The sequence below is a fragment of the [Anoxybacillus] calidus genome (assembly GCF_013760845.1).
In the GTDB taxonomy this organism is placed as follows: Bacteria; Bacillota; Bacilli; order Bacillales; family Anoxybacillaceae; genus Paranoxybacillus; species Paranoxybacillus calidus.
The window spans coordinates 172267-287341 of sequence record NZ_JACDUU010000001.1 but is presented as its reverse complement, the minus strand read 5'-3'; the positions used below and the strand labels follow the sequence as shown (position 1 = coordinate 287341).

Sequence of the window (115075 nt, the reverse complement as noted above, 5' to 3'; positions counted from 1 at the left end):
GAAGTTCCTCGGCCGTATGATGGTCTAGCTCTCCTGCAAGACGAATGAGCAATACATCATATTTGACTTCAAGACCAATCGTAAGACTCATTGCACTTTCCTCCTTGTCACTCGGATAAGGAAAGTTTCGATGCATGCGGCCTAGAATCCTTCTTTCATGACAAAACTAGTGGCCATTCGCTAAAAATAGAAAACGGTATACAAAAGTTGACAAGCATCTCTTAGGACTTCACAAACCAGCCGAATGTCCGTTTAAATAAATCCCACCAACTTGCTGCAGCAACATTTTCTTTGGCTACAAGCGGACTTTCGAGAACAACTTTGCCGTTTTGTTTTAACACAAGCGTGCCGAGTTGGTCACCCTTCTTAATTGGCGCTTTTATGTTTTCTTTCACTTTAATCACTTTTTCAATGTCTTTAATGGATGTCCCTTTTTTCGTTAAAATGGAAATCGGTTCTGATGTGACGATGTCAACTTCATTCCATTTTCCTTTGCTCACTTTTGCTTTGCTAATGACGAGATTTCGTTCATAAATAGGGTGCGTTTTATATTGGCTGAATGCATAATCTAGCATTTTTGTAATTTGTGCGTTGCGCTCTTTCGGTGTCGGAGCGCCAAACACGACTGCAATGACGCGCATATTATCCTTTTTGGCCGTTGCTGTTAAACAATATTTTGCCTCGTGAGTAAATCCTGTTTTTACGCCATCAACCCCAGGGTAAAATTTGACAAGCCTGTTCGTATTCACAAGCCAAAATTTTTTATCTGTGTTTTCACGTAAATAGTCTTCGTATTTCCCTGTATATTTTGTAATCTGGTCATATTTCAAGAGCTCTTTTGCCATAATGGCCATATCATAGGCTGAACTGTAATGGCCTTCAGCCGGCAAGCCAGTGGCATTTTTAAATGATGTATTTTTTAGTCCCAACTCTTTCGCTTTGTTGTTCATCATTGCAACAAATGATGCTTCAGAGCCGGCAATTCGCTCTGCCATTGCAACAGAAGCATCATTTCCTGAGCCAATAGCAATCCCTTTTAATAGCTCATCAACCGTCATTTCTTCTCCGGGTTCAAGGAAAATTTGTGAGCCGCCCATAGAAGCAGCATATTCGCTGGTTCGCACCTTTTCTTTTAATGTAAGTTCCCCTTTGTCGATGGCTTCCATAATTAAAAGCATCGTCATAATTTTTGTCATGCTCGCTGGCGGCAGCTTTTCATGTGCATTTTTTTCATACAGCACAGTGCCAGTATCACGTTCAATTAAAATTGCTGACCTCGCTTCATCTGCTAATTCTACATTTTGTACATTCGTTTTTGTTTTTTCCTCCGCTTGGACGCCTGTGGAAATTGTAAACATAAACAGAAATGTAAACATCATAAACCCAATGAACAACCTCTTCATGTCCCAAACCTCCATTCTTTATACATGCCATTTTTTCCAAACAATACATTTTTATACAGCCCAAAATAAAAAAAGGGGTCTGACCCCCAACACTTTACAGCGTTAACGTAGTGGGGGTCAGACCCTTTTATGAAATTTTATCATAAATTAATGTTGGTGCTTTAACAGGCGTTGCTGAGATTTTAATGTTTTCGTACAGCTTTTGTTTTACTTCTTCAATATTTTCTGTGTTGCTGTAAATGGTTACTAAGGAATCGCCTTTTTTCACTTCATCGCCGATTTTTTTGCGTAATACTAAACCAACTGCCAAATCGATGGTTGATTCTTTTGTAGCGCGGCCTGCACCTAGCAGCATCGCCGCTGTTCCGATTTCATCTGCGACGATTTCTGAAACATAACCGTCTTCTTTTGCTTCTAATTCAAATTGATATTTCGCTTGAGGAAGCTTCGATGGATCATCGACAACAGAGGCATCTCCGCCTTGAGCACTTAAGAATGTTTTAAATGTTTCAAGCGCTGAACCATCTTTCATTGCTTGTTCAAGCATTGCCCGCGCCTCTTCTAATGATGCTGCTTTTTCTGCCAAGTAAACCATATGGCTGCCTAATGTTAAACACAATTCTTCTAGGTCTTTCGGTCCTTCTCCTTTTAGCGTATCAATCGCTTCTTTCACCTCAAGCGCGTTTCCGATTGCAAACCCTAGCGGCTGGCTCATATCGGAGATAATCGCCATCGTTTTACGTCCCACTCGCTTGCCGATTTCGACCATTGCTGTTGCTAACTGTTTCGCACCTTCCAAATCTTTCATGAATGCGCCTGCACCTGTTTTAACGTCCAATACAATCGCATCAGCACCTGCTGCAATTTTTTTACTCATAATCGAAGAAGCGATGAGCGGAATGCTGTTAACCGTTGCTGTTACATCGCGAAGCGCATACAATTTTTTATCTGCTGGAGTTAAATTTCCTGTTTGTCCAATCACAGCAATTTTGTTTTGATTAACTAAACGAATAAACTCATCGTTATCAATTTCAACATGGAAGCCAGGAACGGATTCTAATTTATCAATGGTTCCTCCTGTGTGTCCAAGACCGCGTCCTGACATTTTCGCTACAGGAACACCAACGGAAGCAACAAGTGGGCCTAATACTAATGTCGTCGTGTCGCCAACGCCGCCCGTCGAGTGTTTGTCAACCTTAATTCCTTCGATGTTTGAAAGATCAATCATATCTCCGGAATGAACCATTGCCATTGTTAGCGCTGCTGTTTCCTCCTCGGTCATCCCACGGAAAAAGACAGCCATCGCAAAGGCGCTCATTTGATAGTCTGGAATATCACCTTTTGTATAACCTTCAATAATAAATTGAATTTCCTCTTTTGTTAAAGCGTGTCCGTCACGCTTCTTTTCAATTAAATCGACCATTCTCATTATCCATCACCTTTTTCCATTTAATATGTAATATATGTGTAATTGTGATGCGGAAAGGCTGTTTACTTCGCCATTTCCGCAATAATTGCTTTGACAAAACGTAAAAAGTCAGACTTTACCTTTTCCGTTGTCTCAATCACTTCATCATGCGTTAACGGCTGATCTAAAATACCTGCTGCCATGTTGGAAATACAAGAAATCCCCAACACTTCCATTTGTGCATGGCGAGCTACAATCACTTCAGGTACAGTAGACATGCCGACTGCATCGCCCCCGAGTGTGCGAATCATGCGGATTTCCGCTGGTGTCTCATAAGAAGGACCTGTGTTGCCGAAATAGACACCTTCTTGTACTTTTATATTCAATTTTGCTGCTACTTCTTTTGCCAGCTTGCGGAGACGTTTGCTGTAGGCTTCCGTCATGTCAGGGAAGCGCACTCCTAAGTCAGGGTCGTTCGGACCAATTAAAGGGTTTCCGCCCATATTATTAATATGATCCGTAATAATCATTAAATCCCCCGGTTGGAAGCTTTCATTCACTCCCCCAGCCGCGTTCGTTACAACTAACTGCTCAATCCCCAATGCTTTCATCACACGGACAGGAAAGGTCACTTTTTCAAAGCTGTATCCTTCATAGTAGTGAAAACGCCCTTGCATCGCCAATACGGTTGCACCTTGAAGCTCGCCGTATACAAGCTGACCTGCATGCCCTTCTACCGTTGACACAGGAAATTCCGGTATTTCATGATATGGAATTTTAATCGCATTTTCAATTTCGTCTGCCAGAACACCGAGACCTGAGCCAAGAATTAAGCCGATTTGCGGTGCTTTTGGGAATTTTTCTTTTAGATAGCTCGCTGCTTTTTCAATCGCCGCTTTATTCATCGATATTCCTCCTATTTTAGTTCTTCTAAAAAGCTTGTGCCGTGTTTTGGCATTGTCACGTTAAAGTTATGTGCGATCGTTGCTCCAACGTCAGCAAATGTTTGACGCAGCGGCAATTCTTTTCCGCCATTCATGCTTGGGCTGTATACAAGAAGCGGCACATATTCACGCGTATGGTCCGTACCATGATGCACAGGGTCATTACCATGGTCAGCGGTAATAATGAGTAAATCATCTTCTTTTAACAATTCGAATACTTCCGGAAGACGAGCATCAAACTCCTCCAACGCATCTCCGTAGCCTTGTGGGTCGCGGCGATGTCCGTATAATGCATCAAAGTCAACTAAATTCACAAAGCTAAGCCCTGTGAAATCCATTTTTAACGTTTCAACCAATTTATCCATACCGTCCATATTTGATTTCGTGCGTAATGATTTTGTCACACCTTCGTTATCATAAATATCGGAAATTTTACCGATGGCAATCACTTCATATCCCGCATCTTTCAATTCGTTCATCACTGTGCGGCCAAACGGCTTTAACGCATAGTCGTGACGGTTGGCAGTTCGTTGGAAATTCCCCGGTGTTCCGATGAACGGACGAGCAATGACACGCCCAACCATATATTTCTCATCTAACGTCAGCTCCCGGGCAATTTTACAAATGTTGTATAACTCATCAAGGGGAATGATTTCTTCATGGGCAGCAATTTGCAATACAGAATCTGCCGATGTGTAAACAATAAGAGCACCTGTCTCCATATGCTCTTTTCCAAGCTCTTCAATAATCGCTGTGCCACTTGCTGGCTTATTGCCAATCACTTTGCGGCCTGTCCGTTGTTCTAATTCATCAATCAACTCTTTCGGAAAACCTTCAGGAAACACTTGGAATGGAGTGTCAATTTTTAAACCCATAATTTCCCAATGTCCTGTCATCGTATCTTTGCCGGCAGATGCCTCTTGCATTTTTGTATAATAAGCAAGCGGTTTTTCTGCCTTTGGCACACCTTTAATTTCACGAATATTGCTTAAGCCGAGTTTCGCCATATTTGGCATGTTCAAACCGCCGCGATGCTCAGCAATATGTCCAAGCGTATCGGCACCTTTATCATTATATTTTTCCGCATCCGGAGCTTCACCGATTCCAACTGAATCCATCACAATTAAAAATACACGCTTATATGAATGATTCACGTCAATTCCTCCTGAATATAATAAAATTGCTTTTCTAACTCGTATGATTTCCTAATTGTCGAAAAAACAAGCAATAAAAATTGGTCAGAAGTCTGACAACTAAATTATAAAACGTTTTCATCGTTGTAAGCAATAAAAAAATAAAAAAGGCTGATCGATTCAGCCTTTTAACACTAATCACTAATAAACTATAAAACTACTATGCGCGCGGATGATACATGTTGTATACATCTTTTAATCTTGTTTTTGTTACATGAGTATAGATTTGTGTTGTTGAAATATCAGCATGACCAAGTAATTCTTGGACAGCTCTTAAATCCGCACCGTTCTCTAGCAAGTGAGTGGCAAATGAGTGTCTTAATGTGTGAGGAGTTAATTCTTTTTCAATCTTTGCTTCTTTAGCAAGCTTCTTTAAAATTTTCCAAAACCCTTGCCTTGACAAACGCTCTCCGTGATGGTTCAGAAAAAGTGCTTCCGTTTTTGGTTTTTTCGGGTTTATAAGCATCCCTCTTGCCGATTCCATATACAATTTTAATGCCTTTGTTGCCATGCTGCCAATCGGCACAATCCGCTCTTTATTCCCTTTTCCGTAACAACGCACAAATCCCATCGTTAAGTGAACATCTGATACATTTAAATTAACAAGCTCGCTGACGCGAATGCCTGTTGCATACAATAGTTCCAGCATCGCTTTATCCCGAATACCAAATGGCGTATTCGTTTTCGGCGTCTCCAGCAAAGCCTCCACTTCCGCAGTTGACAACACTTTCGGAAGCGTTCTTTCTAATTGCGGAGATTCAATATGAACAGATGGATCTTGTTCCGTTACCTTTTCTCTCAATAAAAACTGATGGAACGAACGAATGGAGGCGACATGCCTTGCAATCGTTTTGGGTGAACTTCCTTTTTCTTTTAAAAATTTTAAAAATTGAATGATATGAAGACGCGATACATCGTTAAACGAATGGATTTGCTCTACGTTAACAAGGTATTGCATATACTTTTTTAAATCTCTCTCATATGAAACAATCGTGTTTTGGGCTAAGTTTCTTTCCACAATCAAATAGTGAATAAAATCTTTTATATGGTTTTCCAACGCTCTCTACTCCCCATCTCGATAAAAGAACAACAATCGTTCCAACCAATCGCTTCGATGCTTCTCTAGCGTCGATACTTTTACCGCTGAACCTTCAGGCTCATCGTAGCGATGATAATTCTCATACTCTTGATTCATCCATACAATACTATAATAAAATAAAATCGTGCAACCTGTAAATAAAAGGAACACTTTTAACATTTGCAGCAACATCTTTATCCAAGATTTCATGGCCTTCCTCCGTATATGTAATACTTATTTAATAGAGGATATGCCATGTTTTTTTTAATTTATACATATAAACTAAAAAACCTTTTCAAACTTGAAAAGGTTTTTCTACGTAATTATTCATGTTCCTCTTTTTGTTCTTTTTCTTGACAGCGATAGCAAATGCCATGGAACGTTAAACGATGATCTTTAATTTTGAAGTTCCAATCCCGTTCAACAATCGCTTCTACATCTTCAAGCAAATCTTCTTGAATTTCATCAACTGCACCGCATTCAATGCAAACGAGATGGTGGTGAAAGTGAGCAGCCCCTTCCTTGCGAAGGTCATAACGCGACACGCCATCTCCAAAATTAATTTTATCAACAATTTTCAGTTCGGTTAACAGCTCAAGTGTTCGATACACTGTCGCTAAACCAATCTCAGGTGATTTTTCTTTAACGAGGAGGTATACGTCTTCCGCACTTAAATGATCCTCTTCATGTTCTAAAAGCACTCGAACTGTTGCCTCACGTTGCGGCGTAAGCTTATAGCCAGCCGTGTGCAACTGTTTTTTAATTCGTTCAATACGACTTTCCATCTCTACTCCCTCCCTCGCCGTTCAAACATAATTATAACAAAAGAAAGGGAAGTGTCAAAATGAAATGGTTATAAATTAATAAATAAAATGATTATTAAATAATAATTATTTTTTATTTGCGATTTGAATGACTTCTTTCATCAGTGATGGCGATAAATAAGCTTCAATAAACGATGAAGCTAACAAACCAATGCTGACAAATATCATGACAAGGGTGTAACGAACAATCATCGGAAACACTGGCTCATAAGCACGCTTCATAAACTGATTGCGCACCATTTTTAATGAAAACGATACGGATACAGCCCCCATAATGATAAAAGCAGGAATGATCAGCAAATTTTGCGGCATAACTGAAACGAATGATAATAAAAACCCGTGCCATCCCATTTGATTGACTAAAAATCCAACGGTAAATCCGACAACGATGCCTTTTAAAAACAGCAAAATTAAGATAATCGGCAATCCGATAATGGAAATTCCTAAAATCCACATAAGCCCGATATATTTTATATTATGAAAATAGCTTTGTTGAAACATATCATATGCGCTAGCAAGTTCTCCGCTTGATACTTGTCCAAAAAAACGCGTTAAGTAATAATATAAATCTTGTTTTTGACTAAAATTCAAACTGTTCACGACAATGGCACCAAAAATAACGCCCATTAAAAATAAAACAATCATAAACAAATAAATCGATGAGTGTTCACGAAAGTGCAGCACAAATGCAGATTTAAAAGTTTGTCTTCTCATTCCTAGTCTTTCCCCCTATCATACTCTTAGTAGATTGTATGAACAGATTTGAAATCTATGACAGGGAAAAAGATTTAGTAGAAGAAGAGCTAACAAAAAATCGCTCCCTTTACTTACTCAGGAGCGATTTTTCCGTATTTGCCGCCGCCTCCAGCGTGAATATGGAGTTTTCCAGAACGTGCGAGAACAATGAGATTCGCTAGCTTTTCTCCGACAACCTCTGTTAATTGTTCGCGTGACACATCATGTAGCACACGCATTTCAGTTCCAAAATGAGAAAGTAATTTTTTATATGTTTTTGGACCAAGTCCCGGAATGAATTCTAACGGCACTTGATAAATATAAGGTGGACGATAGCTAGGCGAAACAGTGCTTGTTTTCAATTCCTGCAGGCGCTCAAAAACACCTTTTATTTGTTTACGATGTCCGCAAACAGAACAAGGACCGTTCCCGCTTTCAAGCGGATGCAAACAGTTTTCACAGACGGTTCGATGATATTTTCCAAGCAATGGATTGAGTCCGTAGTTGGCAACAATTGCGCGTCCTTCTTCTCGTTTCAATGCTTTTTTCAACTCCGCAAAAGTCGCTGCTTTCATGTGAATGATTTGATATTCCCGAGCGATTTTCCCAAGTGAGTGAGCGTCGGAATTCGATAAATACGAATAGCGGTGGAGCTCAGCAATCTGGTCCGCCATCTTTGTATCAGCGCTCAAACCTAATTCAATCGCATCAATTAAATCCGCTTCAAACACTTCCGTTAAACTTCTACGCACACCTTTGCCGTAAAGACTTTTGAACGGAGTGAAAACGTGTGCCGGAACAAATAATCCTCCTAGTTGCTTAACGAGCTTTTGTAACTCTTTCCCTAAACCATACATTCTCTGCGAACTTAGCGAGATGTTTTTTACCCGCTTTTCCAGCCATTGTGAAAATAGGCGCATTGTCTCAACCGTCGGAAAAAAAGTAAGTACATGAATCGGACCATGACAATGCTCATCATACACTTCGATTTCACTTCCCAAAATCACAGTCATGTTATGGGCACGCACACCGCCGTCTTGATGTTCCGTGAATACCCCCGTTAAAATGGCATGCTCGATTTCAGCCAATACTTCGGGCACATGGCAATCAATAATGCCAATCATGTTTAATCCTTTTATTTCTGAAGCTTCGTTTAAAATATTGAGAAATGTTAGCGTTTTTGCTCCCGTTATTTTTACCGGTCTTCCCGATGCGGTCCGGCCCAGATGAATATGTAAATCAACATAATAGCTATTCATACTTCTCTCCTAACATTTGTTGCAGTTGCAAATATTGGATCGCATACGCTGTTTTTGCATCATAAATTTGATGTTCTTTCACAAGCTGCAACGCCTCCTCAAGTGTGACTTCTAACACATCTACAAATTCGTCTTCGTCAAGCGATGCGGCATTTTCTAGTTTCGATAAATTTTCCGCGATATATAAGTGGACAATCTCATCAGCAAAACCCGGTGATGTATAAAAAGAAGTTAAGTGGCGCAGAGTTTCGCACTTGTAGCCCGTTTCTTCTTCTAATTCCCGACGTGCAGTGGCAATCGGTGCTTCCCCTTTTTCTAATTTTCCTGCGGGTATTTCTACTAAAACGCGCTCCATTGCCTTACGATATTGACGAACCAGTACAATTTTCCCTTCATTGGTCACAGGGATAATCGCCACTGCCCCTGGGTGCTTCACAATTTCCCGCTTGCTTGTTTTCCCATTTGGCAACTGCACTTCTTCCACATATAAGTCAATGACTTTTCCTGCAAAAATCTGTTTTTTCGCAACGGTTTTTTCTACTAAATGTTCCATCATTTCTCTCTCCCGTCTAATATTATTTTCCACCTTATTGTACTATATTTGTGGTTTTTTTACCTTTCATTGTAAAATATGTTTAGTTGGAAACCGTTAAGGGGGAGGATTTTTTATGAAAAAAAGACGTATTGGCTCATCAGACTTATATGTGAGTGAAATTGGTCTTGGATGTATGTCGCTTGGCACGGATGAGACAAAAGCGATTCGAATCATTCATGAGGCACTAGAGTGCGGCATTAACTACTTAGATACTGCTGATCTTTACGATCGCGGCCTGAACGAAGAATTTGTTGGGAAAGCGATCAAAGGAAAGCGCGAACAAGTGGTATTGGCAACAAAAGTAGGAAATCGCTGGGAAGAAGGAAAAGAAGGTTGGTATTGGGATCCTTCGAAAGCATATATAAAACAAGCAGTGAAAAACAGCTTGCGCCGCTTGCAAACCGATTATATTGACTTATATCAGCTTCATGGCGGCACGATTGAAGACAACATCGATGAAACCATTGAAGCATTTGAAGAGCTGAAGCAAGAAGGAATCATTCGTTATTACGGCATCTCGTCGATTCGCCCGAACGTCATTCGCGAATATGTGAAACATTCAAATATCGTGAGCGTCATGATGCAATACAGCCTTTTAGACCGGCGTCCAGAAGAATGGTTTCCATTATTGGAAGAACACAACATTAGTGTGATTGCCCGCGGACCAGTCGCAAAAGGGATGTTGACAGAACGGCCATTGGAAATGGTTAATGAAAGCGTGAAAGAACATGGCTATCTTGATTATACATATGCTGAACTGCAAATGCTCCTTCCACAAATCAAGGAAAAAATGAGGAAAAACCGCACGCTCACAGCAACAGCCTTGCAATTTTGCTTAACACACCCAGTTGTTGCCGCTGTTATCCCAGGGGCAAGCAGCCTTGAACAGCTCAAAGAAAACATTTCCGCTGCCTCTGCACCAAGTTTAACAACCGAAGAATACGAATGGCTAAAGCAGCAGACCAAAACCTCTGTATATCATGCACACCGTTAAAGGGGGTCTGACCCCCACCACTTCACCGCGTTAATGTAGTGGGGGTCAGACCCCTATTTAAATTTTCTCCAATCTAAGTCGCTTTCGTTTAACAATTCTTCAAATGACTTATTTTTCTCGCGTCGTTTTTGTTCTTCACGTCTTTTTGCTTCTTCTTCCGCCTTTTTACGCTGTTCTTCTGCTTCTAACTCCTTCTTTTTCGCTTTTAATTGCTCAAATAAATTGGAATGAAGGTGATCTTTTAGCGTTATTTTCTCCTCTTTTTCTGGCAGTAATGGTTGACGACGTTTCTTCACAGTTCATTCCCCCTATGCATAAAAGCAAACGTTTTTCTTCATGATAATAGCGAACATCAAACTATGTAAAGGAGACGAACATCATGGCAAAAAATCGTGGGCAAAAAGGCAAACCGAACGCCGATACTGTAAAACCAGTAATCGCTAAAGAAGAATTAGAACAAGCCATCCATCCGACCAAAAGACAAAACTCGCCACAATAAAGGGTCTGACCCCCATCGCTTCACCGCGTTAATGCAATGGGGGTCAGACCCCCTTTCATAAAATCTCTGTTATACGCTCCATGTGTTTGGCCATCCACTCAAGCGCCTCATCAAGTGTGGCAAATTCTTGTGTTTCAAACGTCATTTCGTCTTGCAAAAGCCAAACATCTTTCGGTTCTTGATACACTCCGGCGATGGACCAATGCAGCAAGCTATATGGATGATTTTCATGCAAAAAAGACACCCATGTTTTATTTTTAGCAATATTTCCGATTTGTTTTAATTTATCATTCATTGCGTTCACTTCTTTCCACTAATGACATGCGCGGATTCATGATCTCGCTTGGGCTTTTTAACTGAAAACACCCCACCGATTCAACCGTATCAATCGTCATTGTCTCATCATAAAAAATGAGACGAGATTTTTCAAGTAAAATTGGTACAAAATTGGTTTCTACAACGATATCATCTTTATCCGCCTGCTCGACAAGCCAAAGGGTTGTCACCCCATTCACTGCACAACCGCAGCCATCTGTATCATATTTTAATTTTAACTGCTTATTTGTATGAGACAAAATTGGTTTTAGTTTTTCAATCGCTTTATCGGTAAATATGATTTTCACGGTTGTTGATGCTCCTTTTTCCTATTCTGCTATATATGACAATGTTGAATTTTCCGCTCATAACCTTTACTATCAAAAATGATACTTTCATTGACAAAAGGAGGGCTTTATATGTCTAAAGTACAAATTAAAGTAAACGATAACGGTTCATTTCGCGTGACAGGCGATGTTGAATTAATTGATGCAGAAGGCAACAAATTTGAAACAAAAGAAACATTTTCACTATGCCGATGTGGTCTCTCGCAAAAAATGCCATTCTGTGATGGTTCACACAAAGGAAAATTCCAATCAGTTGTGCGCGCTAATCAACAATAAGTCTAACTTAGCAGGTGCCATTAGCGTACCTGCTTTCACCTAAAACAAGCATGCGCATAGTTGACTTTGATATCCGAGGTGAGCAAAATGGACGAGAAGTTGTTAAACAAAATGATTCGCAACTGTTTTTCACACTATTGTCATGATATAGACATATTTCCTTTAGCGAACGACGATTACGAACAGCTATATCAAAAAATTATTTTAGAAAAAGAAAAACACCCTGACATTGATTTATATGAATTAATAAACGACCTTGTTTATGAATATCTCACAAAATAAGAGGCGGTCTCAAAAACAAAAGAGCGGACGCCTCTCTCATCTATATGGACAATGGAGAGAAAAAGCTTTCGAGAGAGTCCCCTCCTTATGAGACAGTCCCTTCTTAGAACGATCAGCCAATTCCTCTCCTTCATAAGCTAGCGTCATTTTTGATAAAACGCTTTTCCTCCCACTTTCTCAACAAACGTTGGGAACAGTTGATACAACTTGCTGCCGATATTCATCCAACGCGGCAAATTCACTTCGCGCGTTGGTGTCAACATAATATCAACGACGCGACACGCCACTTCTTCCGCATCAAGCATATAGCGCTCTACATTTTTCACATAACTTCCTGAAGCATCTGCAATGTTAAAAAAGTTTGTTTTTATTGGTCCTGGATTCACCGCAGTAACATAAACTCCCGACTGTGCGGCTTCCATGCGCAAACTATTTGTAAACCCTAATACAGCATGCTTCGTTGCTGCATAAACACTCGATTTCGGAGTTGCAATTTTCCCTGCCTGTGAAGCAATATTAATAATATGCCCCGTTTGACGCTCTGCCATATGAGAAAGCGCGATTTTCGAACAGGCAATAAGACCGAACACATTGACTTCAAACATTTTTTTCATTTCTGCCAAATCGATATCTTCCACGTTTTTAAATACACCAAATCCAGCGTTATTTACCAGCACATCGACCGTCTTCAACTCATGAAAGAGGTTGGTGAACACCGATTCAACAGCCGTTAAATCGCTCACATCCAAACGATCATAATAGCAAGGAACTTGATAATTAGATTGGATATCACTTGCAATCTCTTTCAGCTTTTCTTCGCTTCTTGCAAGCAAAATTGGCGTTGCCCCACGTTTAGCGACCTCGTAGGCTATTTTTTCGCCGACTCCTGCTGATGCTCCTGTAATGACAATATGTTTTCCTGCAAGCTTCAAAAAAAGTCACCTCATTGCTTATTTCGCCTCATATAAATAATGTTCGTCAACTCTCCGTTTAACGACCTTACCAATGTCTTCGAGATAATCCAACTGCCCAATCGTTTCAGACATCGTTAATATAAATTCCCGTTCATAAACGGCTGGAAACAGCTGCTTACATACGTCAAATGCACTAAGCGGCCTCACTTTAAGCATATCTAATACTTGATACGCCCGCTCCCGCTGTTTGCCTAACCGTTTTTTGACTAGCTCGTTGACTTCGGTTACATCATCGCCATGCCCCGTAAGAATGCGCGAAATATGATAATCAAGCAACTTTCTTAATGAGCAGTTATATTGAAGCAACGGTTTTGGCCGCTCTGTTTCGCTATCAAAAGGCGGCTCTAAAAGCGGGTTGGAAGAAATGGTGCAAAGCAAATGGTCTCCCCCAATCATAAGCCCATCCTGCTCACGGTATAGCACAATATGACTTTGCGCATGGCCAGGCGTTTCAATCACCGTCCAACCGGATAACCCTGAAATAGTATCCCCTTCTTGAATCGTAGCTGAAAGGCTGCGTCGGCAAGAATAACGAAGCGAGCTCCGCATTTCTGATAACTGAGCTAAAAAAGCATTTTCGACACCGCATTCTTTTAAAAATTGCTCAAAAAATTGTTGATCCTTCTCAAGAAATTCCGGTGATTTGCTTAACCATCGCTCCCCTTTTATATGACCGACCACATGCAAAGAGGAAGGAAAATAATCAAGTAAACCGACATGATCAGGGTGATGGTGTGTAAGAACCACTTGCTCAATATCCGAAGGGGTAAAACCTAGTTGGCGCAGCTGATGCTGAAACATTTGCCACGCTTCCTCTGTTTTAACACCAGCATCTACTAGTGTCAATGTTTCTCCTTTAATTAAATACATGTTTACATCTCCGACAGCAAACGGGGTCGGAACAGTAATGCGATATACTTGTTCATTGCTCATTCGTAAAGTCCCCTCTTATTATTATATTTTAATAATAATTTTCCATAAAAGCGATGATACTCTCTTAAAAGTTTACAATTATTCTCTTATTTTGTCATTATTTTCGAATAATTCGTATAAAAATTATTAAAATTTTCTGATTTCCCCATTGACAAGGTCTTTATTTCGATGCATAATTGCAAACAAACTTAACAATTTAACGAGGCGATGACTGGGAATAGTAAATCATCAATGGTAACAAGAGAGTGAAACCCATAGGCTGAAAGGTTTCATTACCCCCTTGATGGTTGAACCTGCCCCATGAGCTGTTAGGCAAACCTAAACGCAAAACCAGCGTTATCGGTAAGAGGTGGGCGCTACGTTGGCGCCAATAAAGGTGGTACCGCGGAATACAAGACCTTTCCGTCCTTTTTAGGGGCGAAAGGTCTTTTTTATTTATTATTAACTTCTTGGAGGGATGAATGATGACAAACACGAAAACAATTGCCTTCATCGGAGCGGGTTCGATGGCAGAAGCATTAATTGCTGGTATGACAAAAACGTTATATAAACCAGAGCAAATTATTGTGACAAATCGAAGCAATCAGGAAAGGCTTGAATATATCCAAAACACCTATCACGTTCGAGTGGAAACCGATAAAGAAAAAGCAGTGAAAGAAGCCGACATCATTATTTTGGCGATGAAACCAAAAGATGTTGTGGAAGGGATTACTTCCATTGCTCAAGCCATTGGCAAACATCAGCTCATTATTTCGGTATTAGCGGGAGTAGCAACAGAGACAATTATTTCATTAATCGGCAAAAATGTAGCGATTGTGCGCGCGATGCCAAATACGTCAGCAGCCATCGGCCAATCAGCAACAGCACTCGCATTAGGCCGCTATGCCAATAACAAACATTTAGCCATTGCGAAAGATTTGTTCCGTACAGTTGGCGTTGTCACGGTTGTTCCTGAGGAAGATTTACATGCTGTGACGGCTCTTTCTGGAAGTGGGCCTGCTTATATTTACTACATGGTTGAAGCGATGGAAAAAGCAGCTAAAGAAATCGGGCTCGAACAATCGGTTGCTAAAGATTTAATTTTACAAACGATTACTGGAGCGGCAGAAATGTTAAAATCATCAGCAAAACACCCTTCGATTTTACGGAAAGAAGTAACTAGTCCAGGCGGCACAACAGAAGCCGGCATTAAAATGTTGGAAGAATATCGCTATCAAGAAGCCGTGATTTCCTGTATTAAACAGGCCACAAAACGCTCTATAGAACTGGGGCAATCATTATTACAATTGGTAAAAACACACCGCTGAACTACTGGGAGATTCCTGAGGAAGATCTCCCGCTTCATCGCTAGGAGTCTTCTTTCCTAGTTGATAATTAACCTTTCACTATTCTCTATCGTACAAACTGTATAAGCAGCCTTTTCAATATGAATAGAACAAATAAGCAAGTTAGTTTACCAACCTTTGATGAGTAACCGCTGAATATAAGTAGCAAATAAAGAGGTGAGAAGTGATGGAACGGGTTCTCTTCGTAAACTCCAGAAATAAAACATTAGTAGGTCATTTATACCCGTCCCATTCCCAATCCATTATTATTATGGCGTATGGATTTACATCAGATAAATGTTCAAAAGGCAGATTTGAAATATTAGCGAATACTTTTAACCAATCTGGATTTCATGTTTTAACTTTTGATTTTAGCGGTTGCGGTGAAAGCGACGATGACAGCTTAACCGTTGATAAAGAAGTGGATGATTTACAAGCGGCCATTCAGTTTGTGAAGTCAAGAGGTTATCAAAAAATAGGGCTATACGGTCATAGCCTTGGCAGTTTGATATGTCTAAAGAGCTATACTCCTGAAATAGAAACAATGGTATTATCAGGTGCGTTGACAGATACGATGAAATATGATTGGGACGAATATTTTTCTAAAGAACAAATGACGGAACTGAAAGAAAAAGGTTGCCTCACTATAAAAAGAGAAGGGAATTTCAGAAATAAGATTGTTATTGACAAACAAATGTTGAGAGACTTCGAAGAAATTAATCAGCCTGAATTGTTAAAACGGGTAAAATGTCCTGTTCTGATCATTCACGGGAACAATGAAAAAGATGAAGAAGAGTTACTCCTTTTAGAAAGATCTAAAAGAGGTATGCAATATCTTTCAAAAAATTCTAAATTACAAATTATTGACGGAGCGACACATAGTTTTTTAGAGCATTTGGATATTCTGAAACATTTAGCAAATCATTGGTATGTAAAACATATGGGGAAAGGAACGTAAAACACTTGTCCTGGCGTTTTTAAAATTGACGATCTAGTTCATTTCGTTGCTAATCACTCTCTTTTCATCGAGCGAAGAAAAAGTCGTTCTGAACCTGGTTACTAAAATCTATAAATATCTATAAAACGCGATGGAACCGGGCAACATCGCTTGCCGTTCGGATTCTCACCGAATTCCATCAGGAAGGGACCTCCCTTGTCATTCACCTATTGTGAAAGACAACCCGTGGCTCGCTGTCACTGGCGGCACCTGTCGTGCACCATTCCTTCCATCGGTCAGTACACGACAACGATGTTAGTAACCAGGTCTACACCTCCTTTAGTTGAATTTGATATTGATGGAGCCAACAGAATTTGTGAAAAATATTCCATAACGACCATTCATGCTCTTGTTTGAAGTTATCGATTTTGCATAACATCATACCTAAATATTGTCGTTGTTTCTTTCCGCTGCCTGATTGCTTGCAGGATTCTTCCATTGACCCTAACATGGCAATCAAATGACGTTTCACTTTCGTTTTTATGGTGTCAATGAGTTCTTTTGGTAATCGTTCATGATACCCTAATCCTCGTCTGCCAATGACCAAAGCGGCACTTTCATGAACGGATAAACCGTATTTCTTCATATACTTGAAACGTCCAATGACGCTTGTATACGCTGGATTCACTTTTTTGATACGAAACCCAAGCCGTAAACCCCGGCGAATGATGGTGTCAGTCAGCTTTTTCTTTTTAAAATTGTGTGTGAAGCGGTTAAATCTCTTGTCCGTATCGTGCTGTTGTCTCAGTTGGATGTTTTCAATGACCACTGCGCCTACGTTTTCTTGAAGCAACCAATCATACAGATCGCGAACGGTTTCGCCGATGAAGTTGTTTCGCTTATTCGCTCTGACGTATTCCAGTTCATGACAGTAAAACACTTTCGATTGGATGAAGTTTCCTTGCTTCGAAACAATACTCACGGCGATTCGGTCGATATTGATATCAATCCCAGCGATTCGTTCCACTTGAATCGGTTCATCATAGGCGATTTCCCTTCCATATACCTCTTCTTCATAGATGAGATGGACATAATATTCCCTGTTCTTGCGTTTGATTTCCACGGTGTACGGCCGATATTCGATGATAGGCTTCCCTTTTGGATTCACCCCTACCTGCTCCCCCATAATGACATCGATGATTTCCTGTTCATATTTTTCAGGAACATCGACCGAAAACCTTAAGCGGGGAGCTTGTTTTCCTTCTTGTTGTCTAAGTGGATTCGCGATTTCTACATAACATTCATACGTGTGGTCATCATACACGAAACGAATATTTAAATTTCCTTTTTTGCTTTTCTCTCCTCTTGCAGGTAAAAATAAGATATATTTACATATTTTTGTAGACTTTAAATGAACTGGTTATACCTCCCGTTTCGAAAATGCAAATTGTTTTTCTTTTCCTTTCAAACGTGCTATGATGCAAACGAACTTACTTATTTGTGGGGAGGGATTTGTATGACAACTACACTATTCTCGCCTTATACCATCAAAGGAGTTACGTTAAAAAACCGCATCGTGATGTCTCCTATGTGCATGTATTCGTGTCATAATGAAGACGGAAAAGTGGAAAATTGGCATAAAATTCATTATGCCGCACGCGCTGTCGGCCAAGTCGGGTTGATTGTTGTCGAAGCGACCGCTGTCACGGCTCAAGGCAGAATTTCATCACGTGATTTAGGAATCTGGAGCGATGAACATCTCACTGGTCTTAAAGAATTAGTTTCTTTAATGAAAGAACACGGAGCAAAAACCGCCATCCAATTGGCTCATGCCGGACGAAAGGCGATGATTGATGGGGAAATTATCGCGCCTTCTCCAATTGCTTTCGATGAAAAGATGCGCGTGCCGAGAGAAATGACAAAAGAGGATATTGAAAATACCATTCAAGCGTTTCAACAAGGGGCACGCCGCGCAAAAGAAGCAGGATTTGATATTATCGAAATTCATGCTGCGCACGGCTATTTAATTAACGAATTTTTATCTCCATTAACCAACAAACGACAAGACGAATACGGCGGCACTGCCGAAAATCGCTATCGCTTCTTAAGCGAAGTCATTGACGCGGTGCGCGAGGTATGGGACGGTCCACTGTTTGTTCGCATTTCCGCTTCCGATTATCATCCGGAAGGACTTACTGTCGAAGATTATATTGAATATGCCAAGCGGATGAAAGAGCAAGGCGTAGATTTAATCGATGTTAGCTCTGGAGCGGTTGTTCCGGCAAAAATTGACGTTTATCCCGGCTATCAAGTTCGCTTTGCCGAGCAAATCCGCCAAAGTGTAGGAGTGGCTACCGGCGCAGTCGGTCTCATTACTTCCGGGTTGCAAGCAGAAGAAATTCTCCGCAATGAACGTGCCGATTTAGTATTTATTGGCCGCGAGCTATTACGTAATCCATACTGGCCAAGAACGGCAGCGAAAGAACTTGGAGTTGAGTTAGAAGCACCTGTGCAATATAAACGAGGTTGGTAAAAAATCAAGAGGCGATCTCAAAAAACAAAGGGGCAGACCCCAGCCACAATAAGTACATGAATTGTAAATGGTGCGCGTGGTCAGACCCTTATGAGACAGCCTCTTAATTTTTATTGCCAAATGCGTTTTACTTGTCCTTTGCCATCCGATACGACGATTTCAAACACATCCGGATTTGATAAGCTTTTCCATTCAGCAAAGCCATAACGCTCATCAAATAGCCGCAACATAAGAATAGTCAAATTGCCATGGCTGACGATGACAACGTTTTTGTCATTCGATTGTAAAATCTCATCAATCGCGGCTTTTGCTCTTACCATTGCTTGTCGGTTAGACTCTCCATCCTCATAAGAAAGATTAAAATCTTCAAACGTGCGTTCAAATTTTTCAAGCCATCCGTCTGTAAACCGCCCGTTACCAAATAAGACACGCTCCCCGAAGCGTTCATCTTGCTCAATCGGCAAATTTCGCTTCGCAGCAAGCGGCGCAATCGTTTTAATGGCACGAACATACGGACTGGAAATAATTCGATCAATCGGCTTGTCGGCAAAAAACTCGGCAAGCTGCTGCGCTTGAAGTTCTCCTTCGGCTGTAAGTGGCGCATCAATCGCCTGTCCCGCTGCCTTACAATGGCGAACAATATAAAGACGTTTTTCCATCGGTGTTTCTCCTCTTTAGCTTCTACTTCTTTTTCGGAATCGGAAACGATTTCAAATCAGCGGCGATTTCGACATTTGGAAAAATCGCTTTTGCCTCTTCAAGAAGCTCATCGCACATTTCACCTTGATAGCGCGAACTAAGATGCGTCAAAATCAATTTTTTCGCTCCTGCATGTTTGGCTACTTCTGCTGCTTGCTCGCTTGTTGAATGATAATAGTCATAAGCAAGCTCACCTTCTCCAGCGCCAAATGTCGCTTCATGAACAAGAACATCCGCATCATAGGCTAATTCAATGCTCGCTTCGCAAAATCTTGTATCCCCCAATATAGTCACGATTCTCCCTTTTTGCGGCGGTCCGACAAACTGCTTTCCGTCGATAACCGTTCCATCTTCCAATGTCACTATTTTTCCTTGCTTAATTTGTTGATAAATAGGACCGGGACGAATGCCCATCTCCCGCAACTTATCGACTAGCAGCGTTCCTGGCAAATCTTTCTCAACAATGCGATAGCCGTACGAAGGAATACCATGAGAAAGCCGCTTTGCAGTCACGATAAATTGTTCATCTTCAAAAACAATTCCTTCAGAAATTTCAACGACATTTAGTTCGTATTTTACATGAGTACAACTTACCGATAGAGTTGTTTCAATAAACGATTGAATCCCCTTTGGCCCATAAACGGTTAATGGAGTTTCTCCTCCTTGAAACGAACGGCTTCCAAGCAAGCCCGGCAGCCCAAAAATATGGTCTCCATGGAGATGAGTAATAAAAATTTTTTCTATTCGTCTTGGACGAATCGATGTATGTAAAATTTGATGCTGGGTCGCTTCCCCGCAATCAAACAGCCACGTCGCCCCTCGTTCTTCAAGAAGCTGCAGAGCAATGGCTGACACGTTTCTGCCTTTTGACGGAACCCCTGCTCCCGTTCCTAAAAATACTAGTTCCAAAATCGAATCCTCCTACATTCTTTTTTGTTAGCGTATCAATACTATTTTAACACCTTTCCAACTGTGATGAATCCTGTATAAAATATTTGCGTTCATTACCATAAATCTCTACAATTAAATACTTGAGGATATAAAATTATCTAAAGCGAGGTACATATAAGTGAACAACATGAATCCAAAGTCATTGATTGTTATCTTTGGCGCTACTGGAGATTTGGCAAAGCGCAAACTTTTCCCTTCTATCTATAAACTATATCAAAAAGGAAAGTTAGCGGAAGAATTTGCGGTTGTCGGCGTAGCGAGACGGTCGCTTTCTGATGAAGAGTTCCGCAGCTATGTGAAGCAATCGGTGGAAGATTCAACAAAGCAGGAACTAAAAAATGACACATTTATTTCTCACTTTTATTACCACTCATTAGATGTGACAAACACTGCATCTTATCAAGAGTTGAAGTCGCTGCTTGAGCGTTTGGATGAAACATACAACGTGCCGGGTAACCGTATTTTTTACTTAGCAATGGCACCGGAATTTTTCGGCACCATTACCGCTCACTTGAAATCAGAAGGTCTCACAGCGACAAACGGCTGGAAACGTCTTGTCATTGAAAAGCCGTTCGGTCACGATTTAAAAACAGCGAAACAGCTCAATCAAGAAATTCGCAAGGCGTTTTCCGAGAAAGAAATATTCCGAATTGACCATTACCTCGGCAAAGAAATGGTGCAAAACATTGAAGCCATTCGCTTTGCAAACGCCATTTTCGAGCCGTTATGGAATAACCGCTTTATTGCGAACATTCAAATTACGTCAAGCGAAACACTTGGCGTTGAAGACCGCGGCCGCTATTATGACCATTCCGGAGCGTTGCGCGACATGGTGCAAAACCATATGCTGCAAATGGTGGCACTGCTTGCGATGGAGCCGCCAATTAAACTGACGACCGACGAAATTCGCAGCGAAAAAGTGAAAGTGCTTCGCGCACTTCGGCCAATTGCTCACGATGAAGTTGACCAATATTTCGTTCGTGGGCAATACGGAAGAGGCGTTGTCAAAGGAAAAGAAGTCGTAGGCTATCGTGAAGAAAATAATGTTGATCCTAACTCCAACACGGAAACATTTGTAGCTGGCAAGCTAATGATTGATAACTTCCGTTGGGCGGGCGTACCGTTCTATATTCGTACAGGCAAGCGCATGACAGAAAAATCAACGAAGATTGTTGTTCAGTTTAAAGATGTGCCGATGAACCTGTATTATCGCACGAGCGAAACAATTGCACCAAATTTACTTGTCATTCACATTCAGCCTGATGAAGGAATTACACTTCATCTCAACGCGAAAAAAAGCGGTGAAACAATGAAAACAACACCGATTAAATTAGACTACTGCAATAACTGCATTGACGGCATTAACACGCCAGAAGCATACGAAAAACTGCTTTATGACTGCATGCGTGGCGATGCGACGAACTTTACACACTGGGATGAAGTAGCTGCTTCATGGAGCTTTATCGACCCAATTTCTGAAGTATGGGAAAATACGAAAGCTGCTGATTTTCCTAACTACGAAGCCGGCTCGATGGGACCGAAAGCAGCGGACAAACTTCTGCAAAAGGACGGCTTCCATTGGTGGCCAATTCATTATAATGGACAGTGATGTTCATAGAAAGGAGAATCGCCGATGAAAATATATGACGTAACTGCACCGATTTTTGAAGGCATGCCGGTCTATAAGAACAAGCCGGAAAAACAGCCGAAATTTTCAACTGTCACAAACGATTATGTAACAGAGTCCCGCGTTGACATGGACGTACATACCGGCACACACATTGACGCCCCTCTGCATATGGTTAAAAATGGCGAAACATTTGAAACGATTTCACTTGAAAAACTCGTCGGTACGTGCAAAGTATTTGATGTAACAAATGTCGAGGATAAAATTTTAAAAGCGGACATCACACATTTAGATATTCAAGAAAATGACTTTGTATTGTTCAAAACCAAAAACTCGTTTGACGAGGCGTTTAATTTTGAGTTTATTTATATCGCCGAAGACGCGGCGCAATACTTGGCTGAGAAAAAGGTGCGCGGCGTTGGCATTGACGCATTAGGAGTGGAAAGAAGCCAACCGGGACATCCAACGCATAAAACGCTGTTCGGTAATAACATCATTATCATCGAAGGACTTCGCTTAAAAGACGTACCGGAAGGACAATACTTTATGGTTGCCGCACCGTTAAAACTCGTCGGCACGGACGCTGCTCCAACTCGAGTATTGTTGTTTGAGAATTTACAATAACAACACTCAACACTAGAAATAGAAAATCCCCATATTGCTTATAAGCAATATGGGGATTTTTTTACTTCGCCAACCACTCTGTATGGAAGATGCCTTCTTTATCCACACGCTCATATGTGTGCGCACCGAAATAGTCGCGCTGCGCTTGGATTAAATTCGCAGGCAGCGTTTCCATCCGATAGCTGTCATAGTATGCTAATGCGCTTGAAAACGCTGGAACTGGAATGCCGCGCATAACCGCCACAGAAATAATTTCCCGCAATGCTTGTTGATAGTTTTCAACGATCTCCTTAAAGTAAGGGTCTAACAACAAGTTTGGAAGCTCTGGGTCGCGGTCATAAGCTTCCTTAATTTTTTGCAGGAATTGTGCACGGATAATGCAGCCGCCACGGAAAATCATCGCAATATTTCCATATTGTAAGTTCCAATTATATTCATCAGATGCTGCCTTCATTTGCGCAAAACCTTGTGCATAGGAGCAAATTTTGCTCATGTAAAGCGCACGGCGCACAGCTTCAATAAAGTGCTCACGATCTCCTTCAAACGGTTTTACTGCCGGACCGGAAAGAAGCTTACTTGCTTTAACGCGTTCATCTTTCATCGCTGAAATAAAGCGGGCAAATACAGATTCAGTAATAAGTGGAAGCGGTACACCTAAATCAAGGGCGCTTTGACTTGTCCATTTCCCTGTTCCTTTTTGCCCTGCTTTGTCTAAAATAACATCCACAAGCGGTTTTCCTGTCTCTTCATCAACCTTTGTGAAAATATCGGCTGTAATTTCAATTAAATAGCTGTTAAGCTCACCTTTGTTCCATTCGGCAAAAACTTCATGAAGCTCCTGCGCACTTAAGCTAAGCACGTGCTTTAATAAAAAGTAAGCCTCAGCAATTAATTGCATATCGCCATATTCAATGCCATTATGCACCATTTTCACATAATGTCCCGCACCGTCCGGGCCGATATATGTTGTGCATGGCTCACCATCCACTTTTGCCGCAATTGCTTCAAAAATCGGACGTACAAGTTCATGCGCTTCTTTTTGGCCACCCGGCATGATAGAAGGCCCCTTCAACGCTCCTTCTTCACCGCCAGAAACGCCTGTGCCAATAAAGTGAATGCCTAACTCCGCCAACTCTTTATTACGGCGTTGCGTATCTTTGAAATACGTATTACCGCCGTCGATTAAAATATCGCCTTTTTCTAAGTACGGCTTTAATTGTTCAATCGTCGCGTCCGTAGGTGCTCCTGCTTTCACCATCAACAAAATTTTCCGCGGTTTTTCAAGCGCATTTACAAACTCTTCAATGCTGTATGTACCAACAATATTTTTCCCTTCTGCTTCTTTTAAAAACTCATCCGTTTTTTCGCGCGAACGATTGTACACTGCTACAGAATAGCCTCTGCTTTCAATATTTAGAGCAAGGTTTTTGCCCATTACGGCTAAACCAATGACACCAATTTGTTGTTTTGCCATTTTGAAACGTTCCTTTCTATATTTTATTTATCATGAAAGAACATACCATAGTACATTTAACAATATCAAGTACTATGATTACATTTTCTCGAAGTTGAAGGAATACACTACATGACTGAACTCATTTTTAGAAAATCGATAATCAATATGGTTAAAATGCCCTCTCTTATTCGAATGAGCTGCCACCTTATCGATTGATATGATCATTTGTTTTTCTTCGCTCATAGCAATTCGTCTATATTTCAAGAACCGCTAAAGTAAAAAAGAGTCCCGAAATAGGACCCTCTCTCCTTAAAAATGGAGAAAAATCCCCTCTCGTACTCACATGTCGTGCCCCTTAATAAGCTCATCAATATCCACCATAATGGCCATGTGGGTAGTGCGGATAGTGTGGATAATGGTGGTAATATGGATAGTACGGATAGTGTGGATAATGGTGGTAATATGGATAATGATGGTGATGATGATACGGATAATGACCTCCGTAACCAGAGTATGGTTCATATTGTTGTCTTTCCATTGTTATTCCTCCTTCTGATAGCTATGCCGCCTTTCTAAAGTGCGGAAATATGATTATGAAGGTTACAGTGAGGTGAGAATATAATGTCTTTCATATTTTCTCATCCCCCCTCTGCTTCCCTTTTCGCTATCTAGGATATGTATCTAAATTCTAAATGTATGGGCAAATGCCCTATTTTAAAAACTTATTGCGTGTATATTCAGCTTGTTGGCTTTCTCATCCTCTTTTTTCTGATAAGTGTTTGTAGTTAAATCCATACTTTTTATACTCGTTATGCATTTTGCAAAAGGGCCTCTGTCAGAAAACAAGCGACAAAAAAATAAAGCTCCATTTTGGAGCTTTTTGTTTAAATAACTTGTTTCTCCTGTTTAGAAAGAGGTGTAAGTGATAGTGTATGAATGGTAATCTCAGGTGTACTGCCAACACGAATGTTTACGCCTGTCTGTCCTAACCCTTCACTAATGTAAAATGGCTTTCCGTCTATTTCATGGTAGCCTTTAATCATGTTTAAACGCACTAGCTTCCCCATCTTCACAAGATGATAAGGTTTCGGCCAATGAATTTGTCCGCCATGAAAATGACCGGATAATAGATAGTCAAAATGATAATCTTTCATATGAAGAACAATGTTTGGATCATGAGTTAAAACAAGGTTTAAACCGTTTTTTACCTTTGCATATGCCTTTTGCAAATCGCTTCGTTTTGTACTGAAATCATCAATACCGATGATATTAACTGTTTTCCCCTTAATATGAATCGTTTGTGTTTCATTTTGAAGGGTCATACACCCATATTCCTCAAGCGTCTCCTTTAACGTTTGGAAGTTCTTTTTTCTAAGCACATAATCATGATTTCCAAATACCGCATACACTCCATAGGCAGGTTGAAGTTTTTGGAAAACTTCTAAATAAGGAATCAGTTTTGGAATGCTTCTCTTTCGATCCAGAAAATCTCCAGTTAAAGCAATTAAATCAATTTTCTCATCCTTTAATTTTTCATATAAATATTCGGGGGAAATCGATAGGTTTTCTAAATGAAGGTCAGATAAATGTAGAATATGAATAAAAGAGTTATCACCATGGTGAGCATTGACTGTTAATCTATTAAAAACCGCCTCGTGCGTATTGCGGTTTCCCTTATAAATGAAAAAAATAATAATGGCTGAAAGAATCATAACAAATAAAAACATATATATCTCCTCCCTTTTTACAATTATAGTAAACGGGAAGAGAGATGAAAGCGGGAATTACTGGTCGGATTGGCAACCGTATAATTTGATCAATTTATCTTTCGACATGAATAAATATTTGGGCGGTCTTCTAAAACTGTCTAAACGAAATTGAGAAATAAGATACATCGGAGCAAATGCCATTTGTTTATACCATTTATAAAAAGGATTAATGATGGAAAAGGTTTCAAATCCTAAGCGTTCACACCCCTTATTTAAAATCGTAATTCCTACAATCCCCTTAATATCAGCAAATTGTTCATGACATTGTAAATATTCTGTAAGGTTTGGTAATCCTCTTTTTACCTGTTCGTAAATTAGCCTCCCCTTCTTAATTTCGCTATCCAAACGAATGAGTTCTCTAATTAAACGAACGTTATGCAAATGAATTTTTAAAAGAAGATCATTCTTTGTGATTTCCGTACCATCAGAGAGCACGATATCTCTTCCTTTATACTTCATTAGTCGAACCCGAAAAATATCTCGATTTCGTGTTTTGTCCTCAATATATTCAAGCCGCGAACAAAAATAATAAATCGGATCTAATACACTCCAAATGGTAAGAAAACATTGTCTCATCTTCACCATTACAATATCCTTCTCCTTTTCTTCCTTTTATTACATTTAAAGTGTTTAGCACTAAAGTTCGTTTTATTAATAGAAAAAAAAGGATTTCGTTTATCGTATAACTTATCCAAAAATAACAAACACTTTTAAATAACTATATATTTAGGTGAGTATCATGAAGAGGGTTCTTTTTCTTCCATTACTACAAATCCCATCTGGGCATCATCAAACGGCTGATGCCTTAAAAGAGGGATTACTTTTGCTTGATCCACATATACAATGTGAAAAAATTGAATTATTATCATCAAGATTCGGAAAAGCAGAATCTTTTATTTCTAAATTTTACTTACATTGGATTGACCAGTTTCCAAAAACATATAGCCTATTGTACCGTCAATCGGTGTTTCGCGAATTGAGTAAAACAAAAAAATTTCCCCAATATGAGGTTCTTTTTCTTAATCACTTAAAAAAGGTGATTTCCGAAACAAATCCGAATGTAGTTATATGCACTCATGCCCTTCCTTCCTATTTGCTAAACCAATTGAAAGCATCCGGAGAATTAAAGATACCAGTTATTAATGTATATACAGACTACTTTATTCATCACCTTTGGGGGATTGAGGAGATTGACTATCATTTTGTTGGCCATGCGTATATGAAGAAATTTTTACGGGAAAAAGGGGTTCATGAAAGCCGCATTTTCGTAACTGGTATTCCCATTCATCCGAAAATAACGAAAAATGCAAATAAACAGTGGTGCACAAAACAAGTGTACTGTGGCTTAATCTCCGGGGGGAGCTTAGGGGCCGGGGCTTTGGCAAAACTAATTGAAAAAATCTCGCCGGATGATCCAATCGATTATTACGTACTATGTGGTAAAAATAGACGTATATATGAACAATTAATCAATATGAATCATCCAAAAATCACTCCTTTTCCTTACATCTCTTCAAGAGAAGTGATGAATGACTTATACAATCAAGTTGATTTTATTATTACAAAACCAGGTGGCGTTACAGTTAGTGAGTGCTTATTTAAAAAGCTCCCGATTTTTGCTTACCATGCTCTTCCCGGTCAGGAAGAAATTAATCTTCAGCAATTAAAAGAATTGGGAATTATTTTTGATTTTCAAAATTGGAATCATACGGAAAACATCTCAGAACAACTAATCCGTATCCTACATTCTGAGCATTTATCCAATTATTTTACAAAACTTGATGAGTATCATAAACATTTGTCTCCTGTAGAACCGGCAAGATTGATTTATCATTTAGTCAAGTAAGAGCAAAAGTTTCAGGAAGCTTTGTAAATTGAAGCGTTCGGAAAAAAGTAACTACTATTCAAACAAAACAAACATTTGTTAAATACTTCGCGTTCCAACATAGCTATTTCTACATCCTCACACAAGCGATGAAGCAATAATGGATGTGTTCGTTTGTCTTGGTGAAAATTATTTTTTACAAAAAGGGGAGAAGCTAATAGGCACAGTAGCATCTCACCCTTTTTCATATCAAGATCATCTGACATTTTCGTAGCGTCTGATCTCACTTTAGTCATATAACTTGCATTTCTCCCACCATCTTCATCATTTTCCCCATAATTCGTTGAATTTAGCTTGATAAAAAGTCTTTTTTCGAAATTACAGACAAATATTGAAAGTGCCCTTATTTTTCTGTGGTTATAGATACGAACTTAAGCTGGATAGAATGAACATCCGCTTACACGCATGAAAATTAGCTAAAAACAAACAATAATGTCAAAAAATCCAGAGGAACTTTCATGTACTTATGCTTAGTCATTGTTGTGTATATCGTCTTTGCTAAAAATTTGTAGATTGGGAACGTTGGAAAGAAATAGGTGTCTTCCATCTCATCTCATTTACATCAAATTGACATGTTTTCAAAACCGAAAATGATTGCAGCTTAATCACATAAATAAACTTAAACTTAGAGGAGAGAAATAGCTTGGAAATTAAGGTTATGACTTTCAATATTCATCATGGCAAAGGGATGGATCATAAAGTGAATCTATATAGAATCGCGGAAGTGATCGAAAAAAGTGATGCCCATATTATTGGTCTTAACGAGGTAGATAAACATTTTTCCAAGCGGAGTTACTATGAGGACCAAATCAGTTGGCTTGCAAAACAATTAAACATGAACTATGCTTTCAGTCCTTCCCTTTCTTTAAAGACGAAAAATTTGTCGACCGTGCCACAATACGGAAATGCCCTTCTATCTCGATATCCCATTGTCGCAAAAAACAGCTATTTGTTTGATTTTATGTCTGGAATCATCGAAGGAAGGTCATTGCTTGAAGCAACGATTCAAATTAACAATCAGCTGTTTTTGATCAATGTTACTCACCTAAGTCTTAACCCCTTCCTTCACAAAAAACAGACAGATTTTATTTTAAATAGACTGCGTCACTATTCTTATCCTTTTATGATTATGGGAGACTGGAATATGAAGCCTGGCTCAAGAGGATGGAGAAAAATGACCGGTGAAACTCAAGATGCTTGGTATATTGCCGGTGTAGGAGCAGGTCATACTTTTCCATCCCTTCGTCCTAGAGTAAGGTTAGACTATATATTTGTCAGCCACCATTTTCAAGTCATTAAAGCAGAAGTCATCACAAAAACGCCAAATGCTTCCGACCATTTGCCGTTAAAAGCAACATTATTTTACCACTGAAAGCGAATTAATTATGAACTATCTATTGCTTAATTGGCTAACGCAAATTGGAAGTAGGAGATTTCTTTCCAAATTCCATTAAAAAATAACACCATTTTGTTCATTTAGGTGTTATTTTATGAGCAATCGTGCATTGAATTTTTATGTCTATCCACATCAATCAAGAAGTGTTAAAATCCAATCTTTTAAATCAATAATGCGTAAATATTTTGGGGACGAATCCGCACCTGTTACAATCATAGGCACTAATGAATCTTGTTTATGAAGTCCCCCGTGGCTTGCTCCCCCTACATGAGTCGGGGAACCTTCACCGATAAATTCAAATCCCGGTTTGGCACTTACAACAAGATAATTTCCTTCATGAGAAGTTAGCGAGCTGTACAATCGGGCCAACGCATCCGGATATTCATCATAAAAAATCTTATTATTCTTTACCGTAAGATTCAAAATTCCTAAATCTCCTTCTATATCCCACGATTGTTCATACTCATCAACCAACGTTCCATTCGGTTTAAAAATGAGCCTTCCCTGTTGAACTCCAGATATGACCTGAACGGATTCTTTTTCCATCCAAGCAATGACATCAATTCTGTCGTCCTTTTGTAACGTTTTCGCGATGTCTGATAGTGGCGCACGCTTAGGATTTAATGTATAAATAAAGGCCATTCGTTCATTAACACCAAGTACAACTTCATCCCCATCTTTAACCCCATCTTTTAATGTCATAATTTGATAAGAACGAAGGGATTGTCTTAAATCAATTAAGGCTTTGTTCCGGTCAGAATCAATGGGAGCTTGACCGTTATCTCCCATTATAATCCAATAATTGTCTTTTAAAGCTTCCTCCCAAGAATCGTAACAATCCAACACGCTTTGCAGCTGCCTGTCTACTTTGCGGATTCCCTTTATATCCATCGGACCATTTTTATGGACGCTTTTGTCCATATCAGGAAAATAAACAATGGTAAAAGAGGGGAGAGAATCCGTTTCAATCAGATATTTTAATTCTTGGGCAGAAAATCGATCATTAAACCCATATCTTCGCCAGAAATATCCATTTCGTTTCAAAGGACTGAGCTTAGAAAAGGATCCGTATGTAAACAGTTGGCTTCCTTTTGTCTTCAACTCATTATTCAAAGATGTGAAAAATGTTAGTAGCCTTGGTAATTTTAGATATTGATCTGTATTTCCACGATAAATGAGAGCATTAATGGAAGCGGTTACTTTTCCTCTATTAGACATTTCTTCATGGATGGTTTGAACTTCTTGGCTTAAATGATGATTGTTCATATGATATACAATGTCCTTGATTGATCGAACGATACCAAGCTTGATAAGTTCTCTTATATGACTTCCATAATTAATTAGCCGCTTTTCTGCATCATGAAACCATACTAACCCAGGAATCTTATGAATATTAGCATACGTACCCGTTAGCAGCGAACTGTCTACATTTACAGACATCGTCGGAAAAGGGCTTACAATATTTCGAAAAACTTTTCCATTTTCCACAAAAAACTTGAATACAGGAGCATATCCCTCTTTTACCGCCTTTTCTAGAGGCGGATACATTAAAGAATCTATCATCAGCATAATCACGCGTTTCTTGTTCGCATATGTTGACACGGTTTGACCCATCCTTTACCTATTGTTGTTTGTGTATCATAAAGCATTTTCATCATTTATATTAACCAATATCCGGGTAAAGGAAACAAACAATATGGCAATTAATAATACCCGCCGCTTAGTTGGCGGGTATTATGATTCGTTACTTCTTTTGCTTTTGTTGCTGTTGTTGCTGATTTTGACTATACTGTGGTTCCTCTTGCTGAATTTGTTGTAAACGTTGGTTTACCATGTCAACAAGTTGTTGCGCTTGCTGTGCAGCTTGTTGATAAGTTTGTTTTGCCTGTTGATTCTCTGTCTGTAAAGCAAACGTTTCAAAACTTGCTTGAGCGCTTTTTAAACCGGCTAATGTCTGCTGAACTTGATTGATCACTGTCATACAAAGGCTCCTCCTTAAATGATGTTATAATGTAGGGTACATCATTTAAGTTGGTCCTAATTTTTTAAATCATTAGCTGTAAAAGTTAACACATTAGTAAAATCATTACTCTTTTATGTAATCCCATTTCTATAAATTCTTATTCGTATACCAAAACTTACTTCGCACACTCCTGACAATCACCTAAATGCTTTTCAATCATCATTGCACAATATCGAAATTCATCGTCGCTAATCCTCTTATGCAACGTTTAATTGTGCTGATTTTATTTCGGAATTATATCACTAGTCATAAACGGTTCGAGAGAATGACTTTTCGTTCTTCGTTCCATTTCACATATTCTTTTTAACACCTTCATCTGTTCCTGCATTATATTATCCTATAAAGAAAACCACCTTTATTGGTGGCTTTGAATGTGTTCTTTAATCGCTTTTACACCCGCTAAACTTTCAAATAGTCGATTCGGTTCAACTAATGTAATTAGGCGTTCAGGCAGGCTGGCAATTCCAATGAAATATGGCGTTTGGCGATAAGCCAACATATTTACTTGTTTAATCGACTCGGAAGGTATATCAATAATCTCCTTCGCATCATCGACAATTAAGGCAACGGAAATATCTTCGGTAATCACGACGATCATTCGCGTTTTGTCATTTTCTTGGAATGGTTGATTATACAATATTTTCATTGTATCTAACACCGGCACTAATTCACCGCGAATGCGCACTACTCCGACCATGTAATCAGGCATTTGCGGAATGACAGTCGGTGTGCTCATTTTTTCAATGGAAATTACGTTCTCAACCGGAATGCCATATTGTTCGTTGGCGATTTGACAAACAACTACTTTATTTAGTTTCATCTTCTATTGCTCCTTCACTTACTGTAGTATATACATACTATATATTTCAAATTTCCTTATTTTGCAAGAAAAAAGAGGCTGCCCCAAGCAAATGTCAGCCCCCCACAACACAATATATAACACATCACATTGGATCAATGAACAATATATTGTGAAATGCACGTGAGGTCAGACACTATAGGTTAGCCTCCTTTGCGAATGACCTTTTATTTCGCAACTTCTTCAACAATCGCAACAACCATTTCCGCCACTTTCACCAATTCTTCAATTGGCATGCGCTCGTTTGTTGTATGAATTTCCTCATAACCAACTGCTAAATTGACAGTTGGAATACCAAATCCAGCAATGACATTGGCATCGCTTCCGCCGCCGCTATGGAGCAGTTCGCACGGACGGCCAATTTTTTCCGCAGCGCGCTTAGCGATTTCCACTACGTGATCACCATCCGCAAACTTAAAGCCTGGGTACATTACTTGAACGTCTACTTCCGCACGTCCGCCCATTTCCTTGGCAACGGTTTCAAATGCTTCTTTCATTTTCGCGACTTGCGCTTCCATTTTTTCCGGAACTAATGAACGAGCTTCTGCTAAAATATCAACGCGATCGCAAACGATGTTTGTTTGCGTACCACCTTCAAAGCGGCCGATGTTCGCTGTTGTTTCTTCATCGATGCGGCCAAGTGGCATTTGGGAAATCGCTTTAGCAGCAATCGTAATCGCAGAAACACCTTTTTCTGGTGCCACACCAGCATGCGCGGTTTTTCCGTGAATCACCGCTTTAATTTTTGCTTGCGTTGGCGCTGCGACAACAATATTTCCGACTTTACCGTCGCTGTCTAACGCATAGCCGAATTTCGCTTTAATAAGAGATGGGTCTAATGCTTTCGCCCCAACAAGACCAGATTCCTCGCCAACTGTAATAATAAATTGAATCGTGCCGTGCGCAATATTTTGCTCTTTTAACACGCGAATCGCTTCCAGCATCGCTGCTAAACCTGCTTTGTCATCGGCGCCTAAAATTGTTGTTCCATCCGTCACGATGTAACCGTCTTTAATGGAAGGCTTTACGCCTTTACCAGGAACAACCGTGTCCATATGGGACGTAAAATAAATTGGATCAACGCCTTCTTTTGTTGCTTCTAACGTACAAATCAAATTTCCAGCACCATGTCCGGTTTGCGCCATCGTATCATCCTCGATGACATGCAAGCCGAGCGCCTCGAATTTTTGTTTCAATACTTTGGCAATTTCGCCTTCATGTTTCGTTTCTGAATCAATTTGTACAAGCTCTAAAAATTCATCAACTAAACGTTGCTCGTTAATCATCGAAACAAGGCCTCCTATTTATGTATGTACTCAAAAAAAGTATACACGATAGATCGTCACCTGTCATACACCAAACACCAAAACTTTTACAGAAAAGTGGTAAAACAAAAATAAATAGCACAGAAGCAACTAAATCCTCGCTACACTTATTTTTCTTAAAAACATCATATAAATTTCACAATCTCTTTTTATAATAACAAAGTCGATACGCATTACAGTTTAGAGGGGGCTTCGTTTCATGGAATCATCGTACACCAACAATGGAACAGCAATGAAAGAGTCGATATATAAAGATATGTATAAAGCCATGTGGCGATGGCATTTTTATGCTGGAATTATCTTTGCTCCATTCTTAATAATGTTAGCGATCACCGGAGCGATATATCTTTTTAAACCACAAATTGAATCATTTTTATATAAAGACTACTACTATATTGAGCAAGGAAAACATGAATTATCGCCAAGTGAATTAGTCAAAAAAGTAGTAGATCATTATCCAAATGCGACCATTACCCGATACAGACCAAGTGATGCTCCCAATCGCTCAACAGAAGTGGGCATTGTACAAGACAGCGAAGCATATACGGTCTTTATCAACCCTTACAACGGACAGCTTCTTGGCAAATTAAAAGATCAAAGTGAGTTCATGAATGTGATCGTTAAAATTCATGGAGAATTGATGACTGGCACCATAGGAGATCGCTTAGTCGAATTAGCCGCTTGCTGGGCTGTTATTCTTTTAGTAACAGGTCTATACTTATGGTGGCCGCGCGGTAATTCTTTATACGGAATTTTAAAAATTCGCTTTAAACAAGGAAAACGGATCATGTGGAAAGATATTCACTCTATGCTAGGAATTTGGCTTTCCGTATTTATTTTATTGCTGATTGTAACAGGTCTGCCTTGGGCTGAATTCATCGGTGACAAAATAAATCGTATAGCTACCGCTACTCAGTCGGGATATCCGTCCGGATTATGGGATGATATTCCAGAATCTGTTGTACCAACAAAATCCGTAGCAAAAGTACCTTGGGCCGCTAAAAATATGCCTGTACCTCAATCAAAACAAAACGGAACATCTACCATTTCGCTTGAGCAAGTGATTGACATTGCTAAGGAAAGAAACGTATATCCTGGATTTGAAGTGAACTTTCCAGAAGGAGAAAAAGGAGTATATACCGTTTCTGTTTTTCCAACTTTACCTCAAGATCAAGCCACTCTTCATATCGATCAATACAGCGGTAAAGTTTTAGCCGACTTACGCTTTAAAGATTATGGGTGGATGGCGAAAATGATTGAAATCGGAATTGCTCTTCATGAAGGTCGCTACTTTGGTCTTGTCAACCAAATGATTGGGCTCATCACATGCTTAGGTTTAGTCATGATCGCCTATAGCGGTGTTGTTATGTGGTGGAAACGTCGTCCTCAACGAAAACTAGGCACTCCACCTCTTCCTGAAAACAAAAAAACAATGAGAATCGTTGCAGCGATCATGGTTGTATTTGGGGTAATGATGCCTTTAGTCGGGCTATCCTTAATGATTGTGTTTTTGGTCGATTGGCTGATTGTAAAACGGATTCCAAAGTTGCAGCTTTGGCTTTCTTAAGTTTTTTCAACATTTTCTGTATTCTACAGTCCTGATGGTATGAAAAAAGAGATGCCGAAAATCATCGGCATCTCTTTTGTTTATAACGGAATATTTCCGTGTTTTCGCTTCGGGCGCTCCTCATGTTTATCACGCAGCATCTCGAGCGCTTGAATAATTTTGATTCTTGTTTCACGTGGATCAATGACATCATCGACCATGCCGTATTTCGCCGCGACGTATGGGTTGGCGAATTTTTGGCGATACTCTTCAATCTTTTGCGTCCGCGTTTCTTCAGGATTGGCGCTCTTTTCAATCTCGCTGGCGAAGATAATGTTTGCCGCCCCTTGAGGTCCCATTACGGCAATTTCCGCATTTGGCCATGCATACACAACGTCCGCGCCAATTGACTTACTGTTCAGCGCCACATATGCACCGCCGTATGCTTTGCGCAAAATCACCGTCAATTTCGGCACCGTTGCTTCTGAGTAAGCATATAAAATTTTTGCCCCGTGACGAATGATTCCACCGTGCTCCTGCTTAACACCAGGAAAGAAGCCTGTTACATCTTCAAATGTAATAATTGGAATATTAAATGAATCACAGAAGCGGATAAAACGAGCCGCCTTATCAGAAGAATCAATATCAAGTCCTCCAGCCATAAATTTCGGCTGATTGCAAACAAGTCCGATAACTTCTCCTTTTATTCGCGCAAATCCGATGACAATATTTTTTGCGAAGTCTTTTTGCACTTCCATAAAGGAACTTTCATCAACCACCTGCAAAATCACTTTGCGGACATCATATGGACGCACTGCATCAATCGGAATCGTATCCGCTAAATCCGGACGATAGTCATCTTCATCCGGAACTGGTCCCACCGGTGGCTTCTCTTGGCAGTTTTGCGGCAGATAGCTTAACAATTGGCGCACTTGAGCAAGGACTTCCTCCTCGGTCGCTCCTGAGAAATGCGCATTACCGCTAATTGTATTGTGTACACGAGCTCCCCCTAAATCCTCCGCGCTAATTTTTTCCCCGGTTACCGCTTCGATCACTTTCGGACCAGTAATAAACATTTGGCTCGTCTTTTCCACCATGAAGACAAAATCGGTAATCGCTGGCGAGTAAACAGCTCCGCCCGCACACGGTCCCATAATTACAGAAATTTGCGGAACAACTCCCGAATAAATCGAGTTGCGGTAAAAAATATGTCCATAACCGTCCAAAGAGAGCACACCTTCTTGGATTCTCGCCCCACCGGAATCGTTTAAGCCGATAATCGGTGCACCTGTTTTAACTGCCAAATCCATGACATTGGCAATTTTTTTTGCATGCATTTCCCCTAACGCTCCGCCGAATACCGTAAAATCTTGAGAAAATAAAAAGACTGTTCGCCCATTCACTTTGCCGTATCCTGTGACAACACCATCGCCCGGACCTTTTTTTCCTTCTAAACCGAAATCCGTACAGCGATGCTCGATAAACGGATTCAATTCAACAAACGTTCCTTCGTCAACAAGCAAGTCAATCCGTTCGCGTGCTGTCAGCTTTCCTTTAGCATGCTGTTTCTCAATTTTATCATCGCCGCCGCCAAGTTCGATTTCTCTACGCCGGTCATATAACTCGTGAATTTTGTCGTACATGTCTGCCATTATTTATGCACCTCCGCACCTGGTTTTTGGCAAAGTTCATAAAGCACGCCACCAGTTGATTTCGGATGCATAAATGCAACAAGATTTCCTCCCGCCCCAATTTTTGGCGTTTCATGAATCATGCGAATTCCTTTTGTTTTCAGTTCATCAATACGACCTTGAATGTCGTCCACTCCTAGCGCAATATGATGAATACCCTCACCGCGCTTTTCAATGAATTTCGCAATGGCGCTGTCAGGCGAAATCGGCTCTAACAATTCGATTTTCGATTCACCAATTTTCAAAAATGCTACTTTTACTTTTTCAGACTCCACTTCTTCCATACCTAACAACTCTAGTCGTAACGTTTCGACATAATATGGAAGAGATTCTTCAATCGACTTTACCGCAATTCCAATATGGTCAATTTTTTTGACTTCCATTTCCCCTATCCCCTTTGCTGCAAACTAATCATCACGTTGAAAACGGATACAGTGTAACATTAATGATTTTCGCCATTTCGACAAAAATTCCTGCAACATTTTATAAATTTCATCAATTCCGATATTTCATTTTGCATGTTTCGTTATTTTCCTCGCTTGTCCCATTTCAAAAATGGCGCTAAAATGAAAATGCAACATTAGATATGGGAGGGAAGAATGATGTCCCGTAAAAAAACACAAAAAATTATTGTGTACTTAATGCTTGCTTCGATGTTGTTAACGACTGTACTAACAGGCTTAAGCGTGTGGCTGTAATCCCTGACTCGAGTTCAAAACACGAATTCTATATAAAAAAGGTGACCTTTGTTCGTCACCTTTTTATCGCTCCGTATTGTTTGGCAATCTCTTCAAAAGATTGTTCGCTCCGTACGATTAATACGTTCGTTCCAAGCGGCACCTTCTCAAATAATGCCTCTACATGATCATTCTGAAGCCGCACGCATCCGTTTGTCATATACTTTCCGATCGATTGCGGCACATTTGTTCCATGAATTCCATATATTCTCCCATCTGTGCCATGTGCATCAAATCCAATCCATCTGCTGCCCAGCGGATTATTCGGTGCACCGCCAGGAATATTCTTCTTTCGGTAATAAGGATTTTTTGCCTTGACCGTGACGGTAAACAATCCTTCTGGTGTTAATTCGGTCGTTAATCCTGTTGCCACAGAATAAACCGTTTGTATTTTTCCATCATCAATAAACGCGAGTTCGTTTGTCTGTTTATTGATAATGATAAAGGGATGGCTAACCCCTAATCCCCATAAAGGTGAAAAAGTCAATGCTACAATGAACGCTAACAAAACAGGCATACAATCACCCTTTGCTTTTTATAATAGTGTAAGCAAAAGGCTTTGTTACATACATTTAAGCATCCATTATCCTTTGTTTACCCTATGAAAGAATTTCTTTCGCAGGAAGGTCGGTGACTTCTCAGATAAGGTATTAAATCCACTTTTAATAATTAAATATTGCTCCATTTCCTTAACAAAATGTAAAAGGGCGGCTCTTTCTTCAAATTCCTCCCGCGTTTTTGGCAATTCCATCACTTCAAAACGCTTTTTCATTTCCCGAAGCTGTTGAATAAATTTATCTGCCGTATTCCCTGGATGAATCGCATCGCTCAATTCATCGATAAAATCAGCAACAATATTTCGCTGCTCAACCGTATACGTGATGGACGTAACAAGAGGTAAAAGTCGTTCAATAATCTCAAATTGCTTTTCGCGCATGCAAAAATAACGATAATAATAATCTTCATTTCTTAATAAACGATTTTCTACATTTCGCAGTGCTAACGTTTTTGCTTTTTGCAGCAAATCTGCCGTCAACATCAGTTCTTTACCGTCCCAGTCACTTTCATTCGTCCGCAAATATTTAACGATTTCCTTAAAAATAATGCGAAATAAGTCTTCAATAATCCGTTGATACTCTTTTAATTGTTTCTCGACACTCGGCATGTACATATTGACAAGTAAAGCGACACCAATACCGATAATAATTAATGACAACTCATTCATGATTAAACTAAGAGTAAACTGTTTGGCGGCATAAAAATGAAGAAGAATGACAGAGCTCGTGGCAATTCCTTCCGTCGCCTTTAACATCACCGTTGTCGGAATAAAAACAAGCAATAACAAAGCAATGGAAACCGGATAATAGCCGATTCCTTCAAAAAAGATAAAGGAAAATGCCATCGCCGTAATGCATGCTAAAAAGCGCGCCCAAGCGGTTCGCAACGATTTCTTTTTCGTCACTTGAATACATAAAATTGTAATAATGCCCGCTGATACAAAATTATGTAGTCCGAAATATTGTGCTAAACTTATCGAAACAGCTGTGCCAATCGCTGTTTTTACCGTACGATAGCCTATTTTAAACATAGCCAAAACCCCTATTAAAAAAATAAAAGATGATCAGAGATCATCTTTATCTTTATTATAATTATAGCATCTTTTCAAGAAATTCTTGAGCCCGTTTGCTTTTAGGAGCGGAGAAAAATTCACTTGGCGATGCGTCTTCAACAAGCAATCCCCCATCCAAAAACAACACTCGATCAGCAACTTCACGGGCAAATCCCATTTCATGCGTTACAATCGCCATCGTCATTCCTGTATGAGCAAGCGACTTCATTACTTCTAATACTTCTTTTACCATTTCTGGGTCTAACGCTGACGTCGGCTCATCAAATAGCATCACCTCTGGAGACATTGCAAGAGCCCGTGCAATCGCGACACGTTGTTTTTGTCCGCCAGATAAACGGCTTGGATATTCGTTCGCTTTTTGTGCTAAACCGACTTTACGCAGCAATTCCATCGCTTTTGCTTCTGCTTCAGCTTTTGCCATTCCTTTTACCTTCATCGGTGCGTAAGTTAAATTTTCTAAAACGGTCATATGTGGGAATAAATGAAAGTGCTGAAAGACCATACCAACATTTTGACGCACTTTCATAATATTCGTCTTTCGATTTGTAATCTCTTGGTCACCAATCCAAACTTTTCCATCAGTTGGCTCTTCTAACAAGTTAAGGCAACGTAAAAATGTTGATTTTCCTGACCCTGATGGACCGATAATCGCGACAACCTCACCTTGCTTTATCGTTGTCGTAATTCCTTTTAATACTTCAAGTTTTCCAAATGATTTACGAAGATTTTCTACTTTAATCACTTTTTCTCATTCTCCCTTCAACCGCTTTCCCGAGCAGCGTTAGGATCATTACTAATATATAATAAATAAGTCCCGCAATAAGTAACGGTTCAAAAAAAGCATATTTATCACCGCCGACAATGTAGGCACGGCGCATAATATCCATCGCGCCGATGACAGTAACTACTGCTGATTCTTTCGTTAACGTAATAAATTCATTCATTAACGCAGGTAAAATATTTTTAAGTGCCTGAGGAAGAATAATATCACGCATCATCGGTTTATACGGAATACCTAATGCCATTGCCGCTTCTCTCTGTCCTTTATCAACCGCCAAAATGCCTGCACGGATAATTTCTGAAATGTAAGCCGCAGAGTTTAAACCAAAGGCAATCACTGCCGCTGGAAACGCATCAATTTCAAATCCAATAATTTGTGGCATTCCAAAATATATAATCATTAACTGTAACACGAGCGGCGTACCGCGAAATACCGATGTATACACATTAGCAAGCCATGTTAATACTTTGATTCTACCGATCTTAAATAATGCTAAAATAATGCCGAGCGCAAACCCTAACAATGCTGCAAGCGCTACAATTTTTAACGTCACCAATACCCCTTCTAAAATGAACGGGATTGATGGTATAAATTGAGAGAAATTCAAATTCACTCCAAAACCCATCCTTCCTCGTGAATAGTGAAAAACGGGGCTGACCCATCAGTGTCTGACTTCACGTGCATTTCACAATATATCGTTCATTGATCCCATGTGGATGTCCTATATATTGTGTTGTGGAATCTGACACTTTGCTTTTAGATCAGCCTCGTAACCATCATTATTGTTGCTCAAACCATTTTTTAATCAGCTTGTCTACTTCACCGTTCTTTAATTTCTCTTTTAATACTTTGTTAAATTCCCCAGTTAATTTGCTTCCTTTAGGGAAGGCAATAGCGGTACCAAATTCCTCTTCGTTTGTCGGAATTTCACTGCCTTCTAACTTGCTATTGCTGTTTTTAATATATCCTTTTGCAACTTTATCTTCGATAATCGCAGCATCAAAACGTCCTGCATTAATTTCTTGAATAAGCTCTGGAATACGGTTGCGGCTTTCAATCTTCATATCAACTGTTTTTGCAAGTTTTTTTGCTAATCCTTCTTGAATTGTGCCTGTTTGTACACCAACTGTTTTCCCTTTTAAATCCTTTACCGCTTTAATGCCGCTTCCTTTTTTCGTTACAATGATATTTTTCGTCACATAATACACATCAGAGAAATCAACGTTTTTCTTACGCTCTTTAGTTGCTGTCATTCCCGCTAAGACGAAATCTACTTTTCCTGATTGTAGAGCCGGAATGAGACCTGTGAAGTCCATGTCAACAATTTCAAATTCATAACCTAATTCTTCTGTGATCATTTTCGCTAAATCGATATCAAATCCAATAATTTCGTCACCTTTTGCTGTATCTATGTACTCAAAAGGAGCGTAGTCAGCGGAAGTACCCATTTTTAACACTTTCTTTTCTTCCCCTCCGCTCTGCTTTTCCGATGACTCTTCTGAAGTGCCACAAGCAGAAAGTAAGCCAATAAATAGAATGCTAGATAACAATAATGAAAACCACTTTTTCATCACTTATCCCCCTTTTATTTTCTTAAAATTTAAAATAATTTTAATAATATTATGAAATAGGTTTTTACGTATTGCAATCATTATTTTTATATGAATATATATTCCATGAGTTGTATATTAACACGTTAATTTATAAATATGCAACACTTTTTTTAATTATAGAATTTATTTTTTGTTTTCCAAGAATAGTAACTCACTTTTCTAAACAATAATAATACTTATTTTTCAACGTTTTTTATTAGTTTTGCATGATTATTAAACGAAATGTTACCCTCTCTCATTCCTTTTCACCATTTACGTAATAAAAAAAGAAGCCAAAAATTTTTTGGCTTCTTTATTCTTTATACTTCATCACAATATTTTTCAAACGCTGCCTGTAATTTTTGAATGACCTCCATTGGCTCATGTCCTTCAATTTCATGTCGCTCAATCATTGTGCAAATTTTGCCGTCTTTTAGCAGCGCAAATGAAGGGGAAGATGGCGGATAGCCTTCAAAATATTCTCTTGCTCTTGCAGTTGCTTCTTTATCTTGACCCGCAAAAACAGTCACAAGATAGTCAGGGCGTTTATCATAGTGAATCGCATGTGCTGCCGCTGGACGAGCAATACCGCCGGCACAGCCGCATACAGAGTTCACCATCACAAGCGTTGTTCCTTTTCGGGTTAAAGCCTTATCCACTTCTTCTGGAGTGCGCAATTCTTCATAGCCAGCTTCAACCATTTCCTTGCGCGCCTGTTCAACGACGTCATTCATAAAAAATTGAAAGTTAAATTGCATATGATTCGCTCCTTCTTTCTTTTTTTTCATCATACCAATAAGATGGGCAGCGTTTCAATTAATATGACATGTTTAAACTTTTGACTGGATGTCGATAAAAAAGATGGGGTTGGACTAAAATCCAAAAGAGTATATTTTGAATTAAGTACAGAAATACTTTTCAGTTGGGATTTGCACTGTGTGAAACGGGTTTCACTAACACGGGCATTCATGGAATAAAAAAGTAAACAAACATATTGTGCAACAATCATAAAGTCGTTTAAACATAATAAAAATCACATTTTCTTTATTCTACAAATGGGCCATTTAGTGAAAGATCAATGTTCAAAAATTGGCTCGAATGGAGGAGTTTCATTTAAATTGGCATGCTATTGAATAAGAGACAGATGTTTTTTAATATGAGAATTGGTAGGCAGAGAAAATAGAAAAGTATATTAGACCTTTTTAGGAGGAAATCATTATGAAATCTTCTGTATCAAATGAAGTCATTGCACTCTATCAACAACTATTAGATGCATGGAATAACCGCAGTGCCGATGCAATGGCAGAGCAGTTTACAGAGAAGGGCGAGCTCATCGGTTTTGATGGGAGCCATGCGATTGGACGGGAGGAGATCTTTTCTCACCTTCACCCCATCTTTGAAAACCATCCTACTCCCCCATATGTAAGCAAAGTTAAAGATGTGCGTCTTCTAGGTTCCGAAATTGCCATTTTACGCGCTATAGCAGGAATGGTGCCGCCTGGACAATCAGACCTCGACCCTAAATTCAATGCACATCACACACTTGTCGCAATCAAGAGCGAAAAGGGCTGGCAGATCGAGCTTTTTCAGAATACCCCTGCTCAGTTTCACGGAAGGCCTGAGTTAGTCGAGCAAATGACAGAGGAATTAAGACAGTTACTTAAGTGAGTCCTACAACAATCGGGCGCGATTGTAGGATAAGCACCTATTTTTAAACGACTTTATTACTTCGCTTTTAAGGTGAATATCCTTTGTCCAGTAAAAATAAAACCATTTATTTTAAACCCCAGGAATGATGACCTGGGGTTTAGTATGTTTTAGACTCTAAAATTAAATAACTTTATCCTCTTTCTACACATATTCAAACATAACTAATATATGCTTCCCTTTATTTTTGAAGGATTTTTAGATTTTACGTCTTGATCAATTTATTCGGATACTTTTTTGTTTTCATAAATCTGTAATAACTCTTGTACGGCTTTCGTTACAGAGAGCGTGCCAGAGATTACATTATTTTCAATTATCGGAATATTTTCTTTAACTTGTGGATGCGAAAAAAAGCTTGTTTCAAGATAATCTTTAATCATGGAGTATATCCAGTCTTTCAATTGATTGCGGCGGCGCATCTCAAACACGCCTGATTTTTTCGTCGTCTCCACAAACTTTTCAACCACTTTCCAAATTTCGGAGATTCCTTCCCCTAACAACGCGGAACAAGTGTAAGCTTTCGTTTCCCATCCTGGCGTTGCCGGACGCAAGTAGTGAAGAAACTGATTGTATTCTTCTTTTGCCGCCAAAGCTTTTGGTTTATTATCTCCGTCCGCTTTATTAATAACAACCGCATCGGTCAGTTCCATGATTCCTTTTTTCATGCCTTGCAGTTCATCCCCTGCTCCTGTCAGCGCAAGAAGCATAAAGAAGTCAACCATGTTGCGAACAACGAATTCGCTTTGCCCGACGCCAACCGTTTCAATCAAAATGACATCGTAACCTGCCGCTTCACATAAAAGCATCGTTTCTCGTGTTTTTCGATGAACGCCACCAAGTGTGCCGCCGGATGGGGACGGCCGAATAAACGCCCGCGGGTCGCGCGACAAATTTTCCATCCTTGTTTTATCGCCAAGAATGCTCCCTCCTGTGATGGAACTGCTTGGGTCAACGGCCAGCACGGCAACGCGATGACCGTTCTCGCACAAAAATGTTCCGAACGCTTCAATAAACGTACTTTTTCCCGCTCCAGGCACGCCGGTAATGCCAATGCGAACCGATTTTCCGACATGCGGCAGCAACTTGTTTAAAATTTGCTGCGCCATCTCCATATGCTTTGCTGCATTACTTTCGACAAGTGTAATCGCCTGCGCTAAAATCGTTCGGTCGTTGTTTAATACCCCTTCAACATATTCGGCAATAGACCTTTCTTTCCTTTTGGCAAACCGCTTTCTACCAGATGAGGGAACAGAGGGTTCATCATTTTTTTTGACATACGTTGTCGCAAACTCTTTTGATTCTTCTTCTGGCACCCACTCTGGGCGGTATGTTCGCTCATTGTTCATTGCTTCACTTCCTCATAGCCGAGGCGTTTATAAATTTCTTCTAGCACTTTTTCCGCCGCTCTTGGAATAACTGTTCCTGGACCGAAAATCGCCGAAGCGCCATGTTCATACAAGAAGTCGTAATCCTGTGGAGGAATCACTCCGCCGACAACGACAACGATATCTTCACGGCCTAACTTACACAATTCTTCCACAAGCTGCGGCAACAATGTTTTATGACCAGCCGCAAGGGAACTTATACCGACAACGTGCACATCGTTTTCTGCCGCCTGACGCGCTGTTTCTTCCGGTGTTTGGAACAACGGACCGATATCCACATCAAAGCCTAAATCAGCGAATGCTGTTGCAATCACTTTCGCGCCTCGGTCATGACCATCTTGTCCCATTTTCGCAATCATAATGCGCGGTCTGCGCCCTTCCAACTCATAAAATTCATCCGTCATTTTCTTCACGTGTTGAATTTCTTCCTCATTTGTAAACTCAGAACTATACACGCCGCTGATGGAGCGAATCACAGCTTTATGACGTTTTGCGACTTTTTCAATCGCATAGGAAATTTCCCCTAATGTCGCGCGGGCGCGAGCGGCTTGTACGGAAAGTTCTAATAAGTTACCTTCTCCTGTTTCTGTCGCTCTCGTAATCGCATCCAATGCCTCCTGCACTTTCTGTTCGTCACGGGAAGCACGAAGTTGTTTTAACTTTTCGATTTGGCGAAGACGTACGGCCGTATTATCGACTTCAAGAATATCAATCGGATCTTCTTTTTCCGGACGGTATTTGTTCACGCCGATAATCGTCTCAGCACCGGAATCAATTTTCGCTTGCCGTCTAGCAGCCGCTTCTTCAATCCGCATTTTCGGAAGTCCTGTTTCAATCGCTTTTGCCATACCGCCTAAGCTTTCGATTTCTTCAATATGTTTCCACGCCCGATTCATTAATTCATTCGTTAATGCTTCGACATAATAAGAGCCTGCCCATGGATCAATGACATTACAAATTCCTGTTTCGTCTTGTAAATAAAGCTGTGTATTACGGGCAATTCTCGCAGAGAAATCGGTTGGCAAGGCAATTGCCTCATCAAGCGCGTTCGTATGAAGCGATTGTGTATGGCCAAGCGCCGCAGCATGTGCCTCAATACATGTGCGCACAACGTTGTTAAACGGATCTTGCTCCGTTAAACTCCATCCCGATGTTTGTGAATGCGTCCGCAATGCCAGCGATTTCGGATTTTTCGGGTTAAATGTTTTCATCATTTTCGCCCAAATGATGCGTGCCGCTCTCATTTTTGCAACTTCCATAAAGTAATTCATGCCGATTGCCCAGAAGAACGAAAGCCTTGGAGCAAACGAATCAATATCAATCCCTGCCTTCAATCCAGTGCGGACATACTCCAGCCCGTCGGCAAGCGTATAAGCTAACTCAATATCGGCAGGTGCGCCTGCTTCTTGCATATGGTAGCCGGAAATACTGATGCTGTTGAACTTTGGCATGTATTTAGACGTGTATTCAAAAATGTCCGCAATAATACGCATCGATGTTTCCGGCGGATAAATATACGTGTTGCGCACCATGTATTCTTTTAGAATATCATTTTGAATGGTACCTGAAAGTTTATCTTGCGTAACACCTTGTTCTTCGGCAGTAACGATATAAAACGCCATAATCGGCAATACTGCACCATTCATTGTCATCGAAACCGACATTTGGTCAAGCGGAATGCCGTCAAACAAAATTTTCATATCTAAAATCGAATCGATGGCTACGCCCGCTTTTCCAACATCACCGACAACGCGTGGGTGATCGGAGTCATAACCGCGATGTGTTGCAAGGTCAAATGCGACAGAAAGACCTTTTTGCCCCATCGCTAAGTTGCGGCGATAAAACGCGTTACTTTCTTCTGCTGTGGAAAATCCTGCATATTGACGAATCGTCCATGGTCGATTGACATACATCGATGGATACGGACCGCGCAAATATGGTGGAATGCCCGGCATATAATCGAGAAAATCGAGCCCCTCTATATCTTTTTTCGTATATAAAGGCTTAATCGCGATTTGCTCGTTTGTTTGGAAAAGAAGGTCATCGATAGAAGCTTTTAATTTTTCCTTAATCGCTTGTTTCCAATGTTGTTCGTCTACTTTTTCGTTCGGCACGTGCAAAGAAATGTTCGTAAAATCGACCTTTCTACTCATCGAGAGCCACCCCCATATCTTTCATAAACTCTGCCAGCGTCTCATAGCAATTGGAACCGATATGAATAAAGCCATCGATGCCTGCTTGAATGAATGTTTCCTCGAGTTCAGGTGCTTGTTTTCCGGCAACATATAGTCTCAAACGAGAGTTCACTTTCTTTAGTTCCGTTGCAATCGCTGGAACGGTTTCAACGTAGCTTTCATCTGTACCGCAAATAATATAATGTGTACCTTCGGAGGAAAGTGCACCTTGCACTGCTTCTTCTGCTGACATATAGCCGTTATTTTTCACGACTTCAAAACCGCCAGCCTCAAAAAAGCTCGTAATAAAGTCGGCTCTCGCTTTATGGTTTGGAATCGCGCCAAGATTCATTAAGACAACCTTCGGACGGCTGCCATGCTTTTCTAAATGGGCTTCAGACACTTTTCGCAGCTGCTCGAACGGTTCCGCTAAGCGCCATTGATGAATTGGTTGAATTTGAATGGACGAACTGTCTTCAGCTAAAGCCTTTTCCATTTCCTGAGCGGTCGCTCGGCGCGAAACCATTGAAACAGCTGTTTGTACAAATGTTTTCTCGCTGAATCCTGCTTTTAACTGTTCTACATTCTCTTCATTTAATGGTGATTCAGAAGATGTACTTGCATGTTTATTCGCTTCTGTTCTTTGAACCGGTGGCTCTGCCAAATTTGCATAAAGGTTTGTGCCGACAATTTTCTCCTTGCGTGTCTTCACATTTTTCTTTCGTAATTCAGCCACTTTTTCCACTTCTGCCTGAACAAATCCTTCTTCAAGTGCTTTAACAATGCCGCCCTTGGCTTCGATTTGCTGGAACAACTTCCATGCTTCTTCTGCTAACTGTGCCGTTAACGATTCAACATAATAGGAACCGCCAGCCGGGTCAATCACTTTGCCTAAATGTGATTCTTCAAGAAGAATGAGCTGTGTGTTACGGGCAATTCTTCGCGAAAATTCATCCGCCAGCTGAATCGCTTCATCGAACGGTGAAACATGAAGGCTGTTCGCTCCGCCAACCGTTGCTGCAAACGCTTCTGTTGTCGCGCGAAGCATATTCACATATGGGTCATAGACCGTTTTTGTAAAATGAGACGTACGTGCATGAATGGATATTTTTTGTGACTCTTCATTGCCGCCAAACGCTTGCACAATGTTTGTCCACACAAGACGTGCCGCACGAAGTTTTGCAATTTCCATAAAGAAATTCGCACCAATAGCAAACGAAAAGCCGATGCGCTGCGCCGCTTCATCGATCGTTAAACCGCGGTTTAGACATTCATTTAAATATTCCACCGCCGTTGCAAACGCAAACGCTAATTCCTGCACCGCATTCGCTCCACCGTTGTGATACGGTTCACTATGAACGATGATCGTTTTTACGTTCGGCATGTTCTCTTTCACCCATGCGGTAATATCTGCCATGACGTCATATAATGTTGTTAAAGAAGCGGACAATTGCCCTTTTTTCACAAGAGAGGCAAGCGGATCCATACCGATCGTGCCGCGCACTCTTTCCAACGGAATTTGCTGCTTTTGTAAATAAGCCGCAAACAATGCAAGAAACGCTAGAGAACTCTCGCTTGCATCCACCCGAAGCGAGTAGTCTTGAAGAGAAATGCCTGAAAACATTTCTTCCATCTCTTCTAACGAAGTTACTGAAAACCCAAGCTTGTCCAACACAAGATGAATTTCCGTCTGCCCTCTTTCTAAATCGTGCTTAACAATTTCATTCCATTCCTTTGGACTATTTGCCGACAGTTCTTGGCTGACCGTCCAAGGCTCATGAATGTAGCCATTCACTTCTATTCCACGCACATAGCCAGGGAAGCCTGGATACTGCTCAATATGTTTAAGTGATTCGATATCTTCACGTGTATAAATTGGTTTAATACGCAAATTCTCGTAAGTATTTGAATAAAGCTTTTCAATCGGTTTTCCTTTTAAAGACTTCTCTACTTCTTGTTTCCACGCTTCATAAGTTGGAGGCGGAAACGATTGGTTTTTCATTGCAGAGATATCTGTCATCATAGTCCCTCCCCTTACTTAAAGGAAGCCATTTCTCCCATCCCTCAGAAGAAATCGCTTACTTTCGGATTTTTAGAAATATTCTCTATAGGTTTATTGTAGTACATCTATATAGTTAAAATAAATGTTTAATTTAATTAAAAATATTACAATTATTTAATAAAATAAATTTAAGCTTATTATTGAAATATGTTATACCTTCATTATGAAAGGAGGTGGAATCATTGCTTGTCACCAGAGTTGAACAGCATCACATCAAACGAACGCATCCATTGTGGCAAATGTGCGATGATTTATGTTTGAAATCAAAGAATTTATATAATTACGCGAATTACATCGTAAGACAGGAATTTATCCATCATCACGAGTGGATTCGATATGGTTCATTAGACAAAATGTTAAAACAGGAAGAGGTTTATCAATCACTACCTGCGCAAACATCACAGCAAATTTTAAGATTATTAGACAATAATTGGAAATCATTTTTTAAAGCCATAAAGGATTGGAAGAAGAATAAAGAAAAATATTTAGGCAGACCAAAACTGCCGAAATATAAAAAGAAAAATGGGCGCAATATTGTCGTTTTTACAAACCAACAATGCAAAATAAAAAATGGCTATATCAAATTTCCGAAAACGAATTTAAATTTAAAAACAAAAGTGACAGACCGATTGCAACAAGTCCGAATTGTACCGAGGGGCAGCATCTATGTCATGGAAGTGGTTTATAAAAAAGAAGTTCCAGATGTGATTCGTGAAGGCAGTCGCATCGTAGGGATTGATTTAGGATTAGATAACTTTGTAACGATGGTCAATAACATCGGCATCACGCCGATTGTTATCAACGGCAAAGGAATCAAATCCATCAATCAATACTACAACAAACAAATGGCGCATTTCAAAAGTATATTAAAGAAACAAAACGGACTCGATTGGAGCAAACGATTGGAACGATTAACGGTAAAGCGAAACAATAAAATCAGAGATTTTATGCATAAGGCAAGCCGATATGTGGTGAATTGGTGTGTAGGGCATCATATTGATAGGATTGTGATTGGCAAAAATGACAATTGGAAACAAGAAGTGAATCTGGGCAAACGTCTCAATCAATCGTTTATACAAATTCCTTATGATCTGTTTATTCAACAATTGCAGTATAAATGTGAAGAAGCAGGAATCAACGTTGTGTTAACAGAAGAATCGTATACAAGTGGAACATCCTTTTTAGATGGGGAAGCTCCGATAAAAGGGAATTACAAGAAAAGTAGAAGAATCAAAAGAGGGTTGTTTAGAAGCAATAAAGGGATTTTCATCAACGCGGATGTCAATGGCGCTTATCAAATCGTGAAGAAAGTATCTCCAGACGCCTTTGCGAATGGAGTAGAGGGTGTAGGGTTACACCCAGTTAAGCTAAATGTAGCTTAGCAAAGAATAGTGTTTAATAAGAATTTTTAACTTAATTGAATATATTAAACATTATTCATAACCTAGTTCTAGCAATGAACAAAACGAATGAAAGCTTCTCGCACTTTTAACGGACAGATTTTTTCTTTCGTCTCTGTTACATTTCGGTGTTTATTTTTAGCATCGATAAGCAGCTTTTACTCCTAACCTAGGCATAAAAAAATAACAGCTTGCGCTAACGGTTATTTGCACAGAAAAAAAGACCGAAATAAATCGGTCTTTTACACATTAATTAAGTAATATACATGAAAAATAATATTGAAGGGGTGAATCTTTATAAATTTTCCGGTAAATAGTATTTATACATTTCTAACGCATTTGTGTGTTCCTCTAAAACTGAAATGGTTTTTTGGTTAGGTTTCGTAAAAATGATTGGAAAATCTTTTTCGTCAAACTCTTCTTGGATTGGAAATGCTAAGATTTCTTTATCTATGGAAAATTCCGCTTGTACTCCCGGTTTGTTTCCACGAGCATCTAAACGAATCCACCGATTTAATGATTGAAGAAAAACGCCATTCAATGCATGAAGGGAATAACCCTTGTCAGGGGTATCGAATATCATTAGCCGTTGATAACAAAAACCTGTTGGGATTCCTTGGGACCTTAATAAAGCGGCTAATAGATTCGCTTTTGCATAACAAATTCCTTCTTTATAGTTAAGTACCTCAGAAGCTTTACATGTCACTCTTGTGCTTTGTATATCCCACAAGTGAGAAATCTCGTCTCTTACAAATTCAAATGCTATTTTAACCTTTTCAATTTCTGACTGCGCTTCATGAAACAATTCATTCATTTTTTTCTGAATTAAAGGATGAGAAAAATTTACAACATCTAATTCTTCTAAATAGTCCTTTAAATTAGTTGACTCGGGAATTAGTTCCATTTAAGTCCCCCTTATCAAATATATTTTTAAATATTTAAATAAAAATACAATCGTAATTTACTTGGTCCCGTTCAAGAAAATCAACAACATTCTTTAGCCTTTTTTTTATAAAACTGGTGCAAAATTGAAAAGGACTACTCTTCTTCGAGTAGCCCAAGTTGTAATCGAGCTAAAATAATTCCTGTTCATTCAGTCCCTAATGATTCCGTGACTTGTTCCAACTAAAACTTCCTTCCCATTTTGATTTCGGTAGACAAATTTCATGGCTACCTTTTTGTACCCTTCCATCGGCATAACTTCGGTGATCGTTAGTTCACAAGTAATCGTATCTCCTGTGAAAACGGGTCTAATGTATTCGAAGTTCATGTCTCGCGCAATATAATTCAAATCTCCACCGATTTTTGTGCCAATGCTAGCTGTAAATAAGCCGTGGACCATGAGACGCCCCTTTTCATCCCGCTCCATATGATGTCTTCCTTTGTCTCCTGATAGCTGTGCAAATTGTAACGTTTCTTCCTCAGTAAACGTTCGTTCCCAAGTCAATACGTCTCCCACTTTGATATCCACAAAATTACCTCCCATTCTCTAAGTAAAATATTTAAATTTTCAGTATATTATAACGTATTATATTAAAATGGCTTTCTTTCATAAAATTTAATAGCCCCCCACTCAACATTCCTTTGAAGATAGGTAGCTGGTCAATCTCCAAACGTTCTTAAAAGAGTTCGATCACTCTCGAAAAATGACAGCACAAAAAATTATTCAGTGGTTGTTTTTTGCCGAGATGGCAAATGAAACATGAGCCAAAAGCCACTTATAGAAAGTAGGATGATCAAACAAATCCAAGCCGCATAATAGCTACCTTGCCAATCTATTAAAAAGCCGAATAAAGCTGGAGATAATACAATCGCAAACTGATTTAAGGTTAATGCAAAACTTACCGTTAATCCTATTGCATCTTCCGAGGCCCTTTCTGAAACTTCAACAATAAAAAGACTGAACCATCCGATTCCAAAAAAACCAAGCCATGCACATAAAAAGGCTGTTCCCCATATAGACCAATCATTAGACAAAAAAAGTAACATTATTAATCCTAAAATGGCACACCAGACAGAGATGGTTAATGGAATCGTGCGGTTTCCTTTCCAGAGCCAATCACTAGCCCAAGCAATGACAACTCTTCCTATCATGCCTGCAATCAGAACAATACTTAGAATTTTTCCAGCAAACGAAAGTGAAATCGTCAGTTTTTCAGCTAAGAACACCATGAGATGGGCAACTAATATCATTTGTAGTGAAATCATTGTTACACCCACTAAAAAAATAGGATGTAATTTTTTGTTTTTAAGAATAGAAACTAGTTTTTCTTTAAAAGTATAATTCAAATCATTTCCAATTTTAGTATTTGGTTGATCTCTATATAAAAGTGAGAATAAAATCCCTCCCAAGACAGCTAAAACGGTTTGAGTTAAAACGGCAAATGATGAATCCAAATGCACATAAATCTCGGGTAACAAGGCAGCTGCTACCGCTCCACCTATAGGGATTCCGGTTTGCCTAATCCCCATTGCTAGGCCTCTTTGTGATTTAGGAAACCATTTGATAATTACTTTACTTCCACCAGGTTGCTCAGTTCCGTACCAAACACCAACAACTCCCAAAATAATCACTAAAGCTAGATAGTTATTGGTAAACGAAGCAAGGAGCATGGTTAACCCTAACAATACAGAACCGATACCTATGAGCCACCTTTCACCATATTTATCAAGCGCATCGCCAATAAAAAGCATCGAAAAGATAGGTCCTAAGTGAACGGCAGAAACCAATACCCCCGTTTGAAATTGTGATAAGCCATAATCTTGTTGCCATAAAGCAGCTAAAGGAGCGACTCCATAGGTTACAAAAGTAGCTGAAGCTTGCGAATATGTAGCAAGAGCCAGCACTAACCATTTATAACCGTTCTTTTCAAGTAAATCCATACGGCTCATCCCTTATTACTCCTTTGTTGAAATGAAATGGAGACTTGTGTAAAACACAGGCTCCCGTCATACGTATATTCGTTAAATAATCATTTGATACTATGTCTGTTATCTTAAATTCAATTGTTTTTATGAAAAAATTAAAATGTGCCAAAGAGGGAAAATGTTTTTTTGTTATAAGAGTTATGCTGTTGAAATATTAAATTCATTGTCTATTATTTTACTTCTACTACTATATTCCCTGGTAACCACTCATGTTTGACTAACATGATGAGTTTTTCTTCATGAGCTGGTACTTCAAATGTTAATAACACTTTTGCTTTCCCGGGGCTTTTGATATACACCTTATCTTTCCAGTTTTCATTCTCAATGATTTTCATATCTTTTACTTGATATTCATTTCCTTGATTATTCATCATTCGATAACTGAGCGGTTTAAACACAAACCTTTCATCTTCGCTTTTTAACTCAAGAGTGACGGGAATTGTAATAAATTCCATCCCTTCATTCGGTTTTGTCATATGAGTAGGCGGTGGCACTTGATGACCAAATGTAAGAACATCTGCACCATTATTAAAGACATGCGATTCCCCAAGTTTTAACGTTTTATAAGCTGAATCTATATAGATTTGGGTACTATTAGAATGATTTCCTTTGTTATCATTACTTTCCTTTTCCGACTGCTCTTCTATTTCATCCTCTGTAGCGAATGTTTCAATGACAGCCCCTTTTGTTTCTTCTACCTTCTCTCGTTTTTCTGAAGTAGAATTTGAATGCTTGATATCAGGAATCGCACTCGCTAATAAAGAGAGAATTCCGATAAATAACGCTGCTCCAGCAACACTAAAGACATACTTAAAGCGTTTTTCCGTCTTTTGTGTGTTTTCAAATGTACCTTGAATTCCCTGGTACGGTAATATTTTGACGGCTTTCTCAGCCGGGAGAATCGCACCAATCACTCCCGTTAATATCGGAATCAATATCGTTCCCATATTTATCACAGCAAAGGCAAAACGAGTTCTAGGGTTCTTTTTTGTATCTTCAATGATTTGTTTTACATATAACTGTGAGTCTTTTTCTGTATTAGGTCCCCAAGGCTGATATCGGCAAGCTATTTCCTGTGAAGCATACGCATGAACGCTGGTCCAATCCTCTTCGGTAAATTCCCTTAGCATCACACGTTTTCCACGAATGATAGGCAAGATATCAGTCATGATCGATCCTCTCCATTTAAAAAATTACCTAAATTATAGTTAGATAAAAAAGGAAAAATTCCTCTTTTACTCTGTTAGCACTTAATCTATGAGCGGATTATCCACAAAGTTTCTGATACTTCCATCGAAGCCAAAAAAAATCCACCGCGAATAATTAGCGGTGGATTTTTTCGTATTAATAAATCGGCGTATTGTCTTTTGAAACATTTTCTAAAATTTCTTTGACTCGCGCTAAGAAACGGCCGCAGATTAAGCCGTCAAGGACGCGATGGTCAAGAGACATACATAAGTTCACCATATCACGGACAGCGATCATGCCGTTGTTCATCACAACAGGACGTTTGACGATGGCTTCTACTTGTAAAATCGCTGCTTGCGGATAGTTGATGATACCCATGGATTGGACAGAACCGAACGAACCTGTATTGTTTACTGTGAATGTGCCGCCTTGCATATCTTCTGGACGAAGTTTGCCGGAGCGCACTTTTGCTGCTAATTCAGAAATTTCACGAGCGATGCCTTTGATTGTTTTTTCATCTGCATTCTTAATAACAGGTACGAATAAGGCATCGTCTGTTGCAACAGCGATGGAGATGTTGATATCTTTCTTCTGTACGATTTTATCGCCCGCCCACATGGAGTTGATTTGCGGGAATTCTTTCAACGCTTGTGCAACGGCTTTGACGAAGAACGCAAAGTATGTTAAGTTGAAGCCTTCGCGTTTCTTGAATTCGTCCTTGATAGAGTCGCGGTATGCGACTAAGTTCGTTACGTCTACTTCAATCATTGTCCAAGCATGTGGAGCTTCATGCTTGCTGCGAAGCATGTTCGCGGCAATCGCTTTACGAACAGGTGTAACAGGGATTTCCACATCACCTGGTTGAACTGGAACGTTAGGTGCAGCCGCTTGTTTTGGTGCTGCTTGTGCAGGTGCTTCTGCTTTTGGCGCTTCTTGAGCTGGTTGTGCGGCAGCGGCTGGTTGAGCTGGAGCTGCTGCTGGTTGTTTTTGATCAGCGGTTGGAATATTGCCAGACTCAATTAGCTTAAGAAGGTCTTTGCGCGTAATGCGTCCGCCCATACCTGTTCCTTGTACTTGTTCAAGGTCAATATTGTGTTCTTGCGCAAGACGAAGAACCGCTGGTGAATAGCGACCTTTGTTTGCTCCTGCTGGCTTTTTAGGTGCTGGAGCTGCTGCTGTAGTTGTTTCTGCATTTGTGACTTCTTCTTGTTTAGTTTCAGCAACTGGAGCTTCAGGAGCTGCTGTACCTTCGCCTTCTACTTCAATCGTACAAATCACCGCACCTACTGGTAATGTTTCACCTTCAGCAGCGATTAACTCTTTAATGATGCCAGTGAAAGATGAAGGAACTTCTGCGTTTACTTTGTCTGTCATGACTTCTGCGATTGGGTCGTATTTGTTCACTTTGTCACCGACAGATACGAGCCATTTACTAATCGTGCCTTCTGTGACACTCTCGCCAAGCTGAGGCATTGTAATTTGTTCAATTGCCACGTTGATGACCTCCTATCTCGATTAAAAGCTATGTTCAAGGAATTGCGTTATTAAACCGAACGAGAACTGTTCACTGTACTATGGATGTATACATTAATAGAGGGGCTGACCGCTTATTTTTGAATCAGCCCGGCATAGCAAGGCGCCTTCGCTTTTATTATTAAAACGCTGCCAACTCACGCATTGCTTTTTCCACTTTGTCAGGGTTTACCATGAAAAATTTCTCCATTGTTGGAGCATATGGCATTGCTGGTACGTCTGGACCGGCTAGACGCATAATTGGCGCATCTAAGTCGAATAAGCAATGTTCGGCAATAATTGCAGCCACCTCGCTCATAATGCTTCCTTCTTTATTATCTTCAGTGACAAGAAGAACTTTTCCTGTTTTGCTTGCTGCTTCAATGATTGCTTCTTTGTCTAATGGATAAACGGTACGCAAGTCTAATACATGAGCAGAAATACCATCTTGCGCTACACGCTCTGCTGCTTGAAGCGCGAAGTGTACGCATAAACCATAAGTGATAACTGTAATGTCTTCGCCTTCGCGTTTTACATCCGCTTTACCAATTGGCAATACGTAATCATCTTCAGGAACTTCGCCTTTAATTAAGCGGTATGCACGTTTGTGCTCGAAGAATAATACTGGGTCTTCGTCACGAATCGCTGCTTTTAATAATCCTTTTACATCATAAGGAGTAGATGGCATGACGATTTTTAAACCAGGCTGGTTCGCAAATACCGCTTCAACCGATTGAGAGTGGTAAAGCGCACCGTGAACACCGCCGCCATATGGTGCACGGATGACAACTGGGCAGTTCCAGTCGTTGTTTGAACGATAACGGATGCGAGCCGCTTCAGAGATAATTTGGTTTACTGCTGGCATGATGAAGTCCGCAAATTGCATTTCCGCAATTGGACGCATACCGTACATCGCTGCACCGATTGCTACACCAGCGATTGCAGACTCGGCCAGCGGCGTATCAATAACGCGCTCTTCGCCAAACTGCTCGTACAAACCTTGAGTCGCTTTAAATACTCCACCTTTTTTCCCTACGTCTTCACCTAATACAAATACGCGCGGATCGCGTTCCATTTCTTCGCGAATCGCCATCGTCACGGCGTCAATGTATGAAATTACTGGCATTCTTCATTCCCCCTTACTTCTCAGCATATACGTACTTCAATGCATGTTCTGGTTCAGCATACGGTGCTTTTTCTGCATAATCTGTTGCTTCGTTTACTTGTTTCATGACACGATCATGAATTTCTTTTTCTAATTCATCTGTTAAAACGCCGACTTCTTTTAAGTAGTTTGCAAATGAGATAATTGGGTCTTTCGATCTTGCTTCCGCTAACTCTTCTGGTGTACGGTATGCACGATCATCGTCGTCAGAAGAGTGAGCTGTTAAACGATATGAAACTGTTTCGATTAACGTCGGACCTTCACCGCGGCGCGCACGATCTGCTGCTTCTTTTACCACTTTGTACACTTCAAGCGGATCATTTCCGTCAACTGTATATCCAGGCATGCCATAACCAATTGCACGGTCAGATACTTTTTCGCATGCTAATTGTTTTTCAATTGGAACAGAAATCGCGTATTTGTTGTTTTCACACATAAAAATAACTGGCAATTTGTGAACGCCCGCGAAGTTCAAACCTTCATGGAAGTCACCTTGGTTAGAAGAACCTTCACCAAATGTAACGAATGAAACGAAATCTTTTTTCTCCATTTTTCCAGCTAACGCAATACCAACTGCATGTGGAACTTGCGTTGTTACTGGTGAAGAGCCTGTAACGATGCGGTTTTTCTTTTTACCGAAGTGACCTGGCATTTGACGTCCACCAGAGTTTGGGTCTTCTGCTTTTGCAAATGCAGAAAGCATTAATTCTGTTGGTGTCATACCAAATGCTAATACGACACCCATGTCACGGTAGTAAGGTAAGATATAATCTTTTGTGCGGTCTAAAGCAAATGCTGCACCAACTTGCGCTGCTTCTTGACCTTGGCAGGAAATAACAAACGGAATCTTACCAGCACGGTTTAAAAGCCACATGCGCTCATCGATTTTTCGAGCTAAAAGCATCGTTTCATACATTTCTAATACCGCTTCATCACTTAAGCCTAACGCTTTATGACGATTTTCTGCCATCTAAAAAACCTCCTTTATTCAATTAGAAATGAATGGCTTTTCCATCAACAGCTAACGCCGCTTCAGCCATTGCTTCTGATAATGTTGGATGCGGATGAATGGTATGTGCAACTTCCCATGGTGTTGCGTCAAGCACGCGGGCAAGACCTGCTTCGGAAATCATGTCTGTTACGTGAGGACCGACCATATGAACACCAAGCAAGTCATTTGTTGCTTCATCAGCAACGATTTTCACAAAACCTTCCGCTTCACCGAATACAAGCGCTTTACCAATCGCTTTGAATGGGAATTTACCAACTTTCACTTTATATCCTTTTTCTTTTGCTTCTTCTTCTGTTAAGCCGACGCTTGCTACCTCAGGACGGCTGTATACGCATTTTGAAATCATTGTATAGTCAATCGATGATGGATTTTGTCCAGCGATATGTTCAACGGCAACGATACCTTCGTGAGAAGCGACGTGAGCTAATTGCAATCCGCCGATCACGTCACCGATGGCATAAATATGAGATTCTTTTGTTTGATAAAATTCATTTGTTTTAATGAATCCTTTTTCGATAACGATGTCTGTATTTTCTAAGCCGATTCCTTCAATATTTGCCTGACGGCCGACAGAAACAAGCATTTTTTCTGCTGTAAACGCTTTCCGTTCACCTTTATGTTCTGCTTTAATAGTTACGCCGTTACCTTTTTCAAGCGTTTCAGGAAGTACTTTTGCGCTTGTTACTATGTTGATACCGCGCTGTTTTAATACTTTTTCTAATTCTTTTGAAACGTCATGGTCTTCTGTTGGTAAAATACGGTCTGCGTATTCTAATACCGTTACCTCAACACCGAAGTCATTCAACATAGATGCCCACTCAATACCAATGACACCACCGCCAACGATAATAATCGATGCCGGAAGTTTTTCTAATCGCAGCGCTTCGTCAGACGTAATCACTAATTCACCGTCAATATCCAATCCCGGTAATGTACGTGGACGGGATCCTGTCGCAATAATGACGTTTTTCGGAACAAGCATTTCATTTTCGTCGCCGTTGTTCATTTCAACAGAGATGGTTCCTGGCATTGGCGAGAAAATAGACGGTCCTAAAATGCGTCCTGTTCCTTCGTAAACGTCAATTTTCCCTTTTTTCATTAAATGTTGAACACCTTTATGTAACTGCTCAACAATTTTTTGTTTGCGTTCTTGTACCTTTGCAAAGTCTAACTTCACATCATTTGCAAGAACACCAAATTTTTCGCTTTCTTTTGTTTGTGCATATACTTCCGCACTGCGAAGCAATGCTTTACTTGGAATGCAGCCGGCATGTAAGCATGTACCGCCAAGTTTCCCTTTCTCTACTACTGCTGTTTTTAACCCAAGCTGCGCCGCACGAATCGCTGCTACATATCCGCCCGTACCGCCGCCTAGTATGACGAGATCATATTCTTTTGCCATCGTTTTCTCTCCTTTCTATTGCACAACTTCAGCTTTAGTAAAATTTCCAGGGTATACCTTCTCTTTCTCTTCACCGCGCAACACACGCAAAGCTCCTTCCGCAAGAGCTTGCAGTTCGTTTTCACCAGGCTGAACGATGACATCGGCAATCCAGTTGACGCGCTCTGCAATTTCTTTAACGAATTCTTTTCCATATGCCAAGCCGCCCGTTAATATGATTGCATCGACTTTTCCTTCTAACACTGCACTTGCAGCACCGATTTCCTTCGCTACTTGATAGGCCATTGCACTGTATACTAGTTTTGCCTTTTCATCGCCTGCTTCAATCATTTTCTCTACTTTCACAGCGTCATTCGTCCCAAGATAGCCGACAAGTCCACCTTGCCCAACAAGCATTTTCGTAATTTCATCTCTGTAATATTCTCCTGAGAAGCATAATGAAACGAGGTCGCCTGCTGGCACTGTTCCAGCGCGTTCCGGGCTGAATGGACCTTCACCATCTAATCCATTGTTTACGTCAACAACACGACCTTGTTTATGAGCTCCAACCGTAATTCCGCCACCCATATGGGCAACAATGAAATTTAGCTCTTCATACTTTTTGCCTAACTGTTTGGCAACACGACGAGCTACCGCTTTTTGGTTTAAAGCGTGAAAAATACTTCTTCTTTCAATCAAGGCAAAACCAGAAATTCTGGCAATTGGGTCAAGCTCATCAACAACAACCGGATCAACGATAAATGCAGGAATATTTAGAGCGGAGGCAATTTCGTGCGCTAAAATACCGCCAAGGTTAGAAGCATGCTGCCCCGCATATCCTTTGCGCAAATCTTCTAACATTTGTTCGTTCACACGATATGTTCCGCCTTCAATTGGACGCAACAGCCCACCTCGGCCGCAAACTGCGCTTAATTTAGAAATATTAATGCCTTCTTGGTCAAGCGTTTCTAAAATCGTTTGTTTACGAAACTCATATTGATCAATGATGGATTTATATGACTGAATCACATCTGTATCATGGCGAATCGTTTTTTCAAAAACAGAACGTTCATTGTCAAATACACCAATTTTTGTGGAAGTAGATCCTGGGTTAATGACGAGGATGCGAAATTCTTTTTCCTGCAAGGTGATGACCTCCATTTTCATTTTGAAAGAGGCTGACCCAAAAGTGCCTAACCTCACGCGAAATACACAATATATAGTGTTATGATTGAACGTTATGTACTATATACTGCAGTTGTGAGACCTGACACTTTGCTTTAAGGTCAGCTCCTTCCAGTTTTTTATTTTCGTTAGCGATTACGACGACGGCTTAAAATGTGTTGACCGTTTTGTAAGAATTGACTGCGAGATTTGCGCATTTTTTCGATCCGCTCTTCAGCAAGACGGTCTGCCGCTTTGTATGTTGGGATGTTGTCGCGTTTTGCAATCTCGAATACTTTTTCAATGTTGTTGTAGATTTGTTCTACTTTCTTCATCGCACGCTCACGGTTATAGCCGTATAACTCGTCAGCTACATTGATAACGCCGCCGGCATTGATGACATAGTCTGGTGCATAAACGATGCCCATTTCATGAATGATGTCGCCATGTCTTGCTTCTTTTAATTGGTTGTTTGCCGCACCAGCGATCACTTTTGCTTTTAATTGTGGAATGGTTTCGTCGTTGATGATTCCACCAAGCGCACACGGTGCAAAAATATCGCAGTCTACACTGTAAATGTCGTTAGGGTCAACAGCCTTCGCACCAAACTCTTCAACAACGCGTTGTACAGCTTCTTTGTTAATGTCTGTGACGATTAGTTTCGCGCCTTCTTCATGAAGGTGACGGCATAAGTTGTACGCTACGTTACCTACACCTTGAACAGCAATCACTTTACCTTGTAATGAATCGCTGCCAAATGCTTCTTTTGCAGCCGCTTTCATACCACGATATACACCATAAGCTGTTACAGGAGATGGATTGCCTGATGAACCGAAAGCAGGTGAAATACCTGTTACGTAATCTGTTTCTTCGTAAATGATATCCATGTCAGCTACTGTTGTACCAACGTCTTCCGCTGTAATATAACGACCATTTAAGCCTTGAATGAAGCGTCCGAATGCACGGAACATTGCTTCGTTTTTATCTTTACGCGGGTCGCCGATAATGACCGTTTTACCGCCGCCAAGGTTTAAGCCGGCAGCTGCGTTTTTGTAAGTCATGCCACGTGCTAAACGAAGTGCATCTTCAATGGCTGCTTCTTCTGATTCATACATCCACATCCGCGTACCGCCTAGGGCTGGCCCTAATGTTGTATCGTGGATAGCGATAATTGCTTTTAATCCTGATTCTTTATCTTGGCAGAACAATAATTGCTCATAGTCATATTTTTCCATATATTTGAAGATTTCCATCTTTTATTTCCTCCCCAAAAAATTTTCGTTTATTTTGATGCGGTACAAACCGCAAGAGCTAACGAATATAATTTGCTTTCTGCTGAATCTGCGCGCGATGTTAAGACAATAGGAGCTTTTGCCCCAGCGATTACCGCACCTACTTTCGCATTAGCAAAATATACTAATGACTTATAAAGCACATTTCCTGTTTCAATGTTAGGAACGAGAAGAATATCTGCTTGTCCTGCTACTTCGCTTTCGATCCCTTTATGCTCGGCTGCTAACATGGAAACAGCATTATCGAGCGCTAACGGACCATCAACGATACAATCAGCGATTTGTCCGCGCTTGTTCATCGCAGACAATGCAGCAGCATCGAGCGTTGCCGGCATCGCCGGATTCACGACTTCAACTGCAGCAAGCGGTGCTACTTTTGGATTTTCAACACCAATTGCTTTAGCTACCGAAACAGCATTAGCGATAATTTGTGCTTTTTGCTCTAAATCTGGCGCGATATTCATTGCCGCGTCCGTGACAATGATGTAGCGGTCATATCCAGCTACCTCAAATACAGCAACATGCGATAACACTTTTCCTGTACGCAAACCAAACTCTTTATTTAAAACGGCTTTTAAAATCGTTGCGGTTGGAACATTTCCTTTCATGAGTACATTTGCCTCGTTTAAATGTACAGCTTTTACCGCGAGTTCAGCTGCTTCTACTTTCGAGTTCGCATGTACAATTTGAATTTTGCCACTTTTTGCATAATTTTTGCTTTTTTGTGATACCAATTGTGAAATTTTTTCACGGTCTCCATAAAGGATAAATTGCCCAAAGTTATTGTCCAGCGCCATCGTTACCGCTTCAATCACTTCTTCATCTTCCGCTGCAGCGACAGCCACTGTCGTGTTTTCATATTGGGTTGCTTGGGTGACAAGTGACTCAAGCTTCATCTTCTGTTTCAACCCCTTTTTTGTAGCATTTCAACTCGGCACTATTCTTATATGCAAAAACCGTGCCAACATAAGAATGTTGAAAACGCTTTATTTTACATTTTTTATATATGCAATTTGTTGCATTATACGCAATTTATTGCATGTTGTTATTTGCAATCCCATACTTTTCTAACTTGTAATATAAGTTTCGAATGGAAATGCCTAACGCTTTTGCAGTTGCAGTTTTATTACCGTTATGTTTTCGCAACGCACGCTCAATCATACGCGCTTCATATTTCTCTACCATCTCCGCTAATGTCTGCTCTTCAACATCATCATTCGAAAAACGAATTGCTAAATCAGCCTCATTGCTAGGTATGCGCAATGCTGGGATATGTTTTACATCGATGAGCACTTCATTAAATTTCATAAAAATCATCGCTCTTCCTAAGACGTTTTCTAATTCGCGGACATTTCCCGGCCAATCATACGATAAAAGATAACGAATCGCTTCTTCTGTAAGCCCTTCGACATTTCTTCCGTAATCTTGGTTTAATTTTTGAATTAAATGTTGGCATAACGCTGGAATATCTTGCTTTCTTGCCCGCAAAGGGGGAATATAAATCGGCATGCGATTGAGACGATAATAAAGGTCTTCACGGAATGTACCATCGGCAATTGCCTTTTCTAAATTGACATTTGTTGCTGCAATGACGCGTACATTAATCGGAATGGGCTTGGTGCCGCCAACACGAACAATTTCCCCTTCTTGTAGTACACGTAACAGTTTTGCCTGCGTATTCGCTGACAGTTCGCCAATTTCATCAAGAAAAATACTGCCGTTATTGGCTTCTTCAAATAATCCCCGCTTTCCGCCTCGTTTCGCTCCAGAAAACGCACCTTCTTCATAACCAAACAATTCACTTTCTAATAACGATTCGGAAATCGCTGCACAGTTTACACGGATAAATTTGTTATACTTTCGATCACTTGCATTGTGAATCGCATGCGCAAATAGCTCTTTCCCAGTACCAGACTCACCGCGCAATAAGATCGTTACTGGTGTTTTTGCGGCTAATTTTGCCTGCTCAATCGCGACCATCATTTCTTCTGATGTTCCGACAATATCCGCAAACGAATATTTCGCTTCAAGCGTTCGAATAATTTGCCGCGCTCGATTCAACTCGTTTGTTAATCGCTGAATTTCTGAAACGTCATGAATGATGCCGACGCTTCCTTTTAAAATTCCATCAACAATAATTGGTGCAACATTAACGATGACATCACGGTTTTTCGGTCCGACTTTCATCCGTACGCCTCGTACAGGCCTTCTTGTTTTTAATACTTTCATATGCATACTTTCGCCTTCAGAAATATCAGCAGTAGCGGGTTTTCCGATTACTTGTTCCTCTGAAAGGCCGGTTATTCTCGTATAGGCCGGATTAATCAATATTCCTTTCCCATGTTCATCAACAACGGAAATCGCCTCCTCAGAGGAGTGAATAATCGCTTCAAGCATCATACGAATTTCTTTTAAATTGGTTATTTCTTCAGCCAGTTGAACAAATTCAGTAATATCTTTAAACACAGCAAGAGCGCCGAAGAGTCTCCCGGATTCATCAATCATTGGAACACGCGTTGTAATAATTTTTCTTCCATTTCCCAACGTGAATTCCTGATGAACTTCTGTTATTTTTGTTTTCAACACCCTTGGTAAACCACTAGTTGGAATAATTTCTAAAATATGTTTACCTATCGCATTCCCTTTCTTAACACCAATCATTTTCTCAGCACTATCGTTTACATGAGTAATATAGCCAAATTCATCCACCACAATCATGCCGTCATGCGTGGAGTTAAAAATAAGATCGTGTCTATTCTTTTCATTTTTCAATCTGGCAATGAGTTGTTCTTTTTCCTCTACTAATTGCGCTGTAATATAGGCGACCTCTCCGGGAATAACAACTGTATTTTTCTTGCGCATTTTGCGTATTTCTTTAAACACTTCGACATTCCCTGTCGCCTCGATGACAACATCAATATCTTCTGTTAAAAAAGGACGCCAATCGTGCCCAGTTTTAATATTCATCTCCCGGGCTAATAACATACCTGGCGCTTTTTCGTTAATATCAACAATTGCAACTACTTCCATGATTTTTGTTTCTTTCAAAATTTTTAGCAATGCGGTGCCACCTTTACCTGCACCGACAATCAACACTTTTTTCATTGCTATCACCACTTCTTGCAAATTTTTGCATACACCTACATCATAGCTGCATTTTCTTTTCTTGACAAATAAAATCAAACGTTTATCATTTTCTCAGACAATCATTTTTCCATGAAAGGGTTATTCAAGTTATGCAACGAATAATTGCATTAATCATTTTGCTCATTCCCGGCTTTTTAGCAGCGCTCGGCATCAAATGGATGCGAGATACGTTATTCGGCATTTTGCAGCCGCCTCTTCCGTTTCTTTGGCTCCAATTTCTGCTTGGTCTTCTTTTATTTTTAGCCGGCTTAGGATTTGTCGGGGGCTTTATTTTGCATCGTGATCGAAAACGCAATAAAGTACAGCCAAGGTTTCAACGGAAACAAAAAAACGGTCCGAACGCTTAATGTTCAGACCGCTTTTCTTTATATGGTTTTTAATACGTTTCTTGCCTTTTCGGGATAATCAGTAAAAATCGCATCCACATGATAACCAAACATTTTTTTCATGACTGCTTGTTTATTAATGGTGAATGGACGAACGGCGACGCCATGTTGGTGTGCCTCATGAACCAATGATTCATTGACTGTCGCATGGTAAGGATGCAGAGCCGATGCACCTATGGCTTGAACGTACTTCCATGGTTCATACAAACTTTCCATATATAACAGCGCTGTTTCGATTTCAGGAGCCATTCGATGACAACGCGCCATACTGTTATGGTTAAACGATGACAGAATAACACGTGTCTCCATTTTAAATTCTTTTACCATTTGAATGACCTGCTCTTCAAGCGTTTCATATTGAATGAATCCATTTTTCAATTCAATATTGAACAACAACTTCGTCTGTTTCCCCCACGACAACACTTCTTCTAATAAAGGAATCGGACAAAAGCCGTATTGCCCGGCAAATTTATAGCTCGCGTCAAATTTTCGCAACTCCTTGTATGTAAATTCTTTTACCCATCCCGTTCCATTCGTTGTTCGGTCGATTGTTTCATCATGAATGACGACAATTTGCCCGTCTTTTGTCATTTGTACATCCAACTCAATCCCATCTGCCCCTACTCGTTCCGCTTCTCGGAATGACACCATTGTATTTTCCGGATGTGTCCCCGCCGAGCCGCGATGCGCAAAAATTTTTGTCATGTATTTGCTCCTTTCCTATACTTCTCACAACAAACACTCATAATAAAAATATATGCCAAGTGCAGCAAAAGTTTGCTATACTGTTAGTTACCATGAAACAAAGGAGAGAGCTACCATGCGCCCTTTACAAATTTCATTGGAAACAGCGCAAAAGTTATCAAAAGCATTAGGAATGCCGATTGAACAAATTATGCATATGCCACAGCATATTTTAGTGCAAAAGCTTCTTGAGTTAGAAAAAGCGAAGAAGAAGGAAGAATAATAAAAAGGGTAGTCCTAATGATAAGGACTACCTCTGTTTCACAAAATTATGATGCCTTATGTTCTAAACGTAACTTATCAGCCACCATTGCGATGAATTCGCTATTCGTCGGTTTAGCTTTGGACATGCTGACGGTGTAAAATAGCGCTATATCAACGTTTTTGCGATATTTATACGATACGAAAAACGCATTATTTACCGGCTTCTTATTCATGTTTTCATCGGTAAAAAATGTTCACTTCTTAACGTTGATTCTAGCAAATGTTTAGCGAATTTACAAATAAAAATTAAACGTTATATATAATATGTAAAAAATCGACGAGCCACGCCAGTAGCCCGCCGTGTATATTACGCCATCAACGCCCCTTCGCGCTCAATTAACCGCGCTAATTCATGCGCTATTTTCTTAATATCGGACTCTTGGCGGACATGCATACTTTCGATATGAATCGTAAAACCACCGCCAGCACGTCCTTTATTTTTGCGGTATTCTTGCGCTTCACCGCGCGTTAGTACCATTTCTCCGCGATGCAGGCGCGCTGGGAAATTGTCGTAAGGAACGTAGTTAAGACCGCCGGCATAACCTTTCGGCGTTTTCTCTTTATTTCCTTTAATTTTGTCCCACACCCATCTAGCGCCCCACTCAATCGCTTTCCGTTTGGCTAATCGTGCGGTATCTTGCGGACTACCGAGCATCTGTAAAAGCGTAGAACCTTTAACCGCTTCGTTAAATCCGTCCAAAACGCCCTTACCGATGGCCTTACCGACTTTAGCCGCGACCGGCGTGATAACTTCTATTGAAGCATCGATTGCCGCCGTTAAAATTTGAATGAGTGTCGAAACGGTGTTTTCGATTTTTTTACTACCGCCGTTGTTTAGCCAACTTAAAAAGCGCTGATAGATGTCCTCGATGACAAATTGAACCTTACCGAATATCGTAGTTCGTCGCTTAAATTCCTCGGAATTGGTAAGAGAGGAAAACCAATTATAAAGAGAGGTTGCGGTGTTAGTCATTCCGGTTATGATTTGTTTAATGATATTAGCTCCGATATTCGCGAAACGTGTTAAATCGCCGCTGTCCAGTCGGTTGAGTAAGTTTGTGAGAAAGTTGTTCAAGACCTCAAGTGATGGCGTCCCCATTTGACGAAATGCTACGGCCATTCGTTCTTTAATCTGACTCCATTTTGCGAGCGTGTCGTTACCGATTGTGTCAATCGTTTTTCGCGTAACGCCCATTTTGTTCAGAAGTTCGTCAAGCCCCTTCACTGCTTTGTCAAAAGAAAGATTTTTAAGGTCGTTTAAAACTTTACGGTTAAGGTTGAAGCGCTCAACGAGAGATTGAGCGTCTTTTCCCATCAGAAACTCACGCAAAGCAAAGCTTGCGCCTTCCATCCCTTCTTTATCGTTCAAAACGAATAAACGCTCAGACAAATCATATAACTTTTTCAATCGGTTAATATCTTTCGTCATCGGCAAGAACGCTGACGCTGCCGACATCATGTCCTGCGAATTAAGCAACGGCGAGTTAATCGCTATTTTTTCAATCTCCGACATGAGCTGTTTCGCCTTATTTACGTCGCCCATCATTGCCGTGATTAGCCCTTGCGAACGCTCATATCGCGCAGCTTCACCGATTGTCGCGTTAAACGCTTTATGCGCTGCAACTGCGCCGCCAATCGCAGCAGCAAGCCCGACAAAACTACCGCTTAATCGTGACGCTGCGCTGGAAACGCGACTCATTCCGCTACTCATTTTCGTAACAGAGATGTTCGTTGACTTTAGCGCATTGTTCATGCGTTCGGTTACGCGTTGCATTCGTTTAAAAGGCGCGGAAAGATTATCAATAACTTTGAGTCTTGCAACTAGATCAAACGCCATTGAGCCCTGCCTCCCTTTCGATTTCGTCCATTATCGGGTCATACTCATCAAGTAGATTGCCAATCCTAGTTGCTTTGCGGCTTAATTCTTCGACATATCCAAGCGTATTGTAAATGTCGACATACTCGATGCTTTCGTCAAGAATCCGCAGTGAATGGTCGGCTAAACGTGAGAAAACCGGATCGGACCGCAACGCTTGGAAAAATAAGCGATAGCTCTCGAAATTTTTGACGCGCGACTTTGAAATGCGTTTGCGTTTAGCCATTGCGTCAGATAAGTCGCGCCCGTCACTCAAAAACTGCGCTACCTTGTTCATGCGTGCAACAAAAACGTCGTTGTTCATTCATCGTTTCTCTCCTCTCGTATAGAAATAAAAAAGGCGCCTAGTTGGCGCCAGTTAAACTATTGTGCGAAATAAGTTTCCGGTGTGTTGGCGTTTTCCTCCATGTCCTCACCTTCAAAAGAGTAAGGCTCACAAACAATTAAGCGACCTGTCGAATATAATTTGCCTAGTTTGCTTATTCCAACGTGATTTCCCCAATAATCATGTACGGTAATCAGCTCCCCCATGTCATAAACTCTCCTTTAATTTGAATCCGAGTTGGTCAACCAGTACCGAACGCCGGGCGATTGTGACTTTTAACCGCTGGAATTTCCATTCTTTTTTGCCTTTCATTTATCCAACTCCCTTCTTGTCGGTAAAGACAATTTCCGGATATAAACAGGTACCCTTTGCTCGATGTCCAAAACAACGCGATCAATAGCCGATGCCTCGTATATATCAACCATGACGTATTCCCTGCGCGCCAAGACTTCTCCCGTTTCCGCGTGAACAACAACGGCTTTTACTATGTGATTCTTACCGGTAGGCATTAGCGCAACAATAGTAGGCGATTTCACAATCTCAAGCCCCTTTCGCAATAAAAGCGATTAAAGCATCGTCTAGTTGCTGGCGTAAGCGTTCGATTTCCTCACGTAACTGCTGAATGTCGTTACGCATTGGCGCTCACCGCCTTCTTAGCAGCCTTTTCTAACTGACGCTCAAATCGCTTGTTGTCACGTTCGTTTTCTTTCCTCATTTCTTCGAGCAAATAGTCGGCGTGCTGCTCAACTAACTGCTCAAGCATTTCCGATTTTGTTGTATTGTTGGAAAAAGCAAGGTAATGTACGACCAGGGCAAAATGTTCGTCGGTAAATGGCTCATGCTCATAGTAAAACGTCACAATTGGCTTATCGTGTTTGGCTCTATTGCAGCTCGGGCAAGAAATAACTAGATTGCTGGCGTGATGACGGCCGCCCTTACCTAACGGGATAACATGCTCTAAATGAAACGGTTCGTCAGTTTCCTGCGCGCCGCAATAGATACATAGGCCATCAAAGGCGCGGAAAATACGTTTCACTTCGTCGAGCGTGACTTCATTCGGGATACCGAGTTTTTTGCAGCGCTGTAAGCCGTGATGATATGCAGTCAACGCTCGGCCGTCTAACGTTTTGCGATAATTTGCTGAGATTTCGGCCTTACATGCTTTACAGCGATTGGTATAAGTGTGAGGTACTCGCTTATCTACCTCAAAAAGATGAATCTCTTTCTGCTGTCCGCAAATACGGCAAATTCTCGTTTCTTTTTCTTGGCTCATTTTTCATTCTCCCTTTCATTTTTCTGTTGTAATAAAAAACGCCGGCAACGTTCAGAAAAGAAACGGCACCAGCGTTTATTCGCGATATTCAGCTTTTGTAATACTTGCGTTTTGCTTCATTAATGATTCATTTAAGATTCGATTTAAAGTTGTATTTGAATTAAGCGAGCCGTTTAATTCATGGACAAGGCTTTTTTGATTCGTAATTAATTCAATGTCAACTTGTCCGTAACGGCGCAGCCAGTTCAATGCTTTAAACAGCGATTTATAAGCTGCATAAATTTCGTGGGCGCGCTCGTAAACGATGGTTGCCCGATTAATTGTATTACCGGCCTCATCAACTGCTGACACGATAGCTTCAAACGTTGAGGAGTCGATTAGTCTAACTGTTTGAGTAATCGTGATTCTCATTTTTCTCAGCTCCTCTCTTAATAAATATTTTTCATTTTGCACATATATTAGTTAGAGAAATTTTAATTAATCATGGAGATAATTTATGGTATTTAAGCCAATTAACTTAAATGTTTCATATGTCATCGTCCCCCCTCCTCCGCTTACTAACTGCCCATTAAAAACGGGCTTTTTACGGTGTTCTCACTAATACTTTTTTACTGCAGCTAAATTTTCGGCTCTCCAGCGTTCCATTTTTAAATGTTCCTGCGAATATTTCTCTGTAAAATAAGCCTCAATTTCTTCTGGCGTCATTTGTGAAATAGTAACCTCACAAGGTTTATTGGCGCTAGCTTTACCGAAATTAACACTGACTTTCGGTTGTACTTTCTCGTCGCCGTTGTAATTTACTTCGCATTTAGGTTTTCTTCTTCCACCGAGCATTGCATCACGTTGTTGTACCGCCCGAATCGCCGCCAATTTGTTCGGCGCATAAGGCACCTCGTATTTCCAGGAACGCTTTAACATCTCGTATTCGCTAATCCAAAACGGATATTCAAGCCACCAAACGTAAGTCGTTTCTTTTTTCTTTTTCGGATTGAGTAACGCCTCGTCAGCTCTCTTTTTCGCACGATTCAATGTGTCAAAGTCGATTTTGCACTCGCGCGAGCAAGTTTTGCTGTTGTTCGGTTTTGTTTTATCACGGTAATAGTAGCCGCAATATGCGCATTTTTTAATACGTTTGTCGGTTGTGTCGTGTAGCTCGCCGTTTAATAGCTTTTTAATGATTGGTAGTGCCTCCGCCCGTGTCACCCCTTCCACGTATTGCCTCGCAAACTCAACGGCTCCCGGTCCTGGATTTCTATATTCGGCTGTTTTAGCTGTTTTCATTGAAATTCCCCCACTTGTTTTCGGCTGTTTTGGTTGTGTTGGAAATCGGTAACAATAACATATTTATATAAGAATAACGCCACAACACCGCCCTAATAACGAAGCTAACGCTGCCAACGACTTTCGAACTCGTATCGTTTAACGTACTGCCGTATTTCCTTTACATCACAAAGCAAATAAGCGACGTCGACAATGTTTTGATTGCTCGTTACTTCAATCGCCGGCTCGTCTTCGGCGGGCTTGTCTATTAATAACCGGTATTTATTCGGCTTGTGCCGCACTTGCCCCGTTTCACGACTGCGCGCCTGGTCGATTTCCCCTTTTCGGCGATACTCAACGAAGCCCTTTTCCACTAGCGCTTTAATCGCGTTCTGTACCGTTTGCCGCGAGTTTGTACCGATCATTTTCATTGCGGTGCTTGTCGTAAGGTAAAACGTTGGCCCGTAACGTTTGCTCGTCACCAACATCGCGTAAAGCATTTGCTTTTGGCGGAACGTGCCGCATTGTAAAACCGCTAGTATTTCCGATTTGTAAATTTTGACGGGCTTGTCGGCGTTGCCTAGCGTAATATTTTTGTCGTACACATAAGCGACTAATCGACGCGCCTCTTTTAACCAATAGTCGGGGGTGCTTCCTTTGTTGAAATATTCGCGAGGTGTGTTGAGGAGAATTTCCATGATTGCTTCGACTGCTTCCTCTTGCTCGAAGCCTTGGGAATTGAAAAAGCAGGCAAGTATAAACGTGGTATTGTGTCGTGTATTACTTTCCGTAAGCCGACCGGCCTCAAGTATTCGGCGAGCTTTTTGGAGTGCTGCCGATTCGTCTAAAATGTTGACGGAAATGTCGGTTTCGGTTGCAACGGCCTCAAACTCTTGCGCTTGCTCGTCGGTTAGTCCGAAGTCAACACCGGTAATAACGGAGGCGTCCATCGGCTCGACGTCGAGCAAGTAATCGAATGACTCAATCGGCTCAAGCGTTTCATTGTCAACGAACCAACAGCGGTTGCCTGTTCGTTGGTGAATACCCAGCGGTAATTTAATGCCTTGTGTCCACGTTGGTCGAAACTCGATTTGACCGCCTGGCAATTCCCCGACCTCCGCAATCACGCGATTGTAAAAAGCCTGTACGTTGGCCACCGGCAGCGGCTTATCGAAAAACAAGTCGACATGATAACCTTTTCTGCCGCTCAAGCTAACGTGAATATCCTTGCGCATGATATGAAACTCGGAAACTAGCACGTCGATTAGCTTTAGCGTTGCCCATCGCGCCATTGTACCGTCGCTAAAATCGACGTCAAACGTGATAAACTTGTTAAAATAGCCGCCGTTGAAAATTCCGTATGTTAATTCGCCTGCAAGGTGTGTTTTGAGCATGCTATCGTTTAATGCAACGGTACGAGCGCTTTGTTTCTTGTTTATCGTGACGTATCGACTGTTTGGAAACTGAATCAAATATTTGCTGCGCGTTTGAATATACAACTCGTTAAACTTGTCATAAATTCGATTTAGCTGTTTTATTTCGGCTGTCTGCATTTATTTCACACCTTCCGCTCAAACATTTTAAATTCCGCATCGAGTTCCGGTGTATTTTTGAATACAAAAACGAGTTTGCCAGGGAATCGACGGCTTGGCTCGATTGTGACGAGCTCGTAATTTTTCGCGATTAATTCATTCGCTACTTTAACGCTCAACACACATTTGTATTTTTCGTACATTTCGATACCTCCTCGATTTGTTGATTTTCGTAACAAATACTTAGCCACCGCTCAAACAAAGTCTGACGGTATCGCTAACATGTTACGCTTGAGTAAAAAAGAGTGGATAATATACGGCAAGCCATCTGTAGAGGATAACAGCAACCCTACGCGCGACTTAACGAGGAAGAACAACGAGGATAGTGTGAGGAATAACATACGGTCTACATAACGGGTTTCACTTCGTTCATAACCGCCCTAATAGCGGTTAATTTTTCATCGCTTAAATCGAATGCTTGGCGAATTTTACGCTCAAGCCGTGGAGTAACCCGGCGGTCGCCCGATTCAATTAGCGAAATATACGAATAACTACAACCAATGACGGCGGCAAACTCACGCAAAGTTAGTCCGCGCGTTCGACGGATAAATCGAATCATTTCGCTAGTCATCGGCTCACCTCCTTTCTTGTAAAATTCGTTTACAATTATCGCAGCCGAAGCCGCGGAATTTTCAACGTCTTCACTATACTATACAGTCGAAATTTCATTTTCGCGCAGTTTGGGCGAATTTTTTTTCCTTCATAAGATAAGTCGGGTTTGCACGAAAGCCAGCGAATTTTTCAACGTCTTCATATAACTATACGACGCTACCGAGATTTTCGCGCAGCTGGACGAAATTTTTTTGCTCTTTCACTTATAATCACAGGTCCTTCTGCGATTTTCACACAAGACTCCGTTAAAGAACAATGTGGATTTTTATATTGTGTTAAAATACATTGGAGGTCCATAGTTAACAATAAAAGAGGTGGGTAAAAAATATGTTCAATTTCTTTAAGAAGAAATGCAACCATACTTCTTATAAAATGGAAGCAGAAATCCATGCTGACCCTATTTGGTGTGCAAAATGCGGAGAGAATCTTGATATTGAAGATTTTCCTTTTTCACAAGAATTAAAAGAGGAGCTTTTTAAATGGGTACGCCAATACGGTAAAATTCTAGAGGAATCTGATTATGGTGCGCATATCAAAGAAGAAACTCACAATTCCATAAGAGAACACAATGATAAAGGTTTAATCTTATTTAATAAAGTTAAACAGGAACTTGGTGAAAACTCTAACATAGAGTATGTACCCTCTACTCTCCAAAGGAAATGAAATGGCAGAATCTTTTCTGTCATTTCTTTATTTAAACTCTAACATCTTGTGTAGTTTTTAATAAAAAACAACATTATGATTTAAGTATAAAAACAGATTCTCACAAAAAAATACGCAGCGCTAAGGCCGGCGGAAACTCCAAAAATGACGTTCTTGACTTGTAACGGCCCCTCGCACAACCGGACTGTTGCCGCAGTTACCGGCTCCATGCGAGGTCGCGCCGCCAATTAGCTCTTTCATTCCGAAGCCTTCAACACTTCGCTAATTGAAAGCGTCACATTCAGCGATTTTCTTATTTCGTTGCTTTTGCTAATCACGCGATCGATTTGCTTTTGCAATTCGTTAAAAGTCTCATTAACGTAATTTCGAACGGGTTGCAGTCTTGCCAGCTCGTCTTTCACAACTCGACGCTTACGCAAAACGTCTTGCAATTTTAGCGCATATTCATAAGCGTTTACGTGATTCAGTTCAACTCTTTCCAATTCGTGATATATTTCGCTTATTTGTTTGTCATATTGCGACTGATACTTGTTTAATTCATTGTAAAATGAAGTGACTTGGTAATATAAACTACGGAGTTGTTCGTATATTAAATCGCTTTTAGTGCTCATGCGACTCTCACCCCATTAGCGACGATGTTTAACAACTCAATTTCGGTCATGTTTTCGTAGTTGCGCATGATGTGATTATAAACGTCTTCGGTGAGATTAAATTGCATATAATCCCCGTCGTCCGGCTCATAACAGCCCCGGAAAGTTTCGGAAGGCTTGACCCGCTCTAAAATGGCGACTTTACCGTCTGCGATACTAAGCGCTAGGTTGTCGGTAATAAGGAATCCTTCGCAGTATTCAATCACCGGTCTGTTTGATGGACGGTCCTCGTAGTAATAAGCAATCTTAATCTTACGCATTTTATCCTCTCCCCTTCGATTTTAATTCCGACTGTCGGAATCTTTAAGTCTATTATAATTCCGACCCGCGGAATCGTCAACTAAAAAATTACGGTTCCCGGAATTATTTTTTAGGTGTATAATAAGACTAACGGAGGTGTGAAGAATGGCGCGAAAAATAAGGCTCAAATTGCGCGAAATACTGAAAGAAAGAGACATCGAACAAAAACAACTTGCGGAAAAGGCTAAGGTGACAGAGCGAGCAATTAGCGAGTTATGTAACGATAAAGTGAAACGCTATACGAAAGAAACGCTCGAACGTATTGCTGACGCGCTTGAAATAGATGATATTAGCGAATTAATTGAAATTGTGCATGAAAAAAGTGAGGTTGATTAGACCTCACTTTGCTAATCGGTGTCACCCATCGACTTGATAATTTCGATCACTTCGGTGTCATTTGAATTGTTTCTGTCCTTTTCCTTGAGTTCCTCTATGTATTTATCTACATCTTTCTGCCCATTATTCATAAAATCAAACCTCCTTTTATTAATATCTTTTCGAGTTATCTCCGAAAAATGCATGCGCGCCCAAAAACCCGAAAAATTTTCGAAAACACGAAAGCGACCCGTAACGCAACGAGCCGCTTTTTTATGTCCAGAGTATTATTTCGTAATTCCTCAGCTTCACGTTCCGCTCTTTCGCGTCGCTCGCGTTCTTCTTTCAACGCCTTCTTAACTTCGCGCAGCTCACGTACGGTCATTTCGTCAACTGTCTTTTGTTCTCCGGTACTTGGAATCGTATGTTTTTGTTCGAGGAATTGTTGGCGGTCGATGTCGGATGGGAGCGAAAGCATTTCGACTACTTTTCCGAAGGATAAATACGCAGACGTCTGCGTATTTCCAAATTGCTCGTACGCTTGCATAAGTGCTTGGGCGTTTCTTCTAGCGATACCAATACTATCGAGCCATTTACCGAATTGCCCGTGTGCCAAATCTTTTTCCTTAACGTGCTTCAACCGTCGACCTATCTCGAATATTGCTTGCCCCGCGATTTGTTTGTACGAATTAATTTCGATGACTATCCGGATAAAAAACTGTAAATAATACCATATAAAAGGAGGTTATTACGGTGTTTGTTAGAGAATTTCTTAAAAAGAGCGAAATTATAGAAAGTCTAGGTATTGCTAGTAGTACGGGAACAGATTGGTTTAGAGAGTTTGATCGATTTCTTATCAAACAGAATGAAAACGATAAATCTCCTCTTTATCATCACAGCACTTTAGCGAAAATGCACATGATTAAAAGTATGAAAGACAGGCATTTACCCAAGGATTTAATCGAATACTTTTTATTTCAAATGGAAAGAGATCAAAAATTAGCGATTAAATACCGAGAAATTGAAAGGATTATTTGTCAGGCAAATAATGAACGGAAAATATATTATTAAATCTAAAAGCGACTCGTAACAAAACGAGCCGCATTTTTATTTATCCGATATTAATTTTAATTTGTCCGCTATACATCGACTGTTTAACAGGCTCGTACGCTGGCCTTTTCGGCTTAACCTGTCGCATTAAGTCCGCAACGTCCTTCGATTGTACAATCCGGAATCTATCGCTCGTCACTTTGTACGTATTTTCACCGACAATCCAAACGAAAGGAAAAATCGCACGGTCAGCCGGTTGCCAATCGAAAGAGCGCCAATAACCGGAATCATAAAACCGTTCGTATAGCTTGATTTTCTTCGCCATTACTTGCGTTGAGTAAACGCTATTTTGTATTTCAACGAAAAATGGCGAACCGTTAGCAATCGTGAAAATATCGGGGCGGACGTCTGCGCCTTCATATCTCGGCTCAATGTCAAACTGACGGATTTTCCAACCGTTACGTAATAAATCGAGGTAAAAATCGGCTATCTTTAGGAAATGCTCGACTTTTTGACCGTCCTTTTTGAGCTTGGATTGCGACGGAAAGTAAACGTAAGGTGTGCGGTTAGTGTCGGCGGCAATATAACCACGGTCGCGCAATCGCTTGAGGGCGTAGTTACAGTTCGTGGTCGGATTTTTCGTGTGGGAATAAAACATCGCGGCGATTTGATCGCGTGTTAAACAACGGAATTTCTCAACGGCTTGCACAATGTCCTTGTCGCGTTTTCTCATTATTGCTCCTCCTCTAACATGTTAAAAATAACAGGCTCATTCGATGGGATAGACGGATTAGAATCACCTGCAAAACGATTTTTCCACTCGGTAGATTTATAACGCTCAAGAATCTTTTCGGCGTGCTTCTCGTCAAGAAATGGCGCTTGTAGCTCCGTTATATCGCTTCGTTTAAGAAGGAAACGGCCTGGTGTTTCTTTGGCGATTTTCTCGGCGCCAGGCGTCCCGTTTATTTTGGCGTTGGAAAAGTCGCTAACACGAAAGCCCATGCGGACGGTTAGACAACTCCGAATTTTCGTGTCCAATATATCGTGGCTCGGGCGCTGTAAGCTAAGGACGCAAACCATGCCCAACGCACGACCTAGCGCTACTAATTGGATTAGCATTGATTTCATGTGGTTGTCGTCCATAATCATTACAAATTCGTCGATACAGATAAGGATATACGGCACCTTTTCGGATTCCGGTAGCTTGTTAACGTGCGTCACACGGTATTTATTTAACAACTCCCCTCTACGCTTCATTTCTTCGGCCAAGTACATAAGCATTTTTCGTAAGTCTTCGGGATAAATACAGACGCTTTTAACGTGTTCAATATCGTAGAAAAGGTGAAATTCGCTCATCTTGAGGTCGCCGAGGTAAATTTCTAATTCGTGAGGTTTCTTGTATTGGATTAAGGTGGATATGATGCTGCGGACTTGTGAGCTTTTTCCGGCTCCTGGTTCACCCGATATGAGAAGCCCCGGCTCATTGATTGCGTCGAAAACGTGCCATTGACCGTGTCTATCCATCCCTGCTACTATCGGTAAGTTCAACCCCATTATTATCGGCAAAATAGCGTCATAATCATATTTCAACTCTTTCGGGAATGTCTTGCGGTAAACGGTCAACGTGAAATGCTTGTGATCGCCGTCAACCTCGATATTGTTGCCGAAAATTTGTTGAAAAATGTACTCGCGCTTACTTACTTCTTTCGGGTCAATGCCTGTAACAAGCGAAAATTGGTAAACCAGCTTTTTGCCATCGTCCATAACAGACTTAATACGCGGAAATACTTTGATTTCCTTGTCGCCTGTTTTTCGGCTGACATATAGCCCGGCATGGTAAAACGCACGTTTAAGCCGCGATTTAGCCCGCTGGCGAGCAATAAATTCAATCATCTTACGCATAAAACTCACCTCGTTATAGCGAGAATAGAAACCAAAATACGGAGCCATAAGCGATAACCGGAAATAGAAAACGACCTATTACCTCGATTGTTTCCGATAATTCAAACATACCGCTTCGGGCGGTAAATCGTTCGAAAAAAGTAGCGCCAGCAATTAAGCCGACTCCAGCGAGAAATAAAGCAAACCCGGGGTCATGTATTGGAAATAAATTTTGAGGCGTGATTGTTGGTAAAAAACCGGAATAAACGTATATATCTTTACTAGGAGACGCTTCCTTTTGCGTGCGATGGTTGCCGGCCATGAACTCACGGAAAGGAATCGTCTCTATTCTGTTTTTATGGAACAATTCGCTCACCTCTTATTCCCTATTTAAACAGCTTTTTAAAATCGCATAATTTCAACGTTTACTTGCCGAAAACAAAAGTTTTATATACGTTTGTTGTTGCTTTTGTCGCAACAATGTCGCCATCGTACTAACCTTGTTGTCCGCTACTTTTGTTGATGTTCACCTCCCGAAGATGCCGAACTAGCGATTACTGACGTTTGTAGCTACGTTGGTTGCTTTGTGTTATAGCCTATGCGATACCGTTTGTCCAAGTTGTCACTTTTTTGCATGAGGTTTAAAAAATGACACTTCGGACAAGAATGGTACCGAAGGAGGTTATAACGATGTTTAATTGGTTAGGTCTCGGAAAGAAGCGAAGTAAATTCGGTAAGTGGCTCGATAATGAGGGAATTACGCAGTTAGAGCTGGAAAGAAGATCGAAGTTAAGTCGCGGTACTATTTCAAAGCTATGTAACGATGATTCATACCGCCCAAAGCACTCTACGATAGCCAGCGTTAAAAAGGCGCTAAAGCAACTCGGTAAAAACGTACCAGACGACTTTTTCAATATGTGATGTATATGGTTAGCTATGTTGTATTTTTCGGACTAATTCTCGTCGGTATCGTCTTCTTTGTACTCGATTTAAGGCGACCGCGCCCACAAACGGACTTAATTGACCGGGAACGCTTAAAATGTGAAAGTCCGATTGAACGCCGCCTTTATGATACGCTTCGAATACAGGGTTATTACGTGAAAACGCAAGTCCCTTGCGGTAAATATCGCATAGATTTAGCGCTACCGACGTATAAAATCGCCATCGAGTGCGACGGCCGAGCGTATCACTCGACGCCTAAGCAACGAGCGCACGACCGCCGTAAAGACGCTTATTTGCGCAAAAATGGCTGGCGTGTACTGCGGTTTAGTGGGCGCATGATATATCAAGATTTATCGGCGGTTATTGAGAGAATTGAAGAGGAGGTTAACGGGTGAAAACGCTCGAAAAAGAAACCATCGTCGAACTGAAACTGCGCCTGCTGCGCGTTGTTAATTCGCTTATGTATGACGATTGTTATACGAAAGAACATGCGGTTAATGCGCTGAAAGACGTGATTAGACGCTTGGATAAATCGGAGCCCGACATTTAACCTCGATGACACAAAATTTTTACGCTGGGGTTGAGTAATTAAGAGCGGCAGAAGAGGGAAAAGGTATTCGTTTGAGAGGTCAGTGCAAACAAAAAAGAGTCGACTAATTAGTCGACTGAAACTATCTTACTTTTCCTGTTCGCTCGGCATTGATCACCGAGAAACTTCCGCTATTTCTATGGATTGAATATTTGCAAGAGGAATGTAGCAAAATTTGCACTGCCCTTTCTCTTTCAATCGCAAGTGACGGTTCACCTCATCGTAATAATGTACACGACCAATTACGCTTTGAAAACGATGATTTTGTATGTATTGGATTCGAAGATATAAAGCGAACTCCATTGCTTTAAGGATGATCGAATTCCATTCCTCATAACGTTGATCGTCATGATATGATAGTGCCACATCATCTTCTTGTTCCCGTAGTTCAGCTAACATATCACGATGTTCAGGCATTAAAAATGGCGAGAATTTAATAATCCCTCTATCTCGATAATTCATGCTTTGTGCCCTCCTATATAGCCATTTCGGATGCGGGCAAGACTTCCCGATGTATAACTCACGGCTCGTAGAAGTGCATTGGGACCAAATTTGTCTCGAATTTCATCCATCGCCTTTGCAAGAGTTCGTTCTTTTTCTCTATTTTCGAATAAAGACAGTTGAACGCTTTCTTCATTCATTAAATTCGAGAGCGATACATGAATCATGCGAACACTGCGCCCGTCATAAAACTTTTTGAAAATCCGCTTACAGACCCGATATAACTCCATGGTTAAATTGGTTCCTGTATCGAGCGTGACAGATTGATGAAATCCCCCTTTCTCGTAATGAGAATATCGTACACCAAACGAAACTGTACGCCCTACTTTTCCGAGTTGCCTAGCTCGTTTAGCCACTTCCTCACAAAGTTCCAACACAACTGTCAGAATTTCGTTCTCTCTCCAATAATCACGCAGTAAAGTTACGCCTTTTCCGATGCTTTTTTGAGGTAAGTCGTTCGCTTCCACGAAGGCAGGACTCAAATCAATCCCCCAGGCATGATAATACAATTGTTCTCCCATGACACCGAATCGACTGCGTAAACGTTCAAGGGAACTGTTGGCTACGTCCCCAAGGGTATACATTCCCAGGTTATTGAGATGTTGTTCCATTTTTGTACCGATACCCCATATCTTACGCAACGGAATCGGCCATAGTTTTTGCGGGACTTCTTCATATGTACAATCCGCAATTCCCTGCTGCTTGGCATATACATCTAATACGACTTTGCTGATAAAACGATTGGGTCCAATTCCAATACAAGAAGGTAACCCAAATTGCTTCCATATCGTGCGACGAATTTTTTGAGCTGCTTCTCTTGGTGTGCCATGTAGTTTTTCAGTACCGTTCAAGGTAAGCCAACTTTCATCGACACTATACGTTAAAATCGCTTCAAAGGGAACAAACGAGAGAAAGAGCTCCGTAATCTGAACGCTTACTTCTAAATATCGTTTCATTCGGGCATTAAAGATGTGAATTCGACGGTGTCGAGGTACTTCAAATAGACGACTTCCCGTTTTGATACCATAATCACTTTTCATTTTAGGGGATGCAGCAAGAACAACGCTTCCACTTCGGTTTTTGTCAGCTACAACTACCACGTAGTCATTGAGCGGGTCTAACCCATGATCTACACACTCACAACTAGCATAAAAACTTTTCATATCAACACATAATATATTGTTTTTAGGAAGAAGAGACACGTCAAACAGCATTGGACTTACACACCCCTTCGCAAAATAACGAACATATGTTTTGTTTACGAATATATGTTCCTATATTTTTGATAAAAAAGCAAGTAACATATGTGAAAATTTTTATATAGTTCGCCAAAAGAACATGCGGTTATTGTGATTTAAACAGGAGCCTAACGTTTATTGATATTGAACCACTTGCGGGCTTGCAGGCGGTAAAATTTCCGGTTATAACACGAACATATATTCGTATTTTGTTAACGGAGGGGATTCGAATGACGACCGAGACGACTGATCTTTGCGACTACTGCGTAGAACGTTTTCCAAAATCTGAGCTTATCGATATTTGCATCGATGGAAGCAATATTAATACATATTGTCGCGAATGTTGGAATTCACGTATTCGCAACGTGGTTATGAAGTTAATAAAACAATACGAGGAAGCCCGCAAGAAATACGCTTGCCAACGCTAGGCAGGCGTTTTACTTTAGTTCGTTAAAGTCCGAGTTTTTAAAAATTGCGCGGATTTTTCGGGCACCAGACGCGGAAAAGAAAAAAGGGGCTTGGGGGGTGTGCGGGTAGGCGTACAGCAACACAAAAAGCCGACTAATTAGCCGGCTGTAAGCGCTCCTCGTATTCCTTCACGATCTTGTAGAACGTACTCTTTTTAAGTTCTAACATCGTCATAAATTGTACGGCAGTAATCTCCTGCGCTTTCCAACGCTCATAATTCGCCTCTAATGTTTGGCGCTGCTGCTTCGTTAATGTATCGAGGTTCATTTGCGGACGGCCCAAGTGTTTTCCTTGCGCTTTAGCAACCGCAATGCCTTCCGCCTGGCGCTGACGTATCTTCTTCCGTTCCTGTTCGGCTACATACGCAAGTAGCGATAAGAATTGATCTTCCATTAGCTTACCCATATCTCCCATCGACTTGAACTTACGGCTATCAAATAGCGCCTCGTTTTCCAATACGATAATGTCAGCGTTAAGCTCCCGCGTGATATATTTCCACTCGCTGATGATTTCGTCATAGTTCCGCCCTAAACGGTCCAGCGCGTCAATATAAACGATGTCACCCTCGCCTAATACTTTGCGCAATAGTTGGTATTGCGGACGGTTAAAGTCCTTGCCCGACGCTTTATCGACGAAAATACGGCGAGCCTCAACGCCTTTTTCGATCATCTTATTGACTTGGCGTTGCTCGTTTTGGTCAATCGAACTGACTCGGATGTATCCGTAAATATTCGCCATATTTACCATCACCTTCCGTATATCGTTAATTGAATTATACGAAAAGTGTCCGTAAAGGTCAATTATTTTATAGACGTTCGTAAATATTTTTTACCTACCTTTACGAACGTTAAATAACGGCGTTTTCGGCTGTACGTCCGTATTCCTTAATGGTATACCTTTATAGACAGTTAAACTAAACAAAAGAGAAACGGACAAAGGCCAGTAGATTATTACTCATATTTAATACATCTACCTACTTTTTCCTTTGTTATTTAACCATCGCATTTGTTTGTTGAATAAGTTGTTTAAAAATCCCCCCTAAATGGCTTCCTTATTATCTACAGAATAATTGTTCTTTTGATTGTACATATTAAAGTTAACAGTTATTAAAAGGAGGTGAAAACCGTGTTAAAAAAAATTCTTCATTCACTTTGTGCTCTATCAGTTACATTAATGCTTTGTGGGATAGCTGTTTATGCTCAAAATAACAACATTGACATCAATAACAATACAAACAAAATAACTCACATGGCTCAAAATGCGGACGGTGCTGATAATGATGATGATGATGACGATACAGATTGGGGTTGGATTGGTTTAGTTGGTTTAGCAGGACTGTTAGGAAGAAGAAAAGACAGAAGAGATTAGAACCAATATATTATTAATAAATTGATCTTTTTCAATTCCTTTAAAGCTAATATACTGAAAAAAGACAAATTCACCCGGTTGAGTTTAAGGATCCTTTGGATCCTTTTATTATGGGTAAATTTCCTGATGGTTATTTCTTATTAAACTCAACTGCACGTTAGTTGAAGAAAGAAGAAAACTTCATTCCTTTATACACACTCATCTAACCAAGTAGACACCCCTCGAGTTTCCAAAGTGCACGCGTCCCGAGCAAATTGGCTCGTGATTCCCCCTCAAAATTCTCATTTGTAACATTCCGTTGCACACGTTTCTGAATTTCTTCATTAATATAGCCGAAAAAAACCGATGCAACAACGTTACGTCAAAAGGATTCGAAGGAGCGTGCGCCAGGGACTTGCGGCTGACGAAATGCACAACGCGAAAATTTTCGGACACATCTGCATCTCGACCCTACAGCTGAAAAAATTGCGCTAAAATCACAATTTTGTAACTACCCTTTACACGCCCGAAACCCGTGCCATTACTAGCGTTAACGCCATTTTTCGTGCATTGTCCGTTGTTTCCGGTCACACCAAAATATCGCACGCCTGTAGTATCTTTAACGCTGCCTCTACGTCGCCAGCCAACGCCATTTCGGCAAGCTCCATTCTCCGCGGAAACCTCGCCTTTAACTTCGCTTTTCGGCATTTTTCAAGCTCGCGCTGAAAATCTTTGCGTTGTTCCCACCGCCACAATTGCATCCGGCTTACTCCGCAAGCATCAGCGATTTCCTGGCGCGTAAACCAATGCCAGCGACCGTTTTCGTACAAGCCCGTTAACATTTCAATCGCACGGTAATGCCGTTCATCTAATGGCGGCACCTGGCTCGGTTGTTTGCTACGCTTTTTCTTGCGTGGCATCTGCGTATTCCTCCTTTCGTAGTTTGTTGGTTTTCGGTAACAATAACATATTTATATATAGATAACGCTACAACATCGCTTACTAACGCTGACTAACAGCGATAACTTACGCTAGCTAGACGGAGTCACACTTCAATCGCTAAAAAATCGTATAGCTTACCGACTTCACGCCGGCGCTCAACGGCCAGCATCGCCTCTAAAATGCGGTAAAAATATCCGTTAAACGTTGAGCGAATACGTCCCCGTTTTTGCGCAAAAACCGTTTGCTTGAACGCTTTTATCACCGTGTCAAGCACTTCCTCGATTGGCCTATCGAGCTTGCTGCGCCGGTAAGCGATTAATACACGGCGGTACAAATCGAAAATAGCGTCAGCTGACCGGAAAAATGGCGCAACGGTATTTGTAAATTCTTCCGGTACAATTCCAGGCGTAAATGATTCGTCGAGCGTTGCTGGCGGCTCTGACGTAATATCGTCTTTATTATTCAATCTTGAATGCGCAGTTTCACAAGACATAGTTTCGGCAGGCTTTTGCGCAGCTTGATCGCTTGGTACATCGGCATCGGACGCTTCTTGGCGCGGTGACATTTCCGGGGTGACAGGCGGCATGTCACTCGGTAGCTCTTTTACGTCCTTGACCGACTGAATAACGTAAACATTGTGACCGTTGCCGCCTTTATGCTTACCGGTTGTTCGAGTCGTTGGAATGCGCTTAATAATTCCGTATTGCTCAAGCGTTTTTAAAGCACGCTGAACAGTTCTAACGCTTTTTCCGACTAATGCAGCAAGCGTTTCAACTTTCATAAATGCAACGCCAACAATATCGCAGGCATGTCGGCTTAACGTTTTTAATACTTCGATAGCTGATGCGCTCAATTCGTGACCGTATGTATATAAAAACTGTCTAATCGCCTGGTTCATCGCTTGGATACAATCGAACGACTGTAATTGTCTATATTGCGTATAGTTTGCGTTTGACAATCTCATTTTTTTCCGATTCCCCTCTCATTTGAGAGGACAGTTTAAGAACATACGTTCTATCCGATAGACGCACCTAAATAAGCGTTGACTTTAACGCTTTTTTTCGATAATCTCTATTTAGGGTGTATATTTGTTTGTGGGCGTCCTTCGGGGCGTCCTCTCTTTTTTTGTCTTTGTTTATTTAAACGTCCAAATGATTTAATGGAGAGTGTTTCTGATATTTACGCGCAACCTCACCCTCCGTAAAGTCTAAATATGCCTTTTGCGTGACCTCGGCACTTGAATGACCTAAAATCCTCGATAAAGTTACCCAATCTCCTCCGTTTAACAAGTAATATTTAGCAAAATTGTTTCTTAACTGATGAGGAGTCACTTCTACACCGACTTTTTTCCCTGTTTCCTTTAGCATCCGTTCAAAATTATTAACATCAAGCATTGTTCCGCGAATTGTTGGGAACAAAAACGGACTATCAGAGAATCGATCGCGATACTTCATCCAACGCTTTAAGTCATTCGCCATTTTAAATGAGAAGTAAACGTAACGCTGTTTTCTGTTTTTCGGATTTTCGATTAATATAGATTTCGTTTTAAAATCGACATGCTCCGGCCGAATCGCACAACATTCCCCTGCTCTCATACCTGTATCGAGTATTAAGCGAGTTTGGACCCATGAACGATAACCGTGAAATGTCGTAATATCAAAGGCTTTCAGTAATTTAACAATATCTTCTTCGGATAAAAGCGCTTTTTGTTTGCGCTGTGGCTTAACATTTTCGATATTGTCGCATGGATTTTCTTTTATTTCGCGTTCTTTATACAAAAAATTGAAAAACACTTTAATATTCCTCACATAATTGGCGATTGTTGTATCGCTAATCGGTTTTTGATAATCTGTACGGTGAGTTGGGTAATTTACATTTACGCTATTTAGATTCGAAATTACCGTGTACTTACCGCGCTCGCGCAAATATTTGATATACGCACGAATATGTAACGGTTTTACTTTCTTAAGTTGCTTAATTTTGTGCTGTTCCTCGAGATATAAAAAGAATAAGCGTAAGGTTTGCTCGTAGCTTGCTTTTGTTTTCCGCGATAAATTTTTAGCGTCACAATACAACATAAAATTGTCTAACTGAATATCAAAATCAGACAAAATAAAAACACCTCCTACTTACCGTTGTTTTCCCGGTAAATAAGAGGCGTTTCCTTTTCGTATGCATACGTATAAATATTTATCGGCTTCATTTCGATATTTATCGGTAACTAATGTTTATACTCGAAGCCACAAAACCGTTGATATTAGCGGCTTCAAGACGCCTTATGTTCTAAACGTAACTTATCAGCCACCATTGCGATGAATTCGCTATTCGTCGGTTTAGCTTTGGACATGCTGACGGTGTAACCAAATAGCGAAGAGATGGATTCGATGTTTCCGCGGCTCCACGCAACTTCGATCGCATGGCGAATCGCCCGCTCGACGCGGCTTGCGGTTGTATTATATTTTTTCGCAATGTCGGGATAAAGCACTTTTGTGATCGAACCTAATAGTTCGATGTCGTTATATACCATGGAAATCGCTTCACGTAAATATAAATACCCTTTAATATGCGCTGGAACGCCGATTTCATGAATGATGCTTGTAATGCTAGCATCAAGGTTTTTCGGTTTATTTTCCCGCGTTTGATAAGCAGGCGATTTTTTCAAAATCGGAGCTGTTTTGTCATGAATTTGGCGAATACGATTCACTAAATTTTCCATATCAAATGGTTTCAGAATAAAATAAGCAGCTCCTAAATCAACAGCTTTCTTCGTGACATCTTCTTGGCCGAAAGCAGTGAGCATAATCACATTTGGCTGTTTTTCTTTTTGCATGCGGATTTTCTCAAGCACAGCGAGACCGTCAATATGCGGCATAATAATATCTAAAACGAGCACATCCGGCTTTTTCTCTTCAAGCATATATAAGCAGTCTTGCCCGTTATAAGCGACACCGATTACTTCCATATCATCCTGATTGGAGATGTATTCTTCTAAAAGGTTTACTAATTCCTGATTATCATCAACTATACACACTTTAATCTTGCTCACGCCAATATTCCTCCCCTAATTCCGCTTATTAAAATCATTTAAACGAATTTTATTTTCTAACTAATATTCTAATGGAACAATTCGACAACGCAATAAAAAATCCTCTAATTTTTCAAAAAATAGTAAAAAAATAAGTATTTCAAAAATTTTCACCAAAAATCTCTTACATTCGACGAAATTAGGTATTTGACAAAGTTTTATTTATTCTGTTTGTCGAAAAATCTTTACACTCCTATTTTAAATGAATTTACATCAAATATCTATGCAAAATTTTATAAATCCTTGACTTCTTTTTTCTCCACAACAAAAAGCGAGCTATTATCAGCTCGCTTTTTGTGCAGAGTTCGCATAAATATCAATTCCTGCTTCGTTTAACATCCATTCAATATGAACTCCGTATCCAGAAGTCGGATCATTCACAAATACGTGTGTAACCGCTCCAACTAATTTTCCGTCTTGGATAATCGGGCTTCCGCTCATTCCTTGTACAATCCCACCTGTTTTCTTTAATAGACGTGGATCCGTCACTTTAACAACGATTCCTTTTGTTGCCGGAAATTTTTGCGGCACTGAACTGACAATCTCTATATCAAATTCTTCGACTTTATCGTCTTCCACGACTGTTAAAATTTTGGCTTTTCCTTCTTTTACTTGATGGGACAGAGCAATCGGAATCGCTTTGTCTAATACTCCGTTCTGAATCGGTTTTGATAACGTTCCAAATATCCCAAACGGACTGTTATTTGTAATGTTTCCGATTACTTCCTTATCACTTGAAAATCTCGCTAATTTTTCGCCAGGATTTCCCGTGCTTCCTTTCTCAATCGAAGTAACCATTGATTTCATAATTTGTCCATCTTGAACGACAATTGGCTTTTTCGTATCCATATCGGAAATGACGTGACCAAGAGCACCGTATTTTTTGGAGATAGGGTCGTAAAATGTCATTGTTCCAATTCCAGCAGCGGAATCTCGAATATATAAACCGATGCGATAAGCATGATCATGTTTGTCTTTTAGTGGAATTAATTTCGTTTCAAATGTACGATTGTCGCGGGAAATTTCTAAGTTCAGCGGCTTTCCAGTTTTTCCTGATTCTTGAATAAATGGTGAGATATCACTCATATTTTCGATTTTCTTTCCATTAATTTTTGTAATCATATCACCGACTTGAATTCCTGCAATTTCTCCTGGGGACTTTTTCCCTTGTTCTGTCTCAACAAGGTGGTGTCCAACAACAAGAACTCCTAACGTATTTAATTTAACCCCGATTGATTGTCCCCCAGGAATTACTTTATAATCAGACAGTACTTTAACATTTACTTGCTTGATTGGTAAACCAGCCATTTGTAATATCATGTCGTCTTCACCGCTTTCTTTCGCTTGGATGGAAAGCGATTGACTTCGTTCAGCAACTTCAACGGAAGGCCGATTGCTTTTTACGCTTGCTTGTACGGGAAGCGCGGAAGTGAAACGTAATGTTTCGCCTTCAAACATAACAAGCTGCTTTGGTATGCGAATATAGTCTTTTATTGGCTTTGACAAACCGATCGCAATTAACGAAACAAGGAGAAATGCACCTATTATTTTTCTTATCGTCTCTGCGTTCAAACTTTTTCACTCTCCTCGCTCCCACCTACACCTTCGGTAAATTTGGCTACAGTTTTAATTTTGCCTTAATCCAATTAAATATAATCGTTTTTTGTAACAAAAAGCTACCCATAATGGATAGCCTTTCATTGTTTGATTTTTGTTGCTAATTCAAGCAGTTCTTTTGCATGTTCTTTTGTTAAATCTGTAATTTCAACCCCTGAAATCATTCGACCGATTTCCTTAATTTTTTCTTCCTCAGACAGTACTTTAACAGAAGTTTTTGTACGATTCTCCACCGTTTCTTTTGAAATGAACAGATGCGTATCAGCCATGGCAGCTACCTGTGGCAAATGCGAAATGCAAAGCACTTGTGAATTAACAGAAACGCGGTAAATTTTTTCAGCAATCGCTTGAGCCACTCGACCGCTCACACCAGTGTCCACTTCATCGAAAATAATCGACGTAACTCCTTGATGCTTTGAAAAAATGCTCTTCATTGCCAGCATAATCCGTGAAAGTTCGCCACCTGAAGCAACCTTTGCCAAAGGTTTGAGCGGTTCTCCAACATTGGTCGAAATATAAAATTCAACGATATCCACACCATCACGATGAAATTTTACTGGAATACCGTCAAGCAGCGGATCGTCGATCGAACCTTCCCGCTTTGTAAAAACGATATCAAACCGTGTTTTATCCATGTATAAATCTTTCAGCTCTTGATGAATGCTATCAATAAGAATCTTCGCATATTTCTTGCGCACGTTTGTGACATTTTTCGCTTCAATTAATAAATCTTCCGTTACAGATTCAAGCTCTTTTTGCAATTTATGAATATGGCTGTCGCGATGCTCGATTGTATCAATCTCTTCGGCAATTTTTTCGGCATATTCAAGAATATCGGAAACAGTACGGCCATATTTTCGTTTTAGATGGTTGATTTCATTTAGACGGCTTTCAATAAAATCAAGACGTTCTGGATCATATTCAAGTTGTTCAAGTTGATCACGAAGCTTATAGGCAGTTTCTTCCATTAAATAATAACTGTTCGAAATGGTTTCATACGCTTCTTTTAAAGTGGGATCAATATCCATTACATCATCTAAATGGCTCATTGCCAATCCAATCCAGTCAAGTCCGCGCTGTTCGCCAAATAAGGCTTCATAACTATTTTTTAACGCTTGATAAATTTTCTGGAAGTTCATAATTTTTACTTTTTCTTCCATTAATTCTTCATCTTCATTCGGCTTTAACTGTGCTTTTTGAATTTCGTCTAACTGGAATGTGAGTAAATCAAGACGATGAGCCATTTGTTGTTCATTTTCATTTAGCTTTTGCAACTGCTTTTTCAGCTGCTCATACTTTTTATATACCGCTTGATATTCTTCAAGAGCCGAAGCAATTTCGTTACCACCATATTGGTCTAGTAACGGGAGATGTCTTTCCGGGTCCATCAGTTCTTGATGTTCGTGCTGACCGTGAATGTCAACAAGTGTTGCACCAATTTCTCGTAACACGGCAATCGTTACAAGTTTGCCATTGACGCGGCATACACTCTTGCCGTGAACGGAAATTTCCCGACGAAGCACAACCATTCCTTCGCTAATATCAATGCCAAATTCCGCACACTTTTCATAGCACGGATGCGTTTCATCCTCTAATAAAAATAATCCTTCAATTTCCGCTTTCGTTTCACCATAACGAACAAATTCTGCGGAGCCACGGCCGCCGACAAGCAGGTGGATGGCATCGATAATAATGGACTTTCCTGCTCCTGTTTCCCCTGTTAAAACGGTTAAGCCTTTTTCAAAGGAAATGGAAAGTGTTTCGATAATCGCAAAATTTTTAATTGATAATTCCGCTAGCAATGTGGGATCACACCTCTTTTATAGCATTTCTAGCAAGCGTTTTGAAATGGTTTCTGTATCCTCTGGAGTGCGACAAATGATTAAACATGTATCATCCCCACAAATTGTGCCGACGATTTCATCCCAGTCAAGATTGTCAAGCAAAGCACCAATCGCATGGGCATTTCCTGGTAATGTTTTCATTACTAGTAAATGACCGGCTCCGTCAATTTTCACAAAGGCATCCATAAGCGCCCGCTTTAATTTTTGTAATGGATTAAAGCGTTGTTGGTCTGCCGGCAAACTATATTTATATCTCCCGTTCGTCATCGGCACTTTAACAAGATGCAATTCTTTAATATCTCTTGACACAGTTGCCTGCGTAACATTAAAACCAGCTTCTTTCAGCATATCAACAAGTTCATCTTGCGTTTCAATCTCATGGTTTGTAATAATTTCACGAATTTTAATATGTCTTTGTCCCTTATTCACCTTCAACACCTCGCAATCTGAATCGAAAACCGATTAACACTTTCTTATTATTATGATAATCATCTTGAAGCATCTATACAATGTATGGTACCCATAAAAGGGGCTGACCTATCAGTGTCCGGCCTCACGCGCAACCCACAATATATTAGTCCTATATATTATGGTTGTGGGGTCTGACACTTTGCTTTTGGGTCAGCCGCTTTGTTTTGTTTAATTTGCTTTTAATTGTTGATGCGCTTCAGTTACAATTTTTTGAGGATGAAATGCTAACAAGTTTTCTCCGCGATCTTTTCCTCCGCTCCAGCGAAGATGAAGCAAAAACTCAATGTTTCCGTCTCCACCCGTAATTGGAGAATAAGATAAGTCCACAACATCATAACCTTCATAAATCGCGAAATGGATAATCTCTTCAAGCACCATCTCATGAACTTTCGCGTCACGGACAATCCCTTTCTTGCCTACAAATTCTTTTCCGGCTTCAAATTGCGGTTTTACTAATGCAACAACATCACTTCCGGAAACGAGCACTGTTTTCAACACAGGCAAGATAAGTTTAAGCGAGATAAATGACACGTCAATTGTCGCAAACTCGGGAAGCCCTTTTGTAAAATCCGCCGGCGTTGCATAACGGAAATTCATTCGTTCCATGACAACAACCCGTTCATCTTGGCGAAGCTTCCACGCTAATTGGTTATAACCGACATCAAGCGCATATGACATTTTTACTCCATGCTGTAACGCGCAATCGGTAAAGCCCCCGGTTGATGCGCCAATATCAAGCATAATTTTGTCTTTAATATCAAGCTGAAATGTTTTTAATGCTTTTTCAAGTTTCAGTCCGCCACGGCTGACATACGGTAAAACGTCTCCCTTGACAGTAAGCGGTATATCAACCGGTACTTTTTCACCCGGCTTGTCTAAGCGCATTTCATTCGAATAGACAAGCCCTGCCATAATCGCACGTTTTGCTTTTTCACGTGATTCTGCTAAGCCACGCTCTACTAGTAATACATCTAATCGTTCTTTCTTCGTTTTCATACCTCATGCCCTTTTTTGTTTTCTTGGTATCATGGTTTGTACACGTTCAATCACATGTGCGGTTGTCAAGCCGATTTCTTTTAATAATTCTTTGACACTGCCATGTTCAATAAAACGGTCTGGAATGCCCATTCTGTCAATAACAGCATGATGATAACCCTGATCGTGAGCAAACTCAAGAACTGCACTGCCGAATCCACCTTGCAACACCGCTTCTTCAATCGTTAAAATCGGCATATTCGTTTGTAAAATTTCATGCAGCATTTTTTCATCCATCGGTTTAATAAATCTAGCGTTGACCACTTTGACAGAAATATTTTCTTTTGCCAGCTTTTCTGCTGCTTCTAGCGCCATTGGAATCGTCGTACCGAACGTTAAAATGGCAATATCTCGTCCTTCACGCAATACTTCCCATGTGCCAATTGGAATTTGCTTCAATTCCTCATCTAACTTGACGCCAAGACCATTACCGCGCGGGAAGCGAAGTGCAATCGGACCGTCATCGTATTTAATGGCAGTATACACCATATGCTGACCTTCATTTTCGTCTTTTGGCATCATTAACACAATATTTGGTAAATGACGTAAAAAAGCGATATCAAATACACCTTGGTGCGTTTCTCCATCAGCGCCAACTAAGCCAGCGCGGTCAATACCAAAAAAGACATTTAAGTTTTGTCGGCATACATCATGGACAACCTGGTCGTATGCCCGCTGTAAAAATGTTGAATAAATCGCTAAAAACGGTTTCATTCCTTGTGTTGCAAGTCCCGCCGCCAGCGTTGTCGCATGCTGCTCGGCAATACCAACGTCATACATGCGGTCTGGAAACTCGCTTGCAAAACCTTCTAGCTTTGAACCAACTGGCATTGCTGGGGTAATAGCCACAATTCGATCGTCTTCGCGTGCTAACTTGCGCACCGTTTCACTGATAAGTTCACTCCATGACGGTGGCGCATTAACAGGCTTAACGAAATCACCCGTTTCAATTTTATATGGCCCCGTGCCATGCCACGTCCCGACTTTATCGTTTTCAGCTGGGTGATAGCCTTTTCCTTTTTTCGTAATGACATGCAACAGCACCGGACCTTTTGTTTTCTTAGCATAATGTAAGTTCTCGATCAGATCGTCAAAATTATGACCGTCAACTGGTCCGAAATAAGTGAATCCTAATTCTTCAAAAAATACACCAGAGACAAGTAAGTATTTAAGGCTGTCTTTAATGCGTTCTGCTGTCGCAGCAAGCTTTCCACCGACTGCCGGAATTTTTTTCAAAAGCATCTCAAGTTCATCTTTCACCCAGCGATATTTGCCGGCAGTACGCAAGCGGCCAAGCACGTTATGGAGGGCACCGACATTTGGAGCAATCGACATTTCATTATCGTTTAATACGACAATTATATCTTTCTTTTCATGCCCAATATGGTTCAATGCCTCAAGAGCCATGCCGCCCGTTAATGCTCCATCGCCAATAATTGGAATAATGTATTCATCCGTTCCCTTTAAATCACGAGCAATCGCCATTCCCATAGCTGCTGAGAGCGATGTGGAGCTATGTCCGGTTTCCCATACATCATGTTCGCTTTCGCTCCGCTTTGGAAAACCGCATAATCCTTTATATTGGCGAAGTGTATCAAATTCACAGGCCCGTCCTGTTAAAATTTTATGAACATACGATTGATGGCCAACATCCCATAAAAATTTATCTTTTGGGCTGTCAAACACTTTATGAAGCGCAATCGTAAGCTCCACTACTCCTAAATTTGGACCGATATGTCCGCCTGTTTTCGACAGCTTTTCAATAAGAAATTGGCGAATATCAGCACTTAGTTGAACAAGCTCTTCCGTAGACATTGATTTTAAAAAACAGGGATTCTTAATCTTCATTAAATCCAAACGAGATCACTCGCTTTCATCTCATACTTTGTTACGTGCTGGTATAGTACAGGTATTACCTATTATTATACATGTAAATATGGAAATACATGAATGAAAAACCGTTTCATTTCCATCATTTTCAACGTAAAAAGTGCAACTCAAACATCACAAGGCGAAAAAAGAGCCGCTCACACAACAAGTGTAACGGCTTTCCAGAAGGCACTTTCTCCTAATTGATAAATATACCACAAAATAAGTGAATCGACAATGAACGACCAAATGCTTAATGATCACGTGTAGCAATTAAATCGCAAATATAATGAAGCACTTCGTCAGCAACTTGTGCTTCCTGCAAATAACGTTTGGCTTCTTCAATGTGATAAGCTAATTTTTCTTTTGCCCCATCAAGCGTTAAAAGAGATGGATATGTGACCTTCTTGTTTTCAATGTCACTTCCGACCGGTTTGCCAATTTTCTCTTCTGATCCTTCAATGTCAAGAATATCATCACGAATTTGAAAAGCAAGTCCTAAATGGTAAGCAAACTTGCTTAACTGTCCGATTTGCTGTTCAGACGCTCCGGCTAATATTGCACCGGCTATAATGCTGTACTGTAACATTCTGCCCGTTTTGTTTTGATGAATATACTCAAGTTCGTCTAAAGATAGTTGCTTACCTTCTCCTTGCATATCCGCCACTTGTCCCGCAACCATTCCTTCAGGTCCTGCCGCTTTCGCCAGTTCACTAATTAATTTTATTTTCATTTCTGACGTCACATCTTGGTGATTCATCTCGGCAATGACTTGAAAGCTATATGTCAAAAGTCCATCTCCTGCCAATATCGCCATCGCTTCCCCAAACACTTTATGATTTGTTGGCTTGCCGCGGCGTAAATCATCATTATCCATACTTGGCAAGTCATCGTGAATAAGCGAATAGGTATGAATCATTTCAATCGCACACGCTACTGGCAAGCCGAGTTCCACTTCTTTGCCAAATGCCTTTAACGTCGCAAGCAGCAGGAGCGGACGAATGCGTTTTCCGCCCGCTTCAAGCGAATACATCATTGCTTGTTTAATGATTTCCGGAGCGTTCAGATGTTCCACATATAAAGGAAGCTGTTTATCAACAAGCTGTTTATTTTCCCGCAAAAACTGTTCTACCAACGTTTACTCCTCCTGAATCGCGAACGGCTCTAACTCTCCGTCTTCCCGCAAAATATATTCCATTTGTTTTTCAACATGTTGCAGTTTATCATGGCAAAGCTTCGACAACTTCATTCCTTCTTGAAAAAAAGAAATCGCTTTTTCAAGAGGTACATCGCCTTCTTCAAGTTTTTCAACGATTTCCTCAAGCTGTGCCATGGCTTCTTCAAATGTTAGCTCTTTTTCTTCACTCATATAACTGCTCCTCCTCAATACCCCACACTTGGCAATCAAGATAACCATCTTGCAGGCGCACTTTAATTGAATCGCCTGGTCCAAGTTGATGAATGCTTTTTACAATCTGTTGTTTTTCATCATAAACTAAGCTGTAACCGCGTTCCATAATTTTTAATGGACTTAATACTTGAAGTTTTGATAATAGCGAGGTAAACAACAATTGTTTTTGTTTGAAAATCGTTTGCATTTCTCTTTCTAACGACTTGGTGAGCACTTGTTGTTTCTCGGCAGCTTTTTTCAATTTTTCTGCCGGGTGATGTTTTTGTAAATGAAGATCATATTGCTGCCAGCGTTCGCGTTTTTGTTCAATGAGCCGCATTGTTTGCCGCTCCAGTCGCTCCATTAACATATCAAGCTGCTGCTCTTTTTGCTCATATAGCTTTTTTGGGTAGCGAAACGCATATGACTTCTGAACTCTCACAAGACGTTCAGATTCGTGCGTGATCTTCTCTTTCATAGCGCGAATTAAGCGGACTTTTCGCTGCGCTAACCGCTCAAGCAATTCTGTTAAATGCGGTACTGCCAATTCAGCCGCTCCCGTCGGTGTTGGCGCTCGCAAATCAGCCACAAAATCAGCAATGGTGAAATCCGTTTCATGACCGACGGCAGAAATGATTGGTACGTTGGAAGCGAAAATCGCCCGAGCAACACTTTCTTCATTAAAAGCCCATAACTCTTCAATTGAACCACCACCGCGGCCAACGATGAGCACATCTAAATAGCCAAGTTCGTTCGCCTTTTCAATCGAGCGCACAATGGAAGGGGCTGCCTGTTCACCTTGAACGAGCGTTGGCAGCAAGATCACTTTCGCAATTGGATAACGTCTGCGAATGGTTGTCATAATATCGCGAATCGCTGCTCCTGTTGGCGAAGTAACGACACCAACATAACGTGGAAACTTCGGGATAGGTTTTTTATGCTCTGGAGAAAATAATCCTTCTTCTTCGAGACGCTTTTTCAATTGCTCATATGCCAAATATAAATTACCGATGCCCTCCGGCTGCATTTCTTTGACATACACTTGATAGTTGCCGCTTGGCTCATAGACGGAAATCTCGCCGCGTACCAGCACTTTCATACCATTTTCCGGTCGAAATGCTAAATACCGATTATATCCGGCAAACATGACCGCCTGAATGCGGGCGTTTTCATCTTTGAGTGTAAAATACATATGACCGCGCGTGTGATAGGTGAAGTTAGAAATTTCTCCTTTAATCCATAAATCTTGTAAATGCGGGTCAACTTCAAACTTGCGCTTAATGTATTTCGTAAGAGCTGTTACTGTTACATATTTAATGTCTGCCACTGAGAAACCCCCGCTTATTTGTGTGCTTTTTGCAACTTGTTTTCACGCGCAGCTTGAACGGTATTATGAAGCAGCATCGTAATCGTCATCGGGCCAACTCCTTTTGGCACTGGCGTAAGGTAGCTTGCCACTTCTTTTACTTCATCAAAATTTACGTCACCGCATAGTTTTCCGTTTTCTAAACGGTTGACCCCGACATCAATGACAATCGCTCCTTTTTTCACATATTCAGCACCGATTAAGTTTGGTTTGCCAACCGCGACAATTAAAATATCGGCTTGACGAGTCATATCTGCTAAATTCTTCGTTTTTGAATGACAATAGGTTACGGTCGCATTTTCTTTTAAAAACAACTGTCCAACCGGCTTGCCGACAATGTTGCTGCGACCGATGACAACAACGTGTTTTCCAGCGATTTCTACTCCTAATGATTGAACCATATATAAAATGCCATATGGCGTACACGGAAGGAACGCTTTTTGACCAGCGACCATCCGTCCGATATTAAGCGGATGGAACCCGTCAACATCTTTCTCTGGAGCAATTTTTTCAATGACCTTCAATTCATCAATTTGCTTTGGGAGCGGGAGTTGTACTAAAATGCCGTGTATGGAATCATCTAGATTGAGCCGCTCGATTTGCTCCAATAAAAACTGTTCTGTAATCGTATCTGGAAACTCTAATAGGACGGAACGAATGCCGATTTCTTCACATGCTTTTTGCTTTGCTTTCACATAAGAACGAGACGCAGGATTATCACCAACAAGAACAACGGCTAACCCTGGTTCGATTCCTTCGTTTTTTAACTGCTGTACTTCTTTCGCTAATTGTGCGCGTTTTTCTTTTGCCAACTCTGTTCCACTGATAATTTGTGCGGTCATTTTGACAACTCCCCTCTCATATATATCGTTTATTTTATAATTTCTAGAGCATCTTTCACTTTTGAAAGCACTCCATTAATAAATCGGCTTGATTTGTCATCACCATACTTTTTTGCCAACTCAATTGCTTCATCCATCGTTACACTTACAGGAATATCATCAATATATTTCATTTCGTATGTAGCCATACGCAAAATGGCACGATCAACGTTCGCTACACGTTCTAATCTCCATTTTTCCAGATTATCACGCAGCAGTTGGTCAATTTCTTCTTGATGATTCACAACCCCAAATACAAGCTGGTGAAGAAACGAATCGATTTCCTCCTCATCCACCACATTTTTGATTGCTTCTTGTGGATCAATTCCTCCTACATCTACTTGAAAGAGTGCTTGTAATGCTTTTTCTCTCGCTGTGTGTCGTTTCATGCTATTAACTCCTTTTACTCATATTGTCGAACGTTTATATGATGATAATACCATATTTTCGTGACAAACGATATAATAATCCGTACAAACTATAGATAAACCTTTTGAAATAATCGTTTTTTCTGAAAATAGCGTAAATCACTGTTTTTCTCATTTAACATCATCTGAAATAAGCTCTCTGCTTTTAAACATGGAGACTGCAGTCTAATGATCAATTTCAACTGAGAGCAACAAACACACTTGCTATATTTGGTAATAGAACGAACATTTTCATATTAATTGGCAGATCATCACCCTTAAGATAACAAACTTTTATGAAAAAAACAAAAGAGGCTGACCCAAATGCAAAGTGTCAGACCCCGCAACCATCATATATAGGACATAACAAAAATACTATATATTTTTGGTTACACATGAGGCCAGACACTTATGGATCAGCCCTTTGTTTTATTTACTGCTCGTTTTCCTGTTCAGCTTTTGCAGAATCGAATTGAATACCGACAACGTGGACATTAATTTCATTCGTTTCTAACCCTGTCATATTCAATAATGCTTGACGGATATTTTCCTGCACCTTTTTGGCAACGTTCGGAATAGAGACACCGAAACGAACTAAGCAGTAAACATCAATAATAATTCCTTCTTCTTTTAAATCAACTTTTACACCTTTGCCATGGTTTTTCTTTCCCAATCGCTCAACAACACCAGCCGCAAAGTTACCGCGCATTTGCGCTATACCATCCACTTCAGAAGCCGCAATTCCTGCAATGACTTCAATCACTTCAGGTGCGATTTCTACTTTTCCTAACGCATTCGTTTCTTGTCCCATTTCAAATACATGTTCTGACACGAGGCGCACCTCCATTTTCGTTATGATTTCATCACATCATACATTTCAAGAAACTTCGTGTTAAAGTTTCCTTCCACAAATTTTTCATGTTCGAATAATTTTATGTGGAATGGAATCGTTGTATGAATTCCTTCAATGACAAATTCACTTAACGCCCGCTTCATCCGTGCAATCGCTTCTTCTCGCGTTGGGGCATGTACAATTAATTTCGCAATCATTGAATCATAATAAGGCGGAATCATATATCCTGGGTAAGCAGCAGAATCAACACGGACGCCTAAACCACCTGGCGGTAGGTACATGTTAATTTTTCCTGGTGAAGGCATAAAGTTCTTTTCCGGATTTTCAGCGTTAATACGGCATTCAATCGCCCATCCGTTAAATACCACTTCTTCTTGAGTTAAAGATAGTTTTTCCCCTGAAGCAACACGGATTTGCTCTTTAATTAAGTCAACACCAGTAATCATTTCGGTAACAGGATGTTCTACTTGAATGCGCGTATTCATTTCCATAAAATAAAATTTCTTTGCCTTATAATCAAAAATAAACTCGACCGTACCTGCACCAGTATAATCAACTGCTTTTGCTGCTTTCACTGCTGCCTCTCCCATCAATTTGCGCGTTTCTTCATCAAGCGCTGGTGAAGGAGCTTCCTCAACAAGCTTTTGCAGGCGACGTTGAATCGTACAGTCACGCTCACCAAGATGGATAACGTTTCCATAAGAATCTGCGAGCACTTGAATTTCAACGTGACGGAAATCCTCAATATACTTTTCAATATATACCCCCGGATTTCCGAATGCGGTTGCTGCTTCCTGCTGCGTAATATTAATTCCTTTAATTAACTCTTGTTCATCTCTGGCGACGCGAATTCCTTTGCCACCGCCACCAGCAGTTGCCTTTATAATAACAGGGTACCCAATTTCATTTGCAAGCGCAATGGCTTCATCAATACTTTCAATGACTCCTTTTGAGCCAGGAACAATCGGTACGCCCGCTTCGCGCATCGTTTCACGCGCGATATCTTTAATCCCCATTTTTGTAATGGCTTCCGGGCTTGGACCAACAAAAATAATATTGCATTCACGGCAAAGTTCTGCGAAAGCCGCGTTCTCCGCTAAAAATCCATATCCCGGATGAATGGCATCACATCCCGTTAACTTCGCTACACTAATGATATTTGTAAAATTCAAATAGCTGTCCTTAGATGCTGTTGGTCCAATACAATACGCCTCATCCGCAAGCTGAACATGCAACGAATCGCGGTCCGCTTCTGAAAACACCGCAACCGTTTCAATTCCAAGCTCTTTGCAGGCACGAATCACCCGAACAGCAATTTCACCGCGATTAGCAATTAATAATTTTTTTATCATCGCTCGTCTGCTCCTTTATTCAGGTTTTACAAGGAATAAAGGTTGTCCATATTCAACTAGCTCACCGTTTTTCACAAGCACTTCAACGATTTCTCCGTTTACTTCAGCTTCGATCTCATTAAACAGCTTCATCGCTTCCACGATGCAGACAACCGTATCTGTTTTTACTTTGTCGCCAACTTTCACATATGGCGGAGCGTCTGGAGATGGTGATGCGTAGAACGTACCAACCATCGGAGATGTGATTTTATGTAAGTTCTCCGTATTTACTGCTTCTTGTTTTGGTTTTTCTTCTTGTTTCACTTCTACAGCTTGAACAGCAGGTTGAGCTGGTGTTGGTTGTACAACCGGCTCTTGTTTTGGTGCTGGCGCAGTTGGCTCAACAACCGTTTGCTTTACAACTGTTTCTAAAGGAATATTGCTTCCTGGCTTTTTCATATGAACTTTTGTACCTTCATTTTCGTACACAAATTCCTCAATACTTGACTGATCAATAAGTCTGATAAGTTCGCGAATTTCTTGAATTTTCAACATGACTTACACCCCTTGTTTCTCGACATTTGTTGAAATAGTAAAAAAAGTGGAACATATTATCATGATACGATGACCTTTCCTTATATTCAATATTTGTGTTAAGAATATTATTAAAGCTATTTTAACACCTGCTCATATAAACAATTATTATTATATAGCATTAATTAATTTTTTCTACTAAAAAATAATACGGGGCTGTCTAATGATGACTCCTTCGAACAATCTTTATTATGGAGTCTTGTTTTTAGACAGCCCCGCTATTCATTTTATTTATTGTTGTGGTTGGAACTCCACAGCTACATCTTGTGCTTCGCCAATTTCTTTTTCAACCATTTGAATGATTTCATTTGCTGCTTGCTTCGAAAGTTCTTTCGCCTTTACAGTCACTCTTACTTGCTCGTCATCTACACGTACAAGCACTTCTTCATAGCCTTTTGATTTAATTAACGTTTCCAGCACAGCTTCTTTTTCAGAAATATCAGCTAGTTTTTGAATTTTATCATACGCTTCGCTTTTTTCTTTGGCAGTCGCTTCCGCTGAAGCAACTATCGCATTTAATTCTTCACGCAGTTTGTTTCGCTCATCTTCAATTTGCATACGCAACGCAGTAAAGAGATCATCGCTGGCAATACTGGATGTTACTTTGCCGTCTTCTGTTTCCTCAACGTTTACTTCTGACTCACTATTTGCCTTTGTTGTTTTTTCTTTTGTTTCTTCTTTTGGTTGATTCACAAAAGCGACATTTTCATTTGTTCCTTCTGGTGTTGTCACATAATAAACAGATAATACAACAACTAAACTGAGCATTGTCAATAACCAGACTGTTTGTTTTTTTAACATCATTTCTCGCTCCCCCTATCATTTTTTCGGCATGACCGCAACACGGTGGCTTGGGACATGAAGCACCCGTGTCACAGCTTCAACAATCCATTTTTTAATTTGAATGTTATCTGCTCCTTTGGCGACAACTAACACACCGCGAATTTCTGGCTTCTTTGTTGTCAAAACAATTGGTGTTTCTTCTTCTCCTTGACGGATAATGACCACTTCTTCATTCATCGAATGGTCTTCGACTTTTCGCTTGCCTCCTTCACGGTCTGTTTCATCCGTTGTTTTCTGCTGTGTCGTTCGATTTTTTTCGAGCACTTTCGTTTCTGTTGCATCAACATTGACAACCACTGTTACGTCTTCTACACCAACAATTGCTTCAAGGGCACTTTTCAACTGTTCTTCGTAACGTTCTTCATATTCTGCAATCGTTTTTGCTTTTGTATTGCGCTTCTGCCCGAAAACAGGTTGTGCATTCTGTTCGTTATTTTGATATATAGCCATTGTCTCTGTGTTTGTTTGCTTGTTTTCTCCAAATATATTGCCAGCAAGCATGAAGGCGATGCCGAGAAGAAGAATGACAATGACATAAGAAAAAGGTGTTGCTTTTTTCTTGGAAGTCTCTTCGTTTGATTGCGCCAATAAATGTTTTAAACGTTTAAACATCTTATCTCCCCCCTTCGACCTGGACAGCGATTTTTTCCTCATTTACTCCCCATTTCTTTGCTAAAAATGAAGCGGTATCCATTGCCAGCTTCCCATATTCGTCTGTGCGTTTCATTGGTTCGGAGGTGTCAATCTCAATCGGCTGAACGGTTGGAACGATGCCACTCTGTTCCTTTTTATCCGGCGCAACAATCACTTCAATAAATTGAATATCGTCAGGAATGCGAAAATTTTCCTCTCTGCCTATTTCGAATGTAATATCCTTAATTGTTAAACCATATTGATTCATCAACTCCTCAGCAACGTCTTTTTTCATATGGACAGCCATTTGTTCTAAAATATATGCACGTTGTGAGGCTTGTATTTCTGTTTTCTTTTGTTCAATTACATTTTCTATTACATTTTTTTCTGCATGGCCTTCAGTATGAATCATGGCGATAAGCTGATCAACATCCACCTTGAAGATTTTTAGAATAGGAGATAACATAACGAGAATTAAAATGAGCCCGATGACCATTTTTACATATTTTTGTAGGTTCGTAGATGGGAGCAATAAATCAATCACAATGGCTAATAAAATGAAAATGATAATGTTCGTAATCCAATCAATAATGAATGACATACCCCTACCTCCGCTAACGAACCATCATCGTTAAATTTCCTGCGGCAATGATTACCGTTAAACTGAGGAAAAACATTAATGAAACAATCGCCAGTGAGGCAAAAATATAAATGACACTTTTGCTAATAATGCTTAAACTGGAAATAACAGGCCCACCACCAAGTGGCTGTAAAATGGCAGCCGATAGTTTATAAACGAAGGCAATCAATAAAATTTTCATGGCTGGAAATGCGGCAAGAATGAGCAAAACAGCAACACCGACAATTCCAATCGTATTTTTTAATAACAATGACGCCGCAATCACTGTATCTGTCGCATCCGTAAACATCCTGCCGACAACAGGGACAAAATTTCCTGTAACAAATTTCGCTGTTTTAATAGCAATTCCATCAGCAACCGCTGTGGAGGCACCTTTTACTGAAATAACACCGATGAAAACCGTCAGCACCACACCAAGCGAACCAATACTTACATTCGTTAACAATTGTGCCAGCTGTGTCACTTTGTAATGCTCCGTCATTGTGCTTACGATGCTTAAAAGTGCCGCAAGAAACAAAAGTGGAAGTGTGAAATGTTCAACCATCATTCCTGTCGTGTTCATTAAAAAGACGATAATCGGATGAAAAAATGCCGCAGATATAAGTCCGCCTGAGGAAGCCATTAATGCTAACAACAAAGGAAGAAGCGCGATAATGAAGCCGCTCATCGTCTGAATGGCTTCGACCGCATAATCCATCGCAAGCCGAAAGCTGTTTAAAGCAATAATGATTAACACCATATAAACAACCGCATAAGCGACTTTACTCACCGCATGTTGCTCAAACGCATTTTGCAATGATTGCAAAAACATGCTAAAAACAGTAAGCAATACAAGCGTACCAAGAAGTTTGCCATTGGCGAGCAGTTCATAAAAAGTAAATTTCACAAAGGCCACTAGCCATTCCCGAAGCGATAATTCCTTTTCACCGCTAATAAACTCGATAAACGAACCTTTTTGACTTTCTGGTAAAAAGCCGCCATATTTAGAAACAATCTCATCCCAATATTGCTTAATGTCATCGATGCCAAGCTTTTCAATCTGTTCCTGCATGATTTCTTTCGGAGGGGGAGAAGCTTGTACAACAAGCGGCAACAACAAGAATAAAAAAAGAAAAACACTAAGTGCAGAAACAATTTTTCTTTTCAATAAATCACCCCCTTACACATCATGTTAGGATGATGGTATTAAACCAATCACCGTCTCAATAATCGCCGTTAGAATAGGAATCGCCATGGCTAAAATTAAAATTTTTCCTCCAAGTTCAATTTTCGAAGCAATCGCCCCCTGACCGGCATCTTTGGAGATTTGTGCACCAAATTCAGCAATGTAAGCAATCCCAATAATTTTTAGTATCGTCTCTAAATAAATCATGTTGACATTCGCATCAATAGCAATTTTTTGCAGCATATGAATAATCGCGCTTATTTGATCGACTAAAAATAGAAAAATCACACATCCGACAAATACGGTTAATAAAAAGGCAATGTTTGATTTATGTTCGTTTAAAATAATGCTTAAAAAAGTAGCGATTAAACCTAAGCCGACAATTTGCCAAATTTCAATGACTATTCCCTCCTAACTTTGAAATAAAAACACTGCTTTTATTTTCTGAAACAAATCACTGACGATAGATGCAACCATAAACAAAATGTAAATAAAGCCAAGGAGAGTAATCCATTGAGCGTACTCCTTTTTTCCCATTTGATCGAGTACCGTGTGTAAAAAGGCAACAATAATTCCTACTCCTGCAATTTTAAAGATGATATCGACGTCAATCCCCATACTTGCTTGCCCCCTATTTGTTACATCAATAAAATAATTAGCAGCAACCCCGCTAAAAATCCTAAGCTTTTCACCATTTTTTCATAGCGCGCTTTCTTTTCGAGCGCTTCATGTTCTTCCCGTTCCAAATGAACAAGCGTCAGCCGAATTTGCTTTTGCTGTGCTGTCCGATCGTATTGCCCGAGCGTTTCACCAAATTGCTTCATTACTTCTAGTTCACCGCTTTTTAATGCGGTATATTTCCACACTTCTTCCAGACTTTCATCCCATGCTTGTTTGACGCTCGTTTCTCCAGCTAGTAGCTTTTTAGAAAAGCTTTCAAACAGCCATGAAAGCGGTCGTGAAAGCTGTTTTGCTAAATGGAGTGATGCTTCCGATAACGGAGTGTGACCGTACATAATCTCTGCTTCTAATGACTGCAGTGCTGCCTTCAGCTGCCTTAATTGCCGCGGCCGCTCGCTTAAAAATCGCGATGCTTCTAAACCTGTCCATGTTGTCGCCAACAAAATAAACAACGCTCCGATTAGTTTCATGCCATCACTCTCGCTCTTTCATAAAGCGTACGTCCTTGTGCATCCGTAATTCGTGCAATCGTTCCCGGACCATTTTCATTTGTCAGCTCAATGAATCGTTTAAACACAGCTTGTTCCATAATGGGCCGCAATGTCGGGCGACAAAGTAAATCTTCCCGTTTTCTGCCATGAACGGTCATAAATAAACCAACTCCAGCATTTACTGCTTCTAATATCGCTTCACTATCTTCTGCTCTACCGATTTCATCGACAATCAAAACATCCGGGCTCATTGAACGAATCATCATCATCATTCCTTCTGCTTTTGGACAAGCATCAAGCACATCCACTCGCGGACCTAAATCAAATTGCGGAATCCCCTTCACACTCCCGGCAATTTCCGAACGTTCATCAACAATGCCAATTTTTTGTGAATGAATCTTTTTTCTTTTCATTCCAGTGCTAATCAGGCGCGCGATATCACGCAGCAACGTTGTTTTTCCAGTTTGCGGTGAACCAATAATCACCGTATTCAACCAACGCTGATGAAAAAGATAGGAAACTAGCGGTTCAGCAACACCGATTTTTTGTCTAGCAATACGGATATTGAAAGATGTAACATGGCGGATGGCTTTCACCTTTCCACCTTCAGTAATTACTTTTCCCGCTAGTCCAACACGATGGCCTCCCTGTATCGTGATAAATCCTCGTTTCAATTCTTCTTCAATGGAGTAAATCGAGTATTGGCTCAACTTATTGAGAAGCTGCACACCGTCTTCTGCCGTAACATCATAATTTGGAAAATAGGGTTCTCCACGCACAATCATTTCCAAAGGACGCGCAACTCGGATACGGATTTCTTCAAGATGTTCACTCATGGAAGGAGGCAGCTGCTGAACAATATGTAAGATTGATTTAGGCAAAATGTCGAATATCGCTTGCACTTTCTCCTCCTCCTTGAAAGTTGATTAGTTCATGTTTATGGGATATAGAGATGCTTTATGACTTACTTATAAATAGCAAATAATATAAACCCTACACCGATAGCGATGAAAAATAGCTTTGAAAATGACAGCTCATCTGTGAGTGATAAAAGACCGATTGTCATCGTCGTAATAAAAATGAGCGGGCCAACGATCGCGAGAAAAGCGTTGACGGCAACGGCTTTTTTCACATCATTGAATAAAAGCATAGCAATCGCAGCAGACAGTTCAATCGCAGCGGATAGAAGACGCAATCCTGCCATCGAAAGCACGACCGGTTCAATCATCGACAACCAACGTTTCATATGTCCTCCTGTATTCACGATATGGAATAGCTAGTACAACCTATGCAGAAAAAAGAGGTTTCAGAAGGGAAATTTTTTAGAGGAAAATAAAAAAGGGACTGACCCTAAGCAAAGTGTCAGACCCCTTCATACAATACATGGTACTTCATGTGCGTTATTCCGCGTGTATCGCCCGTGAGTCAGACACTGATGAGTCAGCCCCTCAGCAAAATTAAGCGCGGGATACGTATGTGCCGTCAGATGTGTTGATGATAAGTGTGTCTCCTTCGTTAACGAAGAATGGTACTTGAACGACTAATCCAGTTTCTAAAGTAGCTGGTTTGGAACCACCTGAAGCTGTATCCCCTTTAATACCAGGCTCTGTTTCAACTACTTTTAGTTCAACTGTATTCGGAAGCTCAACACCGATTGTTTCGCCTTGATACATCATAATGAATACTTCCATATTTTCTTTTAAGAACTTTAATTCGTACTCGATTTGTGCAGAAGAAAGTTCAATTTGTTCGTAAGTTTCTGTATCCATAAATACGTGTTGATCGCCATTTGCATATAAGTATTGCATCTTGCGGTTATCGATTTGCGCTTTGTTTACTTTTTCACCAGCGCGGAATGTTTTTTCTTGAATAGCGCCTGTGCGAAGGTTGCGAAGTTTTGAACGTACGAATGCTGCACCCTTACCAGGTTTTACGTGTTGGAATTCGATGACGCGCCAGATGTCGCCGTCTACTTCAATCGTTAAGCCTGTACGAAAATCGTTTACTGAAATCATCGACCTACGTTCCTCCTACTACAAATATTTATAAAATAATTAAATCCTTTGGTGAATGAGTCAGAGATTGATTACCGTCTTTGGTGACAACCGTATCGTCTTCAATGCGTACTCCACCAAGTCCCGCTATGTAAATGCCTGGTTCTACCGTCACAACCATTCCCGGCTCTAACACCGTATCTGAGCGGACAGATAAGGCAGGCCCTTCATGTACTTCCATGCCTAAACCATGACCAGTTGAGTGCCCAAAATATTCACCATAGCCTTGTTCCTTAATGTAGTCGCGCGTGAGTGCATCGGCTTCGCGCCCTGTCATCCCTGGCTTTATTCCGGCCATGCCGCGCAGCTGTGCTTCCAAAACAATTTGATAAATTTTTTTCAACTCATCGCTTACTTCGCCCACCGCTACTGTTCTTGTAATATCAGAACAATATCCTTTGTAATAAGCCCCAAAGTCAAGCGTAACGAACTCGCCTTTTTCAATGACTTTGTCAGTTGCCACACCGTGCGGTAATGCCGAACGATAGCCTGATGCAACAATAATATCAAATGAAGACGATGTAGCGCCGTTTTTTCTCATAAAAAATTCAAGTTCATTCGCTACATCCATTTCTTTTACTCCCGGACGGATAAAGTCGAGGATATGCTTAAATGCTGCATCAGCAATCTCCGCTGCTTCCTTTAATATCTTAATCTCTGAATCGGACTTAATCAAGCGTAACTTTTCAACAACGCCAGAAACAGGAATGAACTCTGCATCAACAGCTTTTTCGTATGCTTTATAAGTCGCATATGAAAGGTCGTCCTGCTCAAAACCGAGCTTTTTAATGCCGAGCGCTGCCGCTTGCTTTGCCACTTCATCAACGATTAAGCCTGTATGCTGAATAATTTCATATCCTTGAACTTGTTTTGCCGCTTGTTCCACATAGCGAAAGTCAGTGATAAAAACAGCTTTCGTTTGTCCGACTAATGCAACGCCAGCTGTACCGGTAAAACCTGTCATATAGCGGCGGTTATAGCTGTTTGTAATTAACATCCCATCAATTCCAAGTTCTGAAAAACGAGAACGCAGTTTCTCTAATTTTTCCATACTCCTTCTCCTCCCCTAACTTTTTCCAACAATGCAAGCAAAGCTAACTTGTACCCTGTAACGCCAAGCCCAACGATTTGCCCAATCGTTACAGGGGCGATGACTGATTGATGTCTGAACGGCTCTCGTGCATGAATATTAGAAATATGCACTTCAACAACTGGAACATTTACACTAGCAATGGCATCGCGAATCGCATAACTATAATGAGTAAAGGCGCCGGGATTTAGTACAATACCGTCAAACTTCTCCTCTGCCTCATGAATTTGCTCGATGATGTCCCCTTCATGGTTGCTTTGATAACAAGTAAGTTTGATTTCGTATTGTGCGGCAAAATGGATGAGCTCTTCTTCTAAATCGTGTAAGGTTTGGCTTCCATAAATTTGTGGTTCTCGCTTTCCAAGGCGATTTAAATTTGGACCATTAATAAGCAGGAGATGCACCATCTTCATAACCCCTTTAAATAGAAAGAATGTTCAAACAAGAACATTCTATCATAAAATACATGCACTCAACTACTCGTTTATTGCCGTCAATTGCTTTTGCCGTTCATGTTCCGCTGCTTCAAAAGAAATGGAGTAGCCAATAAATACCCCATATAAAATATAAAGACAAATCGTTGTAATGGTTGTATCACGGTTTAATTCTGCGACGGACTGCAAATTTGGAAAAAGCGGGTTGAACACGAAAAAAATGAGCGCCCATAACGCTACACCGTATACAACTCCCGCCCATATACTTTTCATATTTTTGAAAAAAGTATAATAAACTAAAGCTACTAATATGGATAATATGCCAATAAGAAAAATCGATAGAAAGTTGCCCAATCGGCCATACTTCCAATCGCCGACAGCCCATGGAAGTAAAATCATGTTCGGACTAAGTTCCGTAAAGTGAAATGTATAAGCAAAATATCCTAATAAACTCCAAAACGCTCCACCAAAAAATCCTGTAATGACTACTTTCATAATTAAAGACATCGGCCGCTCTTTTTGATTTTGTTCAAGCTGTAGATTTTTGCTTTGTTCATGGTCCATATTAGCAACACCTCCACTTATAGTATGTCCATAATCAACCAACTCATGAATAAATGATCAGTAAAAAACGGAAAGGTGCGTCTATATACGTTATTTTTTGGTAAGGATAATAATAACATCAGCCTAGAGGTTTCTTCCTGTTTCTTGTAAAATATAAAATAACAAAATGAAAATGATGTAAGGATTATTTAGATAGGTTGGTGTAAAACATGAAAAAATCAATGAAGCCTGTATACGGTGGTCAAGCTGTTGTAGAAGGAGTTATGTTTGCAGGAAAAAAACACTACGTCACAGCAATCCGCCGAAAGGATAAGACAATTGAATATTTTCGCTTACCAAGAAAAGATCATCCAACATGGACATTTTTAAAGAAAATCCCTTTTATTCGCGGCATCATCGCTATTCTTGAAGCAAGCGCAAATGGTTCAAAACATTTACAATTTTCAACCGACCGTTACGATATGGATCCAAAAGATGATGCAACCATTGCTGAAAAACAAAAAAACGAATCAAAACTAACGATGATTCTCGGAGTTGCAGTCGTTAGCGTGTTATCTTTTCTATTTGGAAAATTTCTGTTCACGCTTATCCCCGTCTTTTTAGCTGAACTTACCCGTCCAGTGTTTTCATCAGATTTGGCACAAATCTTCGTTGAAAGCTTTTTTAAGCTTATCTTGTTGTTAGCTTATATTTATTTTATTTCGTTAACACCATTAGTAAAGCGTGTGTTCCAATATCATGGTGCCGAACATAAAGTCATTAATGCCTTTGAAAATAATGAACCGTTAACGGTGGAAAGTGTGCAAAAACAATCGCGTCTTCATTACCGCTGTGGCAGCAGTTTTATTTTGTTCACTGTCATTGTCGGCGTTTTCGTATATATGGCCGTACCAACCGATCCACTCTGGTTAAGGATTGTGAACCGTCTTGCGTTAATTCCTGTTGTTCTTGGCATTTCTTTTGAAGTATTGCAATTAACCAACAAGCTTCGAGACATACCAGTTTTGCGCTGGCTCGGTTATCCCGGTCTATGGCTTCAGCTATTAACAACGAAAGAACCGACAAATGACCAGGTTGAGGTAGCGATCGCATCTTTTAAAGAGCTGTTACGTCTTGAAGAAGAAAGTGAAGCGGAAGCCAAAGAGATCGTTTAGCAAAACGGCTGTTATGGATAAGACAATTTAGGGAGGTGGATTCATTGCGTCGTCGGGTCATTCATCCGCTTATTTGGCTCATTCTTTTATTGGGGGGTATTGGTTTTACTCACAAGCTGTTCAATCAGCCGGCTGACATCATTCGCCAACTGCTATTAGTGGTTTTCATCATCGCAGCCGTTTATGCTGTTTACCAATTGCTTATAAGACGGCGCATGGGCAAAGAGCATTCCTCTTATATGAAAGCCGTGCATCAATCCAAGAAACGTCATCATGAGCGCGACAAAAACACGCTGTTGAAAACCGCCCGTGCAAAATCGACAAAAAAAGGCACCCGCCCAAGTTTACAAAGAAAACGAACAACTAGTCATTTAACGGTCATCGAAGGGAAAAAGGGAAAAAAGAGGAACCGAGCGTTCTTTTAGCTCGGTTCTTCTTTTTCGTTAAAGCCATATCTCGCTTTCACTTTTCTTTGTCTAGCTCCGACGCCTAGCTCTTCGTGCCAAATAAGTCCCCCTCGAAGTGTCAAGCACTTCTGCGGGTGAAGAACATTTGGCTTCGAGGGAGCTAGGATGGCGACATTTCGCCGTTGCCCACAGGACGTGGGCTGCCTTTAGGCGAAATTGGGGCGTCTCCGTTTTTCTTTTAATATGTCCATTTTTTTAAGAACAGCTCTGTCCGCTTTCTTCCATATTCAATTAGGCGGTCTCGTTCTTCGTCGGTAATGGTGAATTCTGTTGAGACAACATGCTTCACAGGAAGAAACACAATGTTTTTTTCATGACGCCTTGAAACATAACGGGCATCATGCGCCTCCCTCATTGTCTCAAATAATGCTTCATACAGTTCAATCGCATTTGTAATTTTCTTTTTTGGCTTTTTTTCTAGTCTTGCACTTAGTTGAATACCAAGAACTGGGCGCTTTTTGACTTCTTTTTCTTCATCGAATAAAAAAAGCGGAAAATTGCTAAGTATTCCCCCGTCAACAATGATATGTTTTCCTTCACTCGTGCATAGTTTTACCGGTTCAAAAAAATATGGAATACTCACACTCATTCTAACCGCTTTCGCAACGGAAAAAGTTCCCGGATCAATCCCGTATTCGCATAAATCATCAGGCAATACGAGTATTCTTCCATTCGTTAAATCAGAAGCAATAATATATAAACTTTCTTTCGGCAAGTCTGCAAACGTCTTTACTCCTTTTGCCGCGAGCACATTCTCAAGCCATTGTTCGAATAATTCTCCCTTATACAACCCCATCCGCCAATATAGTAAAATCCATTTGGCAAGCGGATATGGAAGCCATATTTTTCGTTCATCAAGTAAGTTTTTCAAGTTCAGTTCATTGACAACTTTTATCAATTGCTCGCTTGTAAAACCGGCAGCAATGAGCGCGGCAATTAATGAACCGGCACTTGTTCCCGCCACTCTCTTAAATCGAAATCCCTTCGCTTCAATCGCTTGATAAGCACCAATTAATGCAAACCCTTTTATCCCGCCACCCGAGAACACACCATCAATTTCCATGCTGCTTCCCCCTTTGTTGTTTTTCTACATGTTTAATGGGGAAACAACGGAATTAGTACATAACATATAAAAAAGGAACAAGTTTTTTCCTTGTTCCCTTATGCTTCTTGTTCATTTTGCTTTTGGATATTTCGAAGCGCTTCCACTCGAGCTGGATCCTCTTCAAAATACTGCACTAAATCTCCGATTCGATCAATTGCATTCCAGCTTAAATGATGTTCGATTCCTTCCACATCGTTATAAATATTTTCTTCATCGACACCGATGATGCGCATAAATTGTTCCAGCAGCTCATGACGATAAACGAGCCGCTTGCCGATTTTCTTTCCTTTAGCGGTTAAGACTAGACCGCGATATTTTTCATATACTAAATATTCATCTTTATCTAATTTTTGCACCATCTTTGTTACTGAGGAGGGATGCACGGACAACGCCTCGGCAATATCTGATACTCTGGCGTAGCCTTTTTCTTCAATTAATATATAAATTTGTTCAATATAGTCCTCCATACTTGGTGTCGGCATAATGTCCCCCTCCTGTCAAAAAATACACTACATAAAAATGAAGAATCAGTACTATAATATACCATTCTTATCAAAAATGACAAGAAGAACAGGAATTAGGTAAAATATTGTATTTCCGCCTCAGGGAAAAATAGTGAAATATATTGTCTCATTGTTGTTTCGAGCTTTTTAGCCTCTTCATCTTGGTACACATATTTTCCGATTCCGTACCTTCCCCATTTGTATTTTCGTTTACTTTCGTTCAAATCAAGTTTGGTTTTTGGATAGCGTTTTTGAATGACCGCTTTTGCCGGTTTCGTAAAACGGTGTTGAATCAGTTCGAACGTTAAATTGGCTCGATCAATACCTTGAAGTTGTTCGGAAAGACGCTGAAATAACTCAAAATATCCTTCTTCCCAATAATCATGCATATAAATAGGTGCAACGATAAAACCGAGCGGGTAGCCAGCACTGGCGACTTTTCTTGCCGCTTCCAACCGCGCTTCAAATGAAGAAGTTCCCGGTTCGAAATTTTTAATGACATAACGAGAGTTGACGCTAAAGCGGAATCTCGTTTTCCCATTATGCTTCGCATCTAGCAAGTGATCAACGTGTTCGTATTTCGTCACAAAACGCAACCGACCATATTCTGTAGTTCCGATAAATTCAATCGTTTTTTTCAATGAATGCGTAAGGTGGTCAATTCCGACAATATCAGACGTACAAGCGGCTTCAAACCGCGTAATTTCCGGAGCACGCTCGTTCATATATTTTTCCGCTTGGGCAAAAATATCGTCTAAATTGACGTACACGCGAATGTATGGTTTACTTCCGAGCGTCGTTTGTAAATAGCAGTAATGGCAATGTCCCATACATCCTGTCGCAAGTGGAATCGCATATTCAGCAGATGGCTTTGACGTGTCAAATTTTAATGTACGTCTGACACCAACAACGAGGGTCGATTTCGCATTGCGGTATTTTTGCAGCTCATTCTCTCCCGGAATGCCACGCACTTGATTATGCGACGTCGTTTCACGAATTTCAATGTTCATTTTTTCGAATTTTTCTTTTAGTTCTTGTCCGAGCGGGTAGTTCAGCGCCTCAGGTTCAAAATAAACAAGCTGTGGAATAAACGGTTCCATCATTTCACCTCATTTTCGTCCATACTTACACTTTAGTATGAGCGAAAAATAAAAAAAGGAATGAAAACAATCGTTTCCATTCCTTCACTATATAGCTGAACAGGAGTATATTGCTGCGATACACTTAGCTTATTTCCCTTTAACTAGTCAGATACATGTCCATCCATTTTATTATTAGTAAAATGTTTATTTCAACTAACAATAAAAAAGGAGCTGTCTCATAACCTCATGAGACAGCTCCTTTTCCAAGTAAATAAATCCTATATTAAATTACAATCCACACTTCAATTGCGCACCGCAGCTTACGCATGTATTGCAGCCGCCGATTTCTTCTACCGTACCCTCGCGGCAAACCGGACAAATGTTTCCGACTTCAGAGCCGATCGTTACATCGGTTGAGCGCAAGTCTTGAATCGTATCAACCAACACAACGGCACGTTTTGTTTCTTGTTCTTTTTCTTCTGGGATTAATTCAAGCTGTTCTTCAAACGTGTTTTCTTCTGCTTTCAATGTCAATACTTGTGCATCACGGCTTCCATCGACATAAACAGTACCGCCTTTCGCGCCGCATCTCCACAGACGCTCGTACACTTTCTGTACTTGCTCAACCGTATAGCCTCTCGGCGCGTTCACTGTTTTAGAAAGACTTGAATCAACCCAGCGTTGAATGATGCATTGCACATCAGCATGCGCTTCTGGCGATAAATCCATCGCTGTGACAAACCAATGCGGCAAGTTGTTTGGATCTGCTTCTGGATGTTTATCCAAATATTCTTGAACAATATCCGCTTTGACTTCAATAAACTTGCCGAGACGGCCGCTGCGGTAGTAAGAGAATGAGAAATAAGGCTCTAATCCTGTTGAAACGCCGACCATGGTTCCTGTACTACCCGTCGGAGCCACAGTCAGCAAGTGTGAGTTGCGAATGCCGTATTTTAAAATGTCTTGGCGAATATCTTCCGGCATTCTTTTCATATAGCCTGTATGAATGAAGGCTTGTCTTAATTTTTGCGTTTCTTCTTCCGTTTCACCGACGAGGAACGGGAAGCTGCCTTTTTCTTTCGCAAGCTCAATCGATGCGCGGTACGCTGTCGTAGCGATCGTCTTAAACACTTCATCGACAAGCTTGTTTCCATCTTCGGAGCCGTATTCTTTCTCACAATAAATCAGCAAGTCCGCCAAACCCATCACACCTAAGCCAACGCGGCGTTCACCGAGCGCTTGCTTT

Annotated in this window: 129 protein-coding genes, 2 pseudogenes and 1 other annotated feature (2 of these 132 running past the window's edge); of the genes and pseudogenes, 26 read left to right on the top strand and 105 right to left on the bottom strand. The window is 40.5% G+C overall.

The annotated features are described in order from the left end of the window. From spoIIAA to HNQ85_RS01530, 11 genes are all read right to left on the bottom strand, one after another. On the bottom strand, positions 1-91 hold the beginning of the coding sequence (gene spoIIAA / locus HNQ85_RS01580) for an anti-sigma F factor antagonist (RefSeq protein WP_181535560.1). It extends 260 nt beyond the left edge of the window; 91 of the gene's 351 nt are visible here — the first part of the coding sequence; the start codon lies at positions 89-91; the stop codon falls past the left edge of the window. Positions 92-221: 130 nt separating this feature from the next. Continuing rightward, on the bottom strand, positions 222-1403 hold the full coding sequence (locus HNQ85_RS01575) for a D-alanyl-D-alanine carboxypeptidase family protein (RefSeq protein ID WP_181535558.1): 1182 nt from the start codon (positions 1401-1403) through the stop codon (positions 222-224). Positions 1404-1530: 127 nt separating this feature from the next. Beyond that, positions 1531-2832, bottom strand: coding sequence for a pyrimidine-nucleoside phosphorylase (locus HNQ85_RS01570; RefSeq protein WP_181535556.1), 1302 nt, complete (start codon positions 2830-2832; stop codon positions 1531-1533). Between the two features lie 62 nt (positions 2833-2894). Next, entirely contained in the window at positions 2895-3716 is an 822-nt protein-coding gene (locus HNQ85_RS01565; RefSeq protein WP_181535554.1) for a purine-nucleoside phosphorylase, read from the bottom strand. A gap of 11 nt (positions 3717-3727) precedes the next feature. Beyond that, positions 3728-4909: a phosphopentomutase gene (gene deoB / locus HNQ85_RS01560; RefSeq protein WP_181535552.1), complete on the bottom strand. Its 1182-nt coding sequence runs from the start codon at positions 4907-4909 to the stop codon at positions 3728-3730. A 199-nt stretch (positions 4910-5108) separates the two neighbouring features. Beyond that, positions 5109-6005: a site-specific tyrosine recombinase XerD gene (gene xerD / locus HNQ85_RS01555; protein ID WP_181535550.1), complete on the bottom strand. Its 897-nt coding sequence runs from the start codon at positions 6003-6005 to the stop codon at positions 5109-5111. A gap of 6 nt (positions 6006-6011) precedes the next feature. Next, a complete protein-coding gene (locus HNQ85_RS01550; protein WP_181536477.1) occupies positions 6012-6224 on the bottom strand; it encodes a DUF4227 family protein in 213 nt (70 codons plus the stop codon). Between the two features lie 125 nt (positions 6225-6349). Continuing rightward, on the bottom strand, positions 6350-6811 hold the full coding sequence (fur, locus tag HNQ85_RS01545) for a ferric iron uptake transcriptional regulator (RefSeq protein WP_111644110.1): 462 nt from the start codon (positions 6809-6811) through the stop codon (positions 6350-6352). Between the two features lie 105 nt (positions 6812-6916). Beyond that, positions 6917-7564, bottom strand: a complete 648-nt coding sequence (gene spoIIM, locus HNQ85_RS01540) for a stage II sporulation protein M (protein WP_181535547.1) — start codon at positions 7562-7564, stop codon at positions 6917-6919. A 113-nt stretch (positions 7565-7677) separates the two neighbouring features. Continuing rightward, positions 7678-8844 carry an endonuclease Q family protein gene (locus HNQ85_RS01535; protein ID WP_181535545.1) on the bottom strand — a complete coding sequence of 389 codons (1167 nt, stop codon included), beginning with the start codon at positions 8842-8844 and terminating at the stop codon, positions 7678-7680. Next, complete coding sequence (locus HNQ85_RS01530; protein WP_181535543.1) at positions 8837-9397, bottom strand: NUDIX hydrolase; 561 nt, start codon at positions 9395-9397, stop codon at positions 8837-8839. The genes HNQ85_RS01535 and HNQ85_RS01530 overlap by 8 nt, the downstream gene beginning before the upstream one ends. A 115-nt stretch (positions 9398-9512) precedes the next feature. Here HNQ85_RS01530 and HNQ85_RS01525 point away from each other — a divergent pair, with 115 nt between their 5' ends. Continuing rightward, positions 9513-10433: an aldo/keto reductase gene (locus HNQ85_RS01525; RefSeq protein WP_181535541.1), complete on the top strand. Its 921-nt coding sequence runs from the start codon at positions 9513-9515 to the stop codon at positions 10431-10433. A gap of 53 nt (positions 10434-10486) precedes the next feature. Here HNQ85_RS01525 and HNQ85_RS01520 read toward each other — a convergent pair whose 3' ends face one another. From HNQ85_RS01520 to HNQ85_RS01510, 3 genes are all read right to left on the bottom strand, one after another. After that, entirely contained in the window at positions 10487-10729 is a 243-nt protein-coding gene (locus HNQ85_RS01520) for a DUF3886 domain-containing protein (protein ID WP_181535540.1), read from the bottom strand. A 258-nt stretch (positions 10730-10987) separates the two neighbouring features. Next, positions 10988-11227 (bottom strand): DUF2552 family protein, encoded by a 240-nt coding sequence (locus HNQ85_RS01515; protein ID WP_181535538.1) that lies wholly within the window; start codon positions 11225-11227, stop codon positions 10988-10990. Beyond that, positions 11220-11555, bottom strand: a complete 336-nt coding sequence (locus tag HNQ85_RS01510) for an iron-sulfur cluster biosynthesis family protein (RefSeq protein ID WP_181535536.1) — start codon at positions 11553-11555, stop codon at positions 11220-11222. The genes HNQ85_RS01515 and HNQ85_RS01510 overlap by 8 nt, the downstream gene beginning before the upstream one ends. A 111-nt stretch (positions 11556-11666) precedes the next feature. Between HNQ85_RS01510 and HNQ85_RS01505 the strand changes: the two genes are divergently transcribed. Then, the gene (locus HNQ85_RS01505; protein ID WP_181535534.1) at positions 11667-11870 is read left to right on the top strand and encodes a CDGSH iron-sulfur domain-containing protein; all 204 of its coding nucleotides are present in this window, start codon (positions 11667-11669) and stop codon (positions 11868-11870) included. 87 nt (positions 11871-11957) lie between these two features. After that, the gene (locus HNQ85_RS01500) at positions 11958-12152 is read left to right on the top strand and encodes a YqzH family protein (protein ID WP_181535532.1); all 195 of its coding nucleotides are present in this window, start codon (positions 11958-11960) and stop codon (positions 12150-12152) included. Positions 12153-12295: 143 nt separating this feature from the next. Here HNQ85_RS01500 and HNQ85_RS01495 read toward each other — a convergent pair whose 3' ends face one another. Both HNQ85_RS01495 and HNQ85_RS01490 read right to left on the bottom strand, forming a co-directional pair. Then, positions 12296-13084: an SDR family NAD(P)-dependent oxidoreductase gene (locus HNQ85_RS01495; RefSeq protein ID WP_181535530.1), complete on the bottom strand. Its 789-nt coding sequence runs from the start codon at positions 13082-13084 to the stop codon at positions 12296-12298. Between the two features lie 18 nt (positions 13085-13102). Further along, the gene (locus HNQ85_RS01490) at positions 13103-14059 is read right to left on the bottom strand and encodes an MBL fold metallo-hydrolase (RefSeq protein ID WP_181535528.1); all 957 of its coding nucleotides are present in this window, start codon (positions 14057-14059) and stop codon (positions 13103-13105) included. Between the two features lie 198 nt (positions 14060-14257). Further along, positions 14258-14472: a binding site (T-box leader), on the top strand. Between the two features lie 51 nt (positions 14473-14523). On the opposite strand from HNQ85_RS01490, the gene proI reads away from it, so the two are divergent. Both proI and HNQ85_RS01480 read left to right on the top strand, forming a co-directional pair. After that, a complete protein-coding gene (proI, locus tag HNQ85_RS01485) occupies positions 14524-15366 on the top strand; it encodes a pyrroline-5-carboxylate reductase ProI (RefSeq protein WP_181535526.1) in 843 nt (280 codons plus the stop codon). Between the two features lie 205 nt (positions 15367-15571). Further along, on the top strand, positions 15572-16342 hold the full coding sequence (locus HNQ85_RS01480; RefSeq protein ID WP_246326775.1) for an alpha/beta hydrolase family protein: 771 nt from the start codon (positions 15572-15574) through the stop codon (positions 16340-16342). 307 nt (positions 16343-16649) lie between these two features. Here the strand turns inward: HNQ85_RS01480 and HNQ85_RS01475 are convergent, their stop codons facing one another. Then, a complete protein-coding gene (locus tag HNQ85_RS01475; RefSeq protein WP_343046470.1) occupies positions 16650-17645 on the bottom strand; it encodes an IS200/IS605 family accessory protein TnpB-related protein in 996 nt (331 codons plus the stop codon). Between the two features lie 192 nt (positions 17646-17837). On the opposite strand from HNQ85_RS01475, the gene namA reads away from it, so the two are divergent. Then, the gene (gene namA / locus HNQ85_RS01470) at positions 17838-18854 is read left to right on the top strand and encodes an NADPH dehydrogenase NamA (RefSeq protein WP_181535522.1); all 1017 of its coding nucleotides are present in this window, start codon (positions 17838-17840) and stop codon (positions 18852-18854) included. A gap of 110 nt (positions 18855-18964) precedes the next feature. Here namA and HNQ85_RS01465 read toward each other — a convergent pair whose 3' ends face one another. Continuing rightward, on the bottom strand, positions 18965-19513 hold the full coding sequence (locus HNQ85_RS01465) for a histidine phosphatase family protein (protein ID WP_181535520.1): 549 nt from the start codon (positions 19511-19513) through the stop codon (positions 18965-18967). Positions 19514-19535: 22 nt separating this feature from the next. Then, a complete protein-coding gene (gene rnz, locus HNQ85_RS01460) occupies positions 19536-20462 on the bottom strand; it encodes a ribonuclease Z (protein ID WP_181535518.1) in 927 nt (308 codons plus the stop codon). A gap of 169 nt (positions 20463-20631) precedes the next feature. Between rnz and zwf the strand changes: the two genes are divergently transcribed. After that, entirely contained in the window at positions 20632-22113 is a 1482-nt protein-coding gene (gene zwf / locus HNQ85_RS01455; RefSeq protein WP_220129086.1) for a glucose-6-phosphate dehydrogenase, read from the top strand. A gap of 24 nt (positions 22114-22137) precedes the next feature. Continuing rightward, positions 22138-22755, top strand: a complete 618-nt coding sequence (locus HNQ85_RS01450; RefSeq protein WP_181535514.1) for a cyclase family protein — start codon at positions 22138-22140, stop codon at positions 22753-22755. Positions 22756-22816: 61 nt separating this feature from the next. Here the strand turns inward: HNQ85_RS01450 and gndA are convergent, their stop codons facing one another. The 4 genes from gndA to HNQ85_RS01430 form a co-directional block, all read right to left on the bottom strand. Next, entirely contained in the window at positions 22817-24229 is a 1413-nt protein-coding gene (gndA, locus tag HNQ85_RS01445; protein ID WP_181535512.1) for an NADP-dependent phosphogluconate dehydrogenase, read from the bottom strand. A gap of 349 nt (positions 24230-24578) precedes the next feature. After that, positions 24579-24749 (bottom strand): hypothetical protein, encoded by a 171-nt coding sequence (locus HNQ85_RS01440; RefSeq protein ID WP_181535510.1) that lies wholly within the window; start codon positions 24747-24749, stop codon positions 24579-24581. A 346-nt stretch (positions 24750-25095) separates the two neighbouring features. Continuing rightward, the gene (locus tag HNQ85_RS01435) at positions 25096-25938 is read right to left on the bottom strand and encodes a metallophosphoesterase (protein WP_181535508.1); all 843 of its coding nucleotides are present in this window, start codon (positions 25936-25938) and stop codon (positions 25096-25098) included. Positions 25939-25995: 57 nt separating this feature from the next. Further along, the gene (locus HNQ85_RS01430) at positions 25996-26556 is read right to left on the bottom strand and encodes a YkoP family protein (RefSeq protein ID WP_181536475.1); all 561 of its coding nucleotides are present in this window, start codon (positions 26554-26556) and stop codon (positions 25996-25998) included. A gap of 163 nt (positions 26557-26719) precedes the next feature. Here HNQ85_RS01430 and HNQ85_RS01425 point away from each other — a divergent pair, with 163 nt between their 5' ends. Both HNQ85_RS01425 and HNQ85_RS01420 read left to right on the top strand, forming a co-directional pair. Next, entirely contained in the window at positions 26720-27826 is a 1107-nt protein-coding gene (locus HNQ85_RS01425; RefSeq protein ID WP_181535506.1) for an MGDG synthase family glycosyltransferase, read from the top strand. 682 nt (positions 27827-28508) lie between these two features. Beyond that, a complete protein-coding gene (locus tag HNQ85_RS01420; RefSeq protein ID WP_246326756.1) occupies positions 28509-29237 on the top strand; it encodes an endonuclease/exonuclease/phosphatase family protein in 729 nt (242 codons plus the stop codon). Positions 29238-29393: 156 nt separating this feature from the next. Here HNQ85_RS01420 and HNQ85_RS01415 read toward each other — a convergent pair whose 3' ends face one another. The 4 genes from HNQ85_RS01415 to HNQ85_RS01400 form a co-directional block, all read right to left on the bottom strand. Next, positions 29394-30875, bottom strand: coding sequence for an alkaline phosphatase family protein (locus tag HNQ85_RS01415; protein ID WP_181535504.1), 1482 nt, complete (start codon positions 30873-30875; stop codon positions 29394-29396). 130 nt (positions 30876-31005) lie between these two features. Then, positions 31006-31242, bottom strand: coding sequence for a DUF1657 domain-containing protein (locus tag HNQ85_RS01410; protein WP_181535502.1), 237 nt, complete (start codon positions 31240-31242; stop codon positions 31006-31008). 397 nt (positions 31243-31639) lie between these two features. Continuing rightward, the gene (locus HNQ85_RS01405; protein WP_181535500.1) at positions 31640-32104 is read right to left on the bottom strand and encodes a chemotaxis protein CheW; all 465 of its coding nucleotides are present in this window, start codon (positions 32102-32104) and stop codon (positions 31640-31642) included. A 206-nt stretch (positions 32105-32310) separates the two neighbouring features. Beyond that, on the bottom strand, positions 32311-33429 hold the full coding sequence (locus HNQ85_RS01400; RefSeq protein WP_181535499.1) for a tripeptidase T: 1119 nt from the start codon (positions 33427-33429) through the stop codon (positions 32311-32313). A 238-nt stretch (positions 33430-33667) separates the two neighbouring features. On the opposite strand from HNQ85_RS01400, the gene HNQ85_RS01395 reads away from it, so the two are divergent. Then, positions 33668-35035 (top strand): PepSY-associated TM helix domain-containing protein, encoded by a 1368-nt coding sequence (locus HNQ85_RS01395; RefSeq protein WP_181535497.1) that lies wholly within the window; start codon positions 33668-33670, stop codon positions 35033-35035. Between the two features lie 80 nt (positions 35036-35115). On the opposite strand, the gene HNQ85_RS01390 is transcribed toward HNQ85_RS01395, so the two are convergent. Beyond that, entirely contained in the window at positions 35116-36666 is a 1551-nt protein-coding gene (locus HNQ85_RS01390; protein WP_181535495.1) for an acyl-CoA carboxylase subunit beta, read from the bottom strand. After that, positions 36666-37088, bottom strand: coding sequence for a methylmalonyl-CoA epimerase (mce, locus tag HNQ85_RS01385; protein WP_181535493.1), 423 nt, complete (start codon positions 37086-37088; stop codon positions 36666-36668). Before mce ends, HNQ85_RS01390 begins: the two co-directional genes overlap by 1 nt. 219 nt (positions 37089-37307) lie before the next feature. Between mce and prli42 the strand changes: the two genes are divergently transcribed. Beyond that, positions 37308-37403: a stressosome-associated protein Prli42 gene (prli42, locus tag HNQ85_RS01380; RefSeq protein ID WP_181535491.1), complete on the top strand. Its 96-nt coding sequence runs from the start codon at positions 37308-37310 to the stop codon at positions 37401-37403. A 55-nt stretch (positions 37404-37458) separates the two neighbouring features. Here the strand turns inward: prli42 and HNQ85_RS01375 are convergent, their stop codons facing one another. The 6 genes from HNQ85_RS01375 to HNQ85_RS01350 all read right to left on the bottom strand — a co-directional run bounded on the left by HNQ85_RS01375 (position 37459) and on the right by HNQ85_RS01350 (position 42203). After that, positions 37459-37959 (bottom strand): L,D-transpeptidase, encoded by a 501-nt coding sequence (locus HNQ85_RS01375; protein ID WP_181535489.1) that lies wholly within the window; start codon positions 37957-37959, stop codon positions 37459-37461. Positions 37960-38025: 66 nt separating this feature from the next. Further along, a complete protein-coding gene (locus HNQ85_RS01370) occupies positions 38026-39030 on the bottom strand; it encodes an aromatic acid exporter family protein (protein ID WP_181535487.1) in 1005 nt (334 codons plus the stop codon). Positions 39031-39091: 61 nt separating this feature from the next. Next, complete coding sequence (locus HNQ85_RS01365) at positions 39092-39814, bottom strand: ATP-binding cassette domain-containing protein (RefSeq protein WP_181535486.1); 723 nt, start codon at positions 39812-39814, stop codon at positions 39092-39094. Next, the gene (locus tag HNQ85_RS01360) at positions 39807-40466 is read right to left on the bottom strand and encodes an ABC transporter permease subunit (RefSeq protein WP_181535484.1); all 660 of its coding nucleotides are present in this window, start codon (positions 40464-40466) and stop codon (positions 39807-39809) included. Before HNQ85_RS01360 ends, HNQ85_RS01365 begins: the two co-directional genes overlap by 8 nt. A gap of 166 nt (positions 40467-40632) precedes the next feature. Continuing rightward, entirely contained in the window at positions 40633-41424 is a 792-nt protein-coding gene (locus tag HNQ85_RS01355) for a transporter substrate-binding domain-containing protein (RefSeq protein WP_181535482.1), read from the bottom strand. Positions 41425-41765: 341 nt separating this feature from the next. Further along, complete coding sequence (locus tag HNQ85_RS01350) at positions 41766-42203, bottom strand: BrxA/BrxB family bacilliredoxin (protein WP_181535480.1); 438 nt, start codon at positions 42201-42203, stop codon at positions 41766-41768. A 460-nt stretch (positions 42204-42663) separates the two neighbouring features. Here HNQ85_RS01350 and HNQ85_RS01345 point away from each other — a divergent pair, with 460 nt between their 5' ends. Then, positions 42664-43113 carry an SgcJ/EcaC family oxidoreductase gene (locus HNQ85_RS01345; RefSeq protein ID WP_181535478.1) on the top strand — a complete coding sequence of 150 codons (450 nt, stop codon included), beginning with the start codon at positions 42664-42666 and terminating at the stop codon, positions 43111-43113. 260 nt (positions 43114-43373) lie between these two features. Here the strand turns inward: HNQ85_RS01345 and meaB are convergent, their stop codons facing one another. Genes meaB through HNQ85_RS01330 form a run of 3 tightly spaced genes read right to left on the bottom strand, consistent with a single transcriptional unit; the run spans position 43374 to position 48731 of the window. Further along, entirely contained in the window at positions 43374-44498 is a 1125-nt protein-coding gene (gene meaB / locus HNQ85_RS01340; RefSeq protein ID WP_181535476.1) for a methylmalonyl Co-A mutase-associated GTPase MeaB, read from the bottom strand. Continuing rightward, positions 44495-46690 carry a methylmalonyl-CoA mutase gene (gene scpA, locus HNQ85_RS01335; protein ID WP_181535474.1) on the bottom strand — a complete coding sequence of 732 codons (2196 nt, stop codon included), beginning with the start codon at positions 46688-46690 and terminating at the stop codon, positions 44495-44497. Before scpA ends, meaB begins: the two co-directional genes overlap by 4 nt. Continuing rightward, the gene (locus tag HNQ85_RS01330) at positions 46683-48731 is read right to left on the bottom strand and encodes a methylmalonyl-CoA mutase family protein (RefSeq protein ID WP_181536473.1); all 2049 of its coding nucleotides are present in this window, start codon (positions 48729-48731) and stop codon (positions 46683-46685) included. The genes scpA and HNQ85_RS01330 overlap by 8 nt, the downstream gene beginning before the upstream one ends. Positions 48732-48955: 224 nt before the next feature. Here HNQ85_RS01330 and HNQ85_RS01325 point away from each other — a divergent pair, with 224 nt between their 5' ends. Further along, positions 48956-50155, top strand: a complete 1200-nt coding sequence (locus HNQ85_RS01325; RefSeq protein WP_181535472.1) for an RNA-guided endonuclease InsQ/TnpB family protein — start codon at positions 48956-48958, stop codon at positions 50153-50155. 313 nt (positions 50156-50468) lie between these two features. Here the strand turns inward: HNQ85_RS01325 and HNQ85_RS01320 are convergent, their stop codons facing one another. From HNQ85_RS01320 to HNQ85_RS01265, 12 genes are all read right to left on the bottom strand, one after another. After that, on the bottom strand, positions 50469-51077 hold the full coding sequence (locus HNQ85_RS01320) for a transglutaminase-like domain-containing protein (protein ID WP_181535470.1): 609 nt from the start codon (positions 51075-51077) through the stop codon (positions 50469-50471). Positions 51078-51266: 189 nt separating this feature from the next. Continuing rightward, on the bottom strand, positions 51267-51644 hold the full coding sequence (locus HNQ85_RS01315; protein WP_181535468.1) for an FAS1-like dehydratase domain-containing protein: 378 nt from the start codon (positions 51642-51644) through the stop codon (positions 51267-51269). A gap of 191 nt (positions 51645-51835) precedes the next feature. Beyond that, a complete protein-coding gene (locus HNQ85_RS01310) occupies positions 51836-53065 on the bottom strand; it encodes an MFS transporter (RefSeq protein ID WP_181535466.1) in 1230 nt (409 codons plus the stop codon). 206 nt (positions 53066-53271) lie between these two features. Then, the gene (locus tag HNQ85_RS01305; RefSeq protein WP_181535464.1) at positions 53272-54270 is read right to left on the bottom strand and encodes a GNAT family N-acetyltransferase; all 999 of its coding nucleotides are present in this window, start codon (positions 54268-54270) and stop codon (positions 53272-53274) included. A gap of 175 nt (positions 54271-54445) precedes the next feature. Beyond that, the gene (locus tag HNQ85_RS01300; protein WP_181535462.1) at positions 54446-55783 is read right to left on the bottom strand and encodes a 2-oxo acid dehydrogenase subunit E2; all 1338 of its coding nucleotides are present in this window, start codon (positions 55781-55783) and stop codon (positions 54446-54448) included. Positions 55784-55943: 160 nt separating this feature from the next. Then, a complete protein-coding gene (locus HNQ85_RS01295) occupies positions 55944-56927 on the bottom strand; it encodes an alpha-ketoacid dehydrogenase subunit beta (RefSeq protein WP_181535460.1) in 984 nt (327 codons plus the stop codon). Between the two features lie 13 nt (positions 56928-56940). Further along, entirely contained in the window at positions 56941-57936 is a 996-nt protein-coding gene (locus HNQ85_RS01290) for a thiamine pyrophosphate-dependent dehydrogenase E1 component subunit alpha (protein ID WP_181535458.1), read from the bottom strand. A gap of 22 nt (positions 57937-57958) precedes the next feature. Further along, complete coding sequence (gene lpdA / locus HNQ85_RS01285; protein ID WP_181535456.1) at positions 57959-59380, bottom strand: dihydrolipoyl dehydrogenase; 1422 nt, start codon at positions 59378-59380, stop codon at positions 57959-57961. Between the two features lie 15 nt (positions 59381-59395). Further along, a complete protein-coding gene (gene buk / locus HNQ85_RS01280; protein WP_181535454.1) occupies positions 59396-60505 on the bottom strand; it encodes a butyrate kinase in 1110 nt (369 codons plus the stop codon). Between the two features lie 167 nt (positions 60506-60672). Further along, the gene (gene bcd, locus HNQ85_RS01275) at positions 60673-61776 is read right to left on the bottom strand and encodes a branched-chain amino acid dehydrogenase (RefSeq protein ID WP_181535452.1); all 1104 of its coding nucleotides are present in this window, start codon (positions 61774-61776) and stop codon (positions 60673-60675) included. A 29-nt stretch (positions 61777-61805) separates the two neighbouring features. Beyond that, positions 61806-62711: a phosphate butyryltransferase gene (yqiS, locus tag HNQ85_RS01270; RefSeq protein ID WP_181535450.1), complete on the bottom strand. Its 906-nt coding sequence runs from the start codon at positions 62709-62711 to the stop codon at positions 61806-61808. A gap of 136 nt (positions 62712-62847) precedes the next feature. After that, on the bottom strand, positions 62848-64920 hold the full coding sequence (locus tag HNQ85_RS01265; protein WP_181535448.1) for a sigma-54 interaction domain-containing protein: 2073 nt from the start codon (positions 64918-64920) through the stop codon (positions 62848-62850). Between the two features lie 131 nt (positions 64921-65051). Between HNQ85_RS01265 and HNQ85_RS01260 the strand changes: the two genes are divergently transcribed. Further along, complete coding sequence (locus HNQ85_RS01260; protein WP_181535446.1) at positions 65052-65309, top strand: DUF2627 domain-containing protein; 258 nt, start codon at positions 65052-65054, stop codon at positions 65307-65309. An 18-nt stretch (positions 65310-65327) separates the two neighbouring features. Here HNQ85_RS01260 and HNQ85_RS01255 read toward each other — a convergent pair whose 3' ends face one another. Then, the gene (locus HNQ85_RS01255) at positions 65328-66053 is read right to left on the bottom strand and encodes a glycerophosphodiester phosphodiesterase (RefSeq protein ID WP_181535444.1); all 726 of its coding nucleotides are present in this window, start codon (positions 66051-66053) and stop codon (positions 65328-65330) included. Positions 66054-66168: 115 nt separating this feature from the next. Between HNQ85_RS01255 and HNQ85_RS01250 the strand changes: the two genes are divergently transcribed. Then, positions 66169-66315, top strand: coding sequence for a YycC family protein (locus HNQ85_RS01250; protein WP_181535442.1), 147 nt, complete (start codon positions 66169-66171; stop codon positions 66313-66315). 46 nt (positions 66316-66361) lie between these two features. On the opposite strand, the pseudogene HNQ85_RS17980 reads toward HNQ85_RS01250, so the two are convergent. From HNQ85_RS17980 to HNQ85_RS01195, 11 genes and pseudogenes are all read right to left on the bottom strand, one after another. Beyond that, positions 66362-66460, bottom strand: a pseudogene (locus HNQ85_RS17980) (sporulation transcription factor Spo0A); the annotation flags it as partial. A 203-nt stretch (positions 66461-66663) separates the two neighbouring features. Next, positions 66664-68193 (bottom strand): hypothetical protein, encoded by a 1530-nt coding sequence (locus HNQ85_RS01240; RefSeq protein WP_181535436.1) that lies wholly within the window; start codon positions 68191-68193, stop codon positions 66664-66666. Further along, complete coding sequence (locus HNQ85_RS01235; protein ID WP_181535434.1) at positions 68183-68536, bottom strand: hypothetical protein; 354 nt, start codon at positions 68534-68536, stop codon at positions 68183-68185. Before HNQ85_RS01235 ends, HNQ85_RS01240 begins: the two co-directional genes overlap by 11 nt. Before the next feature lie 59 nt (positions 68537-68595). Continuing rightward, a complete protein-coding gene (locus HNQ85_RS01230) occupies positions 68596-68763 on the bottom strand; it encodes a hypothetical protein (RefSeq protein ID WP_181535432.1) in 168 nt (55 codons plus the stop codon). A 102-nt stretch (positions 68764-68865) separates the two neighbouring features. Then, positions 68866-69093 (bottom strand): hypothetical protein, encoded by a 228-nt coding sequence (locus tag HNQ85_RS01225; RefSeq protein ID WP_181535430.1) that lies wholly within the window; start codon positions 69091-69093, stop codon positions 68866-68868. Between the two features lie 92 nt (positions 69094-69185). Then, positions 69186-69830, bottom strand: coding sequence for an HNH endonuclease (locus HNQ85_RS01220; RefSeq protein WP_181535428.1), 645 nt, complete (start codon positions 69828-69830; stop codon positions 69186-69188). Positions 69831-69905: 75 nt separating this feature from the next. Continuing rightward, complete coding sequence (locus HNQ85_RS01215; protein WP_181535427.1) at positions 69906-70241, bottom strand: hypothetical protein; 336 nt, start codon at positions 70239-70241, stop codon at positions 69906-69908. A 186-nt stretch (positions 70242-70427) separates the two neighbouring features. Continuing rightward, on the bottom strand, positions 70428-71111 hold the full coding sequence (locus HNQ85_RS01210; RefSeq protein ID WP_181535425.1) for a hypothetical protein: 684 nt from the start codon (positions 71109-71111) through the stop codon (positions 70428-70430). 104 nt (positions 71112-71215) lie between these two features. Further along, positions 71216-72643: a TOTE conflict system archaeo-eukaryotic primase domain-containing protein gene (locus tag HNQ85_RS01205; protein ID WP_181535423.1), complete on the bottom strand. Its 1428-nt coding sequence runs from the start codon at positions 72641-72643 to the stop codon at positions 71216-71218. A 5-nt stretch (positions 72644-72648) separates the two neighbouring features. Continuing rightward, positions 72649-72825: a hypothetical protein gene (locus HNQ85_RS01200; RefSeq protein ID WP_181535421.1), complete on the bottom strand. Its 177-nt coding sequence runs from the start codon at positions 72823-72825 to the stop codon at positions 72649-72651. Between the two features lie 203 nt (positions 72826-73028). Beyond that, positions 73029-73253, bottom strand: coding sequence for a helix-turn-helix domain-containing protein (locus tag HNQ85_RS01195; RefSeq protein WP_181535419.1), 225 nt, complete (start codon positions 73251-73253; stop codon positions 73029-73031). Positions 73254-73621: 368 nt separating this feature from the next. On the opposite strand from HNQ85_RS01195, the gene HNQ85_RS01190 reads away from it, so the two are divergent. Continuing rightward, the gene (locus HNQ85_RS01190) at positions 73622-73957 is read left to right on the top strand and encodes a hypothetical protein (RefSeq protein WP_181535417.1); all 336 of its coding nucleotides are present in this window, start codon (positions 73622-73624) and stop codon (positions 73955-73957) included. Between the two features lie 236 nt (positions 73958-74193). Here the strand turns inward: HNQ85_RS01190 and HNQ85_RS01185 are convergent, their stop codons facing one another. Then, entirely contained in the window at positions 74194-74568 is a 375-nt protein-coding gene (locus HNQ85_RS01185; protein WP_181535415.1) for a hypothetical protein, read from the bottom strand. Next, positions 74565-74867 carry a hypothetical protein gene (locus tag HNQ85_RS01180; protein ID WP_181535413.1) on the bottom strand — a complete coding sequence of 101 codons (303 nt, stop codon included), beginning with the start codon at positions 74865-74867 and terminating at the stop codon, positions 74565-74567. Before HNQ85_RS01180 ends, HNQ85_RS01185 begins: the two co-directional genes overlap by 4 nt. Positions 74868-75012: 145 nt before the next feature. Here HNQ85_RS01180 and HNQ85_RS01175 point away from each other — a divergent pair, with 145 nt between their 5' ends. Continuing rightward, positions 75013-75243 carry a helix-turn-helix domain-containing protein gene (locus HNQ85_RS01175; RefSeq protein ID WP_181535411.1) on the top strand — a complete coding sequence of 77 codons (231 nt, stop codon included), beginning with the start codon at positions 75013-75015 and terminating at the stop codon, positions 75241-75243. Between the two features lie 166 nt (positions 75244-75409). Here HNQ85_RS01175 and HNQ85_RS01170 read toward each other — a convergent pair whose 3' ends face one another. Next, positions 75410-75916 carry a DUF3102 domain-containing protein gene (locus HNQ85_RS01170; RefSeq protein WP_343046479.1) on the bottom strand — a complete coding sequence of 169 codons (507 nt, stop codon included), beginning with the start codon at positions 75914-75916 and terminating at the stop codon, positions 75410-75412. 59 nt (positions 75917-75975) lie between these two features. On the opposite strand from HNQ85_RS01170, the gene HNQ85_RS01165 reads away from it, so the two are divergent. Continuing rightward, complete coding sequence (locus HNQ85_RS01165; protein ID WP_181535409.1) at positions 75976-76293, top strand: hypothetical protein; 318 nt, start codon at positions 75976-75978, stop codon at positions 76291-76293. Between the two features lie 40 nt (positions 76294-76333). On the opposite strand, the gene HNQ85_RS01160 is transcribed toward HNQ85_RS01165, so the two are convergent. Genes HNQ85_RS01160 through HNQ85_RS01150 form a run of 3 tightly spaced genes read right to left on the bottom strand, consistent with a single transcriptional unit; the run spans position 76334 to position 78520 of the window. Beyond that, on the bottom strand, positions 76334-77005 hold the full coding sequence (locus HNQ85_RS01160) for a replication-relaxation family protein (protein ID WP_181535407.1): 672 nt from the start codon (positions 77003-77005) through the stop codon (positions 76334-76336). Further along, positions 77005-78174: an FtsK/SpoIIIE domain-containing protein gene (locus HNQ85_RS01155; protein ID WP_181535405.1), complete on the bottom strand. Its 1170-nt coding sequence runs from the start codon at positions 78172-78174 to the stop codon at positions 77005-77007. Before HNQ85_RS01155 ends, HNQ85_RS01160 begins: the two co-directional genes overlap by 1 nt. A 13-nt stretch (positions 78175-78187) precedes the next feature. Further along, complete coding sequence (locus HNQ85_RS01150; protein WP_181535403.1) at positions 78188-78520, bottom strand: hypothetical protein; 333 nt, start codon at positions 78518-78520, stop codon at positions 78188-78190. Between the two features lie 323 nt (positions 78521-78843). On the opposite strand from HNQ85_RS01150, the gene HNQ85_RS01145 reads away from it, so the two are divergent. Genes HNQ85_RS01145 through HNQ85_RS01135 form a run of 3 tightly spaced genes read left to right on the top strand, consistent with a single transcriptional unit; the run spans position 78844 to position 79645 of the window. After that, entirely contained in the window at positions 78844-79074 is a 231-nt protein-coding gene (locus HNQ85_RS01145; protein WP_181535401.1) for a helix-turn-helix domain-containing protein, read from the top strand. Between the two features lie 5 nt (positions 79075-79079). Continuing rightward, on the top strand, positions 79080-79490 hold the full coding sequence (locus HNQ85_RS01140; protein WP_181535399.1) for an endonuclease domain-containing protein: 411 nt from the start codon (positions 79080-79082) through the stop codon (positions 79488-79490). Further along, the gene (locus tag HNQ85_RS01135; RefSeq protein WP_181535397.1) at positions 79487-79645 is read left to right on the top strand and encodes a hypothetical protein; all 159 of its coding nucleotides are present in this window, start codon (positions 79487-79489) and stop codon (positions 79643-79645) included. The genes HNQ85_RS01140 and HNQ85_RS01135 overlap by 4 nt, the downstream gene beginning before the upstream one ends. 153 nt (positions 79646-79798) lie before the next feature. Here the strand turns inward: HNQ85_RS01135 and HNQ85_RS01130 are convergent, their stop codons facing one another. Together HNQ85_RS01130 and HNQ85_RS01125 are read right to left on the bottom strand one after the other, a co-directional pair. Continuing rightward, entirely contained in the window at positions 79799-80146 is a 348-nt protein-coding gene (locus tag HNQ85_RS01130) for a YolD-like family protein (RefSeq protein ID WP_181535395.1), read from the bottom strand. Continuing rightward, the gene (locus HNQ85_RS01125; protein WP_181535393.1) at positions 80143-81399 is read right to left on the bottom strand and encodes a DNA polymerase IV; all 1257 of its coding nucleotides are present in this window, start codon (positions 81397-81399) and stop codon (positions 80143-80145) included. Before HNQ85_RS01125 ends, HNQ85_RS01130 begins: the two co-directional genes overlap by 4 nt. 254 nt (positions 81400-81653) lie before the next feature. On the opposite strand from HNQ85_RS01125, the gene HNQ85_RS01120 reads away from it, so the two are divergent. Continuing rightward, positions 81654-81851 (top strand): hypothetical protein, encoded by a 198-nt coding sequence (locus tag HNQ85_RS01120; protein ID WP_181535391.1) that lies wholly within the window; start codon positions 81654-81656, stop codon positions 81849-81851. A gap of 133 nt (positions 81852-81984) precedes the next feature. Here the strand turns inward: HNQ85_RS01120 and HNQ85_RS01115 are convergent, their stop codons facing one another. Then, complete coding sequence (locus HNQ85_RS01115; RefSeq protein WP_181535389.1) at positions 81985-82629, bottom strand: recombinase family protein; 645 nt, start codon at positions 82627-82629, stop codon at positions 81985-81987. A gap of 387 nt (positions 82630-83016) precedes the next feature. Here HNQ85_RS01115 and HNQ85_RS01110 point away from each other — a divergent pair, with 387 nt between their 5' ends. Continuing rightward, positions 83017-83259 carry a WGxxGxxG family protein gene (locus HNQ85_RS01110; protein WP_181535387.1) on the top strand — a complete coding sequence of 81 codons (243 nt, stop codon included), beginning with the start codon at positions 83017-83019 and terminating at the stop codon, positions 83257-83259. Positions 83260-83825: 566 nt separating this feature from the next. Here HNQ85_RS01110 and HNQ85_RS01105 read toward each other — a convergent pair. The 30 genes from HNQ85_RS01105 to HNQ85_RS00960 form a co-directional block, all read right to left on the bottom strand. Then, positions 83826-84158 (bottom strand): phBC6A51 family helix-turn-helix protein, encoded by a 333-nt coding sequence (locus tag HNQ85_RS01105; RefSeq protein WP_181535385.1) that lies wholly within the window; start codon positions 84156-84158, stop codon positions 83826-83828. A gap of 125 nt (positions 84159-84283) precedes the next feature. Continuing rightward, positions 84284-85144 carry a helix-turn-helix domain-containing protein gene (locus HNQ85_RS01100; RefSeq protein ID WP_181535383.1) on the bottom strand — a complete coding sequence of 287 codons (861 nt, stop codon included), beginning with the start codon at positions 85142-85144 and terminating at the stop codon, positions 84284-84286. A 175-nt stretch (positions 85145-85319) separates the two neighbouring features. Beyond that, positions 85320-86291, bottom strand: coding sequence for a tyrosine-type recombinase/integrase (locus HNQ85_RS01095; RefSeq protein ID WP_181535381.1), 972 nt, complete (start codon positions 86289-86291; stop codon positions 85320-85322). A 155-nt stretch (positions 86292-86446) separates the two neighbouring features. Next, entirely contained in the window at positions 86447-87226 is a 780-nt protein-coding gene (gene spo0A / locus HNQ85_RS01090; protein ID WP_181535379.1) for a sporulation transcription factor Spo0A, read from the bottom strand. A gap of 321 nt (positions 87227-87547) precedes the next feature. After that, positions 87548-88837 carry a SpoIVB peptidase gene (gene spoIVB, locus HNQ85_RS01085; protein ID WP_181535377.1) on the bottom strand — a complete coding sequence of 430 codons (1290 nt, stop codon included), beginning with the start codon at positions 88835-88837 and terminating at the stop codon, positions 87548-87550. Positions 88838-88962: 125 nt separating this feature from the next. Continuing rightward, on the bottom strand, positions 88963-90684 hold the full coding sequence (recN, locus tag HNQ85_RS01080) for a DNA repair protein RecN (protein ID WP_181535375.1): 1722 nt from the start codon (positions 90682-90684) through the stop codon (positions 88963-88965). Positions 90685-90702: 18 nt separating this feature from the next. Next, positions 90703-91155 (bottom strand): transcriptional regulator AhrC/ArgR, encoded by a 453-nt coding sequence (gene ahrC, locus HNQ85_RS01075; RefSeq protein ID WP_181535373.1) that lies wholly within the window; start codon positions 91153-91155, stop codon positions 90703-90705. Between the two features lie 210 nt (positions 91156-91365). After that, complete coding sequence (locus HNQ85_RS01070) at positions 91366-92193, bottom strand: TlyA family RNA methyltransferase (RefSeq protein WP_181535371.1); 828 nt, start codon at positions 92191-92193, stop codon at positions 91366-91368. 3 nt (positions 92194-92196) lie between these two features. Beyond that, positions 92197-94089: a 1-deoxy-D-xylulose-5-phosphate synthase gene (gene dxs, locus HNQ85_RS01065; RefSeq protein WP_181535369.1), complete on the bottom strand. Its 1893-nt coding sequence runs from the start codon at positions 94087-94089 to the stop codon at positions 92197-92199. 265 nt (positions 94090-94354) lie between these two features. Beyond that, on the bottom strand, positions 94355-95236 hold the full coding sequence (locus tag HNQ85_RS01060; protein WP_181535367.1) for a polyprenyl synthetase family protein: 882 nt from the start codon (positions 95234-95236) through the stop codon (positions 94355-94357). Between the two features lie 3 nt (positions 95237-95239). Beyond that, a complete protein-coding gene (locus HNQ85_RS01055) occupies positions 95240-95470 on the bottom strand; it encodes an exodeoxyribonuclease VII small subunit (protein ID WP_181535365.1) in 231 nt (76 codons plus the stop codon). Beyond that, positions 95463-96818: an exodeoxyribonuclease VII large subunit gene (gene xseA / locus HNQ85_RS01050; protein ID WP_181535363.1), complete on the bottom strand. Its 1356-nt coding sequence runs from the start codon at positions 96816-96818 to the stop codon at positions 95463-95465. Before xseA ends, HNQ85_RS01055 begins: the two co-directional genes overlap by 8 nt. A gap of 14 nt (positions 96819-96832) precedes the next feature. Continuing rightward, entirely contained in the window at positions 96833-97699 is an 867-nt protein-coding gene (folD, locus tag HNQ85_RS01045; protein ID WP_181535361.1) for a bifunctional methylenetetrahydrofolate dehydrogenase/methenyltetrahydrofolate cyclohydrolase FolD, read from the bottom strand. A gap of 29 nt (positions 97700-97728) precedes the next feature. Next, positions 97729-98127 carry a transcription antitermination factor NusB gene (gene nusB / locus HNQ85_RS01040; protein ID WP_181535359.1) on the bottom strand — a complete coding sequence of 133 codons (399 nt, stop codon included), beginning with the start codon at positions 98125-98127 and terminating at the stop codon, positions 97729-97731. A 451-nt stretch (positions 98128-98578) separates the two neighbouring features. Next, a complete protein-coding gene (locus HNQ85_RS01035) occupies positions 98579-98977 on the bottom strand; it encodes an Asp23/Gls24 family envelope stress response protein (protein ID WP_343046469.1) in 399 nt (132 codons plus the stop codon). A gap of 20 nt (positions 98978-98997) precedes the next feature. Further along, positions 98998-100350, bottom strand: a complete 1353-nt coding sequence (gene accC, locus HNQ85_RS01030; RefSeq protein WP_181535357.1) for an acetyl-CoA carboxylase biotin carboxylase subunit — start codon at positions 100348-100350, stop codon at positions 98998-99000. 15 nt (positions 100351-100365) lie between these two features. Next, a complete protein-coding gene (accB, locus tag HNQ85_RS01025) occupies positions 100366-100884 on the bottom strand; it encodes an acetyl-CoA carboxylase biotin carboxyl carrier protein (protein ID WP_181535355.1) in 519 nt (172 codons plus the stop codon). Between the two features lie 270 nt (positions 100885-101154). Next, complete coding sequence (locus HNQ85_RS01020; protein WP_181536470.1) at positions 101155-101724, bottom strand: SpoIIIAH-like family protein; 570 nt, start codon at positions 101722-101724, stop codon at positions 101155-101157. Positions 101725-101742: 18 nt separating this feature from the next. After that, positions 101743-102378, bottom strand: a complete 636-nt coding sequence (gene spoIIIAG, locus HNQ85_RS01015) for a stage III sporulation protein AG (protein ID WP_181535353.1) — start codon at positions 102376-102378, stop codon at positions 101743-101745. Between the two features lies 1 nt (position 102379). Continuing rightward, a complete protein-coding gene (spoIIIAF, locus tag HNQ85_RS01010; RefSeq protein ID WP_181535351.1) occupies positions 102380-103000 on the bottom strand; it encodes a stage III sporulation protein AF in 621 nt (206 codons plus the stop codon). A gap of 13 nt (positions 103001-103013) precedes the next feature. Further along, a complete protein-coding gene (spoIIIAE, locus tag HNQ85_RS01005) occupies positions 103014-104186 on the bottom strand; it encodes a stage III sporulation protein AE (RefSeq protein ID WP_181535349.1) in 1173 nt (390 codons plus the stop codon). A gap of 24 nt (positions 104187-104210) precedes the next feature. Then, on the bottom strand, positions 104211-104609 hold the full coding sequence (gene spoIIIAD, locus HNQ85_RS01000; protein WP_181536469.1) for a stage III sporulation protein AD: 399 nt from the start codon (positions 104607-104609) through the stop codon (positions 104211-104213). Positions 104610-104615: 6 nt separating this feature from the next. Then, positions 104616-104822 carry a stage III sporulation protein AC gene (spoIIIAC, locus tag HNQ85_RS00995; protein ID WP_181535347.1) on the bottom strand — a complete coding sequence of 69 codons (207 nt, stop codon included), beginning with the start codon at positions 104820-104822 and terminating at the stop codon, positions 104616-104618. Between the two features lie 20 nt (positions 104823-104842). Continuing rightward, positions 104843-105355, bottom strand: a complete 513-nt coding sequence (gene spoIIIAB / locus HNQ85_RS00990) for a stage III sporulation protein SpoIIIAB (protein ID WP_181535345.1) — start codon at positions 105353-105355, stop codon at positions 104843-104845. Beyond that, positions 105352-106278 (bottom strand): stage III sporulation protein AA, encoded by a 927-nt coding sequence (spoIIIAA, locus tag HNQ85_RS00985; protein WP_181535343.1) that lies wholly within the window; start codon positions 106276-106278, stop codon positions 105352-105354. The genes spoIIIAB and spoIIIAA overlap by 4 nt, the downstream gene beginning before the upstream one ends. Positions 106279-106340: 62 nt before the next feature. Next, on the bottom strand, positions 106341-106622 hold the full coding sequence (locus HNQ85_RS00980) for a YqhV family protein (protein WP_181535341.1): 282 nt from the start codon (positions 106620-106622) through the stop codon (positions 106341-106343). A 211-nt stretch (positions 106623-106833) separates the two neighbouring features. Continuing rightward, positions 106834-107391, bottom strand: a complete 558-nt coding sequence (gene efp, locus HNQ85_RS00975; RefSeq protein ID WP_181535339.1) for an elongation factor P — start codon at positions 107389-107391, stop codon at positions 106834-106836. Positions 107392-107419: 28 nt separating this feature from the next. Then, positions 107420-108481, bottom strand: a complete 1062-nt coding sequence (gene pepQ / locus HNQ85_RS00970) for a Xaa-Pro dipeptidase (RefSeq protein WP_181535337.1) — start codon at positions 108479-108481, stop codon at positions 107420-107422. Beyond that, a complete protein-coding gene (gene aroQ / locus HNQ85_RS00965) occupies positions 108469-108927 on the bottom strand; it encodes a type II 3-dehydroquinate dehydratase (RefSeq protein WP_181535335.1) in 459 nt (152 codons plus the stop codon). Before aroQ ends, pepQ begins: the two co-directional genes overlap by 13 nt. 69 nt (positions 108928-108996) lie before the next feature. Further along, on the bottom strand, positions 108997-109518 hold the full coding sequence (locus tag HNQ85_RS00960) for a YqhR family membrane protein (RefSeq protein WP_181535332.1): 522 nt from the start codon (positions 109516-109518) through the stop codon (positions 108997-108999). Positions 109519-109727: 209 nt separating this feature from the next. On the opposite strand from HNQ85_RS00960, the gene HNQ85_RS00955 reads away from it, so the two are divergent. Beyond that, entirely contained in the window at positions 109728-110672 is a 945-nt protein-coding gene (locus HNQ85_RS00955; RefSeq protein ID WP_181535331.1) for a DUF1385 domain-containing protein, read from the top strand. 44 nt (positions 110673-110716) lie between these two features. Beyond that, a complete protein-coding gene (locus HNQ85_RS00950; protein ID WP_181535329.1) occupies positions 110717-111097 on the top strand; it encodes an SA1362 family protein in 381 nt (126 codons plus the stop codon). Positions 111098-111317: 220 nt separating this feature from the next. Here HNQ85_RS00950 and HNQ85_RS00945 read toward each other — a convergent pair whose 3' ends face one another. From HNQ85_RS00945 to HNQ85_RS00930, 4 genes and pseudogenes are all read right to left on the bottom strand, one after another. Beyond that, positions 111318-112202 (bottom strand): patatin-like phospholipase family protein, encoded by an 885-nt coding sequence (locus HNQ85_RS00945; RefSeq protein ID WP_181535326.1) that lies wholly within the window; start codon positions 112200-112202, stop codon positions 111318-111320. Positions 112203-112300: 98 nt separating this feature from the next. Continuing rightward, complete coding sequence (mntR, locus tag HNQ85_RS00940) at positions 112301-112726, bottom strand: transcriptional regulator MntR (protein ID WP_181535324.1); 426 nt, start codon at positions 112724-112726, stop codon at positions 112301-112303. 95 nt (positions 112727-112821) lie between these two features. Then, positions 112822-113847: a spore photoproduct lyase gene (gene splB / locus HNQ85_RS00935; protein WP_181535323.1), complete on the bottom strand. Its 1026-nt coding sequence runs from the start codon at positions 113845-113847 to the stop codon at positions 112822-112824. Positions 113848-114117: 270 nt separating this feature from the next. Continuing rightward, positions 114118-115075, bottom strand: a pseudogene (locus tag HNQ85_RS00930) (vitamin B12-dependent ribonucleotide reductase) (its annotated part continues 176 nt past the right edge of the window); the annotation flags it as partial.

Bases quoted from the DNA above. Each gene is read 5' to 3' on its own strand.
- HNQ85_RS01575 (WP_181535558.1), bottom strand. From the start codon at position 1,403: ATGAAGAGGTTGTTCATTGGGTTTATGATGTTTACATTTCTGTTTATG.
- HNQ85_RS01570 (WP_181535556.1), bottom strand. From the start codon at position 2,832: ATGAGAATGGTCGATTTAATTGAAAAGAAGCGTGACGGACACGCTTTA.
- HNQ85_RS01565 (WP_181535554.1), bottom strand. From the start codon at position 3,716: ATGAATAAAGCGGCGATTGAAAAAGCAGCGAGCTATCTAAAAGAAAAA.
- fur (WP_111644110.1), bottom strand. From the start codon at position 6,811: ATGGAAAGTCGTATTGAACGAATTAAAAAACAGTTGCACACGGCTGGC.
- spoIIM (WP_181535547.1), bottom strand. From the start codon at position 7,564: ATGAGAAGACAAACTTTTAAATCTGCATTTGTGCTGCACTTTCGTGAA.
- HNQ85_RS01535 (WP_181535545.1), bottom strand. From the start codon at position 8,844: ATGAATAGCTATTATGTTGATTTACATATTCATCTGGGCCGGACCGCA.
- HNQ85_RS01530 (WP_181535543.1), bottom strand. From the start codon at position 9,397: ATGGAACATTTAGTAGAAAAAACCGTTGCGAAAAAACAGATTTTTGCA.
- HNQ85_RS01525 (WP_181535541.1), top strand. From the start codon at position 9,513: ATGAAAAAAAGACGTATTGGCTCATCAGACTTATATGTGAGTGAAATT.
- HNQ85_RS01515 (WP_181535538.1), bottom strand. From the start codon at position 11,227: ATGAATGATAAATTAAAACAAATCGGAAATATTGCTAAAAATAAAACA.
- HNQ85_RS01505 (WP_181535534.1), top strand. From the start codon at position 11,667: ATGTCTAAAGTACAAATTAAAGTAAACGATAACGGTTCATTTCGCGTG.
- HNQ85_RS01500 (WP_181535532.1), top strand. From the start codon at position 11,958: ATGGACGAGAAGTTGTTAAACAAAATGATTCGCAACTGTTTTTCACAC.
- HNQ85_RS01490 (WP_181535528.1), bottom strand. From the start codon at position 14,059: ATGAGCAATGAACAAGTATATCGCATTACTGTTCCGACCCCGTTTGCT.
- proI (WP_181535526.1), top strand. From the start codon at position 14,524: ATGACAAACACGAAAACAATTGCCTTCATCGGAGCGGGTTCGATGGCA.
- HNQ85_RS01480 (WP_246326775.1), top strand. From the start codon at position 15,572: ATGGAACGGGTTCTCTTCGTAAACTCCAGAAATAAAACATTAGTAGGT.
- namA (WP_181535522.1), top strand. From the start codon at position 17,838: ATGACAACTACACTATTCTCGCCTTATACCATCAAAGGAGTTACGTTA.
- HNQ85_RS01465 (WP_181535520.1), bottom strand. From the start codon at position 19,513: ATGGAAAAACGTCTTTATATTGTTCGCCATTGTAAGGCAGCGGGACAG.
- zwf (WP_220129086.1), top strand. From the start codon at position 20,632: ATGAATCCAAAGTCATTGATTGTTATCTTTGGCGCTACTGGAGATTTG.
- HNQ85_RS01450 (WP_181535514.1), top strand. From the start codon at position 22,138: ATGAAAATATATGACGTAACTGCACCGATTTTTGAAGGCATGCCGGTC.
- gndA (WP_181535512.1), bottom strand. From the start codon at position 24,229: ATGGCAAAACAACAAATTGGTGTCATTGGTTTAGCCGTAATGGGCAAA.
- HNQ85_RS01440 (WP_181535510.1), bottom strand. From the start codon at position 24,749: ATGGAAAGACAACAATATGAACCATACTCTGGTTACGGAGGTCATTAT.
- HNQ85_RS01435 (WP_181535508.1), bottom strand. From the start codon at position 25,938: ATGTTTTTATTTGTTATGATTCTTTCAGCCATTATTATTTTTTTCATT.
- HNQ85_RS01430 (WP_181536475.1), bottom strand. From the start codon at position 26,556: ATGAGACAATGTTTTCTTACCATTTGGAGTGTATTAGATCCGATTTAT.
- HNQ85_RS01425 (WP_181535506.1), top strand. From the start codon at position 26,720: ATGAAGAGGGTTCTTTTTCTTCCATTACTACAAATCCCATCTGGGCAT.
- HNQ85_RS01415 (WP_181535504.1), bottom strand. From the start codon at position 30,875: ATGGGTCAAACCGTGTCAACATATGCGAACAAGAAACGCGTGATTATG.
- HNQ85_RS01410 (WP_181535502.1), bottom strand. From the start codon at position 31,242: ATGACAGTGATCAATCAAGTTCAGCAGACATTAGCCGGTTTAAAAAGC.
- HNQ85_RS01405 (WP_181535500.1), bottom strand. From the start codon at position 32,104: ATGAAACTAAATAAAGTAGTTGTTTGTCAAATCGCCAACGAACAATAT.
- HNQ85_RS01400 (WP_181535499.1), bottom strand. From the start codon at position 33,429: ATGATTAACGAGCAACGTTTAGTTGATGAATTTTTAGAGCTTGTACAA.
- HNQ85_RS01395 (WP_181535497.1), top strand. From the start codon at position 33,668: ATGGAATCATCGTACACCAACAATGGAACAGCAATGAAAGAGTCGATA.
- HNQ85_RS01390 (WP_181535495.1), bottom strand. From the start codon at position 36,666: ATGGCAGACATGTACGACAAAATTCACGAGTTATATGACCGGCGTAGA.
- mce (WP_181535493.1), bottom strand. From the start codon at position 37,088: ATGGAAGTCAAAAAAATTGACCATATTGGAATTGCGGTAAAGTCGATT.
- prli42 (WP_181535491.1), top strand. From the start codon at position 37,308: ATGTCCCGTAAAAAAACACAAAAAATTATTGTGTACTTAATGCTTGCT.
- HNQ85_RS01375 (WP_181535489.1), bottom strand. From the start codon at position 37,959: ATGCCTGTTTTGTTAGCGTTCATTGTAGCATTGACTTTTTCACCTTTA.
- HNQ85_RS01370 (WP_181535487.1), bottom strand. From the start codon at position 39,030: ATGTTTAAAATAGGCTATCGTACGGTAAAAACAGCGATTGGCACAGCT.
- HNQ85_RS01355 (WP_181535482.1), bottom strand. From the start codon at position 41,424: ATGAAAAAGTGGTTTTCATTATTGTTATCTAGCATTCTATTTATTGGC.
- HNQ85_RS01350 (WP_181535480.1), bottom strand. From the start codon at position 42,203: ATGCAATTTAACTTTCAATTTTTTATGAATGACGTCGTTGAACAGGCG.
- HNQ85_RS01345 (WP_181535478.1), top strand. From the start codon at position 42,664: ATGAAATCTTCTGTATCAAATGAAGTCATTGCACTCTATCAACAACTA.
- meaB (WP_181535476.1), bottom strand. From the start codon at position 44,498: ATGAACAATGAGCGAACATACCGCCCAGAGTGGGTGCCAGAAGAAGAA.
- scpA (WP_181535474.1), bottom strand. From the start codon at position 46,690: ATGAGTAGAAAGGTCGATTTTACGAACATTTCTTTGCACGTGCCGAAC.
- HNQ85_RS01330 (WP_181536473.1), bottom strand. From the start codon at position 48,731: ATGACAGATATCTCTGCAATGAAAAACCAATCGTTTCCGCCTCCAACT.
- HNQ85_RS01320 (WP_181535470.1), bottom strand. From the start codon at position 51,077: ATGGAACTAATTCCCGAGTCAACTAATTTAAAGGACTATTTAGAAGAA.
- HNQ85_RS01310 (WP_181535466.1), bottom strand. From the start codon at position 53,065: ATGAGCCGTATGGATTTACTTGAAAAGAACGGTTATAAATGGTTAGTG.
- HNQ85_RS01305 (WP_181535464.1), bottom strand. From the start codon at position 54,270: ATGACTGATATCTTGCCTATCATTCGTGGAAAACGTGTGATGCTAAGG.
- HNQ85_RS01295 (WP_181535460.1), bottom strand. From the start codon at position 56,927: ATGCCAGTAATTTCATACATTGACGCCGTGACGATGGCGATTCGCGAA.
- HNQ85_RS01290 (WP_181535458.1), bottom strand. From the start codon at position 57,936: ATGGCAGAAAATCGTCATAAAGCGTTAGGCTTAAGTGATGAAGCGGTA.
- lpdA (WP_181535456.1), bottom strand. From the start codon at position 59,380: ATGGCAAAAGAATATGATCTCGTCATACTAGGCGGCGGTACGGGCGGA.
- bcd (WP_181535452.1), bottom strand. From the start codon at position 61,776: ATGGAAATCTTCAAATATATGGAAAAATATGACTATGAGCAATTATTG.
- yqiS (WP_181535450.1), bottom strand. From the start codon at position 62,711: ATGAAGCTTGAGTCACTTGTCACCCAAGCAACCCAATATGAAAACACG.
- HNQ85_RS01265 (WP_181535448.1), bottom strand. From the start codon at position 64,920: ATGAAAAAAGTGTTGATTGTCGGTGCAGGTAAAGGTGGCACCGCATTG.
- HNQ85_RS01260 (WP_181535446.1), top strand. From the start codon at position 65,052: ATGCAACGAATAATTGCATTAATCATTTTGCTCATTCCCGGCTTTTTA.
- HNQ85_RS01255 (WP_181535444.1), bottom strand. From the start codon at position 66,053: ATGACAAAAATTTTTGCGCATCGCGGCTCGGCGGGGACACATCCGGAA.
- HNQ85_RS01250 (WP_181535442.1), top strand. From the start codon at position 66,169: ATGCGCCCTTTACAAATTTCATTGGAAACAGCGCAAAAGTTATCAAAA.
- HNQ85_RS01240 (WP_181535436.1), bottom strand. From the start codon at position 68,193: ATGGCGTTTGATCTAGTTGCAAGACTCAAAGTTATTGATAATCTTTCC.
- HNQ85_RS01235 (WP_181535434.1), bottom strand. From the start codon at position 68,536: ATGAACAACGACGTTTTTGTTGCACGCATGAACAAGGTAGCGCAGTTT.
- HNQ85_RS01230 (WP_181535432.1), bottom strand. From the start codon at position 68,763: ATGGGGGAGCTGATTACCGTACATGATTATTGGGGAAATCACGTTGGA.
- HNQ85_RS01220 (WP_181535428.1), bottom strand. From the start codon at position 69,830: ATGAGCCAAGAAAAAGAAACGAGAATTTGCCGTATTTGCGGACAGCAG.
- HNQ85_RS01215 (WP_181535427.1), bottom strand. From the start codon at position 70,241: ATGAGAATCACGATTACTCAAACAGTTAGACTAATCGACTCCTCAACG.
- HNQ85_RS01210 (WP_181535425.1), bottom strand. From the start codon at position 71,111: ATGAAAACAGCTAAAACAGCCGAATATAGAAATCCAGGACCGGGAGCC.
- HNQ85_RS01205 (WP_181535423.1), bottom strand. From the start codon at position 72,643: ATGCAGACAGCCGAAATAAAACAGCTAAATCGAATTTATGACAAGTTT.
- HNQ85_RS01200 (WP_181535421.1), bottom strand. From the start codon at position 72,825: ATGTACGAAAAATACAAATGTGTGTTGAGCGTTAAAGTAGCGAATGAA.
- HNQ85_RS01195 (WP_181535419.1), bottom strand. From the start codon at position 73,253: ATGACTAGCGAAATGATTCGATTTATCCGTCGAACGCGCGGACTAACT.
- HNQ85_RS01190 (WP_181535417.1), top strand. From the start codon at position 73,622: ATGTTCAATTTCTTTAAGAAGAAATGCAACCATACTTCTTATAAAATG.
- HNQ85_RS01185 (WP_181535415.1), bottom strand. From the start codon at position 74,568: ATGAGCACTAAAAGCGATTTAATATACGAACAACTCCGTAGTTTATAT.
- HNQ85_RS01180 (WP_181535413.1), bottom strand. From the start codon at position 74,867: ATGCGTAAGATTAAGATTGCTTATTACTACGAGGACCGTCCATCAAAC.
- HNQ85_RS01175 (WP_181535411.1), top strand. From the start codon at position 75,013: ATGGCGCGAAAAATAAGGCTCAAATTGCGCGAAATACTGAAAGAAAGA.
- HNQ85_RS01160 (WP_181535407.1), bottom strand. From the start codon at position 77,005: ATGAGAAAACGCGACAAGGACATTGTGCAAGCCGTTGAGAAATTCCGT.
- HNQ85_RS01155 (WP_181535405.1), bottom strand. From the start codon at position 78,174: ATGCGTAAGATGATTGAATTTATTGCTCGCCAGCGGGCTAAATCGCGG.
- HNQ85_RS01145 (WP_181535401.1), top strand. From the start codon at position 78,844: ATGTTTAATTGGTTAGGTCTCGGAAAGAAGCGAAGTAAATTCGGTAAG.
- HNQ85_RS01140 (WP_181535399.1), top strand. From the start codon at position 79,080: ATGGTTAGCTATGTTGTATTTTTCGGACTAATTCTCGTCGGTATCGTC.
- HNQ85_RS01130 (WP_181535395.1), bottom strand. From the start codon at position 80,146: ATGAATTATCGAGATAGAGGGATTATTAAATTCTCGCCATTTTTAATG.
- HNQ85_RS01125 (WP_181535393.1), bottom strand. From the start codon at position 81,399: ATGCTGTTTGACGTGTCTCTTCTTCCTAAAAACAATATATTATGTGTT.
- HNQ85_RS01120 (WP_181535391.1), top strand. From the start codon at position 81,654: ATGACGACCGAGACGACTGATCTTTGCGACTACTGCGTAGAACGTTTT.
- HNQ85_RS01115 (WP_181535389.1), bottom strand. From the start codon at position 82,629: ATGGCGAATATTTACGGATACATCCGAGTCAGTTCGATTGACCAAAAC.
- HNQ85_RS01105 (WP_181535385.1), bottom strand. From the start codon at position 84,158: ATGCCACGCAAGAAAAAGCGTAGCAAACAACCGAGCCAGGTGCCGCCA.
- HNQ85_RS01100 (WP_181535383.1), bottom strand. From the start codon at position 85,144: ATGAGATTGTCAAACGCAAACTATACGCAATATAGACAATTACAGTCG.
- HNQ85_RS01070 (WP_181535371.1), bottom strand. From the start codon at position 92,193: ATGAAAACGAAGAAAGAACGATTAGATGTATTACTAGTAGAGCGTGGC.
- HNQ85_RS01055 (WP_181535365.1), bottom strand. From the start codon at position 95,470: ATGAGTGAAGAAAAAGAGCTAACATTTGAAGAAGCCATGGCACAGCTT.
- folD (WP_181535361.1), bottom strand. From the start codon at position 97,699: ATGACCGCACAAATTATCAGTGGAACAGAGTTGGCAAAAGAAAAACGC.
- nusB (WP_181535359.1), bottom strand. From the start codon at position 98,127: ATGAAACGACACACAGCGAGAGAAAAAGCATTACAAGCACTCTTTCAA.
- accC (WP_181535357.1), bottom strand. From the start codon at position 100,350: ATGATAAAAAAATTATTAATTGCTAATCGCGGTGAAATTGCTGTTCGG.
- accB (WP_181535355.1), bottom strand. From the start codon at position 100,884: ATGTTGAAAATTCAAGAAATTCGCGAACTTATCAGACTTATTGATCAG.
- HNQ85_RS01020 (WP_181536470.1), bottom strand. From the start codon at position 101,724: ATGTTAAAAAAACAAACAGTCTGGTTATTGACAATGCTCAGTTTAGTT.
- spoIIIAG (WP_181535353.1), bottom strand. From the start codon at position 102,378: ATGTTTAAACGTTTAAAACATTTATTGGCGCAATCAAACGAAGAGACT.
- spoIIIAF (WP_181535351.1), bottom strand. From the start codon at position 103,000: ATGTCATTCATTATTGATTGGATTACGAACATTATCATTTTCATTTTA.
- spoIIIAC (WP_181535347.1), bottom strand. From the start codon at position 104,822: ATGGGGATTGACGTCGATATCATCTTTAAAATTGCAGGAGTAGGAATT.
- spoIIIAB (WP_181535345.1), bottom strand. From the start codon at position 105,355: ATGAAACTAATCGGAGCGTTGTTTATTTTGTTGGCGACAACATGGACA.
- HNQ85_RS00980 (WP_181535341.1), bottom strand. From the start codon at position 106,622: ATGAAACGTTGGTTGTCGATGATTGAACCGGTCGTGCTTTCGATGGCA.
- efp (WP_181535339.1), bottom strand. From the start codon at position 107,391: ATGATTTCAGTAAACGATTTTCGTACAGGCTTAACGATTGAAGTAGAC.
- pepQ (WP_181535337.1), bottom strand. From the start codon at position 108,481: ATGGAAAAATTAGAGAAACTGCGTTCTCGTTTTTCAGAACTTGGAATT.
- aroQ (WP_181535335.1), bottom strand. From the start codon at position 108,927: ATGGTGCATCTCCTGCTTATTAATGGTCCAAATTTAAATCGCCTTGGA.
- HNQ85_RS00960 (WP_181535332.1), bottom strand. From the start codon at position 109,518: ATGGACCATGAACAAAGCAAAAATCTACAGCTTGAACAAAATCAAAAA.
- HNQ85_RS00955 (WP_181535331.1), top strand. From the start codon at position 109,728: ATGAAAAAATCAATGAAGCCTGTATACGGTGGTCAAGCTGTTGTAGAA.
- HNQ85_RS00945 (WP_181535326.1), bottom strand. From the start codon at position 112,202: ATGGAAATTGATGGTGTGTTCTCGGGTGGCGGGATAAAAGGGTTTGCA.
- mntR (WP_181535324.1), bottom strand. From the start codon at position 112,726: ATGCCGACACCAAGTATGGAGGACTATATTGAACAAATTTATATATTA.
- splB (WP_181535323.1), bottom strand. From the start codon at position 113,847: ATGGAACCGTTTATTCCACAGCTTGTTTATTTTGAACCTGAGGCGCTG.